This window comes from Rhodothermus marinus (genome assembly GCF_009936275.1).
Taxonomy (GTDB): domain Bacteria; phylum Bacteroidota; class Rhodothermia; order Rhodothermales; family Rhodothermaceae; genus Rhodothermus; species Rhodothermus marinus_A.
The window spans coordinates 1,093,836-1,209,178 of sequence record NZ_AP019797.1 but is presented as its reverse complement, the minus strand read 5'-3'; the positions used below and the strand labels follow the sequence as shown (position 1 = coordinate 1,209,178).

At 64.3% G+C, this 115,343-nt stretch carries 92 protein-coding genes, 2 tRNA genes and 1 riboswitch (2 of these 95 cut by a window edge); of the genes, 41 read left to right on the top strand and 53 right to left on the bottom strand.

What is annotated here, in order from left to right; all coding sequences use genetic code 11:
• Positions 1 to 369, top strand: the final stretch of a protein-coding gene (locus tag GYH26_RS05340; RefSeq protein WP_161540777.1) for a M4 family metallopeptidase. Its footprint begins 3,099 nt before the window's first position; 369 of the gene's 3,468 nt are visible here — the last part of the coding sequence; its start codon lies beyond the left edge, outside the window; its stop codon occupies positions 367 to 369.
• Between the two features lie 43 nt (positions 370 to 412).
• Here GYH26_RS05340 and GYH26_RS05335 read toward each other — a convergent pair whose 3' ends face one another.
• The 6 genes from GYH26_RS05335 to GYH26_RS05310 all read right to left on the bottom strand — a co-directional run bounded on the left by GYH26_RS05335 (position 413) and on the right by GYH26_RS05310 (position 9,773).
• Positions 413 to 3,496 (bottom strand): PAS domain S-box protein, encoded by a 3,084-nt coding sequence (locus tag GYH26_RS05335; RefSeq protein ID WP_161540776.1) that lies wholly within the window; start codon positions 3,494 to 3,496, stop codon positions 413 to 415.
• 55 nt (positions 3,497 to 3,551) lie between these two features.
• Positions 3,552 to 5,741: a polyphosphate kinase 1 gene (ppk1, locus tag GYH26_RS05330; RefSeq protein ID WP_161540775.1), complete on the bottom strand. Its 2,190-nt coding sequence runs from the start codon at positions 5,739 to 5,741 to the stop codon at positions 3,552 to 3,554.
• Positions 5,742 to 5,819: 78 nt separating this feature from the next.
• Positions 5,820 to 6,905, bottom strand: coding sequence for an Acg family FMN-binding oxidoreductase (locus GYH26_RS05325; RefSeq protein WP_161540774.1), 1,086 nt, complete (start codon positions 6,903 to 6,905; stop codon positions 5,820 to 5,822).
• 157 nt (positions 6,906 to 7,062) lie between these two features.
• Entirely contained in the window at positions 7,063 to 7,977 is a 915-nt protein-coding gene (locus tag GYH26_RS05320; protein WP_161540773.1) for a universal stress protein, read from the bottom strand.
• A gap of 19 nt (positions 7,978 to 7,996) precedes the next feature.
• Positions 7,997 to 8,776 carry an energy transducer TonB gene (locus GYH26_RS05315; protein ID WP_161540772.1) on the bottom strand — a complete coding sequence of 260 codons (780 nt, stop codon included), beginning with the start codon at positions 8,774 to 8,776 and terminating at the stop codon, positions 7,997 to 7,999.
• 34 nt (positions 8,777 to 8,810) lie between these two features.
• Positions 8,811 to 9,773, bottom strand: a complete 963-nt coding sequence (locus GYH26_RS05310) for a universal stress protein (protein WP_161540771.1) — start codon at positions 9,771 to 9,773, stop codon at positions 8,811 to 8,813.
• Between the two features lie 137 nt (positions 9,774 to 9,910).
• On the opposite strand from GYH26_RS05310, the gene GYH26_RS05305 reads away from it, so the two are divergent.
• The 5 genes from GYH26_RS05305 (at position 9,911) to malQ (ending at position 20,636) form a co-directional block, all read left to right on the top strand.
• Positions 9,911 to 12,778 carry a sensor histidine kinase gene (locus GYH26_RS05305; RefSeq protein WP_161540770.1) on the top strand — a complete coding sequence of 956 codons (2,868 nt, stop codon included), beginning with the start codon at positions 9,911 to 9,913 and terminating at the stop codon, positions 12,776 to 12,778.
• Positions 12,779 to 12,826: 48 nt separating this feature from the next.
• Complete coding sequence (locus tag GYH26_RS05300) at positions 12,827 to 13,471, top strand: LuxR C-terminal-related transcriptional regulator (protein ID WP_161540769.1); 645 nt, start codon at positions 12,827 to 12,829, stop codon at positions 13,469 to 13,471.
• A 59-nt stretch (positions 13,472 to 13,530) separates the two neighbouring features.
• Positions 13,531 to 14,532, top strand: a complete 1,002-nt coding sequence (locus GYH26_RS05295; RefSeq protein WP_161540768.1) for a T9SS type A sorting domain-containing protein — start codon at positions 13,531 to 13,533, stop codon at positions 14,530 to 14,532.
• Positions 14,533 to 14,640: 108 nt separating this feature from the next.
• Positions 14,641 to 18,912 (top strand): T9SS type A sorting domain-containing protein, encoded by a 4,272-nt coding sequence (locus tag GYH26_RS15190; RefSeq protein ID WP_242006605.1) that lies wholly within the window; start codon positions 14,641 to 14,643, stop codon positions 18,910 to 18,912.
• A gap of 179 nt (positions 18,913 to 19,091) precedes the next feature.
• A complete protein-coding gene (malQ, locus tag GYH26_RS05285; RefSeq protein ID WP_161540767.1) occupies positions 19,092 to 20,636 on the top strand; it encodes a 4-alpha-glucanotransferase in 1,545 nt (514 codons plus the stop codon).
• Positions 20,637 to 20,639: 3 nt separating this feature from the next.
• On the opposite strand, the gene GYH26_RS05280 is transcribed toward malQ, so the two are convergent.
• On the bottom strand, positions 20,640 to 21,125 hold the full coding sequence (locus GYH26_RS05280; protein ID WP_014067425.1) for a BCAM0308 family protein: 486 nt from the start codon (positions 21,123 to 21,125) through the stop codon (positions 20,640 to 20,642).
• 99 nt (positions 21,126 to 21,224) lie between these two features.
• Positions 21,225 to 21,767, bottom strand: coding sequence for a hypothetical protein (locus GYH26_RS05275; RefSeq protein WP_161542372.1), 543 nt, complete (start codon positions 21,765 to 21,767; stop codon positions 21,225 to 21,227).
• Between the two features lie 22 nt (positions 21,768 to 21,789).
• Here GYH26_RS05275 and GYH26_RS05270 point away from each other — a divergent pair, with 22 nt between their 5' ends.
• The gene (locus GYH26_RS05270; protein WP_161540766.1) at positions 21,790 to 22,671 is read left to right on the top strand and encodes a pseudouridine-5'-phosphate glycosidase; all 882 of its coding nucleotides are present in this window, start codon (positions 21,790 to 21,792) and stop codon (positions 22,669 to 22,671) included.
• Here the strand turns inward: GYH26_RS05270 and GYH26_RS05265 are convergent.
• From GYH26_RS05265 to GYH26_RS05255, 3 genes are all read right to left on the bottom strand, one after another.
• Positions 22,646 to 23,890 (bottom strand): D-alanine--D-alanine ligase family protein, encoded by a 1,245-nt coding sequence (locus GYH26_RS05265; RefSeq protein ID WP_161540765.1) that lies wholly within the window; start codon positions 23,888 to 23,890, stop codon positions 22,646 to 22,648. The two genes, GYH26_RS05270 and GYH26_RS05265, sit on opposite strands and share 26 nt — an antisense overlap.
• Before the next feature lie 69 nt (positions 23,891 to 23,959).
• Entirely contained in the window at positions 23,960 to 25,264 is a 1,305-nt protein-coding gene (locus GYH26_RS05260) for a dihydroorotase (protein ID WP_161540764.1), read from the bottom strand.
• Between the two features lie 62 nt (positions 25,265 to 25,326).
• On the bottom strand, positions 25,327 to 27,642 hold the full coding sequence (locus GYH26_RS05255) for a S9 family peptidase (protein WP_161540763.1): 2,316 nt from the start codon (positions 27,640 to 27,642) through the stop codon (positions 25,327 to 25,329).
• Between the two features lie 115 nt (positions 27,643 to 27,757).
• Between GYH26_RS05255 and GYH26_RS05250 the strand changes: the two genes are divergently transcribed.
• The 5 genes from GYH26_RS05250 (at position 27,758) to GYH26_RS15440 (ending at position 34,573) form a co-directional block, all read left to right on the top strand.
• Positions 27,758 to 28,816: a porin gene (locus GYH26_RS05250; protein ID WP_161540762.1), complete on the top strand. Its 1,059-nt coding sequence runs from the start codon at positions 27,758 to 27,760 to the stop codon at positions 28,814 to 28,816.
• Between the two features lie 60 nt (positions 28,817 to 28,876).
• Positions 28,877 to 30,025, top strand: a complete 1,149-nt coding sequence (gene alr / locus GYH26_RS05245) for an alanine racemase (RefSeq protein ID WP_161540761.1) — start codon at positions 28,877 to 28,879, stop codon at positions 30,023 to 30,025.
• A 73-nt stretch (positions 30,026 to 30,098) separates the two neighbouring features.
• Complete coding sequence (locus GYH26_RS05240) at positions 30,099 to 30,812, top strand: response regulator (RefSeq protein WP_161540760.1); 714 nt, start codon at positions 30,099 to 30,101, stop codon at positions 30,810 to 30,812.
• Between the two features lie 76 nt (positions 30,813 to 30,888).
• The gene (locus tag GYH26_RS05235) at positions 30,889 to 32,289 is read left to right on the top strand and encodes a sensor histidine kinase (RefSeq protein ID WP_242006604.1); all 1,401 of its coding nucleotides are present in this window, start codon (positions 30,889 to 30,891) and stop codon (positions 32,287 to 32,289) included.
• Positions 32,290 to 32,440: 151 nt separating this feature from the next.
• Entirely contained in the window at positions 32,441 to 34,573 is a 2,133-nt protein-coding gene (locus tag GYH26_RS15440) for an alpha-ketoacid dehydrogenase subunit alpha/beta (RefSeq protein WP_161540759.1), read from the top strand.
• 76 nt (positions 34,574 to 34,649) lie between these two features.
• Here the strand turns inward: GYH26_RS15440 and GYH26_RS05225 are convergent, their stop codons facing one another.
• Entirely contained in the window at positions 34,650 to 35,882 is a 1,233-nt protein-coding gene (locus GYH26_RS05225) for a tetratricopeptide repeat protein (RefSeq protein ID WP_161540758.1), read from the bottom strand.
• A 287-nt stretch (positions 35,883 to 36,169) separates the two neighbouring features.
• Between GYH26_RS05225 and GYH26_RS05220 the strand changes: the two genes are divergently transcribed.
• A complete protein-coding gene (locus GYH26_RS05220) occupies positions 36,170 to 36,616 on the top strand; it encodes an Hsp20/alpha crystallin family protein (RefSeq protein WP_161540757.1) in 447 nt (148 codons plus the stop codon).
• A gap of 57 nt (positions 36,617 to 36,673) precedes the next feature.
• Here GYH26_RS05220 and GYH26_RS05215 read toward each other — a convergent pair whose 3' ends face one another.
• Positions 36,674 to 38,134: a sensor histidine kinase gene (locus tag GYH26_RS05215; RefSeq protein ID WP_161540756.1), complete on the bottom strand. Its 1,461-nt coding sequence runs from the start codon at positions 38,132 to 38,134 to the stop codon at positions 36,674 to 36,676.
• Positions 38,131 to 38,832 (bottom strand): response regulator transcription factor, encoded by a 702-nt coding sequence (locus GYH26_RS05210; RefSeq protein WP_161540755.1) that lies wholly within the window; start codon positions 38,830 to 38,832, stop codon positions 38,131 to 38,133. Before GYH26_RS05210 ends, GYH26_RS05215 begins: the two co-directional genes overlap by 4 nt.
• 151 nt (positions 38,833 to 38,983) lie before the next feature.
• Here GYH26_RS05210 and GYH26_RS05205 point away from each other — a divergent pair, with 151 nt between their 5' ends.
• Together GYH26_RS05205 and GYH26_RS05200 are read left to right on the top strand one after the other, a co-directional pair.
• Complete coding sequence (locus GYH26_RS05205; protein ID WP_161540754.1) at positions 38,984 to 39,691, top strand: hypothetical protein; 708 nt, start codon at positions 38,984 to 38,986, stop codon at positions 39,689 to 39,691.
• 24 nt (positions 39,692 to 39,715) lie between these two features.
• A complete protein-coding gene (locus tag GYH26_RS05200; RefSeq protein WP_161540753.1) occupies positions 39,716 to 40,351 on the top strand; it encodes an NUDIX hydrolase in 636 nt (211 codons plus the stop codon).
• Here the strand turns inward: GYH26_RS05200 and GYH26_RS05195 are convergent.
• Both GYH26_RS05195 and GYH26_RS05190 read right to left on the bottom strand, forming a co-directional pair.
• A complete protein-coding gene (locus GYH26_RS05195; protein ID WP_161540752.1) occupies positions 40,338 to 40,775 on the bottom strand; it encodes a SufE family protein in 438 nt (145 codons plus the stop codon). The two genes, GYH26_RS05200 and GYH26_RS05195, sit on opposite strands and share 14 nt — an antisense overlap.
• Before the next feature lie 111 nt (positions 40,776 to 40,886).
• Positions 40,887 to 41,756, bottom strand: coding sequence for a sulfurtransferase (locus GYH26_RS05190; protein ID WP_161540751.1), 870 nt, complete (start codon positions 41,754 to 41,756; stop codon positions 40,887 to 40,889).
• Positions 41,757 to 41,985: 229 nt separating this feature from the next.
• Here GYH26_RS05190 and GYH26_RS05185 point away from each other — a divergent pair, with 229 nt between their 5' ends.
• On the top strand, positions 41,986 to 43,884 hold the full coding sequence (locus GYH26_RS05185) for a glycoside hydrolase family 15 protein (RefSeq protein ID WP_242006603.1): 1,899 nt from the start codon (positions 41,986 to 41,988) through the stop codon (positions 43,882 to 43,884).
• Here GYH26_RS05185 and otsB read toward each other — a convergent pair.
• From otsB to GYH26_RS05165, 4 genes are read right to left on the bottom strand one after another with little or no spacing between them, the layout of a single operon-like run.
• The gene (gene otsB, locus GYH26_RS05180) at positions 43,859 to 44,575 is read right to left on the bottom strand and encodes a trehalose-phosphatase (protein WP_161540750.1); all 717 of its coding nucleotides are present in this window, start codon (positions 44,573 to 44,575) and stop codon (positions 43,859 to 43,861) included. The two genes, GYH26_RS05185 and otsB, sit on opposite strands and share 26 nt — an antisense overlap.
• 6 nt (positions 44,576 to 44,581) lie before the next feature.
• The gene (locus tag GYH26_RS05175) at positions 44,582 to 45,952 is read right to left on the bottom strand and encodes a trehalose-6-phosphate synthase (RefSeq protein ID WP_161542369.1); all 1,371 of its coding nucleotides are present in this window, start codon (positions 45,950 to 45,952) and stop codon (positions 44,582 to 44,584) included.
• A gap of 59 nt (positions 45,953 to 46,011) precedes the next feature.
• On the bottom strand, positions 46,012 to 46,905 hold the full coding sequence (locus tag GYH26_RS05170) for a DUF4249 family protein (protein WP_161540749.1): 894 nt from the start codon (positions 46,903 to 46,905) through the stop codon (positions 46,012 to 46,014).
• A gap of 3 nt (positions 46,906 to 46,908) precedes the next feature.
• Positions 46,909 to 49,170 carry a TonB-dependent receptor gene (locus GYH26_RS05165; RefSeq protein ID WP_161540748.1) on the bottom strand — a complete coding sequence of 754 codons (2,262 nt, stop codon included), beginning with the start codon at positions 49,168 to 49,170 and terminating at the stop codon, positions 46,909 to 46,911.
• 128 nt (positions 49,171 to 49,298) lie between these two features.
• On the opposite strand from GYH26_RS05165, the gene dnaG reads away from it, so the two are divergent.
• The 3 genes from dnaG to GYH26_RS15045 all read left to right on the top strand — a co-directional run bounded on the left by dnaG (position 49,299) and on the right by GYH26_RS15045 (position 54,035).
• Entirely contained in the window at positions 49,299 to 51,158 is a 1,860-nt protein-coding gene (gene dnaG / locus GYH26_RS05160) for a DNA primase (RefSeq protein WP_161540747.1), read from the top strand.
• A gap of 160 nt (positions 51,159 to 51,318) precedes the next feature.
• Positions 51,319 to 53,853, top strand: a complete 2,535-nt coding sequence (locus tag GYH26_RS05155; RefSeq protein ID WP_161540746.1) for a hypothetical protein — start codon at positions 51,319 to 51,321, stop codon at positions 53,851 to 53,853.
• 26 nt (positions 53,854 to 53,879) lie between these two features.
• Positions 53,880 to 54,035, top strand: a complete 156-nt coding sequence (locus tag GYH26_RS15045; RefSeq protein WP_174238070.1) for a hypothetical protein — start codon at positions 53,880 to 53,882, stop codon at positions 54,033 to 54,035.
• A 385-nt stretch (positions 54,036 to 54,420) separates the two neighbouring features.
• Here GYH26_RS15045 and GYH26_RS05150 read toward each other — a convergent pair whose 3' ends face one another.
• Positions 54,421 to 55,314: a DUF4097 family beta strand repeat-containing protein gene (locus GYH26_RS05150; RefSeq protein ID WP_161540745.1), complete on the bottom strand. Its 894-nt coding sequence runs from the start codon at positions 55,312 to 55,314 to the stop codon at positions 54,421 to 54,423.
• Positions 55,315 to 55,537: 223 nt separating this feature from the next.
• Between GYH26_RS05150 and GYH26_RS05145 the strand changes: the two genes are divergently transcribed.
• On the top strand, positions 55,538 to 56,314 hold the full coding sequence (locus GYH26_RS05145; protein ID WP_161540744.1) for a T9SS type A sorting domain-containing protein: 777 nt from the start codon (positions 55,538 to 55,540) through the stop codon (positions 56,312 to 56,314).
• On the opposite strand, the gene GYH26_RS05140 is transcribed toward GYH26_RS05145, so the two are convergent.
• The 14 genes from GYH26_RS05140 to GYH26_RS05075 form a co-directional block, all read right to left on the bottom strand.
• On the bottom strand, positions 56,302 to 56,625 hold the full coding sequence (locus GYH26_RS05140) for a lasso peptide biosynthesis PqqD family chaperone (protein ID WP_161540743.1): 324 nt from the start codon (positions 56,623 to 56,625) through the stop codon (positions 56,302 to 56,304). The genes GYH26_RS05145 and GYH26_RS05140 overlap by 13 nt on opposite strands.
• Before the next feature lie 18 nt (positions 56,626 to 56,643).
• Entirely contained in the window at positions 56,644 to 58,524 is a 1,881-nt protein-coding gene (locus GYH26_RS05135; protein ID WP_161540742.1) for an ABC transporter ATP-binding protein, read from the bottom strand.
• Positions 58,525 to 58,604: 80 nt separating this feature from the next.
• Positions 58,605 to 58,823 (bottom strand): hypothetical protein, encoded by a 219-nt coding sequence (locus GYH26_RS05130; protein WP_161540741.1) that lies wholly within the window; start codon positions 58,821 to 58,823, stop codon positions 58,605 to 58,607.
• A 168-nt stretch (positions 58,824 to 58,991) separates the two neighbouring features.
• Entirely contained in the window at positions 58,992 to 59,147 is a 156-nt protein-coding gene (locus GYH26_RS15640) for a lasso peptide (RefSeq protein WP_161540740.1), read from the bottom strand.
• Positions 59,148 to 59,201: 54 nt separating this feature from the next.
• Positions 59,202 to 59,351 carry a lasso peptide gene (locus tag GYH26_RS15635; protein WP_012843474.1) on the bottom strand — a complete coding sequence of 50 codons (150 nt, stop codon included), beginning with the start codon at positions 59,349 to 59,351 and terminating at the stop codon, positions 59,202 to 59,204.
• Positions 59,352 to 59,455: 104 nt separating this feature from the next.
• Positions 59,456 to 61,486: a lasso peptide isopeptide bond-forming cyclase gene (locus GYH26_RS05115; RefSeq protein WP_161540739.1), complete on the bottom strand. Its 2,031-nt coding sequence runs from the start codon at positions 61,484 to 61,486 to the stop codon at positions 59,456 to 59,458.
• A complete protein-coding gene (locus GYH26_RS05110; RefSeq protein WP_242006601.1) occupies positions 61,483 to 62,415 on the bottom strand; it encodes a hypothetical protein in 933 nt (310 codons plus the stop codon). Before GYH26_RS05110 ends, GYH26_RS05115 begins: the two co-directional genes overlap by 4 nt.
• A gap of 257 nt (positions 62,416 to 62,672) precedes the next feature.
• Positions 62,673 to 63,254, bottom strand: coding sequence for a hypoxanthine phosphoribosyltransferase (gene hpt, locus GYH26_RS05105; protein ID WP_161540737.1), 582 nt, complete (start codon positions 63,252 to 63,254; stop codon positions 62,673 to 62,675).
• 44 nt (positions 63,255 to 63,298) lie between these two features.
• Positions 63,299 to 64,684 carry a tRNA lysidine(34) synthetase TilS gene (gene tilS / locus GYH26_RS05100; protein WP_161540736.1) on the bottom strand — a complete coding sequence of 462 codons (1,386 nt, stop codon included), beginning with the start codon at positions 64,682 to 64,684 and terminating at the stop codon, positions 63,299 to 63,301.
• Positions 64,685 to 64,698: 14 nt separating this feature from the next.
• Complete coding sequence (mutL, locus tag GYH26_RS05095; protein WP_161540735.1) at positions 64,699 to 66,519, bottom strand: DNA mismatch repair endonuclease MutL; 1,821 nt, start codon at positions 66,517 to 66,519, stop codon at positions 64,699 to 64,701.
• A 31-nt stretch (positions 66,520 to 66,550) separates the two neighbouring features.
• Complete coding sequence (locus GYH26_RS05090) at positions 66,551 to 66,757, bottom strand: hypothetical protein (protein ID WP_161540734.1); 207 nt, start codon at positions 66,755 to 66,757, stop codon at positions 66,551 to 66,553.
• Between the two features lie 63 nt (positions 66,758 to 66,820).
• Entirely contained in the window at positions 66,821 to 67,678 is an 858-nt protein-coding gene (locus GYH26_RS05085) for a phosphatidate cytidylyltransferase (protein ID WP_161540733.1), read from the bottom strand.
• Entirely contained in the window at positions 67,656 to 68,030 is a 375-nt protein-coding gene (locus GYH26_RS05080; RefSeq protein WP_161540732.1) for a DUF2007 domain-containing protein, read from the bottom strand. Before GYH26_RS05080 ends, GYH26_RS05085 begins: the two co-directional genes overlap by 23 nt.
• Positions 68,027 to 68,953 carry a type II CAAX endopeptidase family protein gene (locus GYH26_RS05075; protein WP_161540731.1) on the bottom strand — a complete coding sequence of 309 codons (927 nt, stop codon included), beginning with the start codon at positions 68,951 to 68,953 and terminating at the stop codon, positions 68,027 to 68,029. The genes GYH26_RS05080 and GYH26_RS05075 overlap by 4 nt, the downstream gene beginning before the upstream one ends.
• Before the next feature lie 184 nt (positions 68,954 to 69,137).
• Between GYH26_RS05075 and GYH26_RS05070 the strand changes: the two genes are divergently transcribed.
• From GYH26_RS05070 to GYH26_RS05060, 3 genes are all read left to right on the top strand, one after another.
• Positions 69,138 to 69,210: transfer RNA gene (locus GYH26_RS05070), tRNA-Arg, on the top strand.
• A gap of 66 nt (positions 69,211 to 69,276) precedes the next feature.
• A complete protein-coding gene (locus GYH26_RS05065) occupies positions 69,277 to 69,915 on the top strand; it encodes a 3-keto-disaccharide hydrolase (protein ID WP_161540730.1) in 639 nt (212 codons plus the stop codon).
• A gap of 108 nt (positions 69,916 to 70,023) precedes the next feature.
• Positions 70,024 to 70,221, top strand: a complete 198-nt coding sequence (locus GYH26_RS05060) for a hypothetical protein (protein ID WP_161540729.1) — start codon at positions 70,024 to 70,026, stop codon at positions 70,219 to 70,221.
• 54 nt (positions 70,222 to 70,275) lie between these two features.
• Here GYH26_RS05060 and GYH26_RS05055 read toward each other — a convergent pair whose 3' ends face one another.
• From GYH26_RS05055 to porU, 4 genes are all read right to left on the bottom strand, one after another.
• The gene (locus GYH26_RS05055; RefSeq protein ID WP_012843462.1) at positions 70,276 to 71,589 is read right to left on the bottom strand and encodes a dicarboxylate/amino acid:cation symporter; all 1,314 of its coding nucleotides are present in this window, start codon (positions 71,587 to 71,589) and stop codon (positions 70,276 to 70,278) included.
• A 129-nt stretch (positions 71,590 to 71,718) separates the two neighbouring features.
• Positions 71,719 to 72,957 (bottom strand): hypothetical protein, encoded by a 1,239-nt coding sequence (locus GYH26_RS05050; RefSeq protein WP_161540728.1) that lies wholly within the window; start codon positions 72,955 to 72,957, stop codon positions 71,719 to 71,721.
• 102 nt (positions 72,958 to 73,059) lie between these two features.
• The gene (porV, locus tag GYH26_RS05045) at positions 73,060 to 74,220 is read right to left on the bottom strand and encodes a type IX secretion system outer membrane channel protein PorV (RefSeq protein ID WP_242006600.1); all 1,161 of its coding nucleotides are present in this window, start codon (positions 74,218 to 74,220) and stop codon (positions 73,060 to 73,062) included.
• 75 nt (positions 74,221 to 74,295) lie between these two features.
• Positions 74,296 to 78,294 (bottom strand): type IX secretion system sortase PorU, encoded by a 3,999-nt coding sequence (gene porU / locus GYH26_RS05040; RefSeq protein WP_242006599.1) that lies wholly within the window; start codon positions 78,292 to 78,294, stop codon positions 74,296 to 74,298.
• Positions 78,295 to 78,578: 284 nt separating this feature from the next.
• On the opposite strand from porU, the gene folD reads away from it, so the two are divergent.
• The 8 genes from folD (at position 78,579) to argB (ending at position 87,272) form a co-directional block, all read left to right on the top strand.
• Positions 78,579 to 79,460 carry a bifunctional methylenetetrahydrofolate dehydrogenase/methenyltetrahydrofolate cyclohydrolase FolD gene (folD, locus tag GYH26_RS05035; RefSeq protein WP_161540725.1) on the top strand — a complete coding sequence of 294 codons (882 nt, stop codon included), beginning with the start codon at positions 78,579 to 78,581 and terminating at the stop codon, positions 79,458 to 79,460.
• A complete protein-coding gene (locus tag GYH26_RS05030) occupies positions 79,457 to 80,482 on the top strand; it encodes a mechanosensitive ion channel family protein (protein WP_161540724.1) in 1,026 nt (341 codons plus the stop codon). Before folD ends, GYH26_RS05030 begins: the two co-directional genes overlap by 4 nt.
• 269 nt (positions 80,483 to 80,751) lie before the next feature.
• On the top strand, positions 80,752 to 81,978 hold the full coding sequence (locus GYH26_RS05025) for an argininosuccinate synthase (RefSeq protein ID WP_054683904.1): 1,227 nt from the start codon (positions 80,752 to 80,754) through the stop codon (positions 81,976 to 81,978).
• Positions 81,979 to 81,996: 18 nt separating this feature from the next.
• Complete coding sequence (locus GYH26_RS05020) at positions 81,997 to 83,091, top strand: molybdopterin-guanine dinucleotide biosynthesis protein B (protein ID WP_161540723.1); 1,095 nt, start codon at positions 81,997 to 81,999, stop codon at positions 83,089 to 83,091.
• 24 nt (positions 83,092 to 83,115) lie between these two features.
• Positions 83,116 to 84,153, top strand: coding sequence for an N-acetyl-gamma-glutamyl-phosphate reductase (gene argC, locus GYH26_RS05015; RefSeq protein WP_161540722.1), 1,038 nt, complete (start codon positions 83,116 to 83,118; stop codon positions 84,151 to 84,153).
• Positions 84,154 to 84,256: 103 nt separating this feature from the next.
• Entirely contained in the window at positions 84,257 to 85,444 is a 1,188-nt protein-coding gene (locus GYH26_RS05010) for an aspartate aminotransferase family protein (RefSeq protein ID WP_161540721.1), read from the top strand.
• Positions 85,444 to 86,487 carry an N-acetylornithine carbamoyltransferase gene (locus GYH26_RS05005; protein WP_161540720.1) on the top strand — a complete coding sequence of 348 codons (1,044 nt, stop codon included), beginning with the start codon at positions 85,444 to 85,446 and terminating at the stop codon, positions 86,485 to 86,487. Before GYH26_RS05010 ends, GYH26_RS05005 begins: the two co-directional genes overlap by 1 nt.
• Positions 86,484 to 87,272 carry an acetylglutamate kinase gene (gene argB / locus GYH26_RS05000; protein WP_161540719.1) on the top strand — a complete coding sequence of 263 codons (789 nt, stop codon included), beginning with the start codon at positions 86,484 to 86,486 and terminating at the stop codon, positions 87,270 to 87,272. Before GYH26_RS05005 ends, argB begins: the two co-directional genes overlap by 4 nt.
• Positions 87,273 to 87,287: 15 nt before the next feature.
• Here argB and GYH26_RS04995 read toward each other — a convergent pair whose 3' ends face one another.
• Positions 87,288 to 88,607, bottom strand: coding sequence for a glycerate kinase type-2 family protein (locus GYH26_RS04995; RefSeq protein WP_161540718.1), 1,320 nt, complete (start codon positions 88,605 to 88,607; stop codon positions 87,288 to 87,290).
• Positions 88,608 to 88,612: 5 nt separating this feature from the next.
• Positions 88,613 to 89,164, bottom strand: a complete 552-nt coding sequence (locus tag GYH26_RS04990; RefSeq protein ID WP_012843449.1) for a Dps family protein — start codon at positions 89,162 to 89,164, stop codon at positions 88,613 to 88,615.
• Positions 89,165 to 89,422: 258 nt separating this feature from the next.
• Between GYH26_RS04990 and ppdK the strand changes: the two genes are divergently transcribed.
• Positions 89,423 to 92,104 (top strand): pyruvate, phosphate dikinase, encoded by a 2,682-nt coding sequence (gene ppdK / locus GYH26_RS04985; RefSeq protein ID WP_161540717.1) that lies wholly within the window; start codon positions 89,423 to 89,425, stop codon positions 92,102 to 92,104.
• 307 nt (positions 92,105 to 92,411) lie between these two features.
• Here the strand turns inward: ppdK and GYH26_RS04980 are convergent, their stop codons facing one another.
• Together GYH26_RS04980 and GYH26_RS04975 are read right to left on the bottom strand one after the other, a co-directional pair.
• Entirely contained in the window at positions 92,412 to 92,699 is a 288-nt protein-coding gene (locus GYH26_RS04980; protein WP_161540716.1) for a hypothetical protein, read from the bottom strand.
• Positions 92,689 to 92,964 carry a hypothetical protein gene (locus GYH26_RS04975; RefSeq protein WP_161540715.1) on the bottom strand — a complete coding sequence of 92 codons (276 nt, stop codon included), beginning with the start codon at positions 92,962 to 92,964 and terminating at the stop codon, positions 92,689 to 92,691. Before GYH26_RS04975 ends, GYH26_RS04980 begins: the two co-directional genes overlap by 11 nt.
• Positions 92,965 to 93,137: 173 nt before the next feature.
• On the opposite strand from GYH26_RS04975, the gene GYH26_RS04970 reads away from it, so the two are divergent.
• Entirely contained in the window at positions 93,138 to 93,635 is a 498-nt protein-coding gene (locus GYH26_RS04970; RefSeq protein ID WP_012843445.1) for a hypothetical protein, read from the top strand.
• Positions 93,636 to 93,638: 3 nt separating this feature from the next.
• Here the strand turns inward: GYH26_RS04970 and GYH26_RS04965 are convergent, their stop codons facing one another.
• Positions 93,639 to 94,223 (bottom strand): HAS-barrel domain-containing protein, encoded by a 585-nt coding sequence (locus GYH26_RS04965; RefSeq protein WP_012843444.1) that lies wholly within the window; start codon positions 94,221 to 94,223, stop codon positions 93,639 to 93,641.
• Positions 94,224 to 94,245: 22 nt separating this feature from the next.
• Positions 94,246 to 95,406, bottom strand: a complete 1,161-nt coding sequence (locus GYH26_RS04960) for a DNA double-strand break repair nuclease NurA (RefSeq protein WP_161540714.1) — start codon at positions 95,404 to 95,406, stop codon at positions 94,246 to 94,248.
• A gap of 79 nt (positions 95,407 to 95,485) precedes the next feature.
• Here GYH26_RS04960 and hemW point away from each other — a divergent pair, with 79 nt between their 5' ends.
• From hemW to GYH26_RS04945, 3 genes are all read left to right on the top strand, one after another.
• Positions 95,486 to 96,637 (top strand): radical SAM family heme chaperone HemW, encoded by a 1,152-nt coding sequence (gene hemW / locus GYH26_RS04955; protein WP_161540713.1) that lies wholly within the window; start codon positions 95,486 to 95,488, stop codon positions 96,635 to 96,637.
• A 123-nt stretch (positions 96,638 to 96,760) separates the two neighbouring features.
• The gene (locus GYH26_RS04950) at positions 96,761 to 98,257 is read left to right on the top strand and encodes a carboxypeptidase-like regulatory domain-containing protein (protein WP_161540712.1); all 1,497 of its coding nucleotides are present in this window, start codon (positions 96,761 to 96,763) and stop codon (positions 98,255 to 98,257) included.
• Positions 98,258 to 98,386: 129 nt separating this feature from the next.
• The gene (locus GYH26_RS04945; RefSeq protein WP_161540711.1) at positions 98,387 to 98,890 is read left to right on the top strand and encodes a DUF192 domain-containing protein; all 504 of its coding nucleotides are present in this window, start codon (positions 98,387 to 98,389) and stop codon (positions 98,888 to 98,890) included.
• A 31-nt stretch (positions 98,891 to 98,921) separates the two neighbouring features.
• Here GYH26_RS04945 and GYH26_RS04940 read toward each other — a convergent pair.
• The 6 genes from GYH26_RS04940 to GYH26_RS04915 form a co-directional block, all read right to left on the bottom strand.
• Positions 98,922 to 98,997 (bottom strand) — tRNA-Gly (locus GYH26_RS04940).
• Between the two features lie 83 nt (positions 98,998 to 99,080).
• Positions 99,081 to 99,584, bottom strand: coding sequence for a GNAT family N-acetyltransferase (locus tag GYH26_RS04935; RefSeq protein WP_161540710.1), 504 nt, complete (start codon positions 99,582 to 99,584; stop codon positions 99,081 to 99,083).
• A gap of 16 nt (positions 99,585 to 99,600) precedes the next feature.
• Entirely contained in the window at positions 99,601 to 100,683 is a 1,083-nt protein-coding gene (gene asd / locus GYH26_RS04930; RefSeq protein ID WP_161540709.1) for an aspartate-semialdehyde dehydrogenase, read from the bottom strand.
• Positions 100,684 to 100,721: 38 nt separating this feature from the next.
• Positions 100,722 to 101,705 (bottom strand): aspartate kinase, encoded by a 984-nt coding sequence (locus tag GYH26_RS04925; protein ID WP_242006598.1) that lies wholly within the window; start codon positions 101,703 to 101,705, stop codon positions 100,722 to 100,724.
• On the bottom strand, positions 101,636 to 102,712 hold the full coding sequence (metX, locus tag GYH26_RS04920; protein ID WP_161540708.1) for a homoserine O-acetyltransferase MetX: 1,077 nt from the start codon (positions 102,710 to 102,712) through the stop codon (positions 101,636 to 101,638). Before metX ends, GYH26_RS04925 begins: the two co-directional genes overlap by 70 nt.
• Positions 102,713 to 102,734: 22 nt before the next feature.
• Positions 102,735 to 104,063 (bottom strand): O-acetylhomoserine aminocarboxypropyltransferase/cysteine synthase family protein, encoded by a 1,329-nt coding sequence (locus GYH26_RS04915; RefSeq protein WP_161540707.1) that lies wholly within the window; start codon positions 104,061 to 104,063, stop codon positions 102,735 to 102,737.
• A gap of 167 nt (positions 104,064 to 104,230) precedes the next feature.
• Positions 104,231 to 104,357, bottom strand: a riboswitch (SAM riboswitch).
• Positions 104,358 to 104,533: 176 nt separating this feature from the next.
• On the opposite strand from GYH26_RS04915, the gene rlmN reads away from it, so the two are divergent.
• From rlmN to GYH26_RS04890, 5 genes are all read left to right on the top strand, one after another.
• The gene (rlmN, locus tag GYH26_RS04910; RefSeq protein WP_161540706.1) at positions 104,534 to 105,628 is read left to right on the top strand and encodes a 23S rRNA (adenine(2503)-C(2))-methyltransferase RlmN; all 1,095 of its coding nucleotides are present in this window, start codon (positions 104,534 to 104,536) and stop codon (positions 105,626 to 105,628) included.
• Positions 105,629 to 105,675: 47 nt separating this feature from the next.
• On the top strand, positions 105,676 to 105,960 hold the full coding sequence (locus GYH26_RS04905; protein WP_161540705.1) for a hypothetical protein: 285 nt from the start codon (positions 105,676 to 105,678) through the stop codon (positions 105,958 to 105,960).
• Positions 105,935 to 107,596 (top strand): ATP-binding protein, encoded by a 1,662-nt coding sequence (locus GYH26_RS04900; RefSeq protein WP_161540704.1) that lies wholly within the window; start codon positions 105,935 to 105,937, stop codon positions 107,594 to 107,596. Before GYH26_RS04905 ends, GYH26_RS04900 begins: the two co-directional genes overlap by 26 nt.
• 64 nt (positions 107,597 to 107,660) lie before the next feature.
• Entirely contained in the window at positions 107,661 to 110,567 is a 2,907-nt protein-coding gene (locus GYH26_RS04895; protein WP_161540703.1) for a glycoside hydrolase family 3 N-terminal domain-containing protein, read from the top strand.
• 97 nt (positions 110,568 to 110,664) lie between these two features.
• Positions 110,665 to 110,916, top strand: a complete 252-nt coding sequence (locus GYH26_RS04890) for an FmdB family zinc ribbon protein (RefSeq protein WP_161540702.1) — start codon at positions 110,665 to 110,667, stop codon at positions 110,914 to 110,916.
• 83 nt (positions 110,917 to 110,999) lie between these two features.
• Here GYH26_RS04890 and GYH26_RS04885 read toward each other — a convergent pair whose 3' ends face one another.
• Positions 111,000 to 114,452 (bottom strand): methylmalonyl-CoA mutase family protein, encoded by a 3,453-nt coding sequence (locus GYH26_RS04885; RefSeq protein WP_161540701.1) that lies wholly within the window; start codon positions 114,450 to 114,452, stop codon positions 111,000 to 111,002.
• A gap of 490 nt (positions 114,453 to 114,942) precedes the next feature.
• On the bottom strand, positions 114,943 to 115,343 hold the 3' portion of the coding sequence (locus GYH26_RS04880; RefSeq protein WP_161540700.1) for a 1,4-dihydroxy-2-naphthoyl-CoA synthase. It continues 496 nt past the right edge of the window; only the last 401 of its 897 coding nucleotides appear in the window; its start codon lies beyond the right edge, outside the window; the stop codon is at positions 114,943 to 114,945.

Here is a 115,343-nt window from a genome sequence, read left to right as displayed (position 1 = left end):
GTACGGCTGACGGTGGTCGATGCCTGGGGTGCCGTCGCCTACGACTCGGTGGCCATCGAAGTGCGCCAGGCTTTTACAGAGGCCGAACGGGCCGAAGTTGTGCCCGCTACCTTTACGCTGCGCGCGCTGTATCCTCAGCCGGCCCGACGTTTCCTTTCCTTGCATGTGGGCAGCCCTGAGGCCGGACCGATCCGCCTGCGCCTGTACGACCTGACAGGGCGTCTCGTCTGGCAGGAAACACACGAGGTCACGCGAGGCTGGCAGCGGCTACACCTGCAATTGCCGACACTTGCCTCCGGACTCTATCAACTGGAATTGCAGCAACAGTCGCACGTGATACGGCGTGCGCTGGTGATCGATCGGAATTAACATCAGGGCGGGGCTGATTCGAAGCCGGTTTGCCGGCTTCGAATCAGCCCTGCTGCTCGTCGGCAAACGGTAGCAGGATTTCGAAGCGCGTCCCTTTGCCGGGTTCGGACTGCACCGTGATCTGGCCGCCCATCAGGTCGATCAGGCGCTTGACGATGGCCAGGCCCAGACCCACCCCCTGGTGTTTCTGCTCCAGCCCTTCGTGCTCCTGCCGGAACGGCTCGAACAGATGCGGGAGAAATTCCGGGCTGATGCCGCAGCCGGTATCTTCCACAACCAGCCGGATCCTTCCCTTCTTTCGGCCGAGCTCGACGCGCACGTAGCCTTCGTCGGTGAACTTGATGGCGTTCGAGAGCAGATTGACCAGCACCTGATGCAGCCGGTTCGGATCAGCCCGGGCCATCAGGTTTTCCTCGGCGTGTAGTTCCAGCTTCAGCCCCTTCTCCTCGGCCAGGGGCTGCATGAGTTGCACGGCCTGACGGGCCACGTCCACCACATCGGTGGGGTGCAGCTTGAGCTCCAGTCGGTTGGCTTCGATCTTGCTCAGGTCCAGGATGTCGTTGAGCAGCATCAGTAGCCGCCGCGCCGAGCGGTCAATAATGTTCGTAAATTCGCGCAGGTCTTCCTGCTGGCGGGCCTCCAGCTCTTCGTCAAGCAGCTCAGCAAAGCCCAGAATGGCGGTGATCGGCGTGCGGATCTCGTGGCTCATGTTGGCCAGAAAGGCCGATTTCAGACGGCTGGCCTCTTCAGCGCGTTCTTTGGCTTCCTTCAGTTGCCGCTCGGCTTCCACCAGTTCCGTCACGTCGGCCATCAGGCCGATGTAGCCGATGTGCTGCCCGTGTTCATCATAGAGCAGGTCGATGTGCACCTCGTCCCAGAAGCCCGAGCCATCTTTGCGGTAGTGATACAGCCGGGCACGTGCCGGCCGTCCGCGCAGCAGGCGCAGCCGCATACGCCGGAGCGTGTCGCGGTCGGTTTCCGGGCCGTGCAGCAGGTGCTCGATATTCTTCCTCAGCACCTCGTCGGGTCGGTAGCCGGTCAGGCGCGTGAAGGCCTCGTTGACCCACACCACGTTGCCCATCGTGTCGGTGAGGGCCACGCCTTCGGTGATCTGTGCCACCACGCGGGCCAGCCGCTCCCGTTCTTCCTGGAGCTTTACCTTGGCCATGCCCACGCCGGCCAGGTGGGCCAGCCGGGCCACGACGGCCTGCTCATCAGGCGAGGGACTGCGCACCCGGTCGAAGCAAAGACCCAGCACGCCCAGCAGCTCACCCTTGCGCCCGAAGAAGGGCACGGCCCAGCAGGCACGAAGGCCCTGCGCCAGCGCCTGCTCCCGAAAGGCTCCCCAGCGCGGATCGTTTTCAATGTCGGCAACCCAGACCGGCCGACGGCTGAAGGCGGCCGCGCCCAGCGATCCCTGGTTGGAGCCGATGAGCTGGCCGTCGAAGAGTGCCCAAAACGATTCAGGAAGCTCCGGTGCGGCGCACAGGTGGAGCCGCCCTTCGTCGTACATCCAGACCGAAGCGCGGGCACCCTCAATGAAGCGCTCGGCCACCCGGCAGAGCCGCTCACAGAGCCTCTTACGGGAGGCACCGGAGACGAGCTGTTCCAGAAACAGCCCCTCCTCCTCCAGCAGCGCCTGCAACCGCCGCAGCTCGGTGATGTCGCGGGCGATGCCAGCGATGAGCCGAATGCGGCCGTCCGGATCGGGAACGGGCACAAGCTGCGTCAGCCAGGTACGGCGGCCGGCCGGCAGATCCAGCGTCTCCTCGTACTCGATGGGATGGCCGGCTTCCAGGCAGCGCCGGTAGTTGCCCGTTACGTGGGCCACGATGTCGGGTGGCAGGATTTCGTTCAGCGGTCGGTTCCAGAGCATTTCGGGCGTGAGCCCGGTCTTGCGCTGATGTGAGGGGTTGGTCGCCTCCACCAGAAACCGGCCGTCGTCCGTGACGCGAATCCAGAAGATGGCGTCTTCCGTGTGTTCGTAGAGTCCCAGGTACCGCCGGCGCTGCTCCAGCAGCTCGGTCACGTCGATCAACGTGCCCTCGATGCACTCGGTGCCGTCCGGCTCCTGCACCAGCAGCGCGTTCTCCAGTCCCCAGAGCACGCGGCCGTCCTTTCGGCGCAACCGAACCTCATAGTTGACGAGTCGGCCCTCCCGGCGCAGCGCCTCCAGAAAGCGCGTGCGATCAGCTTCTTCCACGTAAAGAATGCTGGCCGGACGGCCTTCCAGTTCGGAGGGATCGTCGTAGCCCAGCATGCGGGCCAGCGCCGGGTTGACGCGCAGGATTCGACCGTCCACCGTGGTCCGATAGAAACCGGCCACGCTGTGCTCGAACAGACGGCGGTAGCGGGCCTCGCTCTGTTTCAGTTTCTCGATGGCCCGTACCTGCTCGTCGATGTCCAGCACCGTGCCCAGGATGGCCGGCCGCCCCTTATAGATAAAGCTCTGTCCCCAGACTTCTACCCAGACCTGACCTCCATTTTTACGTCGTCCTCGGAACCGATAACGAACCGCTTTTTCTTCACCAACAACGCGACGTCGGATGTTTTCGACCACCAACGGACGATCTTTCTCTGCGATAACTACGGTCACAGGTAATCCCACAAGCTCCTCAGGTGTGTAGTCGAATATGGCGGCCCCTCGAGGGTTTACCATGGAAATACGACCATCTTGCAGGAGATAGATACCAACCAGATTGGTTTCAAAAAGCGTTCGATAAAAAGCCTCTGTTTCAGAAAGACGTTGGAGATCACGTAGATCATGGAGAACGCACTGGAGCAGTTTGCGTCCACTAACTTCCACGACCCGGGCCGAGAGAGCGACAGGGATCCAGCTGTCGTCGGCATGTTGCACGATCAGCTTACGTGTCTGAAGTGTACCGCTCTCAATGGCCTCACGGAATTTTTTTCGATAGGAGGCGGCAAGTTCAGCCGGACACAGCTCATCCAGATATACCTGACACAGCAACGCTCGTTCGTAGCCGAAAAGCCGCTCAGCCGCCGGGTTGGCATCCAGAATCCGGCCTGTTTCGGCGTCTGCGATCAGAACGGCGTCTCGAGTCGCTTGGAAAAGGGCGCGGTAAAGAGCTTCGTGATTTAGCGCCGACGCCTCGCGCACTTCCATACAGACATCCTGTTACGCTCCATTTCTTGACATTTAAGCAAATGTTATTCCCAGGTCAAACAGGTTTGTGTACCCGTCCACGCACTATCAACTGCTCCTGAAAGCCCAATGCTTCCTCGCCTTCGCGGGGCCTGCGCAGGACGTACCGGCCGTCGGGCTGCAACTCCCAGGCCGTGCGGTGATCTTCCAGGGCCAGCTCCAGCAGACGCGTCAGCCGCCGCCGGAGTTGCGGGTCTTCGACAGGCGCCAGCACCTCGACGCGGTCGTCCAGGTTGCGCCGCATCCAGTCGGCGCTGCCGATGTAGATGAGTGGATCGCCGTTGTTGTGGAAGTAATAAACGCGGCTGTGCTCCAGAAAACGCCCGACGATACTGATGACCCGAATCGTTTCGCTGTAGCCCTTCAGACCGGGGCGGAGCCGACACGGCCCGCGCACGATCAGATCGATGGGCACGCCGGCCTGCGAGGCGCGGTACAGCTCCTGAATGATGCCGACGTCGTCGAGGCCGTTCATCTTGGCGATGATGCGGCCGTTGCCGTGCTGCTGGTGATGCGCCACCTCCTGGCGGATGAGCCGCACCAGCGCCGGACGCAGATCGCGCGGCGCCACCAGCAACTTCTGGTACTGCTGCTCGGGCGCAAAGCCCGTCAGGAAGTGGAACAGGTTGACCAGATCGCGACCGATGTCTTCGCGGCCGGTCAGCAGCCCCAGATCGGCGTACTGGCGGGCCGTTTCCGGATTGTAGTTGCCCGTGCCGATGTGGCCGTAGGTGCGCAGCCGGCCGTTTTCCTCGCGCACCACCAGCGTCACCTTGGCGTGCGTCTTCAACCCGACGAGCCCGTAGGTGACGTGCACGCCGGCCCGCTCAAGCTGCTGACCCCATTCGATGTTGTTCGCTTCGTCGAAGCGGGCCTTGACCTCGACGAGCACGGCCACCTGCTTGCCGTGCTCGGCCGCCCGCATGAGCGCCTTCATGATGGGCGAATCGCTGGAAGTGCGATAGAGCGTCTGTTTGATGGCCAGCACGTGCGGATCGTCGGCGGCTTCTTCGAGAAAGCGCTGCACGCTGGCCGCAAACGACTCGTAGGGATGATGCACGAGCACGTCGCGCTGCCGCAGGATGTCGAAAATGGTCACCCGATCCTGCGCTTCGCCTTCGTGCACGAGCGCCGGGGGAATGATGGGCTCCCAGGGTTCGTAGCGAAAGGCCGGAAGGTCCAGTTCGGCCAGCGCCTGGCAATCGCCCAGGTCGATCGGACCGTCCACCTCGAACAGGTCTTCCGGATCCAGCTCCAGTTCCTCCATCAGGAGCTGCCGCACCCGATCCGGCATGGTGTGCTCGGCTTCCATGCGCACCACGGGCGCAAAGCGCCGCTCGCGCAGCTCCTCGGCGATCATCGCGATCAGGTCCTCGGCCTCCTCTTCAGCGCGTCGGACGTCCGCGTTGCGCGTGATGCGGAAGGCCCAGGCGCCCTGCACTTCCATACCCCGGAATACCTCGGGCAGGTGGTGTCGCACCACTTCTTCGAGCGGTACGAAGTGCAGCGGCTTTTCGAGCGGCACCCAGCGTCCGCGGTCGGTGGGCACTTTGACCCGGGCAAAATGCTCGGTGCCCTGCTTCGGATGGCGCAGCAGCACGGCCAGCGACAGGCTCAGGTTCGAAATGAGCGGAAACGGATGGCCGGGATCGACGGCCAGCGGCGTCAGCACCGGAAAGATCTGTTCTTCGAAGTAACGGGTCAGGTAGCGCCGCTGCGCTTCGTCGAGCTGCTCGTAGTCGAGCACATGCACGCCGGCTTCACGGGCCAGGGCCGGCCGCAGCTCCTCGCGCCAGAGGCGGTACATGCAGTCGTACATGGGCCGGAGCGCCTCCCGGATCAGGCGGAGCTGCTCGGTGGGCGTGCGGCCGTCGGGCGAGAGCTGGCGCACGCCGGCGGCTTCCTGGCGCTTGAGGCCACCGTAGCGCTTGCGGAAAAACTCGTCGAGGTTGGTCGAGGTGATGGCCAGAAAGCGAACGCGCTCCAGCAGGGGGACGCGCGGATCGAGCGCCTGAAAGAGCACGCGCCAGTTGAAGTCGATCCAGCTCAGCTCCCGGTTGAAGTACAGGCGCGGATCGTCCAGTGGACGGCCCGGCGGCACAGGCCGGGGACGGGTCGCCTGCGGCACGGCAAACGCAAGGCGGTCCGACGGCCGGCCGTCGGTGCGGATCGTCTCGGAAGCAGTGCCTGTTGCCGTGCGGGCCATCCCCGATCTTCCGGGTAGCGTTTGATCGAAGGGTTACCGGGGCATGTACCCGGAGATCGGGGCTTTGTTGCCGATTTTTCAGAGATAACGGCTCTGGAGCAGCACTTCGTGCACGGGTCGGCGCGGTGTGGGTGGCACGGCCGGCCCATAGCCCAGGCGCAGGATGGTCTGTGGCCAGGCCTCGGTGCCAAGCCAGTCGCGAAGTTTTTTGCGCATTTCCGGTACTTCGATGGGCTGATTCAGAAAAGACGCCGACAGGCCGTAGTCGGCCGCCTGGAGCAGCAGCCGGTCCAGGGCCTGTCCGGCCTGCAGCCAGACCAGCGGCTCGTCGCGTTCGGTCAGGAGCACCAGCAGCACGGGCGAGCCTTCGGCCAGCTGCCGATCGCGGGCCACCTGTCCCCGGGCCCAGAGGAAGGTGCGCAGCACGAGCGGTCCGGCCGGTCCCAGCCACTCCTGCAGGCCCCGGGCGGTCAGCGGCAATCCGTCTTTGCTTTCGTTGCGGGCGGGGTGCGTCCAGGCTGCCAGTTCACGCCGGAAGCGCGGGTCGGCGGTCTGGATGCGGTCGGCTTCGGTGATCAGTTCGGCCAGCTCGTAGCGTTTTTCTTTTTGCCGAATCACGACCAGATGGGCTCCTTCCTGCTCGACGGCCCGATCCAGCGCCCTCAGTTCGGCCTCGGGGACGGGGCGATTTTCGAAGGGCAGGCGGTTCGTATGGCGCTTTTTGATAGCCTGAAACAGCCGATGGTCCAGCAGGGTGCCGGGCTCGGGTGGTCCCAGTCGGACGAAGGCCAGCAGGTCGGGGTCGTCCGGGTCCGGCAGCAGCCGCACCTGAGGCTGGTAGCCGAAATGACGCATGGCCACCTGCAGGTGAAACAGCGCCGCGCCGCAACTCATGATGAGCTGACGGTCTTCGGGATCGGCCACGGCCAGCGCGCGCGTGCGGTCGGCGTAGAGTTCCACCTCGCTGCCCACCACCCGAAAGCGCCAGGGTTGCGTGTTGTGGACCGAAGGGGCCAGCACGGCATAGTTCAGCAGAAAACGCAATTGCGCTTCAGGCGTGGCGTAGCGGGGAAAGTCGTGCTCGGCCACCTGCCACGGATCTTCCTTCCAGGCCGTCGTCATGCCCTCGCTGCTTTTGGGATCGCTGCGAATCGTCACCTCCATGCGTCACGGTGCCGGAATTATGCCGGCGGGCGTTGTGCTGCACAGGCTGAAAGGAAGTTATCGATTTACAGAGGGCTAAAGATACCGGAAGAAAACGCACGCCCTTGTAGGGGAATCCCCGGTGGTGTCGTAGGGGATTTGCTTACACAGCTTTCACTCAATGAAGAGAAGGCTCCGAAGGCAGTTCGCGATGGCGGAGGGTAAGTACCGGACAGGGGGCCTGGCGCAGCACGCGTTCGGTCACGCTGCCCAGCAGCCAGCGGGCCACGCCGGAGCGACCGTGGGTGGCCATCACGATCAGATCGGCCTGTTCCTGTCGGGCCTGCTCCAGGATGGTCAGATCGACCGGCCCTTCTTCGATGCGAACGTCAGAGGACACGGTCTCGGGCACTTCGGCTTCGATCCAGCGCGTGAGTTCTTCCTGAATGCGCTCCTGCAGCCCCGGCATGACCTCATAGACGGCGGCCATCTCGGTCACCGAGACGGGAATGACGGCCGGGGCCAGTACATGCAGGAGGGTCAGCCGGGCCCGGAAGTGGGCGGCCCAGCGGGCGGCCTCACGGAGTGCCATGCGGGCGTCCTCGGAAAAGTCCGTGGGCACCAGGATATGCTGGATGGCTTCCGGCACGCGGGCGTGCTCGCGCACGGTCAGTACGGGTACTGAAGCGCGGCGCACGATGGCTTCGGCTACGCTCCCCAGCAGAAAGCGTTGCAGTCCGCGGCGGCCATGCGTGCCCAGCACGATCAATTCGGCCTCCACGGTGTCGGCATAATCCAGAATAGCTCCGACCACGTCCGAAGCGCGCCGCCAGGCGCGCGCAACGGCCACATGGTCGGTGGCCACGTCCTGCACAAGTTGCTGCAGCAATTCGTCGGTCACCTCTTCGGGCAGTCGCTGGCGGGCCTGCCCTTCGGGCCGGAGCCGCACCGGGCTGTACGGATCGCTTTCGGTCGGCGTGATCACGTGCATCACGTGCACCGTACAGCCCGGTGGCGCCAGCCGCACGGCCAGTTGCAGTGCCTGGCGGGCGGCTCCGGAAAAATCCGTGGGAACCAGTATATTGCGCCACATAGCGCCTCGTTTTGCTGTTTTATTGGGCCGGTTGCAGCTTGAACCGGATGGGCAGCGAGAAGCGGACGCGCACGGGACGTCCACGCTGCCGTCCGGGCTTGAAGCGCAGTTGTTGGACGGCCTTGACGGCGGCCTCGTCCAGCAGCTTGCCGGCCGAACGAATCACCTGGATGTTGCTGATGCTCCCGTCGGGTTCCACGACGAACTGCACCACCACCAGGCCCTCGAGTCCAGCTTTCCGGGCCAGCTCCGGATACTCCAGCAGCTCGTAGAGCCGTTCGATGCCGCCGATGATTTCGGGCATTTCCTCCACCACCACGAAGATTTCCTGCTCTTCCTCCGGTTGCTGCGCTTCTTTTTGCGGCTCCGGTGGGGGTGGAGGCGGCGGCAGCTCGGTGATCGCTTCGTTAATGTCGAGCGAGACGTCGAAGCTCACCGGCTCTTCTTCCAGGATCGTTTCGTCAGGTACCGCGATCGGAACTGTCGGACGCGGCGGTGGCGGAGGCGGCAGCTCCTGGCGCGTCTGCACGATTTCCTCGAGCTGCACCACCTCCTGCTCAGGCGCGGCCAGCACCACCTCGGTCTTCGGCCGCCACGGAATGCGAAACAGCACGATCAGCAGCGCCAGCGCCAGCGCCAGCCCCAGCATGATGAACAGCCGGTAGTACTGCCGCAGGTCGGCCCCGGGCAGCTTGTACGGCGCCCGACGCCGCAGACGCTCCGGCACCTCGACGGCTACCGGCGTTTCGCCGGAGTCTGCACGGGGCACCCGCCATTCATTTTTGACACGCGCCGTCATGACACACCTCCTGGCTTCTTCGGAAGCCTGCGTGTCAGGTTGTGGTCTTTACCTTTTCGGAAGCTTCGGCCCTGGTCGGTCGCAGCAGCGACTTGCCGAAGGCCTTCACGACGAACACCGGGCAGGGTGCCTGCCGGATGACCCGTTCGGTCACGCTGCCCAGCAGCAGATGCTGCAGGCCGGTCAGGCCGTGCGTGGACATCACGATCAGGTCGGCCGGCTCCCGCTCGGCTTCATGCACGATCTCCCGCACGGCGCGGCCATGCACCACCCGATAGTTGATCGGCACCTCCGGACCGTCGGTGCGCACCACGAACTCTTCCAGCGCCTTCTTCGAGCGCTCCTCGATGTCCGGCATCACGTCGTAGATCGAGAAGACGCCCGTGTTGTAGAAGGCCGGATGCAGGATCTCCTCGATGACGTAGAGCACGGTGAGCTGTCCGCCAAAGGCGGCGGCCAGCTCCCGGCCGTAGCGCAGGGCGGTCCGGCTGTGCTCGGAGAAGTCCACCGGCACCAGGATGCGGCGCGGCGGATGCACGTGCCAGGGATCCACCTGCTGCCGCGTGGTGATCACCGGGCAACGGGCCATGCGCACCACCTCTTCGGCCACGCTACCCATCAGGAAGTGCCGGAAGCCCCGGCGGCCGTGCGTGCCCATCACGATCACGTCGATGTCGTGGTCTTCGGCATAGCCCAGGATGCCGGGCGCCGGTGCGATGTCGCGCTCGACGGCCACCACCAGCTTCAGGGCTCCGGCTGCCTCTTTGCGCTGTCCTTTGCGGGCGGCGTTCAGGCGATCCCGCAGCCGCTCTTTGAGCCGGGCTTCCTGCTCCTCGGTCAGCGCCGAAAGGCCCCGCGCATCTTCGTAGGGCACCACCACGTGCAGCAGGTGCAGCTCGGCCTCGTGCTCCTGCGCCAGTGCCAGCGCAATGGGAAGCGCTTTTTCCGCGCATTCTGAATAGTCATCCGCAAACAGGATGCGTCGAATCTCCAGCATGGCGCCCTCCGCGGTTGTTGGTGTTTCTACTGATAATTACGCCAGAAGCGCATCGGCGTCCCGTCGGGAAGGTTATATTTTTGTATCAGGTAAAACCCGTAAGCTCCTGTCAGGCAAAACCCTACAGACCAGTCTTTATGGGCCCTGGCGTACTGCTATTGCTGTGGATGGGGTTTGCGCCGGATACGTTGCAACTCCAGGAAGTACCCCTTGAAGGGAAGTTGCCCCAGCTTTCCGTCTACAGCCTGGCAGCCGACAGCGTGGGCTTTATCTGGATGAGTACGCTGGAAGGCATTGCCCGCTGGGATGGTGTGTCGGTCCGCTCCTGGAAAAGCTACTACCTGCCTGAAGGGACCGAATATCCCATCACGGCTTTAAAGCTGACGGTTGATCGGTTTCAGAACGTGTGGGTCCAGGCAGGTTCAAATCTACTTCTGCGTACGGCACAACGTGATTCGTTCATCATTACGCCTTACTCATCTCTCGCAATAGCTCCCGACGGTTCCCCCTGGATCTGGACGGCCTGTGGACCGCGTCCGTACGTGCCAAACATGCAGCCGGCGTGCAACGAGCCGGCTTCAGAACCGCCTCCTGTCTGGAAGGTCGATGCACAGCAACAAATCTGGTGGATCCGAAACGATACGCTGTGGTGCCTTGCCGATTCGAAGGCAGTGCGTCCCGCCGTCGTTGCCACCAATCTACTGCTTGCCGACAGAAGGGGACGGCTCTGGCTGCAGCAACGCGATACGCTGAGTGCCTATCAGGTGCAGGGCACCTGCCGGCTCACCCCGCTGGAACGAATCCCTTTTTCAGCCCCGATAAACGATGTGGCTCTGGATCTTTATGGGCGTCTGTGGCTGGCTACCCGGTCCGGTGTGTTTGTCCGGATACAACCGGGCAAGCTGCAGCAACTTCTGATTCCGTTCCCCTATCGTACCCAGCTTACGCGCTATGTGCTCTCGTTGGCGGGCGATCGACAGGGACGTATCTGGGTAGGAACCGTCGGGGGCGTCTACGTCTGGGATCCCTGGCGTCCGTCTTTTCGCCTGATCGGTCGTGCGCAGGGCCTCGAAAGTGGCTACGTGTCGGCCATTCTGCAGGATCGCGCCGGTCACCTGTGGGTGGGAACGATCGGGGGCGGTTTGTTTGTTTTTCGTCTTCAGGAGCAGGACTGGCGTCTCGAACGTCAGGTGTTTCTCCCCAATCCTTTCGTCTGGGTCCTTGCCGAAGATGCGCATGGACACCACTGGATCGGCACAGATCAGGGGCTATTCTGTCTGGAATGCCCGCGACAGCTTTTACCGGCGTCCCCTGAAGTACGCACGCCCGGCCCGAATACCTTCACCGCTCTGCTGACCGATGGAGCTGCGCTCTGGGCAGGAAGCTATACCGGCCAGATCTACCGCATCCAGAATGACGCCCCGCAACTTCTCTATGAAGCCGATGCCCCTGTCCGGAGCCTCCTTCGCGATGGCGACACGCTCTGGGTCGGGCTGCAAGACGGCCTGTTACGCCTCGTCCTGAATGACGAAGGCAGGTCGGTCGAAGCACGACGCGAATCGCTGCCCGCGCCCACAGTGGCCTGGAGCCAGTATCGTAACGCCAGGGGACACTGGCTCGGCACCAGCCGGGGACTCTGGCTACGGCAGGGTACGCGCTGGCTGCACTGGGACGAAGCGGATGGTTTGCCCTCGCGCACCATCTACGGCCTGCTGGCCGACGACCGCAGCCTCTGGCTGAGCACCAACCGGGGACTTGTACGAGTTTTTACCGATAGTCTGCCCCGGCTGCGTTTTCGCACGTATACAACCGCCGAAGGGCTGGGGGCCACCGAATTCAACCGGGGTGCTTATTATAAAGATCGTGCCGGTCGGTTGTATTTCGGGGGCACGCATGGCGTGGTCTGGTTCGATCCCCGAACGATTCGCCCCTATCCATTTGCTCCTGCCCCCGTGATGCTTTCGGTACTTCGCGCCCGGGAGGCCCGGCTGGTGGCAACCCCGTTCGACGGTCGCCCGATTGTGCTGCCTCCCGGGGAGCGTGCGATCGGCCTGGTTTTCCGCGGATTGTTCCTGTCGTTTCCGGAGGGCGTGCGCTATCGCATCCTGATGGATGGTGAGCGTCGGCAAACGCTCGATCTCGGAACAAGCACTCAGCTTGTGCTCAGTAACCTGACGCCGGGCACCTACCGAATCACGGTAGAGGCTATCGGTCCCGATGGACAGGTCGGGCGTCTGGCCGAGCCGATCCACCTCATAGCCCGGCCTCATCTATGGGAGACCACAGGTTTTCGAGTAAGCCTGTTGCTGCTGGCCCTGGGTCTTACCGGAGGCCTGACCTTTTTCATCCTTTCGGAGCGCTACCGACGCCTGCTGCTGGCGCGTCAGGTGCTCGAGCAGGAGCGTCGCCGGCTCAGCCGGGATCTCCACGACGAGGTCGGCGCCACGCTCACAAGCCTGTATTTTCTGCTGCACACGCTACCGGCGCGTCAGCAGCGTGGCGAAGCCCTGTCGGGGCGTCTGCGCCAGGCTGCCGAGCTGGCTCGCACGGCCATCGACCAGCTCCGGCTGCTGCTCTGGACGACCAACCCGGAAAACGACCGCCTGCCCGTATTGATCGGCTACTTGCGCGAAACGGTTCACCAGATGGCCGAAGCGGGCGGCCTGCAGACACGCTTCACACTGCCTGATCACCTACCCGACCTGCCCATCGATGCCGAACGGCGACACCACATCGTCTGCATCGTACGCGAAGGCATGCGTAACGTACTTCAGCATGCACAGGCCCACACCGTTACCCTGGCGGTTCAGCTGACCGACCACCACCTGAGGCTCCGCCTCTGCGACGACGGTCGGGGATTCGACCCGGCTACCGTCTCTCACCGCGGGCTGCGCTACATGCAGGAACGAACCGCCCGCCTGCAGGGCACGCTGGCAATCGACACCCGGCCCGGACGCGGTACCTGCCTGTGCCTCGACCTTCCCATCCCCCGAACGGGGGATTGACAGACCCGGGTCCAGCCTGTACCATGCCGCAAAAATAATGGAGCGCTCATGATCCGGGTGGCACTGGTCGAGGACGAAACGATCGTGCAGGACACGGTTACTTTCCTGCTGGAGACAAGCGACGACCTCGTCCTGGTGGGGCGCTTCAATGAAGTGCAGGCCGCGCTGAAATCCCTCCCTCAACTGCGCCCGGACGTCGTGCTTGTCGACATCGGCCTGCCTGACGGTTCAGGACTGGAGCTGATCCGAAGTCTACGCGAAGTGCTCCCCCGTACCGAGTTTCTGGTGCTGACCGTCTTCGACGACGACCGGCACATCCTGGAAGCCATCCTGGCCGGGGCTTCCGGTTATTTAGTCAAGCGCGATCTGCCCGAACTACTGCTCAAGGCCATCCGAACCGTCCGTCAGGGGGCTTCGTGGATGTCGGCCGGGATAGCCCGTCGGGTGCTGGAGCTGTTTCGGGAAGAGCTGGCTCCGGCCAATGCGCTGCGTACCCTGACCTCACGCGAGCAGGAAATTTTGCAGCTGCTTTCCGAAGGATTTTCCAATGCCGAAATCGCCGAACGCCTGAAGATCAGCGCCGAGACCGTCCGCACGCACATCCGCCACATCTACCGTAAGCTGCAGGTCCACAACCGCACCGAGGCGGCCGCCCGCTTTCTCCGATACGGCCGACATACTCCAAACGGGTGATTTTCTCCCGATGCTACTCTGAATAACTTGTGTCAGACGCGAACCAGTCACTTCCTGCCATGAACCGGGGCTGGCTATTACTGGCAGGGCTATGGCCGCTGCTGCTTCAGGCGCAATCCCTTCCGCTTAATCGAACCCTCTATCGGGTCCAAGTGAAAGAAGGGAGTTACAATTGCCAGCTGACAGAGGATGGACAACCCTACAACTGTAAGCAGTATGGTTCGGTACCCTTTACCTGGATGCAACTCCAGTGGAACAGTCAGAAACAGGCTTATGAACTCTACGTCCCCCGCATTGTCAACAATGCCTACACCACCATCCCTACGGGGCTGTATGTCGACACGGAGTGTCGCTTCATCCGAGAGTCGTGGGATGCTATGCATCAAAGTTACTGTCAAGGTGCCGCCCCCTTCGGAGGGTGTAGTTTTTACGATCCATTCCTCTATGCCTGGCCGCTGTATCTATTTTACTGCCCCTATGATCCAGGGCAGCAGACGCCCTGGATCGTCTGGCTGGCCGATCCGATCTATCCCATCAATCTCGGTCCCCAACAGCTACAGCGCGCGCTGGTGGACTTCGATCCCGACCGGGACGGCATTGCCAACGAACCCGGCTATCCCTACACAAGCAGTTCTTCGACGCTTTCCCTCTACCTGGTGGTCTATCATCACGACAAACCCGATCTGAAATACGCCGCGATCGTTACCCACACCGAATACATGCGCTGGCTCGACGTGTTGCTGTTTCAGGTCCATGCAGAGGGTTCTTCGCTCAATCCGGTATCCGTCGAGCCCCTCGCCGAAGAAACACCGCCCCTTGCGCTTTACCCCCATCCGGCAAAGGAAGTGCTCCATATAGCCTTTCCATTGCAGACACCGGCTACCGTCTCCCTGACGCTCTACGATCTGCTGGGACGCCCGGTTTATGAGGCGCCTCCGCGGCCCTACCCGCCGGGCACGCATCAACTCGCCATTCCGCGGGGCGTCTGGCCCGCCGGCCTCTACCTGCTCCGCCTGAAACTGGGCTCCCGGCAGCTGACCCGGACCGTGCTCTGGGAATGACATCGCCCGGCTCGCACGAGGCGATAAATCACCCGAACGGGTGATTGACGAGGAAGCGGCCGCGATTTATCTAAATCAGCCAGTTTCCGGACCATCATGTTTCCGACCATGAAACGGCTGCTGTTCGGGTTTCTGGTATTCGTGGCTACAGCGCAGACGCTGCAGGCCCAGACCTTCTACACCTTCACCGGAGAAGGCGGCTCGGGTAACTGGAACCTCGCTTCCAACTGGGATCCCGAAGGAGTTCCAGGGCCTGATGATATTGCTTTCATTCCAGACCGTCCGCCAGATCGCATTTTTGATGTCTGGTTGACCTCAAGTGTCACGGTCGGCAAGCTGATCGTGGGGCGTGATAATACGTTTGACCTGCGCAACTACACCCTTACGCTTCAGCAAGGTGGATCAATGGCCGAAGGCTCCCGACTGCTTTTCGGGTCGGGGAGCGTGGTAGCAGTGCTGGCAGATTCGTTCGTCGTACGGGGCGAAGTGCTTTTTGGCAACGGGGGGCGTATTGCAGGAAGTGGATATTTTGTCAACCGCGGCCGACTCTACACTCCCTCCGGCGACGTCACCATCGCCGGCCAACTGATCAACTACGGCAGCGTCGAACTCTTCCCCAGCACCTGGTATTTCGCCAGCGGCGGCAGCTACACCAACTACGGCTCCACCACGCTCCAGGGCAACAACGATATCTGGTGGCTCGTCTCCAATGACAATCAACCCACTTCCACCATCCAGAACTACGGCCGCTGGCATGTCAACCTCTCCAACGGCCGCTCCTGGCTCGTCGGCTACTACCGCCCCCACCTGCTGCGCTTTGAACTGCTCGGCGACACGCTCTCCGTCAGCGGCCGAAGCCAAGTCCACGTCTTCAGCCTGGCCCTGCTGCAAAACCAGCCCGTCTTCCGCATCGACTCGCTCAACGCGTTCTACCTGCGCGGCACCACCATCGTCGCCGACTCGGTCGAAGCCTTCGTCCAGGGCAGCGGCTTCTTCGGCCAGTGGGGCGGCACGCTCACCTCGGCCGACTCCACCCGGGGCGCCGTCCTCAACTTCCAGGGCAACGGCTTCGGCCTCGGCAACGGCGCCCGCCTGGCCGGACGCCTCCTCAACCGCGGCCGACTCTACACTCCCTCCGGCGACGTCACCATCGCCGGCCAACTGATCAACTACGGCAGCGTCGAGCTCTTCCCCAGCACCTGGTATTTCGCCAGCGGCGGCAGCTACACCAACTACGGCTCCACCACGCTCCAGGGCAACAACGATATCTGGTGGCTCGTCTCCAATGACAATCAACCCACTTCCACCATCCAGAACTACGGCCGCTGGCATGTCAACCTCTCCAACGGCCGCTCCTGGCTCGTCGGCTACTACAATCGCCAACTGCTGCGCTTTGAACTGCTCGGCGACACGCTCTCCGTCAGCGGTCAAAGCCAAGTCCACGTCTACAGTGATCTGACATGGAAGGGTGGGCACATTCAGGCTTTTGGATCGCTAAACCTGCAGACATTGATCATCGCAGGCAACGTCAGCCTGGGTGGTAATTTACTGCGGGTACAGCGCATTCACATTCAGGAAAACGGAACGATCGTCGGTCTGTCTTCGCTTACAGCTGCTCAGGAAATCCGCGTGTTCAATGGTGGTGTGATCGAAAGCGGGCTGACGCTGGATGCTCCTCTGGTAGTTTTTGAAACCGGTAGCCGTTTGCGGGGACGTTTCGACGCGACCGGCCAGCTTCCGATGCTGGTCGCCACACGAGCCCTTCAACTCGACCGCCCCATAGTCGAAATACTGCTGCCGGACACGCTTCAACTTACGGTAGGTCAGCAGTATACCCTCGCCACCAGTCTGACCGGTAGTTTATCCGGACAGATAGGCTATCTGACCAGCTCGAGTCCTCGTTATACCTTCACGCCCACTGTTACACCGACCGCCCTTCTCCTGACGGTGGTCAATCGAACGGCTTATGAAGCGATCACCCTTATTTCTTCCGACAGCCTGTTCGCCTTTGCCGAAAATCAGCTGTTACTGGCCAGTGGTGTGTGGAGTGATTCAGTGCGCGTCTTGCTTCAGGATCCTGATGTCGATACGTTGATCACGGGCCAATTTACACCGCTGGATGCCGAAGTGGCCTCCATTTCCCTGGATCTGAGCGATGTGCCTTTCATCGGTCCGGCACGGCTCGTTGTGGACCGGGTTGGCTTCCGAAAGGACACGCTAAATGTCTTTGTACGGCCTACGCTGTCGGTAGCCGTCTGGCGTGAAAGCGGAATCGTCGGCATTCCGATCTTGCCGCCTCCCTACTCGCGCACCTTCTATCTGGATCTGATCAATGCGACCAACTACACACAGGGGCCAACCTACTATCTGTTAAAATTCGCCATCGACGCACCGGCCGTGCGCATCCAGGCCGGGCCGCTTGTGCATCTCAACCCGGATGATCCTACCGAATCCATGATTCTACTCAAAATGCGTCCCTGGCAGATCATAAGAATTCCGGTAGTAGTCGGGATTGATCCCCAGTATATTATCTGGGAGCTACCCCAAGCCGGGAAACGCCCGCTCAATGAGGATAAGGATCAAATCAAACTCCGGCTACCCTTTGGTAAACAGGTAACCCTCAGCAAGTCTGCGCTGGCGGAAATATCCAGGAAAAAACTGAAAGCAATAACCGTCGATGCAATTTTCAACGCGGCAAATATCTGCGGAGCCCTGGGGCAGGTTATCTTTCCGCCTGAGACACCACCTTCCTGGAATGAGATCATCGACGCAGCGGTTGACGAGGTACTGGAACAACTGCCACCTGCAGAGCAATCGCTATTTGGTCAGGCCAAAACAACCGCTTGGTGGTACCTTGAACAGATCATCGGTGAAATCATTGACGAGGCTAAAGAGCGTGCTTTAGGTAGTGTCTTGCCCGCCATCAATGTCGTCCAGACTGCTTCGGATTGTGCCGATGCCTTCGGTCAGGAATTTGAAAGACATTTTAAAAATCAGGCCAAGAGTGTTGTAGACAGCTATCGCGCTGCCAATCAAGATGGCGATATTAGTCCCAATGATGAGTTGGAAATACTTACAACACAGGGTCTGAAAGCAACCAATGGTTTCGGAGCCCTGTGGGCCGAATGTGCCATGCGTCAGAAGGATGTGCTCAATCAGCCTCCCTGTACGCCGTTGCCCGATGGCCCGCCGTACCGCTGCGATAGCAAGCCCAATATTCGAGGCCCATGGGATCCCAACGATAAGACGACGGCTTCTGCCAACTATGCCTGCGAGGTAGGCACGGTCGAAATCGACGGCAAAACAGAGCAACGCTGCGTACGTTACTTCGTACCGCTCGCCAATGCGGCCGACTCCATCGTCTACACCATCCAATTTGAGAACCGTCCCGAAGCTACCGCTCCTGCCGAGCGTGTGGTTATCCGGGATACGCTGAGTGCTTTTCTGGACCCTGCTTCTTTCCAGCTACTGAGTGCTTCCCATGACTCGCTGCTGACCGTCTCGATTGACGGAAACGTCCTGACCTTCACCTACGAAGGAATCAATCTGCCCCCTAACGTCAATCCTCCGGAAGGCGAGGGCTTTGTTACGTTTTCGATACGTCCTCGTGGGGTACAGGAAGGCACCGTCATTCGCAACCGGGCCAGCATTGTTTTCGATTACAATCCGCCCATTCTCACACCGGAAGTAGTGCATGAGTTTACGCGTTCGGTAGAGGTCGGACTGCTGGCCGGCATTCTCAGTGATACCCTCACCGTTGGTCTATCCCGCGAGTGGTCCTTCATCGTCTACAATGAAGGACCGGACACGGCCAACGCGCTGCGCGTCTACCTGTTGATCCCATCGTCCCTGTCGGTGCGCCAGCTTGCACCTCCGGAAGGGTGGTCCTGTGTGCAATTGACCGATCGATGGGCCTGTGACGGGTCGAATTTGGGCCCTGGCGATTCAGCCCACGTCCGGTTGGATATCGAAGCCACCGTACCCGATACCGGAGTTGTCACAGCCTGGGTTCGGATGCGAGCGGGCGAAGTGCGCGGTCTGGAAAACAACGAAAGCAGCATCCGCTACTTGATTCGTCCTTCCCCGGTGGCCGTTTCGTCTCCGGATAGACTACCGGAAAATCCAACCCTTGAGGGACCCTACCCCAATCCCTTTACAACACGGACAACCTTCCGCATTGGCCTGCCCGGACAACGTCGGGTCCGTCTGATCGTCTACGACGTGCTGGGACGCGAGTTAGCCCGCATCGTCGATGGCGAGTTGCCGGCCGGCTGGCATGAACTGCGGTGGGAAGCGTCGGCCCTGGCAAGTGGCATATACTTCGTCCGCTTCGAAGCAGACAGAACGCATCAGGTGCGCTCTTTCCTGAAGGTGCACTGAGCGTCCGAAGCAAACGGCCCAGAGGCCAGGTGGCGGTTCGTCTGCTACCTGGCCTTTTTCATGTAAGCAAGTCGCTGCTTTCTTTTTCTTTACAGGCTTTTCCCTGCGGTCGGCCGTCGAATCCCGTATTTTTGGCGCCGCCGTAAGCGTCTTTGTGCCACCAGAAGCTGCAGACGTTCATGCACGGTCTTCCTCGTTCCAGCGGGATTCTGCTGCACCCGACCTCGCTGCCGGGGCCCTTCGGCATCGGCGATCTGGGTCCGGCGGCCTATCGGTTTGTCGACTTTCTGGTCGAGGCCGGCCAGCGGCTCTGGCAGATGCTGCCGCTCGTGCCCGTGGGACTCGGTTTTTCACCCTACGCCAGCCCTTCGACGTTTGCCGGCAATCCGCTACTGATCAGTCCGGAGCGGCTGGTCGAACAGGGCCTGCTACAGCCCGACGACATCGCCCGACCGCCCGCGTTTCCGGAAGACCGTGTGGACTACGACTGGGTGATCGCCTACAAGCAGCACCTGCTGGAGAAAGCTTACGCCACGTTCGAAGCGCATCCGGAACGTGTGGACGAAACCGACTTCTGGCTTTTCTGCGAAAAGCAGGCCTACTGGCTCGACGATTACGCGCTGTTCATGGCGCTCAAGGAGGCGCACGGCGGCGCGCTCTGGACCGAGTGGCCGATCGAGCTGGTCCGACGCGACCCCGCCGCGCTGCATCGCGCCCGCCAGGAGCTGGCCCGTTCGTTCCGCAAGCACCAGTTCTGGCAGTACCTCTTTCACAAACAGTGGATGGACCTGCGGGCTTACTGCCACGAGCGGGGCATCCGGCTCATGGGCGACATCCCGATCTACGTCGCGCACGACAGCGCCGACGTCTGGGCCCATCCGCACCTGTTCCATCTGGACGAGCGCGGCCATCCCACGGTAGTGGCCGGCGTGCCGCCCGATTACTTCAGCGAGACGGGTCAGCGCTGGGGCAATCCGCTCTACCGCTGGGACGTCTCGCGCGAGACCGGCCATCACTGGTGGACGCAACGCTTTGCCGCCCTGCTGGAAAAAGTGGACCTGATCCGGCTGGACCACTTCCGGGGCTTTGCCGCCTACTGGGAGATTCCGGCCAGCGAACCGACGGCTGTCAACGGCCGCTGGGTGCCCGGCCCCGGTGCCGAGTTTTTCGAGACGATCCAGCAGAAGCTGGGGCCGCTCCCCATCGTGGCCGAAAACCTGGGCGTCATCACGCCCGACGTGACCGAGCTCATGGAGCGCTTCGGCTTTCCGGGCATGGCTGTGCTCCAGTTCGCCTTCGACGACGACGCCACGTCCACCTTCCTGCCCCACAACTACACGCGCAACCTGGTGGCCTACACCGGCACGCACGACAACGACACGATCGTGGGCTGGTGGCGGGGCGCAAACAAAACCACGCTGCCGCCGGAGGTCGTCGCCCGCGCCAAAGCATACGCTCGCGCCTATCTGGACCTGGACCGCAAGCGCGAACGCGAAATCCACTGGACCTGCATTCGTGCGCTCATGGCCTCGGTGGCCGAGCTCGTGGTGTTTCCCATGCAGGACGTGCTCGGCCTGGGCAGTGAGGCCCGCATGAACACGCCCGGCACAAGCGGCCCGCACAACTGGTCCTGGCGCCTGCGCGCCGACCAGCTCCGCCCGGACGTGGCCGAGCGGCTGCGCTCACTTACGGAGATCTATGGCCGGCTGCTACCGGCCTCGTAAGGGTCAGTCGCGGTGCCAGTGCACGCGGATGACCCGGTCGCCGTCGGCGTAGGCAAAGTCCAGCTCGCCCTGATAGGCCCGCGCCAGCGCCTCGCCGATACGTCGGGCCAGGTGTACGCCCGTCGTGGTGACGTGACAGCGGCCGTCCTGCACTTCCATCGTCAGGATGCGCTCCAGCGGACGGGCCTGTTTTTCCTGTTCCTCCAGATTGTGAATCAGGTTCAGAATCTCCTCCTGGTGCGCCCTCAGAAACGCACCCGCCAGCTCCACATAGCCAGCCGGGTAGCGATCGGCCGCGCGTCGGCAGGCCGGGCACCGCGCCTCGTGCACCGCTTCGGCCACCTCCTCCCACGTCCATCGCCCGCCCATGAACACGGCGCCGCAATCCGGGCAACGCGTGGGCTCCGGCCACTTCTGATGCTCCCAGTAGGCATCCCGCCGACGCTGCTTCAGGATCCGATCCTTTCGGCCATGGCTGCTTCGAAACATAGGCCCCTCTGGATTGAAATGAACAGGTAGCGCATGGTGACCTGCGGCCACCTCATATGTTAAGATTAAAAGAAGCGCATCCGAAGTCAAGTCGGCGGGTTACTTTTCCGAAGCGGGGATCGCCACGAACGCTCCGAGCGCTTCGATCTCCAGTAGCTCTCCGGTGCGCAAGTCCATCGCGCCCAGCGCCAGCCGGAACGTGCCTGCTACCCGATCGACCCGTTCACGCTCGGCGAGCACCAGCTCGCCGGCCTCGGTGACGAACGTATAGGGCGGCCAGGCCAGATAGCCCACGACGAACGCTCCGCGCTCCGGTCCCGGTACCCATCGGCGCACGGCCTCCAGCGTATCGGCCTCCACGGGAGGAAGCTCCAGCGAAAGTCCGCGGGTGGTATCCGGCCGGCCGATCAGATCGACCACGACGGTACCGGAGGTATCGCGTCGGAAGCGGGCCAGGCCCTCCAGTGTGTCGGCTACCGTGCCCTGCAGTACGACGAGAAAGCTTCCGGGCCGGAGGGTGCGGGCATCGTGCGGCGAGGGTTCCGGCGCACCGCTCCGGCATCCGGCCAGCCAGAGCAAAAGCAGGCTCCATTTGAACAGAAGGACACCCCGGATGTAACTTGTGTAAGCAGTACGTGGCATGTTTTCACCACAGAAGTCGTTCATGGACGCTGCGGTTGCGCTGGAATCGACGGTCATTGCGCACGGGCTGCCGGCCCCGCATAACCTGGACGCCGCCCGGCGGTGCGAGGCGGCCATCCGCGCTGAAGGCGCGCGCCCCTGCACGATCGCCATCCTGAAGGGCCAGGTTCGGGTGGGACTCCGGCCCGACGAGCTGCGCCGTCTGGCCGCGGCTTCAGACGTCCGGAAAGTCAGCCTGCGCGACCTGCCCGTGGTCGTGGCCCGCGGACTGGACGGCGCCACGACCGTGGCCGCCACGCTGCACCTGGCCTGGCGCGCCGGCATCCCGGTGATGGCTACCGGCGGCATCGGCGGCGTCCATCGCCGCGTGGATGGCCGGCCCGCCGCGGACATCAGCGCCGATCTGGAGGCGCTGGCCCGCATTCCGGCCATCGTCGTCTGTTCGGGCCCGAAGATCATCCTGGATCTGGAGGCCACGCGCGAACAGCTCGAAACCCGCGGGGTCACGGTCGTAGGCTACCGGACCGACACGATGCCGGCCTTCTACTGCGCCACGAGCGGCCTGCCTGTCGACGTCCGCTGCGACACGCCGGAAGAAGTCGTGGCCCTGTACCGGGCCCGGATGCGGCTGGGGCTACCCGGCGCCGTGCTCGTGACCGTCCCGCCGCCCGACCGGGTGGCATTGCCTCCGGAGACGGTACTGCCCGCGCTGGAACAGGCGCTCCGGGACGCCGAATCCCAACAACTGCGGGCCGAAGCGCTCACGCCGTTCCTGCTGGCCCGCCTGCGCGATCGGCTGGGCTCGCGGGCACTGCAGGCCAACATCGCCCTGCTGGAGCAGAATGCCATCGTGGCCGCCCGGATCGCCCGGGCGCTGGCTAAGAGCGCTGTTTCGCCCCCTTGAGACCCTGCAGGCTGCGCACCGACAGCAGGTTCACGTCGTAGGAGCGCACGCGTCCGTTCTTTTCGCGGTGGCGCTTCTGCGCCAGCCGGATCAGTTCGTCCATCAACGCATCGAACGACACGCCCACCGGCTCCCACAGGTAGAAGGAAAACGAGCCGGGAATCGTGTTGATTTCGTTGAAATAGACCTGACCCGTGTCGTCGTCGAGCAGAAAGTCGATGCGGGCCACGCCAGCGCACTCGAAAAGCTGAAAGACACGCACGGCCATCTCCTGAACGGCGCGGGTCTGCGCTTCGTCGAGCGGCGCCGGGATGATGCGATCCAGCGAGGCCATGCCCTGCGGCGCCTGCTGCTTGCTTCCGCGGCGACCGGTCTTGCCACTGCCTCGCATGTATTTGTCCTGAAAGGTCAGCAGCTTCGACGGATCGCTGCGCACGGGTTCTTCGAGCACGCTGGGGCGGGCTTCCGACGGATCGCCCAGCACGGCGCAGTTGATCTCGCGCAGGTTGCGGACGGCCCGCTCGACCACCACTTTTTCGTCGTAGCGGAAGGCCTCCTCGATGGCCGCGTCGAGCGCCTGTCGGTCTTCGACGCGCTGAATGCCGATCGACGAGCCCAGGCGGGCCGGTTTGACCACCATCGGGTAGCCCAGCTCGGCCTCCAGCCGGTCGAGCCATTCCTCCTCGCGCCCGGCCCAGTCGGCTTCGCGAAACCACCGAAAGTCCACCACCGGGATGCCCTGCTCCCGGCACAGCAGCTTCGAGAGCACCTTGTCCATGCCCAGCGCCGAGCCAAGCACGCCGCTGCCCGTGTAGGGCACGTTGAGCGTCTCGCACAGGCCCTGCACGCCGCCGTTTTCGCCGTCGCCGCCGTGCAGTGCCAGCAGCACCACGTCCACCAGGTAGCGCCGGGGGCGCTGCCAGGGCCAGCGGCGCGGCGTCGCCTCGACGAGCAGCATCCGACCGTGGACGGCCGGGTCGAACCGGACCGGGATGGCCGCCCGCCGGAGTGCGTCCAGATCCTGATAGGCTTCCAGCTCCAGCAGCACCGGCCCGGTGTACCAGCTCCCGTCCTTGGCGATGTAGAGCGGGACGATCTCGTAGCGGGTGCGGTCGAGTGCGGCGGCCGCCTGCAACCCGGTGATGACCGACACCTCATGCTCCGGCGACACGCCGCCGAAGACCACGCCGACACGCAGACGCTGTGCAGGGTCTTTCATGTCCTTTCCGCTGTAGCCCTTCGGTGGAAGGGCACTTCGCTATCGCTTCGTGCCTTACTACAAACAGGTTCAGGGCTCCTGAGGCACGAACCAGCCCCGGTTGTAGATGGCCCAGGCGCGTCCGACCAGTTCCTCGCCGAGGAACGGTGTGTTCCGGCTCTTTGAGCGAATGTGCCGCTCCTCGAAGACCCAGCGCGTGGTCGTGTCGAAAATTGTCAGGTTGGCCGGTTCGCCTTCGGCCAGCCGGGGCACGGGTAGCCGCAGGATGCGACGCGGGGCCACCGTCAGCTTGTAGACCGCCTCGGCCACGGTCAGCACGCCCGGCGCGATCAGCTCGCGGCCGATCAGTCCCCAGGCCGTCTCCAGGCCGATGATCCCGAAAGGCGCCTCGATAAACTCGACCTCCTTTTCAAAGCTGGCGTGGGGTGCGTGGTCCGTGCAGATGGCGTCGATCGTGCCATCACGCAACCCTTCCTTGATGGCCGCGATGTCGGCGGCCGTGCGCAGCGGCGGATGCATTTTCGTGTTCGTCGAAAAGCCCGTGCGCTCGACTGCTTCGTCGGTCAGCGTGAAATGATGCGGACAGACCTCGGCCGTCACGCGCACGCCCCGCGCCTTGGCCTGGCGCACCAGCTCGACCGATCGGGCCGTCGAGATATGCGCCACATGCACATGCCCGCCCGTGTATTCGGCCAGAATCAGATCACGCGCCACCATGACCTCTTCGGCCACCGGCGGGATGCCCGGCACGCCCAGCCGCGTCGACACCACGCCCTCGTGCATGTGGCCGTGCGGGTTGAGCGTAAGGTCCTCCATGTGGTTGATGATGGCCCGGTCGAGCATCGAAGCGTATTCGAGCGCCCGCCGCATCAGGCCGCCGTGCTGCACCGGTGCGCCGTCGTCGCTGAAGGCCACCGCCCCGCCCTCGACCAGATCGGCCATCTCGGTCAACTCCTTCCCCTCCCGGTTCTTCGACACGCAGGCGATCGGGTGGACATCGACCGGCGTACGCCGACCGCGTTCGATCACGAATTCCACCACGTCGCGCGTATGAATGGGCGGGTCGGTATTGGGCATGCAGGCCACGGCCGTGAAGCCTCCAAAAGCGGCCGCCCGACAGCCGGTCTCGATCGTTTCCTTGTGCTCCTGGCCCGGCTCGCGCAGATGTACGTGCATGTCCATCCAGCCGGGCGAGATGAACTTGCCCGTGGCATCGTAGACCGGCACGTCGTCGGCTTCGATCGACTCGGCGATACCGGCAATCCGGCCGCCACGGATCAGCAGATCGGCCCGGCGCTGCCGTCCGGTTTCCGGATCGAGCAGGATTCCTCCCCGAATGAGCAGATCCGGCGTTTTGCGCGCACCCGATTCCATATCGCTGATTTTTCCTGATTGCAACAAAAAGCCCGTGCCAAAGATAGCACGGGCCCGGCCGCTCAGTGCGCCTCCACCAGGTTTTCCTTCAGAAAATTCGTAATCAGTGTAAACAGGTGCAGGCGGGTGTTGCCGCCGTAGATGCCGTGGTTGCGCCCCGGATACATCATGAAGGCGAACTGCTTACCCGCCCGTTGCAACGCGTCGATCATCTGCGCGGCGTTCTGGAAGTGAACGTTGTCATCCAGATCGCCGTGGATGATCAGCAGCCGCTGCCGGTCCGAGAGCCGGTCGGCGTACGCAATGGGCGAACCACGCCGATAGCCGTCCGGATTTTTCTGCGGCGTGGACATGTAGCGCTCGGTGTAGATCGTGTCGTAGAGCCGCCAGTCGGTGACCGGCGCCACCGAGACGCCCACGCGGAAGACCTGCGGCCCGTCGCCGTAGAGCATGGACATGAGCGTCATGTAGCCGCCGTAGCTCCAGCCCCAGATGCCGATGCGATCCGGATCGACGTAGGGACGCTGCGCCAGTGCCTTCGCGGCCGCGATCTGGTCCTGCGCCTCGAGCTGCCCCAGCCGCCGGTAGGTGGCCGTTTTGAAGGCGTAGCCGCGGGCACCGGTCCCCCGATTGTCCACGCTGGCCACCAGGATGCCCAGCTCCTCGGCCAGGTAGTAGTGCCAGAGCATGCGGGAGCCGCCCCAGTCGTCGGTCACGGTCTGCGAACCGGGACCGCCGTAGACGTACAGCAGCAGCGGGTACTGCTTCGTGGAGTCGAAGTCGGACGGCTTGATCAGGTAGGCCTGCAGCGGCGTGCCGTCGGCACCGGGCACCGTGAAAAACTCCGGCGGACGGAGCCCGTAGGCGGCCAGCCGTTCCCGGAGCGCCTCGTTGCCTTCGAGCACGGCGATCTGCTCGCCCATGATGCGGTGCAGCGTCACGACGGGCGGCTGGAGAAAGCGCGTGTGCGTGTCGATGTAGTAGCGAAAATCGCCGGAGATGCTGACGTCGTGCGTGCCGGGCTCCTGCGTGATGCGCTGCGGCGCGGGGGCCTGTCCGTTGGACGCTTCCGGATGCAGGGGCACGCGGTAGAGATGGCGCTCCCGCGGCCCGTCGATCGTGGCCGTGAAGTACACCCAGCCGCCCTGCTCGTCCACGCCATGAAAGTCGGTCACGTCCCAGGGCCCCTGCGTGAGCTGGCGCACCAGTGTGCCGTCGTTGCGGTACAGGTACAGGTGGCGATAGCCGTCGCGCTCGCTGATCCAGACGAAATGCCGGTTGTCCTGCAGGTAGGTAATCTGGCCGGCCTCCAGGTCCGTGAAACCTGTCTCCACTTCGAGCCAGGCCGAAGCGTGCTCTTCGAGCACAGTGCGGAGCGACATGGTGGCCGGATCGCCGTAGAGCAGCTCCAGGTGGTTCTGATCCCGGTTCATCCGGAACATCCAGACGTAATGGCGGCCGTCGATGGGCGGTGTCCAGCCCATGCGGGCCAGGTACTCGTAGCGATCGCCGCCTTCGTACCAGGTATCGGTATCGAAGAAACGCACCTGGCCGGTCTGCAGGTCGATCACGCCGATCTGGATCTCGCTGTTGGGCTCGCCGGCCTTGGGATAGCGGAACGAGATGGGCTTCGGGTAATGCTCCCGAAGGTCCACCATGGTGAACAGCGGCACCTTCGACTCGTCGAGCTTGAAGAAAGCGATGTAGCGGCCGTCGGGGCTCCAGGCCCAGCCGTCGCGCAGGCCGAATTCCTCCTCATAGACCCAGTCGAACGTGCCGTTGATGATGCTGTCCGGCGCGCCGTCGGTGGTCAGCGGGACCTCCTGACCGCTTTCAAGATCGACCAGATACAGGTTACGGTCGCGCACGAAGGCCACCTGGCGACCGTCCGGACTGAGCTTGGCGAACATCTGGTAGCCCTTGCTGCGGTCGCTAACGGGCCGCAGCGAATCGGCCTCCAGGTCGTAGACATAGTAAAAACCCTTCGTGTTGTAGCGCCAGACCCGCTCCGAGTCGGTGTAGAGCAGCACGCGGCGGCCGTCCCGACTGTACTGGTAGTCTTCGATACGGATGAGTCGGCCCACGTCGCGCGCATACAGACGGTTGCCGTCGATGAGACGCTCCCGCCGGCCGGTTTCCAGGTTGTAGCGAATCAGGTGCGTGGCGCCGGTCTGTGGATCCGACTCGATGTACAGAATGACCGGCCCTTCCTCGGCCCAGCGTCCACCCTGAAAGAATTCCGGGATGAACTTGCGCGAAGCGTGAATGTCTTCCAGCGTGAGGTGCGGACGCGTCTGTACGGTCTGCTGGGCCACGGCAACAGGCACCAGCAGGACAAGTGCGAGCAGGATCCATCCGGTTTGCTTCAGGCGCTTCATTTTCTTCACAACAGATTGTTTGCGAATCCTGCGATAAGATAGGACAGCGCTGGAAAAGAAGGGAGCGCGCCCGTACATTTTGCCCGTTCTACGGCGACCTGCTTTTTGAGTAGCCGTGCGCTTTCACCTTGGTCTTGTCCTTGGTCTTTTCGCCTGCGCGGTGCAGGCCCAGCCGTCTTCGGCGCCTTCGATTACGCTGGGCGGGACGCTCCAGCCGCGCTTCAGCTATGGACATCACGAGCCTTCCGGCCGAACGCGCCTGGGCTTCGGCATTCGGCGGGCGCGACTGATCGTCGATGCTCGAATGGCAGATAGCTGGCAGTTTCGTCTGCAGCTCGACGGCACCAGTACTTCGGCGCGTATCCTCGACGCGTATATCGGCTATCGGCTCACGCCGCACTGGTCGCTGCGGTTGGGGCGCCTGTCGTCGGCACAGCCCCGGGCGTTGACGCTGACCTCACACCGGCAAATTGACGCGGTCGAACGTGCGGCCATCGCCGAGCGCTGGGGCGCCCGGACCATCGGGAGCGACGGCCGCGACTTCGGCCTGGAGGTAGCCTATCGCCGGGAGCAGGGCCGGCTACTTCTTTTTCTGCATAACGGCGACGGGAGCTGGGAGCGGCTGCGTGGCAACTATCGCGAGAGCCCGAGCAGCACCGATGTCACCGGGGGCGTGCGGCATACCGGCATGGCCGTCAGCCTGGGCGGTGCCCTGACGCCGAAGGCCGTGGACGGACTGGAAGTCGGTGGGTTCATCAGCTACAACGGCGCTGGCAACCCCAACACCGAGGGACGGCGCTACGTATCCTATGGCCTGCACCTGTACCGGGGCGCCAACCCGGGCAGTCGGCCGCTTCGCCTGAAGCTGGACGGGCTGGTCGTCCAGTACTTCCGGAAGGAAGGCGACGAGCCCGTTCCGGCCGACCGTCTGCTGGGTGGTGCCGTACTGGGCGCCGTGCGCCTGCATCGGGCCGCCGAAGCCTTCGCCCGAGTCGAACGGCTCGACGAAGGCCGCACCGAGCCGGATCGAACCATCCTGACCGTCGGCTTCAGCATCAGCCCGAGCGCCTATCGGGGCGAGGGCTACGAGCGCCAGCGCCTGACCGTCGCCTACACGACCGAACGCGGCATCGTCCAGCGGCTGCTGGTCGTTCAGTGGCAGCTCATTTTTTAAGGATCTTTTTTTCGGGCTGCAGCGTCAGCGGCGCGGCATTCCGCAGTTGGAGATCCGACCGTGTTGCACCCGGCCTTTGTGGAAATTCACCTGGGGCATCTCCGGCACAACCTGGAGCAGGTGCGCCGGCGACTGGGTCCGGCCGAATTGATTGCCGTGGTCAAGGCCGACGCCTACGGACATGGTCTGGTGCCGGTGGCCCGTACGTTGCAGGAGGCGGGCATGCGCCACTTTGCGGTCGCCCGACTGTCCGAAGCCGTAGAACTGCGAGAGGCCGGCGTTACGGGCACCATATTGCTCCTGGGCCCCGCTTTTCCTGAGGATTTACCGGCCTGCGTGGCGCACGAGGTCGAAGTAACCGTCTCGTCGCCCCTGTTGGCCGAAGCAGTCTGCGCGGCCGCACCGCGTTATGGTCCCCTCCGGGTACACGTCAAGGTCGATACTGGCATGGGGCGGCTGGGGATCTGGCCGGAGGAGGCTCCCGAAATCATCCGCCGGCTGGAGCGAACGCCGGGCGTCACGCTGGTCGGACTGTGCACGCATCTGGCCACGGCCGAGCAGCCCGGCGATCCTTTTGTGCAGGAGCAGCTGGAGCGCTTCGAGCAGCTCTGGCGCCAGGTCGGCGACGCCTTCGCGGTGCGGCACGTGGCCAACAGCGGCGCGCTGTTCACGCTGCCGTCTTCCTACTGGAGCGACAGCCGCCAGCAGGCTCGCATCGGTGCCGCGCTGTACGGCTACCTGCCCCGTCCCGAGCTGCCCGGCGCAGACAAACTGCGTCCGGTCATGCGCTTCGTAGCCCGCATCGTGCAGGTTCGCACCGTGCCGCCGGGTACCACGATCTCCTACGGCCGCACCTGGACGGCCCCCGGCTGGCGCCGTATCGCCGTCGTCGGCGCCGGCTACGGCGACGGCATTCCGCGTCGGCTGTCCAATCGCGGTCAGGTGGGGCTGCACGGGCGCCGATTTCCCATCGTGGGCACCGTCTGCATGGACATGACCATGATCGATCTGGGCGATCCGGAAACCGCCCCGGACGTGCAGGAAGGCGAGCCGGTTGTGTTTTTCGGCGAAGGAGGCCCTTCCATCGCCGAAGTGGCACGCTGGGCTGAAACCATCCCCTACGAACTGAGCTGTGCGGCCGCGCGACGCGTCCCCCGTCGTTATCAGGAACAGCGCCAGTCCGTTTCCTCTTCTGTGGAGAACTTCTGAAGAAAACTTATATTTATAATCCGGCGTTGAAGCGACCGGCTTTTTATTTCCCACCAACAGTTTGTGAATAACCATGCCGCGTACTGTCGAACCCTCGGAGATCAAAATTCTGGTCGTCGACGACGAGGAAGATGTGGTCGAAGTTATCGGCCACTTCCTGAGCGAGGAAGGCTATCAGGTCGAAAAGGCCTACGACGGCGAAGAGGCGCTCAAGAAGGCCACGCCCGAAATCGACCTGATCGTGCTCGACATCATGCTGCCGGGCCTGGACGGCTACGAAGTCTGCAAGCGCCTGCGCTCGCGGGCCGAGACCGAGCACATCCCGATCATCTTCCTCACGGCCAAGAGTGAGGAGGAGGATCAGGTGAAAGGCCTCATGATGGGTGGCGACGACTACCTGACCAAGCCGGTCTCGCCGCAGGTGCTGCTGGCGCGTATCAAGGCCGTGCTGCGCCGCGTGGGCGTCGAGGAAAGCCGCACGCTGAAGGTCAAGGACCTGACCATTTACGAAGACGAGTACCGGGCCTCGCTGCGCGGCCGCGACCTGGGTCTGACCCTGACGGAGTTCGAGCTGCTGCGTTACCTGGTCCGGCATCCGCGCAAGGCGTTCACGCGCCAGGAGCTGCTCGAGCGCATCTGGAAAGATGCAATGATGGTCACCGAGCGCACCGTCGACGCCCACATCAAAAACCTGCGTGAGAAGCTGGGCGACTTCGCCAAGCATATCCAGACGGTGCGTGGCGTAGGCTACCGGTTCGTGGAAGAGGATGAACCCGCCGAAAGCTAAGTTGCGCAGGCGGCCTCGGGGTCCACTACGTCTGGCGTACCGGATCTGGCGCTGGATTTTCCCGCCACGTGCTTCGGTGCGCACGTGGATGTTTCTGACCTTTGCGCTGTTTGTGGGGCTGGCCGTGCTGGGCACCGGGCTGTACACGGGCCTGGTGCTGCACGGCCGGCTCCGCAACACGATGGAACAGACGCTGCGCACGCAGGCGGAGCGCCTGCTCTATCAGGTCGTTCCGGAAACGTCCTCTCACGAACTTCCCGCCACGCTGGCGCTGCTCAGCCGCGTGACCGGACTGCACCTGACGCTGGCCCGGGGCGATTCGGTGATCTGGAACGGCCAGGCCGGACGGCCGATCCTCGAGACCACGCCTCCCCGGCTCGACACGCTGGTCAGCGCCGAGGCGACGGTCCGCTTCTACGAGCGCTTCACCACCGAAGGTCAGGTCTTTTACGTGGTGCTGCACGACCCTGAGACGGGCTGGATCGTACGCGTGGGTCAGCCGACCCCCCTCTGGTATCGGCTGGCTCGACAGATGGAACTCACACTGGTGGTAGGCATGCTGGCGGCGCTGGTGCTGGCCCTGCTGGGAAGCTGGATCGCCACGGAAAAGGTGACCGGCCCGCTCCGTGCCATCCGCAACAGCGCCCGTAACATCATCGAAGGCCACTTCGACGAGAAAATTCAGGTGCATACGCGGGCGGCCGAGTTCCAGGATCTGGCCCACCATCTCAACAAGATGTCCGACAGCTTCCGGGAAAAGATCGCCGAGTTGCAACGCCTGACGCGCCTGCAGACCGAATTCATCGGGAACGTCTCTCACGAAGTCCGCAATCCGATCTTTTCCATCGGGGGGTATCTGGAGGCCCTGGCCTCGCCCACGATGGATCCGGAGACACGCAAGCGGTACGTCGAAAAGGCCCTTCAGAACCTGAACCGTCTCAACAATCTGTTCAACGACCTGATCGAAATTGCCCGCCTGGAATACCGGGCCGATCTGATTCATCCGTCCGTGTTCAATTTGCAGGAGCTGGTCGAGGAAGTGGTCGACATGCTCCGGCCCAAGGCCGAGGAGAAGGGCCTGATCATTCAGGCCGAAAACGACCCGGTCTACGTGCGGGCCGACCGGGAGCGCATCCGGCAGGTGCTGACCAACCTGATCGACAACGCAATTTCCTACACGGACGAGGGCTACATCCGGTGCCGCATCCGGCGGCGTCGCGACAAGGTGCATGTGGAGGTCGTCGATACCGGCCGGGGCATTCCCGAGGAGCACCTGGATCGCATTTTCGAGCGCTTCTACCGGGTCGATCCGGACCGCTCGCGGCGCAGCGGAGGCACCGGACTGGGCCTGAGTATCGTCAAACAGATCCTGCAGGCCCATGGCGAGGCCATTCACGTCGAAAGCACGGTGGGCCGCGGCAGCCGCTTCTGGTTCGAACTGCCCTACGCCGAGGCGGACGAAGCCGTCAGCGCCTGAGCTTTTGCACCACTGTCCCCTGCTTTGTAAATTAGAAGTGTGGGTACTGGCTCGGGTATTGACTGCTGGAACGTGCGTTACGCCCCACACGTTTGCTTTCGGGACTGGCTGCTCCTCGCAGCCCATGGTGGTGCACCAACCCTTGAGACCTATGCCGCGAAAAAAGAAAGCTGCACATACGCTTGAAAAAGCGCTTCCAGTCACAGGTGCCAACGGCCAGCACGTGGCCGAGCTTCCCGTACTGGCCTATGATGGCGATCTGGACATCCGGCCGGTCGGCCCGGCCGACTTCGACGCCGACACGCTGCTGCGCGTCTATCGCACGATGCTGCTGGCGCGGCGGCTCGATGAAAAAATGCTGACGCTGCTCAAACAGGGCAAAGGCTTCTTCCACATCGGCGGGGCCGGTCACGAAGCCGCCCAGGCGGCCGCCGGCCTGCTTTCGAAGCCGGGCTTCGACTGGTTCTGGATGTATTACCGCGACCTGTGCACGTACCTGATGCTGGGCGGCCGCCCCGAAGACGTCCTGCTGGCCCACCTGGCCAAAGCGGACGACCCCAACTCGGGCGGCCGGCAGATGCCCGCCCATTACAGCGACCGCGCCAAGAATATTGTGACGCCCTCCTCGTCGGTGGGTTCGCAATTTCTGCCGGCCCTGGGCCTCGCCATGGGCATTCAGCGCCGGGGTGAAAAGGCCTACGTCTACTGCTCGGCCGGCGAGGGGGCCACTTCGCAGGGCGCCTTCCACGAAGCGCTTAACTGGGCCGCCCGTATCAAAGCGCCCGTGCTGTACTTCATCCAGAACAACCGTTACGCGATCTCCGTCCCGATCGAAGAGCAGACGGCCGGCGGCAATCCCTACAAACTGGGCGCCGGTTACGAAGGGCTGGCCCGCATCCATGTGGACGGGACGGACTTCTTCAAAGCCTACGCAGCCACCCGGGCGGCGATCGAGCACATCCGCGCTGGCAAAGGACCGGTGCTGCTGGTGGCCGACGTCGTGCGCCTGCTTCCCCACTCTTCCTCCGACAACCACGCCAAATATCGCCTGCCCGAAGAGCTGGAAAAAGATCGCCAGCTCGATCCCATTCTGCGCATGGAGCAGGCACTGCAGGAGGCCGGCCTGCTCGATGCCGAGCAGATCGAGGAAATCCGACGCGCGGTGCGCCGTCAGGTTGATGAGGCCGCCCGCTGGGCCGAAAAACAACCGGACCCGGATCCGAGCACGGCCACCCGCTACGTGTACTTCGAGGGCACGCTCGATCTGGAATACGAAAAGAGCACGCCCTCTGGACCGCCTGTGGTGATGGTCGACGCCATCAACCACGCGCTGCACGAAGAGATGGAGCGCGACGAGCGCGTGATCGTCTACGGCGAGGACGTGGCCGACCCGAAAGGCGGTGTGTTTACGGCCACGCGGGGGCTTTCCAAGCGCTTCGGCTACGACCGCTGCTTTAACTCGCCGCTGGCCGAAGCCTCTATCATCGGCACGGCCGTCGGGCTGGCCGCCTGCGGCTTCAAGCCGGTCGTGGAGATTCAGTTTGCCGACTACATCTGGCCGGCCATGCAGCAGCTCCGCAACCAGGTGGCCCCCTTCCGGTATCGCTCGAACAACGCCTGGGAGTGCCCTATCGTCATCCGCGTGCCCTGCGGCGGTTACATCCACGGGGGCCTGTGCCACTCGCAGAACATCGAGGGCATCTTCGGGCACATGCCGGGCTACAAGATCGCCATGCCCTCGAATGCGGCCGACGCCAAGGGGCTGCTGAAGACGGCCATTCGCATGCGGGACCCGGTGCTCTTCCTGGAGCACAAGGCGCTCTACCGGGCCGCCGCCGCCCGCACGCCGGAGCCGGACGCCGACTACCTGCTGCCCTTCGGCAAGGCCCGAATCGTTCAGGAAGGCACCGACCTGACGATCGTCACCTACGGGATGATGGTGCACAAGTCGGTCAGCGTCGCCCGCCGGCTGGCTAAAGAAGACGGCGTCTCGATCGAAATCATCGACATCCGCACGATCATCCCGCTGGACATCGACACGATCCTGGATTCGGTCCGCAAGACCAACCGCGTGCTGGTGGTCTACGAAGACCACGAGTTTGCCGGCTTCGGGGCCGAGATCGCCGCGCAGATTGCGGCCAAAGCCTTCGAGTACCTGGATGCGCCGGTGCAGCGCGTGGCCGGCGCCTTTACGCCCATCCCCTTTGCCGATCCGCTGGAGCGAGCGGTCCTGCCACAGGACGAAGACATCCTGCGGGCGGCGCGGGCGCTGCTGGCCTACTGACAACCGGCCCGCCTGTCAATAAAAAAGCCCGAACCGTGTCGGTTCGGGCTTTCTGTTTTGCGCGGAATCTAACCGGTCAGTTGTCGTTCAGCCCGGCGCAGGCTTCGACTTCCTTGGCCTTTTCGGTCTGGTCGGTCTGCACGTAGGCCTGGAAGAGTGCCCGGCAGATCGGCTGCACGTTCTCGCCACGCACTTCCATCAGCGCGCGCGCCCGCTCCAGCGGCGGAATCGCCTGTGTAAAGAGTTGCCGACGCTCTTCAACGAGCCGGGCAATTTCCCCCTCCAGTTGTTGCTGCTGCTCTCTGGAAAGCTTGCTCCGATTTGCGCGCAGACTATCGTCCAGCGCGATGGCCCGGTCGTTCACGTCCACTGCCTTGTTGATATAGGCCGCCCCCAGGTTGTAGAAGGCGTTGGCATACTCTGGATCCAGCTCGGTAGCCTTCTTCAGGTGCTCGATAGCCTCATCGTAACGGCCGGCCTCCAGCAGCAGCGAGCCGTAATTGTAGCGATAAAGCTTGTTGTCCGGCTCCTTCTCCACGGCCTCTTTATAGACGTTCATCGCCTCCTCTACCTTGCCGGCCTGCACATAGGCGTTGAGGAGCTGGGACTGCACCTCGGGATCGTCCGGGTACAGCTCACGGGCCTTTTCCAGCACCTCCAGTGCCTTTTCCGGCTGCTGCTGGAGCCGGTACAGGTCGGCCAGAATCAGATAGGTATCCTTCGAGTTTTCGCCTTTGGCGATGGCCGTCTCCAGCGGCGGAATCGCCTCGGCCTGACGGCCGGCATTCAATAACGAGAACGCCTGGTTCACGTAGGCACCGGCCGAGTCGGGCTGGATAATCGTGGCGTTCTCGAAGTAGGAGGCGGCGTGCAGGTAGTAGGTCGAGTCTTCCCGCCCCCGGTTGAAGGCATTCACGCCGTTCTGGAACTCCCGCACGTAGGCAAAGCGCAACTGATTGAGCACGCTCTCCTGGAGCTTGGGGTCCAGTTCCACGGCTTTCTGAAAGGCCGCTACCATGGCCCGCACCGTATCCTGACGCGTCTCAGGATCGAGGTTCTGCTGGTTGGCCAGAATGTCCAGGATGATGCGGCCCTTCAGTTCGTAGGCTTCGGCATTCTGTGGATTGCGCTGCAGTGCCTTTTCGACGTTCTCCAGCGCCCGCGCGTAGTCTTTGTTGCGGAGGTCCAGCTTGGCCCCTTCGATGTTCGGATCGCTGGAGCAACCACCGGGACCGGCCAGCACCAGAAACAGTCCGATCGCCAGCAGCCCCCCGAGCGAACGCTTCCAGGCAGGTTGCATCGTGTTCATGTTGCCCTCGGCTTTACAGTTGACAGAAGATCACCTCGGCGCCTTAATGGCTTTTCATCTAAAAGAGGAAATTAACGACAGAATGGCTCCGGCACAACCGCTCGTCGGTATTCTCCCATTTTTGAGAAAGCGGTTCTTTCGACAGAAAGACCGACGCGGATGCCCCGAGAATTTGTCTTTTTTACGTCCGCGTGTGTCAATCTGACGCATTTTCCGCCATGGCATGGCCGTTGATAAATAGCAGGGTGCCTTCGAAAGAAAACGACAACCAAACGGAGGAGGGAGCCATGACGAGCCTGGTTCGCTTTTCGCCGATGACGGAGCTGCGTCGGCTGCAGCGTGAGATGGACCGCCTGTTCGATACGTTCTTCGGGCGTGAAGTGGAAGCGGCCGAAGAGGCGGCGCCGGTGACCTGGGTGCCGCGGGCCGACCTGGCCGAAACGGACGATGCCTACCTGATCCAGCTCGACGTGCCCGGCATGAACAAGGACGAGCTGTCGGTGACCTACCACGACGGCACGCTCACGGTCAGCGGTGAGCGGAAGTCGGAGACCAAGGAAGAGAAGCCGAACTACATCCGGGTCGAGCGGAGCTACGGCCGCTTCTATCGGAGCTTCACGCTCCCGAAGGCGGTCGATGAAAAGAACATCGAAGCCAAGTACGAGAATGGCGTGCTGACGATCCGCGTGCCCAAGGCCGAAGGCAGCAAGGCGCGTCGGATCGAGATCAGCTAAGGCGTGGAGGTTTCGGCAGGGCGGGGCTACCGGATGTCCGGTAGCCCCGTTTTTTGTTCAGTCGTCGAACTGCACCTCGCGCCGGGGCAGAATCAGCGTGAAGGTGCTGCCCTGTCCGGGCGCGCTGGTTACTTCCAGACGCCCACCGTGCGCGCGGGCGATGGCCTGACTGATGAGCAGCCCCAGCCCGCGGGAGGTGCCGTCTTCCCGACGCCCGTAAGGTTCAAACAATCGGGCCTGCTGCTCGGGCGAGAGGCCGGGGCCGGTGTCCTGCACCCGAATGCGGATTTCGGTGTCGGTCGCCTGTGCTCCCAGTCGGACTTCGCCGCCGGCGGGCGTGTGGCGCCGGGCGTTGTCGAGCAGGTTGTCGAGCACGCGGCGCAATCGGGCGCCGTCGGCTTCCACCACGGGCAGCGCCGAGGGCCAGTCGGCCTGCAGCGTCAGGCCCGCCTGCTGAAACAGGCGTCGGTGCGCCCGGAAGGTTTCGTCCAGGAGCTCCCCCAGCGGTACGGGCTCCAGCTGAAGAGGTGGTTCGGGGCGCTCCAGCAGGCTGAGTTCGAAGAGCGCTTCGACCAGTCGCTGCAGATGGCGTCCGCGCTCCTCCACCACGGCCAGCGCTTCGGCGACGGCCGAAGTGTTGCCCTGTTGCAGCAGGCGCCGGGCCTCTTCGGCATAACCCAGCAGGGCGGCCAGCGGCGTGCGCAGGTCGTGCCCGATTCCGGCCATCAGCTCCCGCCGCATGCGGTCGGTCTCCTCCAGCGACCGGATGCTCCGGGCCACGGCCTGCGCCATTTCGTTCACTGCGCGGGCCAGACGCCCGAACTCATCGTCGCGCGCCACCGGGAGCCGCGCCTCCCAGTCGCCCGCCTGGATGCGCTGTACCTGGGCGACCACCCGGCGAAGCGGCCGCACCAGCTGGCGGGTGAAAAACGCCCCCAGCAGCAGCGCCAGTAATACGGCCGCGCCCAGCGTGACGGCCAGCGCCCGGTAGTAGGCCTGCTGCGTGCCGGCCAGCTCGCGGGCCAGCGACCGCCGGAGCGGATACACCACCACGGCGCCCACCTGCTGCCCTCCCAGATCGTACAGCGGGGCCATCCCCCAGCCGTCGCCTTCCAGATGCACCACAAGCGTATCCCGACGAAGCCAGAAGGTCAGCGCGGTCGGCAGCGCGCGGGGCATTTCCGGATACGGCCCGAACAGTTCCGAGTCGGGCCGGGCGACAAAGACGGGCTTCCCCAGCGTATCGACCAGCCATACGGGGTCCGGAAAGCGGGCCCTCAGGTCCAGTTGCAGCGGAAGGGGTAGCGTGGCCAGATCGCCTGCACTCAGATCGGCCCGGCGCTCGATCTCTTCGGCCAGAGCGTCGAGCCGGAGCCGAATACCCGAAGCGGCCAGCTCCCGGCTGCGCGTCTGCGCAAAGTAGGCGCTCAGCCCGACGGCCAGCAGCGCCACCAGCACCTGCGCACCGATCAGGAGTGCGGCCACGCGGCCGAACACCGAGCCGCGCCAGCTGCTCATGGCTCTTCGCTCGATTGAAACTTGTAGCCGACGCCCCAGACCGTTCGGATGTAACGCGGCGCGCCCGGGGTGGGCTCGATCTTGGCCCGAAGTCGCTGGATGTGCGAATCGACCGTCCGCGCATAGCCGGGATAGTCGATGCCCCAGACCTCGCGGAGCAGTTGCAGCCGGGTGAACGGCCGATCCGGATGCCGGGCCAGAAACAGCAGCAGCTCGAACTCCCGGACGGTCAGGTGTACGGGCTGTCCGTCGCGCCAGACCTGCCGTCGCACCGGATCGATGCGCAGTCCGTCGAACTCCAGCGGCGCTTCTTCGGCCGTCTCCCGATCCAGTTGCAGCCGACGCAATCCGGCCCGCACGCGCGCCACCAGTTCGTTCAGGCTGAACGGCTTGGTCACGTAATCGTCGGCCCCGACTTCCAGCCCGACCACGCGATCCAGCTCGCTCGAGCGCGCCGTGAGCATCAGCACGTACACGGCCGGATGGCGCGCCCGCAACCGGCGACACACCTCCAGCCCGTCCATACCCGGCAGCATCAGGTCCAGTACCACCAGGTCCGGCGGCCGTGCTTCCAGCGCCTGCAGCGCCTCCTCACCCGTGGCAACGGCCTCGACCGTATAGCCCTCGGCCGCCAGTCGCTCCTGCAGCAGCGCCCGCAGCGGCGCATCGTCTTCGACGATCAGAATGCGCGCGCTCATTTTGCTTTACCGGCTGCTTTCCTGCCTAAAAAACCGCAATCGCCCCGGCAAAAGGTCCCACCGCTGCAAAGAAGCCGAACTTTTGTCACAGTTCTGCCATATCTCGAAGCGCTCACCGGCATTGAATACCGTGGGAAGCGACCGGACCGCGATGCGTTACGTGCTCCATCTCGTTACGTTTTTCCTGCTGACCACGACGTGCGTCGCGGCGCAGGCCGCCGACACGCTGTGGGCGGCCTGGTTGCGCGGGCAGCGTGCGGCCTGGCGGGACTGGGAGCAACTTTCCGTCGAGGTGGAAGGGCATCACGTCATCGACGCTCCGTATGGCGTGCGCCGCGTGCGTTTCATCGTCGAAGCGCACATTACACCGGAACGCATGGAGCGCCGGGTCCGGTTGCTGGAGGTGGACGGTCGGGCCATGCCGACCGAAGCTTTCCCGCGGATGGTGCGCCCAAAGCCGCGCTGGCTGGAGCCGTTGCTGGACCGCTGGCCACCGTTTCGTCTGCTGGCCGGGCTGCGTCCGTGGGGGCCGGCCGTTGCCGACTCGGTCGATCGGGTGGCCTGCTGGCGCCTCGACCTGCAACCGCCCGGCCGCCCGCCCGTCGAGCGCATCACGCTCTGGTTTGCCCGCGACGACGGCCGCCTGGTGCAGAGTCGGCTGCTGCTGCGTGGCCCCCGGATGTCCGTCCCGGCCCGGCTCCAGACCCGCTTCGCGCGCATCGAAGGCCGCGATCTGCCCGTGCACCGCCAGCTCACCTGGCTGCATCCCGTGCGCCGGCGCATGCGTCGCTACACGCTGCTGATCACGCAGGAGCTTTTCTATCGCGACTACCGGTTCGAACCCGCCGGAATCCCCTGAGCATCCCCGGCGTACGCTGGCGGTATGCGTACGCCGACGTTCGCCGAGTGCATTGCCCTGCTGCGCCGACGGCTGGCCGGCCCCCTGCCCGGGACCACCGCCCAGCTTCAGATGGCGCCGGAGTACCGGCAGACGCCCGAGCAGCTTCGCATCGAGGGGAAGCCCTGTCGGGAGGCCGGCGTGCTGGCGCTGCTGTTTCCCGAGCAGGAACGCCCGCACCTGCTGCTGGTCGCGCGTCCCTCCCATCTGAAAGAACACGGCGGTCAGATCGGCTTTCCGGGCGGACGACGCGAGCCGGGCGAAACCCTTCAGGAGACAACCCTCCGCGAAGCCCACGAAGAGCTGGGCCTGCCGCCCGAGCAGATCGAACTGCTGGGTGCCCTGACGCCGCTCTACATACCGGTCTCCAACTTCTGCGTGCATCCGTTCGTCGGCGCCATTGCGCCACTGCCAGAGCTGCACCCCTGCCCCGAAGAGGTGGAAGCCGTGCTGCGCGTGCCGCTGGCCGCATTGCTGGACCCGGCCAGCCGGCGCCGGGAGCGCTGGACGATTCGCGGACGGGACGTAATGGTGCCTTTTTTCGAGATAGGCTCCTATCGCATCTGGGGTGCCACGGCCATGATGCTGGCCGAACTGCTGGCCCTGCTCACCGTGGATTAGCCGAGAGACCGGCCTTTTCGGCCACCTCGCGCCGGAGCTTCTGATAGATGGCGGTCAATCCCCGCAGGCGTTGCATGCCCAGCAGCGGTGCGATGCCCAGCCGGTAGAGCAGATCCTCGGGCGCCTCCAGCACGACCTCGGGCGGCTCGCCGTCGAAGGCTTCGACCAGCATTGCCGTAAAAGCCCGGGGCGTCGGCGCCTCGCGCGGCACGTCGGCATAGATGCGCACGCGGCCGTCCTGCACCTCCGGCAGGAAGAAGACCGGCGACTGGCATTCGTGCACCATACCCAGCCCGGCATCGCGTAACGGCACGTACTCCGGCGGAAGCGGCGGCAGCCGCTCGGCAAAGTCCAGCAACAACTCCAGCCGCTCGGCAGGCTCGGCCTCCTGAAACAGTTCGAGCAGGGCGTCCAGCTTTCGCATAAGCTTTTTTGTTTTTTCAACAGAGACGCGTCACCAACGGTTTTTGCTCCAACAGAAAAGCCCTGCCCCAAAGAGTGCTGGAGCAGGGCTTTTTTTTCAACGGGATAGCGCTCAGGATTGTGCCGCTTCAGGGTCGCCCTTCTCGATGGGCACGCCGACCAGGTTGCCCCACTCGGTCCACGAGCCGTCGTAGTTCTTGACGTGCTCGAAGCCGAGCAGGTACTTCAGCACGAACCAGGTATGGCTCGAGCGCTCCCCGATCCGGCAATAGGTGATCACCTCATCGTCGGGCTTCAGCCCTTTCTCCCGCAGATAGATGCGTTCCAGCTCTTCCCGTGGCTTGAACGTGCCGTCTTCACGGACAGCCATGCTCCAGGGAACGTTCTTCGCGCCGGGGATGTGTCCGGCCCGTAACGCCCCTTCCTGTGGATAGTCGGGCATGTGCGTGAGTTCACCCCGATACTCGGCGGGCGTCCGTACGTCGATCAGCGGCTTGCCGGCCCGCATGTGGGCCAGCACCTCTTCGCGGAATGCCCGGATCGACGGATCCGGCGCTTTGGCCCGGTAGGTTGTCCGCGGAAACGACGGCACCTCGCGGGTCAGCGGCCGCCCTTCAGCGATCCATTTCTGACGCCCGCCGTCCATGATCGCACACTTTTCGTGGCCGAAGAGCTTGAAAACCCAGAAGGCATAACAGGCCCACCAGTTGTTCTTGTCGCCGTAGAAGACCACCAGCGTGTCGTTCGCGATGCCCCGTGAAGCACAGAGTTCTTCGAACCTTTCTTTCGAGATGTAATCCCGCACGATCGGGTCCTGCAGGTCCTGCACCCAGTCGATCTTGACGGCGTTGGGAATGTGGCCGGTCTCGTAAAGCAGCACGTCCTCGTCGGATTCCACAATTCGGACGTGCTCGGTGTCGTTCAGATGCTCGGCCACCCAGTCGGTCGATACCAGCACCTCGGGATGCGCATACGCTGCCATGGCTCTGCTCCGGTTTGATTTCGGCTTTGCCTGTTGCCATAAAGAAAAGCGCCCTCGACAGCAGCCGAGGGCGCGGGAGTTTTCACAAGATCCTACATGGCTTATGCGGAGCAACAGCCTCCCACCGTCGCCCTCGGTGACCTGCAACAACAGCAACGGCCGCTACACATTCCGAAGGCGCGCATGGGGATCGGACGTCTGTTTGGCGCTGCTAAAAAACGAACGCGCCTTGAAGAAGATTCCGGAAACCTGTCTCCATGGATTGCCATTTCAGGCCGGCTCCAATCGGTCGATGTTCAGCAAAAAGTTCAACATGCAGTCGTTCAGCTTCGAGCCCAGCCAGTATCCGGATTACAAACCGCTGGAGGCCTACGGCGTCATCGGCGACAGCCGGACGGCCGTCCTGGTGGGCGCCGACGGATCGATCGACTGGGCCTGTCTGCCCGACTTCGACAGCCCCGCCCAGTTTGCCGCGTTGCTCGACCCGAAGGCCGGACGGTTTGCCGTCCGGCCGCTGGCTCCGTTTCGGGCCTGGCAGCGCTACGAGCAGGGCACAAATGTGCTCGTGACGGAATTCCTCACGCCGCAAGGTCGGGTGCGCGTGCGGGACTTCATGCCCTACATGCAGCGACGCCGGACCCCGACAGCCGAAATCTATCGCCGCATCGAATGCGTCGAGGGGCACGTCGATCTGGAAGTTCTCTTCGAGCCGCGATTCGATTACGGGCTGCAGGTACCGGAATTTGAAGCCTCGCCGTACGGCGTGCTGGCCCGACACGGCGACGAAACGCTGGCGCTTTCCAGCGAGATACCGCTGCGTCTGGAGGACGGCCGGGCCGTCGGGCACCTGCACATGGAAGCGGGCCAGGATACCTTTCTGGTAGCCGACTGGGGCGCCGCCCGCGTGCATCCGGTAAGCAGCTATCAGCCGGATCGGCGGCTGTGGAAGGTGCGCACGTTCTGGCGAAGCTGGATCGATCGCCTGGACTACCACGGCCGCTACCGGGACGTCGTCGAGCGCAGCCTGCTGACGCTCAAACTGCTGGTCTATGAACCCACCGGTGCCATCGTGGCGGCGCCAACCACCTCGCTGCCCGAGTGGCCGGGCGGCTCCCGCAACTGGGACTATCGCTTTTCCTGGGTGCGCGACTCGGCCTTCATTCTGCGCGCGCTCTTCCAGGCCGGCTACGTCGAAGAAGGGACGGCTTATCTGGACTGGCTGCTGGGCCAGTGCCTCGAAGGCCAGCCGTTGCGGGTGCTCTACGGGATCCGCGGCGAGCATGGCATGCCCGAGCGCACGCTGCCGCTCCGGGGCTACCTCGACTCGCGCCCCGTGCGCATCGGCAACGAAGCGGTCGAGCAGTTTCAGCTCGACATTTACGGCAGCTTGCTCGACGCCGCGCTGCGCTACGAGCAGCACGGCGGCCTGCTGACCATCATCGAATGGGAACGGCTGCAGGCGCTGGCCGAAGAAGTCTGCCGCCGCTGGCGCGAGCCTGACTCGGGCATCTGGGAAGTGCGCAGCGGCGTCTTCCATTACACCTACTCCAAGATATGGGCCTGGGTGGCGCTGACGCGCGCGGCGCAGCTGGCGCGCCGCCTGGGCGCCGACGCCCCGGTCGAAGCCTGGGAGCGCGAGGCTCATACGATCCGAGAGGAGGTGCTCGAAAAAGCCTGGAATCCGAAAGTCGGCGCCTTCACCCAGTACTACGGCGCGGAAGCACTCGACGCCTCGGTGCTGATCATGCCGCTGGTCGGCTTTCTACCGGCCACCGACGAGCGCTTTCAACAGACCGTACAACGCTGCCTGGAGCGACTGGCGGCCGGTCCCTTCCCGCTCCTCTATCGCTACCTGAACGACGACGGCGTCGGTGGTCCTGAAGGCGCTTTTCTGCTCCCTTCCTTCTGGCTGGTAGAAGTGCTGGCGCTGGCCGGCGACCTGCGCCGGGCCCGTGCTGCCCTGGACCGCCTGATCGAGCGCATGAACCCGCTCGGTCTCTACGCCGAAGAAGTGCACCCGGAGACGCTGGCCCTGCTGGGCAACTTTCCGCAGGGCTTCAGTCACCTGGGCCTGATCAACGCCGTCTTTCGACTGGAAGAGCTCAAGCGGGTGCAGGAGGGCTGGTGAGATACTGCCGGAGGTAGGCCACCACGGCCGATTCGTCCGGCAGGCGATAGCGGGCGGCGGTCGCTCCATCGCCCACTTTGATCGTAACGCCTCGCTCGGCCAGCGCCCGGAATGCGTCCTCGTCGGTCGTGTCGTCCCCGATGTAAACGGGCGTCCGATCCGGCCACTGCACGGCCACGGCCCGCACGGCCGTGCCTTTGTGGACGTCGCGCGGTCGCAGTTCGATCACCTTTTTGCCGCGGATCACCTCGAGCGTATCGGGCACCTGCGCCAGCCAGGGCTCCAGGGCCCGGAGCACCGCCGCTTCGTCCGGCGCCTGGCGATAATGCAGCGCGAACGTTGGCCCTTTGTCTTCGATCCAGAGGCCGGGCACATGCGGAATGGCCGCCCGCAGCCGGGCCAGCTCCCGCCGCACCGCCTCGGGCACGACAAATTCTCTGGGACCGCCGATCTGTCCCCGTTGCAGCCCGTGGAGCCCGATGGCCGGAAGCGGAACAGGAAGCAGTTCGTCCAGATCTTCGAGCCGGCGCCCCGTGACGATCCAGACCGGATGGCGCCGGCGCAACGCCTCCAGCAGTGCGGGCACTTCCGGAAGCGGTCGCGCCTGCTTCGGATCCGGCGCAAACGGCGCCAGCGTTCCGTCGTAGTCCAGAAAAAACAGCGGCTTTTCGACGCGTGGCGGAAGGGTCATGGTCGCTCAGACTTCCGAAGGGCGTTGCTGCATGGCTTCGAGGAACCGGCGGGCCCAGTGGTGCACGTCCAGCTCGCGCACGGTCCGCTTCAGACAGCGAAACCGCTCGATCCGCTCCTCGACCGGCATCTCCAGGGCCGTCCGGATGGCCTGCACCATGCCGTCCCGGTCGTAGGGGTTGACCAGCACGGCCTCCCGCAGCAGATGGGCCGCGCCGGTCAACTCCGAGAGCACCAGCACGCCACTCCGACTGGCCGCAATGAACTCCTGCGTGACCAGGTTCATCCCGTCGCGCAGCGGGGTAATCAACGCCACATCGGCCGCCCGGTAAAAGACGCAGAGTTCCTCCTGCGTATAGGTGCGATAGCGGTAGTGCACGGGCACCCAGCTATCGCGCGCAAAAAAGCCGTTGATGCGCCCCACGGCCTCGTCCACCTCGCGTTTCAACTGCTGGTAGGACTCCAGTTGCGTGCGGCTCGGCGTGGCGACCTGATAGAACGTGACGCGGCCGTGATACGCCGGATACTCCTTCAGAAACTGCTCGAAGGCCAGCAGTCGCGAAAGAATTCCCTTCGTGTAATCGAGCCGATCGATACCGATGAGCAGCCACTCGGCATGCATTTCTTCCCGAAGCCGTTCGGCCTCGCGACGCACGTCCTCCCGCTCCGCGAGCTGTTCGAAGCGGGCGACGTCGATGCCGATCGGATGCGCCTCGACGCGCACCTCACGCCCCTCCCAGAGCACCCGGTTGTCTTCGATTTCGGCGCCGAGCAGGTAGCGCGCGCTTTCCAGAAAGTTTTCGACATACTCCTCGACGTGGAAGCCGATCAGATCGCATCCCAGCATACCCTGCAGCAGCTCCCGCGACCAGGGCAGGATGCGATAGACCTCCATGGCCGGCCAGGGAATGTGCCAGAAGAACGAGATGTTCGCGTCGGGAATGGCCTGGCGTACCAGGTGGGGCACCAGCATCAGGTGATAGTCGTGCACCCAGATGAAATCGCCCGGACGGTAGGCGCGTACGATGGCCTCGGCAAAGCGCCGGTTGACCGCGCGGTAGGCCTCCATGTAGGCCCGCTCCAGCTCCAGATGCTGCAGCATGTAGTGGCAGATGGGCCAGAGCACCCGGTTGGACATCCCCAGGTAGTAGTGCGTGCGCTCCTGCGCACTGAGCGGGATCCGCTGGATTTCCAGGTCGGGCGCCTCGGGCGGGTAGGGCTGGCGCGTCGGCGCCTTTGCGTCTTCCTGCATGGCAATCCAGACACCCCCCTGCTCCTGCAGCACGGGTAACAGGGCGGTGGCCAATCCTCCAATGGCCGGGACCCAGCCTTCGTCCTCCGTGTGACGCAAAGGGGCCCGGTTGGCCGCAATGATCAAACGCACGGTTCTGATTCGCTGATGCTTCTGAAGATCGGGAAACGCAACGCAGCGGCGGGTCAGCGCGCTACCACGAACGTGTACTGGACCCGCGCATAGCTTCCAAAGACACCCCGCCCCCCTTCTACATGTTCCAGCACGGCCGGGATCTCGCCGGGCGAGAGTGTCGAACCGCCCTGCTGCACGCTCTGCGTGCGGATCAGATCGTACAGGTTGTCGTCCAGCGCACTGATCGTCACCCGATTGGGCCCGTAGAAAAGCACGGCCAGCCAGGGGAGCTGCAACCGGAGCGTACCGTCGGGCAATTCCGTGTAGTTGGCCTCGTTCAGAATGGGCGAACCGCTCACGCGCAGCTCCTCGAGCGTGAAGGTGCTGTCTTCGTAAAGCGCCCGGCCGAAAGGCGTCAGATTCTCCTCGGTCGGTTCCAGCGCCTCGGTGGTGATGATGTAGACGGCCTGGCGGCCGGGATATTCGCTGCGCGTCATGATCAGCTCCAGACGCACCTCGCTCTGGTAGCGCACCGCGTCGAGATTCGCCCCCAGCACCCGGAACGTATCGGGCACCGTGGTTTCGGCCGTCAGCAGCGTGCCGTCGGGCATACGGGCCTCCAGCCGGTAGGTGCGTAGCGGCCGCACCCGCGCCTCACGCACCAGCGGCACGGGCACGTAGTAGCCCGGCGAATCCGGGTGTTCCTCGTACGGATACCACCGCTCGGGCAAGCCCTGTTCGTCCAGCAACGCAATGCGCACCTGCGCGCCCCGCACCCGCACCGAGTCGGGCACGTAGACGGCCTCGATCGGGAGCGTCCGCGTCAGCCAGACCGGCTGCAGCGGCTCGCCCGCAATCTGGTACGACTCGACCACGTACTCGGGCGTGAATCGGACGGGTTCGACCTGATCGCAGGCCGCCCATCCCAGCATGCCAATCAATACCAGCCAGAGAGCGCGCGGCATGGCTCAGAACCGTAAGGTGAACGACAGGTTGGGCAGCGGGATCGGAATCTGAGGCACCTCGTTGCGCTTGACCGTTCCTTCCCGCTCGAATTCGAAGAAGTAGAACCACAGGTTGCGCCGGGCATAGGCGTTCAGCACCTGAAACTGAAGCATGTAGTCGGCCAGGCCGAAAAATCGCCCGCGGCGCGTCAGTCCCACGTCGAGCCGGTGATAGGCGGGCAGGCGGGCATTGTTGTAGCCGGGCGTCAGGATCACGCTGCGCGTGTCCGTGCCGAACGGGTCGTGCGTGAGCCGGTACTGACCCGACGGCTCCGTATAGGCCTGCCCGGTCGCATAGGCAAAAACCGTCGAAAGCCGCCAGTGGCGCGACAGGTCGTAGCTGACGACCAGGCTCAGGTCGTGCGTCCGGTCGTACTTGGGCGGATAGAACTGCGGGCGGCCGCGTTCGTCCAGGTTGACCCCCGGAAAGCGGCGGCGCGTGCGGCCCCACGTGTAGCCCAGCAGACCTGTCAGGCGCCCCACCGAGCGCTGCAAGAGCACCTCCACCCCGTAGGCGTAGCCATCGCCCACCCGGAACAGCTCGCGGTAAGACAGCCCGGCCACGTCGGGCAGGAAGGGATCGAACTCGAACAGCGCCCGCATCGTGCGGTAGTAGGCTTCCAGCTCCACGTTCACCCCGGCCAGCGGCTCCCACTTGGTCCCGAGCACGAACTGATCGCCCCAGGCCGGCCGCACCCCTTCGTCGACGGTGAGCCAGACGTCGAAGGCCGTGATCAGCTCGCTGGAGATGAGCGTCAGGTACTGGTAGTAGCGGCCGTAGCCGGCCTGCAGCCGCACGTTGGACCGGGGCCGGTATTCGAGCGACAGACGCGGCTCCAGCCGCACGTATTGCCCGCGCCCGAAATAGCTCAGCCGCAGTCCGCCCTGCAGCACCCAGAAGGGCGACGGCCGGAAGGTCTCCTGCAGGTAGAGCGCCCCGTAGAGCGCATCGATCGACGCCCGCAGGCCTTCTTCTTCGTCGAAGCGATCCTGCAGGCGAAAGCGAAACAGCCCGCCCCAGTAGCCCAGCTTCAGCGCGTGCTTGTCGCTCGGGAAGTATTCGAAGTCGCCGCGCACCGACCAGTCCGTTACCGTGTTCGTGCGCTCGAAGGGCGTCCCGGCCAGCTCGAACGTGGGCAGGCTGAAGTAGTAGGAGCCGGTCAAGCGAAAGCTCGAAAACAGTCGCTCCGAGAACAGGTGCGTCCACCCCACCGTGGCCGTCCGGTTGCCGTAGGCGACGCGCACCTGGCTATCTTCGAGAAAAGGCAGCTTCAGCACGTCGGTCCCTGCGTAGAAGGCCAGCGAGAGCCGGTCGTTGGCCGAAGCGTCGATGTTCAGTTTGCTGTTCAGGTCGTAGAAGTAGAAGCGGTCCGGGGCGCCCTCGACGTTCTGACTGCGGAGCACGGCCAGCAAGGGTTCGATCGTCGATCGCCGAAAAGCGATCATCCAGGAGCCCCACCGATACGGGCCTTCCAGCATCAGCCGTGAGGCCAGCATCCCGATGCTCAGGCTGCCCCGGGTCTGGTTGCGGTTGCCGTCCTTGTTGTAGACGTCGAGCACCGAGCCGAGGCGGCCGCCGTACTCCGCCGGATAGGCACCTTTGTAGAGGCGAACGTCCTTGATCGCGTCGGGATTGAACGTCGAAAAGAAGCCGAAGACGTGCGTGGGATTGTAAACCGTGGTGCCGTCGAGCAGAATGAGCGTCTGGTCCGGGCTACCGCCGCGCACGTACAGGCCGCTGGAGTAATCCGAGGCCGCCTTGACGCCGGGCAGCAACTGCAGCGTTCGGAACACATCCGGCTCGAAGGCGGCCGGCAGTTCCTGCACCAGGCGGGTTTCGACCTGCGTGACGCTCAGGTTGCGGGCTTCTTCGAGCTCCCGTTCGGCCGTGACCACCACCTCGCCGGTGGTCAACGGCTCCGGCTCCAGTTCAATGTCCAGACGTCGGGTTTCGCCGGGCTGCAGCGTCAGTTCGATCTGAAAGAGACGGTACCCCAGATAGGAGACGGCCAGCGTGTAGGTGCCGGGTGGAATCCCGGTCAGCGAGTAGAAGCCGGCCGCGTTGGTGGCCGTGCCGTAGGGCGTGCCTTTAAGCACGACGTTCGCGAAAATGAGCGATTCGCCCGTGGTGGCATCCCGCACGAACCCGCTGATCGTGGCCGGCTGCGCCCGGACACCTCCGACCAGCAGCAGCCCGATCAGCACAGGCCAGCAGATTCGATGCATAGACACGTCGGTAGGTCAGCAGCGCCGGCTCCTTTGACGAAGAGGACTCCATTCCGGTTGCACGTCGGAGCGGACCCGTGGTGATGCTCCGGCGTACATCTCGGGTCCGGTTTTTTACAGCCCACACCATGCGCATTCCGGAGGAAACCATCGAAGCCATTCGCGCAGCCGTCGACATCGTCGAGGTTGTGGGCGAGTACGTCTCGCTGCGCCGCCGGGGGGCCAACTGGTTCGGGCTGTGCCCCTTCCACGAAGAAAAAACGCCTTCCTTCAGCGTCAATCCGCATCTGGGCATCTTCAAGTGCTTCGGCTGTGGGCGCGGGGGCGACGTGTTCGCCTTCATCCAGCAGATCGAGCACGTCAGCTTTGTGGAGGCCGTGCGGATGCTGGCCGAACGCGCCGGCATTCCGCTCCCCGACGGCGAAGAGGAGGCCGACGATCCGCGCCCGGCCCTGTACCATGCATTGCGCTTTGCGGCCCGATTTTATTTTGAACAGCTGACGCAATCAGAAGCCGGTCAGGTCGCCCGCGCCTACCTGAAACAACGCGGCATTCATCCGGAAGCCGTCCGCCGTTTCGGGCTGGGCTATGCGCCCAATGCCTGGGATGCGTTGCTGAAGGCCGCCACCGAGGCCGGCATTCGTCCCGAGGTGCTCGAACAGGCCGGGCTGGTGCTTCCGCGCAAGGAGCGGGGCGGCTACTACGACCGCTTTCGCCACCGCCTCATGTTTCCGATCTTTTCGCACACGGGCCGCGTGGTGGGCTTTGGCGGACGCCTGCTGGAGCCCGATCCCGAGCAGCCCAAGTACATCAACACGCCCGAAACGCCCGTCTATCATAAAGGCCGTATTCTGTACGGGCTCTACCAGGCCCGCCAGGCCCTGCGCACCCAGGAAGAAGCCATCCTGGTGGAGGGCTACACCGACGTCATTGCGCTGCATCAGGCCGGCATCGAGCACGTGGTGGCCACCAGCGGCACGGCACTCACCCCTGATCAGGCGCGGCTGCTGGCGCGCTACGTCCGTCGCGTGGTGTTGCTTTTCGACGCCGACGCGGCCGGCCAGCAGGCGGCGCTGCGCAGTATCGAACTGTTTCTGGAGCGCGGGTTGAACGTCTACGTCGTGTCGCTGCCCCCCGGCGAGGACCCCGACTCGTTCGTGCGGGCGAAAGGTGCCCGGGCCTTTCAGGAATATCTGCGGCAGCGTCGCCGCGACTTCGTCATCTTTCACTACGAGCTGGCCCGCCGTCAGGGACGACTCGACACGCCCGAGGGCGAGGCCGAGGTGGCCCGCACCATCGTGAGTGCCATTGCGCGCCTGCCCGACCCGCTGCTGCGCGAGCCCTACGTGCGCCGCGCGTCCGAGCTGTTGCGCATCCAGCAGGTTCGTCTGCTGGAGATCCTGGAGGCTCAGCTCACTCCTTCTTCCCGCGAGGCGTCGCCACCCGCTCCGTCGCCCTCCACCCCGCCGCCGGCTGCGCCGACATGGCACGAGGCCGAGCGCCTGCTCGTGCGCCTGATGCTGGAAGAAGGCCGGCCAATGGTCGCCTTCGTACTGGGCCACATGGCCCTGGAGGAGTTCACCGAAGGTCCGCCCCGGCAGCTCATTGCTCGCCTGCTGGAGCAGTACGAAGCCGGCGCCGTCGATGCCCGGCCTTTTCTGGAGGGACGCTATGGCCCTGAACTGCAGCGCCTGACCGTCGAGGCGCTCATGGAGCCCTACGAACCCTCCGAGAACTGGGAGCGCAAAGGCATTTCGGTTCCCCGCCTGCGCGACCGGGCCTACGAGGCGGCGGCCGACGCCATGGTGCGCCTCAAGCTCCAGCGCATCGATGAGATGATCCACCGGCTCAAAGAGGAGCAATTGCGCACCCGCCACGACGAAGCGCGTGTGCGCGAGATCATCGCCCGGTTGAACCACATCCTGCAACTCCGCCGCCAGATCGAACGCCGCGCCTTTCTTAATCCGGAGCTGCTGCCCCGCAACTGACTCATGCGCCATTGGCGCATTTCTTTTTTGCCATTTCGCCTTCCCGCATATTCCGCATGCCTTCAAGTTTTTGAGCGACAGGTATCCGTGGCCGTTAGCACCCGACTTGTCAAAAGACGGCCGCGATTCGGGACAGACTCACCCAAACTCCCAAGGTACGATGATGCGACGGCTACTCCTTACGGCCGGGTTGATCCTGCTCCTGCTTCCGGCCTCGCAAGCCCAGAACGCCTGGATCAACGAATTCCACTACGACAACGCCGGTGCCGACGCCAACGAATTCGTCGAAATCGTCCTCGAAAATGCCGGATCGTTCGATCTGAGCGATTTTACACTGGTCCTCTACAACGGCGCCAACGGTGAGGCCTACGGCACCCACTCGCTCGACACCTTCACCGAAGGGGTGACCGATGGCAATTACACGCTCTACTACAAGTACATCGCGAGCATTCAGAACGGCACGCCGGACGGGCTGGCGCTCTGCTACCAGGGCAACGTGATCCAGTTTCTCAGCTACGAGGGCGCTTTCACCGCCACCGATGGCTGCGCCGCCGGCACCACTTCAACCGACATCGGCGTCGCCGAAGATGGGACGGGTTCCTCGTCTGAATCATTGCAACTGATTGGCTCTGGCTCGGAATACGATGAGTTTTCAGGATGGGTTATCGCAACCGCTTCGCCGGGCGATCCGAATACAGGGCAGACGCTGATCAGCCGCCCGGTGGTCAACGAAACGAAAGGGTTGAGCTACGAGACGATTCAGGAAGCCATCGACAATGCCGATCCGGGCGATGAGATCACACTGGCTCCGGGTGTTTATACCGAATCCATCACCATCGACCGTCCCATTTCCCTGATCGGTATGCTGGAAGATTGGCTGGCCAAACGCGCGCGCAGCCGCCCGGCGCCTCGCCGCACGCAGAGCGTCGGCTGCAGCCTGCCCGTGGTGATCGACGTCTCGGGCAATGCCATCGGCATCAATATCACAGCCAGCAATGTGTATCTGGCCGACTTCTGCATCACCGGAGCCACCAACGCCAACCTCTACACGAACTCGGTGATCTCCAACCTGACCCTTAGCAACATTGAATCGGTCAATGCCGGTCCCTACGGGCATGGGCTGGATCTTCACAACGACGCGGTCGTCACCACGCTGAATATTTACACCTCCTATTTTGCCGGCAACTTCATTGGCATTCGCATCCGGGGCTCGCTCGATGGTGGCGAAATCAACGGCTCGTTCTTCGAACAGAACCGACACAGCGGCCTGTACACCACCCACGGGAGCGACGCCACCGGAAGCACCTATGTACGGTACCTGAACATCTTTAACACGGGCTTTTATGACAACCCCTGCAAGGCCGTCTATGCCGAGAAGCTCTCCCGCACGCACTTCCTGAACGTAGAAGTCCAGCATAGCGGAACGGCCGCCGATGCCGACTGCGCCTATCCCGAGGCCATCGACATCAACCTGAAATATGGCAGCTACGAGCGGCTGCGTTTCGAACGCGTGACGGTTACCGGTTCCATCGGCGAAGGCCTCCACATCAAGGGCCGCGCCGACTACGGTAATGCTTCGGTGGATGACGTGGTGATCCAGGACAGCTACTTTGCTGGCAACAGCATCGGCGTGGCCATCGGTGGCAATGTGGGACAGAGCTGGGGACTTTCGATCGTGAGCAGTGCCATCGTCAATAACGGCAACGAGCCGGACCGCTACCTCTACAAAGACAACACGCCCACCAGTTACGCTACCCGGGGCGGCGTGCTGATCTACGACGTGCCGGATGACGCCTGGATCGATGTCGGGTACAACTGCATCGTTAACAACGGCACGGTCGAATACAACGGCACCTATGGCTTCGGCCTGGCCAATGTCAGTGATGCCACGGTGGAGGCGGTGAATGTCTGGTGGGGCCAGCCCACGGGACCCGTGTTCTTCACGGGTACGTTTACGGAAGGCAACTATGTGTTCGGCAATGTCCAGACCAGCCCCTTCGCCACCGAACCCCATGCCGACATCGAGGGCTGTGGTGGCCCCACAGGCACCTGCACGCTGGCCACGCTGGGCACGCTCCAGAAGCTGAACTCCAGCACCGGGCGAGCACAGATTCTGGGACCGGACGGCATTCTGGTGGTGCAGAACAGCCCGCTCCAGCCGAACGTCAACCTGCAGCTCGTAGGTGTGACGGACGGTGACGGCAATTCGGTCTTTACCGAGACCTCGCCGGGCGTCTGGGAGTACACGGGCGGAGGCCAGCCACCTACCGAAGCCTGGGCCTACTATCAGCGGATCGACACGAACGACCCCACCAATCAGTTCTTCCTGCAGGTGTCCACGGTCTGTCCCTCCGAGTCGGACGGCACGCTGGAGGCACACCTGGACCCGCACTTCAGCTTCCAGGACGCGCTGCCCACGACGTTTGCCGTCCACGGGGCTGCTCCCAATCCCTTCCACACCCGCGCGACGCTTGCGGTCGAACTGCCGCAGACGGCCCGCGTGACGGCCCGGGTGTTCGATCTGCTGGGACGTGAGGTGGCCCGAATCACCGACAGGGAACTGCCGGCCGGCACGCATCGGCTCGTATGGGAGCCGAACGGCCTCTCGGGCGGCACCTACCTGCTGCGCCTGGAAATCCGCGAAGCCGACGGCAACTACCACCGGCATACACAGCTGCTGACGTTCGTTCGGTAAGTTTCACATATAACCAGAGGATCAACATGAAAGCGCTGGATCTGCATACATCGACCCCGACGCCACAGCATACGGCCGTCCATCGCGACGAAACCGTCCGGCGCCGTTCCTTTGAGCCGCCGCGTCTGGAATATCAGGGACGCCTGACCGAACAGACGGGCGGGTCATTTAATTTCTCGTAAAGGCGATAAGGGCTCCTGGCTCATCGCACCCTCTGGGCGGGCGTGCCTCGCACTCCCTGAGCTATCGCCCGCCGGGGCATGACGGAAGCGGAGCAGGCTATCCGCCGCCTGCTCCGCTTCCGAAAGCGTGATGGAATTTTGCTCAGGGCGGCAATAATGCGGTCGCTGATTTACTGGTGCCTGGTGGCGTCACGCCCCCTATGCCGTACGTGATCTGCAGCTACCACAGGGCGCCCACGGCGGTCCCCCTCTACGGGGTGGGAATGGGGTTGTCGGGGCGCATCATCGTGGGCGCTCGTGTTTCAGCCAGGCGTGGTTATGGAATGTCACGCACAGGCCCCATGTGCCGGGGAATCGCACAGCGGCCCCGGGTCCGGCCTGTCGCTCATAGCCGACGCAGCGAAACATTACCCAGGCCAGCTTCCAGACGCAGGGTCGGCCCCCCGCCGTTGACCGTCCCCCGGGCTTCGGCGCTGATCCAGTCGCGGTCGATGCGCACTTCGAAGTCGGAGCTGATCGAGCCGATCCCCGTGGAAGCGTCCAGCACGAACCCGGTCCGGGCCGGCACGAAGACGGTCACGTTGCCCGCCCCGGATTCGAAGCGGCTGTCTTTTTCGGGCGGGGCGACAAATTCGGCCGTGATGTTGCCGGCGCCGGTTTCCACGTCGGCGCTTCCCCGCAGTCCTTTCACCGTGATGTTGCCGGCGCCCGTCTCCGCCTCCAGGTGTCCTTCCAGCTCCGTCACCTCCACATTACCGGCCCCGGTGCTGATCTGCACGGTTCCCCGGAGGTTGCGCAGCGTCACGTTCCCCGCGCCGGTTTCGCCTTCAACGGTGCCTTCCAGATCGCGAAGGTCCACATTGCCCGCGCCGGTTGTAAAGGCCACGTTGAAGCGCCGGGGCACCCGGATGCGGATTTCCACCCGGATGCGGATGTCTTTGCGTTTCCAGAAGCGCCAGCTTCCGTCCTCGGAGAGCTGCGATTTGATGTAGATCGATTCGCCTTCCTGCTCGAACGTAAGCTGATGGCCCTCCAGCAAGCGTTCGGCCTCTTCGCGGCGCTCGGTCTGCAGCGTGCGAATGACTTCGACGTAAACGGCTGATTCCGCCGTCGTGGAAATTTCCACGTTCCCCCGGTCCATCTCCAGCTCCAGATGCCCTCCCGGGGTCGCCTTGAAGGCGCGCTTCACCACGTCGGTGATTTCCGCCAGCCCTTCGGCCCGGACGGTGCCGGCCAGCAACAGCCATCCTCCCAGTAGCAGCCAGACAGATCGACGCATTGTATCGCGGGATAAACCGTACTTCGTCGTGCGATAGGCTACGGCAAAAAACACAGTCTGGTTACACCACACCCGCTTCTTTTTTACTTCGCCGGTTTCACATTCACCCGGCAATCAGCAGATAGCCCTGCGCAGGGAGGCCCTCCGACCCCGTTCGGCTGCCCGGCACTCGGATTGGATGGTTTTCGGATGTCCATCCCCGACACAAACAGACGGTAGTACCATGTGCCAGAAGTGGGCAAGCTGGGTCCTGGCGCTCTCGTTGCTGATCGCCTCGCCCCTGAAAGGCCAGCAGTTCTTTACCGACTGCATCAGGGATACCGACAACAATGCGACGCTGACCATCCCGCTGGAAACGCCGCCGTTGCTCGACGGCGCGCCCATTTCACCGGGTAGCGAGCTGGCGGCCTACACGCCGGAGGGCATCTGCGCGGGCGTGGCCGTATGGGATGGCCAGCAACCGCTGGTGCTGACGCTCTGGGGCGACGATCCGCTGATCACCCCCGACACCAAGGAGGGTTTTGCACCGGGCGATACGATCCTCATACATCTGTGGGATCGGGCACGGGATCAGCATTTCGGCCCGGATAACGGTCGGCTCGAGGTGCAGTACGCTTCGGGCAGTGTGTTTCTGGATCGCGGTATCTATCAACCCAATGCCCTGTACAAGGTGGCCCACCTGGCCATCGTGCCGGAACAACCCACCCCGGTGGAGCCGATGGACGAGCGGCTTCCGGACGCCACGCGCCTGCATCCGGCCTACCCCAGCCCATTTCGCATGCACACCACGCTGCAGGTGGATCTGTCGGAAGCTACACGGGTCCGCCTCATGGTCTACAATCTGATGGGCCAGGAAGTGGCGCGGCTGTTCGAAGGAGCGCTGACCCCGGGTGTCTATCGCTATGCGTGGCGCCCGCAAGGCCTGCCGGCGGGGCTGTACGTGGTTCAGCTGGAAGCAGGCGCCCGGCGCTTTCAGCAGGTGGTCGTTTACGTGCCCTGAGCGTCGCGCGCCTCAATGAGGCCCTGTGCCTGCAGATCGCGCATGAGGGCCAGCACGTCTTCGGCGCACTGCTCGAAGGTCACGTCGTACTCTTCGAGCAGCACCTCGCACACCTGACGGACGGAGCGCGGCTCCTGGATGAGCTCCCAGATGCGGGTGCCGATGGGGTCCAGTCCGTAGTAGACCCCGTTGCGAAGGTTCAGAATGACCACCTCCTCGCCCAGTTTTGACGAGACCTGTTCGGGAGAAGCGACGACAACGGTGTCCAGCGTCAGCACGGCGTGCGCCATCGGTGTGTCCGTTCGGCTCATGAGTATTCCGTTTTAAAGCTACTGTTTTTTATCGGCACCCGGCAAGAAAACTTGCGCGGAAAGATCGGACGCCTCCGGTTCGTCGTGTTGCCGCATCTGCCGTCGCCAAGAGGCGGCGTAGTGGCCGTTCAGGGCCAGCAGCTGATGGTGCGTGCCCTGTTCGATGACACGTCCCTCGTCCATCACATAGATCAGATCGGCCCGCATGGCCGTGGTGAACCGATGTGTAATGATCAGCGCGGTGCGGCCGCGCACCAGCTCGCCGAAGCGATCCATCCACTCGGCCTCGGTCCACGAATCCATCGCGCTGGTGGGCTCGTCGAGCACGACGATGGGCGCCTGCCGGTAGAAGGCCCGGGCCAGCGACACGCGCTGCCATTCGCCGCCGCTGAGTTCGGCCCCTTCTTCTGAAAACCACTTGCCCAGTAGCGTATCGTAGCCGTGGGGCAGCTTGCGGGCGATTTCGTCCACCATGGCGCTGCGGGCCGCCCGTTCGATTGCCTCGCGGGTGGGCGGCACCTTGAGGTCGCCCAGCGCGATGTTGCGGGCCAGCGTGTCCTGATAGGGCACGGGAAACTGAAACAGCACGGTAATCGCATCGAGCAGCTCGCGCCGGCAAAAGCGCCGCAGATCGATCCCGTCGAGGGTGACGCGCCCTTCGTCTGGATCGTAAAATCGGCACAACAGCTTGATGAGCGTACTTTTGCCGGCGCCGTTGGCGCCCACGATGGCGACGGTCTTTCCGGCCGGAATGAACAGATCGAGCTGTCGGAGGACCGGTCGCTCGCTGTCCGGATAGCGGAAGGTGACCTTTTCGAAACGGATGCCTTCCCGGAGCCGCCGCGGCACGGGTACCGGATCCTCCGGTTCGGGCAGGCCGGTCTGAATTTCCAGAAAGGTAAACAGATGCTCCAGAAAGAGCGTGTTCGCGTACATCTGGCCGGCGCTGCTGAGCAGGGCGCGCATGAGTCCCTGCCCCTGGTTGAAGGCCTGGTAGAAAAGGGCCAGGTCGCCCAGCGAGGCCAGCCCGCGCAGGGCCCGGCCCACCATCCAGACCATCACGAGCGCGGTGGCCAGCAGGCCCACCAGTCCGGCGCCCAGACTGGCCCAGGCCTGGCGGCGCATCAGGTCCAGGCGCCCTTCTCGCAGCCGCTGGCGCACCTCCTGGTACCGCTGCCGGAAGTGACCGGCCAGATCGAACACGCGCACCTCCGGTGCAAAGAACGCCATGGTCAGCAGGCGGTCGAAGTAGCCGGCGCGGCGTTGATCGACGGTATGGGCCGTCCACCAGGCATGTTCGCGCCGGTGGTGGTGCACCACGACGAACAGGGCGGGCAGTGTGGTGATGAGCAGCGCCAGCGGGAGCCAGACGCTGTAGTGCACCAGAATGGCCGCGATGCTGACGAGCGTGACACTGTTCTGGAGCAGGCTGCCCAGGTTGTCCAGCAGCGAAAGTGAGCGACTGGCCGCCTCGCTGTTGGCCCGCTCCAGGTGGTCGTAGTAGTCCGGGTTGTCGTAAAAGGCCAGATCGACCTCGGCCGCCTTGGTGTGGATCAGGTCTTTCACATGATCCAGCACGTGTTCAGCCTGGGCGGTGCGGATCCAGCTCGTCAATCCGCTCAGCCCCTGCGAGAGCAGCAGCACACCGCCCATCAGCAGGGCCGGCCACAGGACGGGCTGCACGGTCTCCCAGGAGAGTCCGGCCCCGATGGCGGCCGCGACGGCATCCACCAGGTGCTTCGTCAGATACACCAGCGCGGCCGGCAGCACGCCTCCGATCAGGAGCAACAGCAGCCAGAGCAGCGTCCAGCGGCCCGTCGCTTCCCAGATGAGTCGCAGCGCCCGTACCAGATAGGTCGTCTTCAGACGCGCTTCTTTCAGAACCCAGCGCCACGACACGGCCAGTAGCAGACGTTCACATTAAAAAATTCCATTGGAGTGAGACGCCGGGGGATCCCGGGCGGTTTCGCACGGCCATCTCAGAGGCCGCTCAGATCGTCATCCGGACAGCGGTTGTTGTAGTGGTCATGCCACCAGTGATTCCGGCCTTTGCCCCACCCCTTTCCCTTGAACTTCCAGCCTCCACCCGGAAGACCCGGGGGATGCCCCCAGCCCGAACCGGTCATCGTCTCCAGCGAACCGAACTCCGTCAATGTGGGACGCGCCCACGACTTCTTGGGCACTACAGCGTCCTTCATGGTTGTCCTCGTCTTCGAATGATCGAAACTGCTTTTAAATTTCAGACAGGCGTTCTTCCAAAACCAACGTGCTTTTCCGCGTCGCAGATGCGCTTCTGGCGCAAACCAGAAAAGGCGTGGTGCCCGTTACGGACACCACGCCTTTTCTCCGAAGAACATCCCGTGTCCTTACCGGCAGTCGCTGAGCGTGCTAGGACCCAGGTCGGCGTCATATCGACCGCCCTGCTTCCCGTACCAGCACTTACCAGTCGTGACCTCCGTGGCCTTGCCGTGCATTACAAGTGCCGGCTTCTGCCAGGGCCGCTTGATCGTTTCGCCCTTCATGGCAGCACCCAGTCTATTATGGTGAACAGGGATGGGGTTTGCTTCAGACGGGAATTACCGGCAGTCGCTGAGCGTGCCAGGACCCAGGTCGGCGTCATACTGCCCACCCTGCTTCCCATACCAGCAACTGCCAGCCGTAATTTCCTGCGTCTTTCCGTGAACAACCAGGACCGGCGTCTTCCAGGAGCGTTTGGTGTTACGCATAGCAGCACCTCATAACGTTGATTTGACAGGTTTCGGTAATAAAGATGCGAATGCTCTTGAGGCCGGCCGTACCAGGAATGGCGGCACTTACATGCGCTTTTGGCTCACTCGGCCTGCGCCGAGACCGGTACCTCGGAGACAGTCGTCAGCCACTGGTGGAGGATCAAACATAGATACAACGCCATATCCACAGAAGGATCAGTGTCCGCCTTGTGCTGCTGCATGTGCTCCCATGCCTGACGCAACCGTTTCGGTTCTACGAAGGGCCTCAATTGCGAAGCGGAAGCGATCAGACTGGCTATGCGCGCCTTTTCAAACCGAAGCAATCCGGTCGTAAACCCGTAGCCGATATTTGCCTTGGAAGACCGCCATTGCACTTCAGGGGGCAGCATTCCCTCAAGCGCCCTGCGCAGAAGGTAGCGCGCCCATCCGTGGCGCAGTTTGTAGGCCAGAGGCAATTGCACACTCAGGGTGACTACCCGTCGGTCGAAGAAAGGAAAGCGTTCTTCAACCTGAAGCCAGCCAACACGCGCATTCGCGAATTCAAGCACCCACTGCCAGATGCCTCCCGCCAGCTGTTCCCAGTGATCCCGACGCGGATGCCATCCGCTCGCCTGCTCAGACGGCTGGCGTGCCAGCCAGTCCTCCAGCAATGGAGAGAGATGATAGGCTTCAGAAAATCGAACGAATCGTTCCTGAGAGCGTGGGCGGGCTCGCTTACGGCGCCAGGCAACGGGTATCCAGGGTTTGATGCCTGTCTGTAGCACAAGCCGGTCAAAGGGAATCCCGAAGCGCTGTGCCAGATATCGTCCACCTTCCTGGAACGCTTTCCAGCGAAAGGATCGCGCCCACTTTTCGAGAACAGCGCCTCCGAATTTCTGCGCGACGCGCTGCGGAGACAATCCTTCCACTTTCGCGAACGCCTCTACTTCCTGCGCAAATTGCTCCCATTGCTTTTGGTAAAAAAGATCGGCCAGCCGCGCCCATCCATAGGTCAGCACACTGTCGCCATCCAGCCCGCTCAGAATAACCCGCACCCCTTCTGTCTGCAGCGTCTGAGCTATTCCGACAGGGATGTGGTAATTCGCCGAAAAGAAGGGCTGCCCGTATAGCTCGACCACTTTGTCCAGGTGTATCAGGGGACTTACGCGATCAGCATGAAACAGGTGATGGCACAGATTCGGAAAGCGTCGAACGACAGCGTCAGCATATTGCCGTTCATCAACCTGCAGTCGCTGTGTTTCAGGCACATCTTCGAAGACAGCCGTCCCGGCATGCACTACCTGATCCTTTAGCAGATGTGCCGCCATACCGGTCACCGACGAGGAATCCAGCCCCCCACTGAGTTGGGTGCCCACGGGAAACGCGCTGCGGAGCCGACACCGTACAGCCTCCTCGAAGCAGGCACGAAAGGCTTCCACGTACTCGGTTTCCGACCGAAAGTGCACCTCCTGCTCCAGATCGACCCGCCAGTAACGCCAGCAATGCAGCTCCCGGGAATCCACCTGGAGCGCATGCCCCCCGGGCAATCGCCGAATCGCCCGGTAAAACGTCCGCACGTTTTCCGTTTCCAGCTTCAGGGTCAGAAATCGCAGGATCATCTCTTCGTCGATGTCCTGCGGCACGTCGGGCAGCATACGCACGGCCGGAAGCAGCGTGGCAAAGGCGAAGCGTCGGCCGTCGTGGAAATAATAGAACGGCCGCACGCCCATGCCGTCGCGGGCAGCAAAAAGCCGTCGGTGCCGTCGGTCCCAGATGGCAAAAGCAAAATCGCCGAGGAGCCGATCCGGACAGTCGGCCCCCCAGCGGCGATAGGCGGCCAGAATCAGCTCAGCGTCTGTCACCGGCCGCTCCGCCGTGGATCGAAGGCCCAGGGCAGCCAGCAGTTCATCGCGGTTGTCGATCCGGGCATCGGCCACCAGCACCAGATCGCCCTCCGGAGCGACGAGCGGTTGCTGCTCGTGCAGCGACTCCGGCGTCGTATGGAGCATCCAGTGCGCCAGCAGCACGGAGCCCTCGTGCCAGCGCCCCTGGCCGTCCGGTCCCCGATGGGCCAGCACGTCCAGCGCCGGCCGCAGTGCTTCGATCTCAACGGGCCGTCCGTCGAAATGAATCAGGCCGAAGATGGCACTCATGGAAGCTCCTGCCGGGCAAACGTTTCGATGGTGGCCACCACGTCGGGCAACAGATCCAGCCCGGGCGGACGCTCCAGCGTCAGCACCGGCACGTAGCGGGCCAGATGGCCCACCTGCTGCAGGTGGCGGGCCGAAGTGCGCGTCTGCTCCAGCAGCACCCGCGTATAGGTATGCAAGAGCAACTCCAGAAAGGCTTCCTGACCCTGCAGCGGACGGATCTGGATGGCCTTGCCCGGACGAAGCGCAAACAGCGCGGCCAGCGGCAGCGGGCGGTCTACCCCTTCCGGCAGCCGCGTCACACGCTTTTCGATGGCCGGATGCACGCGCGGAAGCCCGTCGGGTGTCGTCTGCATGGCCTGCATCAGGGCGTCCGGCCAGAGCTTGAGTTGCGGATAGGCGGGCAGGACCAGCGGTGGACCGTCCGGCCGCTCGTCCAGCACGAGCACGTCATCGGTCACCAGCGGATAGCCCCGCGCATGCAGTGCGGCCGCCATCGTCGATTTACCGTGCCCTTTTTCGGCAATGAATGCCACCACCCGATCCCCCATGGCCACGGCGCTGGCATGCAGCACCAGATGGCCCCGCTGATGCATCAGAATGCCCAGCCCGATGCCCAGCAGAAGCACACGGAGCGTCTCGTCGGGCAGTTCGGGTGGCACGTCGTAGGTAAGGTACCGACCGTCCGCAATGTGCAACAATCCGACCTCGTCGTAAATCAGCAGCGCTTCGGTGGGGGTCACGCGCAGGCGATTTCCCTGCCGCTCCAGCCCTTCGGCCATCGGCGCCAGCACGTCCCGGTAGATGTACACCTCACCCTCCGCCGGCGCCACCGGCTTCAGCTCGGGAAGCGGCACGTCCGAACAGACATGTAGTCCGTAGATCGTATAGTGGTAGGGCCACCCCTGCCGAAGCCTCGCTTTTACATCCACGACAACCGGGTTATCTGTCATACGAAGAACCGGCAACACCTCGAATTTTCAATGCCGTTGTAGATAGCCACGTGGCAGGGACCTCAGGCCTCTCAATGAGGCACTTCCGACCTGTCGCTTCCGTGGCTTCCTACCGACCGTTCTGGAAGTTGCCGGCAAGTTACGGTCCGCGGCGTCGATCGGGATGCGCCGATGGCGCATCCGGCGTGTAAGTTTCGGGAACGGCTACCAACGCCGACCACCTTACGTTTTCGGCGTCAGGGATTATCGTCCAGGATATAGATCGAAGCAAGATTGCGGGCGAGCTGGCCGTAGTCGAGGCCGTAGCCGATGACGAACTTGTTGGGAATGCGAAAGCCCACATAATCCAGCGGCACGTCGACCTGTGTGGCCTCGACCTTGTGCAGCAGCGTGACCGTTGCCACCGAGGCGGGCTCGTATGCCTTCAGACGTTCCAGGATGAACTGCATGGACAGACCCGTATCGACGATGTCTTCTACGATCAGCACGTGCCGCCCGCGAATATCGGCGTCGATTTTTTTCAGCTCGTACACCTGCCCACTCGATACCTTCTCGGCCCCGTACGAGGAGAGTTTCAGAAAATCGACCTCACAGTCGATCGTGATGTAGCGCATGAGATCGGCCAGAAACATGAATGCGCCGTTGAGCACGCCGATCAGGATGGGTCGCTTTCCCTCGTAGTCCCGGCTGATCTGGCGTCCCAGCTCGGCTACGCGTTGCTGCAGCGTGGCGGCGTCCAGAAACAGCCGAAACCGTTCACCACGACATTCCACCACCTCGGGAATCTCGCAGGGCACCGGAGTACTGGTACAGGCCATGATCACTTGTGGTCTGGTTAAAAAGTCTGCTTAATTTAGGACTTTCACTGCTTTTCGGGTAGGGGCGGGTCGGGTTTCCAGCAGAGTTTCACTACGCGGCGGGTTTCGGGCCGTACTCGAAATGGCTCGGCCAGCCGATAGCCCACCAGCCAGACGATCTCACTGTCCTGAGAGACTACGTAGCAGCGGTCACGTTGATCGACGGGCACTTTCAGGTCAGTCAGCAGGTCACTGACTTTTCTGTGGCCACGCATGCCCAGCGGCTGCATGCGGTCGCCGGGCTGCCAGCGACGCACGCGCAGTGGCCACCGGATTCGGTCGGCGTCCACGTAGGCCACCAGCGGCGTACCTTCGTCGAGACGCTCGGGCACGGTCTCCTGCACGCTGGCGACCAGTGTGCCGCCGGCCAGTTGCAATGGTCGGTCGGGCTCCAGTAGTCCCTCGTCGGGCCAAGTAGCCCACTGTCGCGGCCGGAAGCGTAGCGCGTCGCGGTCGCGCCAGACCGTTCCCTGCGGCAGCTCCAGACGACGGCCCGGTTGCGCCTGCAGCAGGCGGACCACCTGGGCCACCAGGCGATGGTGTTGCGGGGCGCCCGGCAACCAGCGCCGCAGGGCTTCCAGGATCAGGCGCCGCTGCCAGACCGACGGCTGCGCGTGGAGCGCCTCCAGGCGCAGCGCCCGGACGGCCCCGTCCGCCACCTCCTGCCAGCGCCGCCGCAAGTCGGGCAGGAACGTCGCCTCGTAGTAGGCCCGGAGCAGCTCGGCCGTGTGCGCCAGCCGTTCGGCCACACCCGACCCGAAGTGTCGCACCAGCAGCGGCAGCACCTCGTGCCGGATGACGGCGCGCCGATAGTGCAGGCTGGCATTGCTCACATCCTCCCGCCAGGGAATGCCCTCGGCCTGCGCCCAGACTTCGATCTCGGCCCGGCTCACCGGAAGCAGCGGCCGCACCAGCCAGATGTTTTCCCGCCCCAGCCTGCGCTTCGGCCGCATACCCAACAGCCCTTCCAGCCCACTGCCCCGCACCAGGTTCAGCAGCAATGTCTCGGCCTGATCGTCGCGATGGTGCGCCACGGCCACCGTATCGATCCCTTCTCGCCGGGCCACGCGCCGGAAAAATGTATAGCGCACCCGCCGGGCCGTCGCCTGAATGGCCCGGCCGCCCGTGTGGGCTTTCAGGTCAATGCGGGCCACACGCAGCGGCAGGCGATGCCGGCGGCAGAACCGCCGCACAAGCGCTTCGTCGGCGTCCGAATCAGCCCCGCGCAGCCGATAGTTGACGTGCGCCACCACCGGTCGATAGCCCAGACGCCGCAACACTTCGAGCAGGACCATCGAGTCCACGCCGCCACTGACGCCCACCACCACCCGCTGACCGGGCTGCAACAGGGCTTCGGTCTCGATGAAGCGACGAACCCGTTCGGGTAGCATACCTGCCGATCGGTTCAGGCGCGTCCGAAGCGCCGCTCCAGTTCCTCGAGCGTAAGGCGGATCATGGTCGGCCGCCCTGTAGGCGACACGTACGGCGTCTCGCAGAGAAAGAGCTGGTCGATGAGCGTGCGCATCTGTTTTTCGGTCAGGCGCGTGCCGGGACGAATCGCATTGCGTCGGGCTACACTCCGGGCCAGGTTCTCCCGGCTGGGAAGCCGCAGCGGCAGGTTGGCCTTGTACTGGGCCAGCAGGTCTTCGAGCATGGTACGTTCGTCGCCGGGGCGGATGTCGTCGGGCACCCCGCGCACCACCACGGTACGCCCGCTGAATAGCTCCAGGTCGAAGCCCAGTGCCCGCAGATCGGGCAACAGCTCCTCGATCAGCGCGAAGTCGGCCGGCGAGAATTCCAGCGTCTGCGGAAAGAGCAACTGCTGCGACAGCCCGAAGCCGCTTTCCAGGTTACGCAGCGCCCGCTCGTAGAGGATGCGCTCGTGCGCGGCGTTCTGGTCGATCAGAAGCAGGCCCGATCGAATCTGCGTCAGGATGTAGCGGTCGTGCACCTGCCAGATCAGCGTATCGTGCTCAGGCGCTTCCTCGTCGCTCTCCGGCCGCACGCTCGAAGGCAGTACGGTCTGCCGGGGAGCTGGCTCGACCTCCTCTGGCTCCACGGCGTAGAGCCGACGGCTCACCTCGCCGGGCGGCATACGCAGCGGTGTTGCCCCGGAGACCTCGGTACGCGGTGCAGCAGCAGGCTGCCCGGCACCCGCTGGCACCGTCACGGCGGCGGCCGACTCCAGTTGTGGCACCAGATCGGCCATGCCCAGCGCCCGGCGCACAATAGCCCGAAGCACTCCGTAGATACCCCGCTCGTCGTCGAACTTGACCTCCGCCTTGGTGGGGTGCACGTTCACGTCCACGTGCTTCGGGTCCAGCTCCAGAAACAGCACGAAAAACGGATGCGCCCCTTCCGGAATCAGGTGCTCGTAGCTGCTCGTGACGGCGTGTTCCAGGTAGCGATGGCGCACGTAGCGACGGTTGACGAAAAAGAACTGCTCGCCCCGGCTTTTCCGGTGCAGCTCGGGCCGCCCCAGAAAACCTCGTACCGACAGGTAGCTGGTCGTCTCCTCGACCGGAATCGTCTGCAGCGCATACTCCGGTCCGAAAAGCGTCCCGATACGCCGGCGTAGCCGTTCGGCCGGCGACGGATCGCTCTCGGGCACCAGGCGATAGATCTCCACGTCGTCGTGGATGAGCGTGAAGCCCACTTCCGGGTGCGAGAGCGCCAGCACCTGGAAGGTCTCGACGATGTGTTTGAACTCGGTGGCCGGCGTCTTGAGAAAATTGCGACGGGCCGGCACGTTGTAGAACAGGTTGCGCACGGCCACCGAGGTGCCGTTGGCCGTGGCGCAGGGCTCGGCCGCAATCAATTGGCCCCCTTCGATCTGAACCCGGTAACCGGCCGCATCCTGCGCGCGCTTCGTCTTCAGTTCGACGCGGGCCACAGCGGCAATCGAAGCGAGCGCCTCGCCCCGAAAGCCCAGCGTGCGAATGCGCTCCAGGTCTTCGATCGTGCGAATCTTGCTGGTGGCGTGTCGCTGAAAGCACAGGCGGGCGTCGGCCGGACTCATGCCGCAGCCGTCATCGACCACCTGCACGAGCGTTTTGCCCGCATCTTTCAGGATAACCGTAATGTTGCGAGCGCCGGCGTCCAGTGCGTTTTCGACGAGTTCTTTGACAACCGAAGCCGGACGTTGGACCACCTCCCCGGCGGCAATCTTGTTCGCCAGGGATTCCGGCATGATCCGGATCAGGCTGTCGGTGGCTTCCGGCGTCATAGGCTTGCGCTTCGTACTCCCTGGCAGGTTTTCAGCCCAGTGCGTTGTAGACGTACAGGGCCATCAACAGCAGGATGATGAAATAAATCAGGCTGAACGGATTGCGTCGCTTGGAGAGGGCCCGCCGCTCGATGCGCAGGCGCCGGCGCAGGCGTTCTTCACGCTCCGGATTGTAGTAGCGCGGCTCGTAGGAAAAGCGCCGGGGCGTTACCTTGCGTCCGGGAAGGAAGATACCCATGCCCTGCCTTCCTGATTTCCGGTTCGGAAGTTTATACAGGGCGCGGGACCGGCCGTTCCACGCTCAGCCATAGAGACCGGCCACCCAGCGCAGGTAGCAGTAGGCCAGCGGAGCCACCACGACGAGCGCGTCGAAGCGGTCGAGCACGCCGCCGTGTCCGGGCAGCAGGTTGCCCGAGTCCTTGACACCGGCGGCGCGTTTGAGCAGGCTTTCGGCCAGATCGCCCGGCGGCCCGATCGTCCCGCAGAGCAGTCCCAGCACGAGCACATGCGGCCAGGCCAGAAAGTCGAGCACGCTCAGGCGTAGCACGACGGCCGCCAGCAGCGCTCCTCCCAATCCGCCGGCGAAGCCCTCCCACGTTTTTCCCGGCGAGACGCGCGGAGCCAGCGGCCGTTTTCCCATGATTCGCCCCACGGCGTAGGCCAGCGTATCGGCCGCCCAGATCATCACGAGCAGCCCCAGCGTGAGCCAGAAGGCCTGCCGGTCTTCCGGACCCGGATGCAGCCGCAGCGCCAGCAGACTGCCCAGCAACGCGGCCGGATACAGCGCCCCGAAGAAGGTGGCGGCCAGCCGCACCGGAGCTTCCGAAAGCGGCACGCGCCGAAACGGCGCCCGTACGAGCAGGCCCACCCCCCAGACGACAGCCAGTGGGAAAGCCGGCGGCCAGACCGGTACCAGCACGAGCAGCAATCCCAGCACCAGACCGCCGGCCCGGTAGGCTGGCAGCCCTGCCAGTCCCAGGAGCCGGTAGCTTTCGATCATGCCGGCCACGGCCATCGCCACCACCACGCCGGTGAACACCCATCCGCCCAGCCACAGCGCCCCCACCAGCAAGGGAATGCCGACCAGGGCCGTCAGCACCCGGAGCAGCAGATTGGACGCCGCGCTGCGCGTGCGCTCAACCCGTCGGCGGTTCTTCATCGTCGGGCAGGTCCAGTCCCAGATGATCGGCGCCCGAGTCGAGCCGCGCCTCTGTCTCCGGATCGTGTGCGGGCGGCGCTCCGGGATCAGCTGCTTCGGCCGCCTGGCGCAGCGTTTCGTCGTCTACCGTCTCTGCCAGAATGCGGCGGGCGGCCTCGGCATAGCTAGCCGGCACGCGCACGCTGACCAGCGCCAAGTTGCCCACGTTCAGGTTGAAGACGTGATCACGCTGCGTAAAAACGATGGCCGGAATGCCGGCATCGTCCAGCCGATCGCGCACCATATCGGCCTCGTAGTCGGTGCTGCTTCGAAAGACCTCGACCCAGTCTTCGTGGCGGGAAGTGTCGCTCATGGTAATGGCTCCGTCAGGTTCTTTGTCAAACGGGTACGCCGCTCCAGCCGAAAAAGTACCCAGCCAAAGCCGATCAACCCCAGCACCACCAGATACCAGGGCACCTCGAGCTGCTCCAGGTCCTGCCAGCTCAGGCGCGGATGATGCTCGGCGTAAGCGGCCAGTAGCACTGAAAACGCATTGTTGGCCAGGTGAACGGCCACGGCACTCCAGAGGCTGCCGGTTCGCCAGACCAGGTAGGCCAGGTACACGCCCAGCACGCACAGCGGAAGCACCTGCGTCAGCCGCAGATGGTAGAGGCCGAAGACGATCCCGGAAAAAAGAATCCCGCCGACGGCACCCAGGGCCCGTTCGGCCTGCCGCTGCACGTAGCCCCGGAACAGCAGCTCCTCGCAGAAAGCAGGCACCACGGCCAGCATCAGCAGGTTGGCCCCCACGTCGAGACCACCCTGCAGAGCTGCCTCGATCAGCTCCATCTGCATTGCGTCGAAGGCCCGCCACGACTCGGGCAGCGGCAGCGCCTCGTTGACGTGTCCCAGCCACTGCACCACCGGCATCAGAAAGGCCAGCCCCAGCAGGGCCCAGCCCAGATCGCTTCCTCGGACCGGCTGCAGCCGTAGAAAGCGCGGCGCCTGGCGAGTGTGCAGCAACGTCAACAGCCAGGCCGGCAGGGCCAGCCCCAGCACCTGACCGGCCGTGTTGGCCAGCAGCAGCAACCCGGGCCAGCCCTGCACCAGGCGCGGCAGGTCCATGAGCACCGATGGATCCTGTCCCCGGCTCAGGACGCCCAGCACGAGCACCAGCGGACTGATCACCAGTTGAAACAGCACAAACGCCAGCAGCAGGCCCAGTATGGCCGTCAGTAGCGGCGGCCACTGCGCCCGCTCCAGCGGTCCGTTCAGCCAGACGTTCTGTTCCTCCATAGGCCATCTGATTCGCTTCCAGGCACGAAGATACGGCAGGCGATGCAGCCATAAAAGCCACGGCCTTCGGGAACGCGGCCCCGACTCAGGGCGTATCGACGGCACCTCTGCACAGGGCGTGCTCTTCACGATGAATGCATGGACGAAGACCGAAGCGCACGCCTATATTCTCTGCAAAGTGCAGGCGCCCGTAGCTCAGGGGACAGAGCACCAGCCTCCGGAGCTGGGTGTCGCAGGTTCGAATCCTGCCGGGCGCACTACAGGCCGGCTCCCCGCAGCCGGCTTTTTTTGTAGGTTAAGCCCGAAACCAGTTCTGTCATGCCATGCGTCTGCTGATCGGCTTACTACTGGCGCTGCTACCGACGCCGGGTCTCCTTGCACAGGACACGCTCTGGACGCCGCTCTTCAACGGCCGAGACCTCGACGGCTGGGAGCACGTGGGCGAAGGGCGCTTCGTCGTCGAAGATGGTCTGCTCAAGACCGAAGGCGGTATGGGCCTGCTCTGGTACACGCGTCGGAAGTTCGGCAACGTTGTCATCCGCGTCGTTTATAGGAACCCGGGCGGCAAGAACTCCGGTGTATTCATCCGTATTCCGGAGCCGCCTACCGAGCCCTGGATGCCCGTCAACCGCGGCTACGAGGTCCAGATCGACGACCACGGCGACGACTACCACTGCACGGGCGTGCTCTACTCGCTGACGAAAGCCCGGGCCCGTCCCTCCCACCCCGGCGAATGGAACGTGATGGAAATCACGCTGGACGGCCCGCGCACGATCGTGCATGTCAACGGCGTGCTGGTAACCGACTACACCGAAGGCGATCCGGTCCCGCCCAAGAAAGCCTGGTACGAGCCGGATCGGGGGCCGCGTCCTCTGGAGGGCTACATCGGCCTGCAGAATCACGGGCCGGACGACGTGGTCTATTTCAGAGAAATCAGCGTGCGTCCCCTCCGGCGCCCCTGAAAATGCGCCGAGATCGGGCGACGACATGCGCCAGAAGCGCATGTTTTTCCGCGGGCGCGTCTGCACATTAGGAGTAGACACACCGAGGAGCTTTCAGGAGACGCGCCCATGGAACGCCCCAACGAACGCATGGCCCAGGCTTTTCGACAGTTGTCACGTCAGCTGGACGAGCTCTCACAGCGGCTGCGCGTCGTTTCTGACCGCATGGGCTGGATCGCCTACCGCCACTTCAACTGCCCCTTTGGCGAAAGCGAGATGGCCTGCCGCATCTGGGTTCGCTTTCGGCAGTACACGACCCGAAACTGAGCTTCCGCCTCATTCACGCACGGCACGCGATACCCGGAAAGCGCCACCTGCTCGTCAGGAGGCGCTTTTCGTTTCCGGTACGGGCAACGCCAGTTGTCCTTCCGTGGCCGCCACGATCGTGGCCACCGTCAGATCTCCCGTGACGTTCGTTACGGTCCGGCACATGTCCAGAATGCGGTCCACGCCCAGAATCAGCGCAATGCCCGCGCTGGGCACGCCGACCGACTCCAGGATGATCACCAGCATCACGATGCCCGCACTGGGAACGGCTGCCGTGCCGATCGAAGCCAGGACAGCCGTCAGCAGAATCGTGAGCTGCGCGCCCAGATCCAGCCCGAGTCCCAGTGTCTGCGCGATGAACACGGCCGCCACGGCCTGATAGAGCGCTGTGCCGTCCATGTTGATCGTGGCGCCCAGCGGCAGCACGAACGACGAGACCTCCTCTGATACGCCCAGGTTCTTCTCGGCACATTCCATCGTTACCGGCAGCGTGGCCCCGCTTGACGAAGTAGAGAAAGCCACAAGCTGCGCCGGCGCGATGCCGGAAAAGAACGTTTTCAGCGGCACGCGGGCCAGTAGCTTAAGCAGCAGCGGGTAAGTTCCCAGCGTGTGGATCACCAGCCCCAGCACCACCGCCAGGCTGTAGTAGCCCAGCGCGGCCAGCAGTTCGAAGACCTGTTGCAGGTTGTCGCGGGCGATAGACGTGATCGTGTCGGCCAGCAATGCGAAGACCCCGATCGGGGCGATACGCATGATGAGCTCGACCAGTTGGATGACCAGCGCGTTGACCCCGTCGAAAAAAGCGATCACCGGCCGGGCTTTGTCGGCGGGAATGAGCAGCAGCCCGATCCCGGCAAACAGCGCGATGAAGACCACCTGCAACATGTTGCGGTTGTCCGAGGCCGCACTGAAGACGTTCTCGGGCACGATGTCCACGAGCACCTGGAGCGGTCCCCGCTGACGCGTCTGCTCGGCCAGCTCGGCCCGCGCCTCGACGTCGGCCTCGTACGCTTCCTGCAGGCGCGTGCGCATCTCGGGCGGCACGGTGTGGCCGGGCCGCAGCACGTTCACGATCACCAGACCGATCGTGATGGCCACGGCCGTCGTGGCAATGTAGATGGCGATCGTCTTGCCCCCGATGCGGGAGAGGCGCTTCAGGTCCGAAAGTGACGTCACGCCCACGATCAGCGAGGCCAGCACAAGCGGGACGGCGATCAGCTTCAGCAGGTTGATGAAAATCGTCCCGAACGGCGCCACCCAGCGCGTCACAAACCCGCTCCATCCCTGCGCTGCGGCCAGCAAGCCGAAAAGCAGACCCAGCAGCAGCCCGATCAGAATCTGCCAGTGCAGTTTGCGATACCAGGGCATTGTGTCATCGTGCCGTTACTTCCCGGATGATGCCCAAAGAACCAAAACGACCGGCACGATTGCAAGCCCTTCCACTCATGATTCTGCAAAAAAGCCCGGCCCCCTGGCGGGACCGGGCTTGTCGCCGGCTCAGGCTTCGAGTTTCAGGTCTTTTCGCAGCTCCTTGCTCCGGCTGGGCTTCCAGATGAATTGATCGACAAAATAGTGGTGCAGCGGAAAGCCGATCAGAAAGCCCTTGAGGAGCGCGTCGGTGTGCAGCTCGCCGAAAAGTGGCACCTCGCTGGTGATCACGAACGGCGCACAGCCCGGATGCACATCGAACGTGCAGCCCAGCAGCCGGAAGATCGCCGCAAAGAAAATGGCACAGCCAAAGTAGGTGAGCAGGTTGCGCGAGATCTTCGGCGCCAGCCCGAATTGCCGCTGGTCCACGCCCGGCCGGTGATACCGGTTGCGATGGTGGAACCAGACGATCGCGTGGTACTGGATGTCGTGAAAGATCGTCACGAACGCGCCGAAAGCCAGGAGCGGAGCCGTCAGCACGGCCGGCGCGTAGCACACATACACGTGCAGCGGCACGACGGCCAGCATGAACAGAATCTTGGGCAGGTTGATCGGCTCGCCCCGGCGTAGCCTGACCAGCTGGCGCGCCACAAACACGATAGCCAGCGTGCCGACGGCGGCCGCCGTAATCGCCACCACCCAGTGCTCCCAGGCAAGCGCCCGCAGGTAGCTCAGGTCAAACAGGGCCTCCAGCCGGCTGCCGTGCGGCAACGGCGGGTAAGCCGGAAAGGCCTCAGGCAGGCCGAGCCCCCGCCGGGCTTCCGGATGGCGCACCACGAAAGCCACGAACGGCAGCAGCAACCCGCCGTAGAGCAGCGCGCTGTCGATCCGGTAGTCGATCAGGCTCAGGTCATTGTTTTTGCGCTGGTAAAGCCGCATGAAGCCGTAGTGCTGCCGCACCACGTGCCAGTAGGCCCACAGGCCGAAAAACACCAGAAACGCCTTCCAGGGAAGCTGGTAGTTTTCGATTCCCAGTCGGTACAGCCCCCAGGAAAGCAGGATCATGAAGGGCCCGGCCGCAAACCAGAGCAGACTCCAGGTAAGTAATTTCTTACGCTGTTGGAATTCCTGTTTGTCCAGGTAGGTACGGCTGATTGTCCCGAAAAAGTGCGGGCTGTCGAGAAAGACCACCCACAGGAACCAGATGGTAACCATATCCCAGCCCAGACCGGCGTGCATGAAGAACAGCGCATAGCCGGCCAGAGCCCCGCCGATGAACCAGAGCAGATCCGCCCGGCGGTTGATGATCCAGTTGACCGAAACGCGCGCTTCCAGCGCATGCGCATAGCTCAGCAGACGCGGCACCATGACGCTTCCTCCTTGAGACAGGCCCTGAGGAAACAATGGGCTAAATAAAAAAAGCGCCTGCCGAAAAGGCAAGCGCCTGATTTTTACGCTTTTGTTGTGCTGCTACTTTTTGAAGTTCAGCAGCAGCGAAAAGCGCATCGTATTGGCCAGCGGATGGTTCTCCTTGAGCGCATACACGTAGGAGAAGTCCACGCCCAGGATGTTGTAGCGTAGGCCGGCACCGAACGTCAGGAACTGCCGGTTGCCGTTGTAGGGATTCTCGTAAAAGAATCCGGTCCGCAGCGCAAAGAGCTGGTTGTACCAGTACTCCACACCCATTCCGATCATAAGCTGCTCGAAGACGCTCAGCGTGCGGTACCGGGCTTCCTCTTCATTGAGCGCATTCGTGCGCACCTTGATCGGCCGCCAAGCCGTGAAGATCGCTTTGTAGAAGGGATCAGCCCGCGAGCCGGTCGAGTCGCTCCGCACGCGGATGAGCAACTTTGTGAAGTCGTTGGCGAACGTGATCCGGTTGTAGGGGTCCAGATCGATCGTGAAGGCGTAGCCGAAGCGCAGGTTCGTCGGAATCGGGTCCTTCTGGGCGCCGTCGGAGTACTGAATCTGGGGCCCCATGTTGTTCAGGTTGAAGCCGGCCGAGAACTGCGCCTTCGTCTGGCCGCCCAGGCTGAACGGAGCCGTCCGGTACAGCAGGCCCAGATCCATCCCGAAGGACTTGCCGGCCTTGGTCTCGCGGCCTTCGACCTGAATGCCCGAGGCCAGGTTCGAGTAGATATAGCGGAAGCCCACGCCCAGCGCCAGCCGCTCACTGATCGGATAGCCGTAGGAGACGCCCACGGCCACATCGTAGGAGCGGAAGGTGCCCAGCGGGTTGTTGTTTTCATCCCGCCATTCGTGCTCGCCCATGTTGAGCAGCGTCACATGGGCGCCCATGTTGCCGAACTTACCTACCGAGAAGCGCCCGACCAGGTATTCGTAGTACAGGCCGGCGTTGAATTCCGGCAGCCAGTTCGAGTGCGTGAGCGATACCTCGACGGCCTCAGGCTGAAAAGCCAGTCCGGCCGGGTTCCAGAACAGCGCATAGGCGTTGTCCGCCACGGCCACGCCGGCATTGCCCATGCCGGCGGCCCGGCTGTCGGGTTCGATCTGCAGAAACAGCACGGCCGCACCGCCCACCTGCGCGTGGGCCGCGTGTGCCCACCCCATCAGCCATCCCAGTCCCAGTAGTGCGCAAAACGTGCGCAGTGTGTGTTGAACCGTACGCATAGCGTGCTCTCGTTTTGAAGGATAACCCATTGTTTTCCAGTCAGGTTCTGTTGTTTAAACAAAAACAGCGCCAGTTCAGCGAATGATGGCCAAGCGGTCGATGTGCTCGGCCACCTGGCGCGAGCCGTCCGGTCGTTCTATTTCCACCCGCAGGCGGTACAGGTAGATACCGGTTGCCAGCGGGTCGCGGTCTTCGTCGCGTCCGTCCCAGGGGATCATGACCAGGTTGGCCGGCAACACGCCGATCGGAAGCGTCTCGATGCCGTCGAGCGTGCGCACCGGACGTCCGGCCAGCGTATAGATCCGGAGCTGCACGCGCGCCGGCGTGCCGGCCGGCTGGTTGTGCTCAAAGACGAATCGCGTGGGGCCGGTCGTCGGGTTCGGGTAGTTGAACACGTTGCGGAGTTCGAGCCGGCTATCGTCGCTGACGATGAAGTCCAGCGAGGCGGTACTGACGTTGTTGAGCACATCCCAGGCCCGCACCGTGAGCGTATGCGGTCCGGGCGTCAGGTCGGTGAGCGTCCACTCCACCCGGCCGCGCTGATACGAGTTGGGCTCGCTCCGAAAGGCGCTGCTCAGGTTCTGCGCACGCGCCTCGTCGCCGTCGATGATCAGCAGCAGCTCATGTCCCAGCCCGGCCCCTACCGTGTTGATGCCGGAGGCGTCGTAGAGCTGCACGATCAGCCGCGGGTTGGGCGGCACCAGTCCGCCGGAGACGAACGTCGTATCGTTCAGATAAAGCCGGATTTCCGGTCCTTCCCGGTCGTCCGGGATCGACGCAGCCGTTCCGCCCACCACGAAACCCTCGGTGTAGCCGGCCGCGTGCGTCTCGGCGTTGTAGGCATAGGCCGAAATGCGACCACGCCGGTTGCTGTAGAGGATGTCTTTGGGCACGACAAACGTGGCCGCGAAGCGCCCGTTTTGCACGTCCACCTGGCCACGCCAGATCAGGTCTTCCCGCACCAGGTAGTACGGCGTGGGCATGTAGCGCCAGTACGGCAGGGGTTTCTGGCGCTCGGCGTCGAAGACGGTCAGCGTGGCCACCCCGTTGAAGCCGGGGTCGAGCTGGCCCGCGGCGTCCTGTACGTAGCCGCGCACCGTCACGCGCTCGAGCGCCCGCATGGGCACCGGCTGGGCGGAATCCGGCGCCTGGTCGTTGATGCTTTCCACGACGACGCGCCGATGCGGGAAGCCGATGCGCAGCGTCGGATCGCCCAGCAGGTTGAAGCGCCGGTTGTTGTTCTGCAGCCCGGCCCGCGTGTTCTTCATGCGGCGCAGCGCATCGCCCAGCCGGGGCATCTGTCCGTCCGCCTCCGGCCGGAACAGGTACTTGTTGAGCATGCGATTCAGGCCCACGTTCAGTACGCTCGTATCCGCCGACGTGTAAACGAGCCGCACGGCGCTGAAGACGGCCACGGCGCCACCATTGGGATTCAGCAGCAGCACCTCGCCGCCGCTCTGCGCCTCGGTCATGTCCCAGCGGCCCCAGGTGCAGGTGGCCGTGATGAAGATGGCCAGGCGATCGCGGTTGGTCAGCGCGGCCGCGTCGTCTCTGGTGAAGATCTCTTCCTGCGCCAGCACGTCGCTGCTGCCGTGTCCGCTGTAGTTGATCACCAGCGTGCCTTCTTCCAGCGCGCGCAGGATGTCGCGCCGGGCGTCGGGAATGCGCCAGATGCCCATGAACACGCGCGGGTAGGACACGGCATAGATCTTCTGCACGTCGATGGTCGGGAAGTACTGCTTCACTTCCTCGGCCACCACGTCGATGTTCTGCACGTGCAGGTCCAGGTCGTTCTGCTGCGCGGCTACGCCGGTCGGGCCGTCGTCGGCCACGAACGTGTAGCGCATGCGCCAGGGGCCGTAGGTGGCCGGGCTTTCATAGCGGAAGATCTTGTCGATCACCTGCTGCGCCTCTTCGGGCGTCTGCACCGGAAGGCGGCCGATGCCCAGATCCAGCCGCTCCGTGCTGTAGGCGCCGGCGCCGTAGTCCGGCCAGAGCCCTTCGTCGTCGTCGAGCAATCCGAAGTAGTCGTCGCTCGTGTAGGAGTTGATCGGGTGGTAGGAATCGACCGTCTCGTAGGGCGGCACCCAGTTTTTCAGCGTCGGCTTCTGCCAGAGCTCCCGGTAGTTGTAGTGCCCGTCGCCGAAAAGCAGTGCGTAGCGCAGGAGCGACGATTCGTCGGGCGCCCGGTCGTAGAGGAACTTCAGGTAGTCGCGTACGGCGCGCATGTCGGGCACGCCGCCCGAAAACTCGTTGTAGATCTGCTCGACGGTGGCCACCACCACACGCAGCCCCTGGCCGCGCCGGTGTTCGGCCAGTTGTTCGGCATAGACGCGGAACGTATCGGCTGTGACAATGGCCAGGTCCGGGTAAAAGTCGATGCCGTGCAGATTCTGGCTGGGCACGCGGCGGGCACCGGACGGATCGAGCGGACGTACGGCACCTGGTGTAAAGGCCACCAGCTCACGGGGACGTTCCGGATCGTTGCAGACCACCTGCACCCGATACCCGCCGGACGTCGCCTGCACTTCCAGTCGGTGAACGGTGCCCGGCTCGGTCACGTCCCACACCTGCGGCGTTTCGGCAAAGCCTTCCAGCAGGAATTCGAAGGTGCCGGTCTGTCCCGGCGGCGTGAAAAAGCGCAGGTAGCCGTCGGTCGCCACCAGACGCATGGGGTAGAACACGCGCAGCCACTCGAGCGCCGCCCGTGGATCGCCGCCGGGGTTCGTCAGCGTCATCTCCAGCTCCAGCGGTGTGGCCGTGGCCAGCGCCTGCGTGAAGGTTACCTCCGTGGCCCGCGCGACCGGACTCTCCGGATCCGGAAAGACCACGCCTGCCGAAGCGCGGGCCAGCTCCTGTCCCCGTGAAACGAACACGGCGTAGGCTGCCGGATTCGACTGGATCGCCACACGGGCCCGGTAGGTCACCGTTCCCGCCGTCAACCCCGGCGGCGTCACGCCTTCCAGGATGCGCAGGCGTCCGGCCGGACTGATCGGCACGCTCACCCAGGTCAGTCCGCTGCCCTTCCCCTCGGCAATTCCCTCCTTGCTCCAGAGAAAATCTTCCGGATCGACCACGTAGCGTCCGGTGAGCTGCGCGACCGGCTGGGCGTCGGGCGCGTTCGGGAACGGGATCGTTTCGATGCGGCGCCCGGCCCGTTCCCCCACTTTCAGAAAGTAATAGTTCGCGTTGGAGAACGGATGCGTGTAGTGCTCCCACTCGCCCCGCTGCGCGTTGTAGGTCCACCCCTGCACACCGGCCGCGTAGAAAATCAGCGCGTCACCTTCGTCAAAAGAGCCGTCGTCGAGCCCGACGCCCCAGACCGGGTTTTCGATCAGGTCGGCCGGGCGCGGCGCGCTGTTCAGGGCCGGAAGGGGACGGCCACCGTTGCCGTAGAGCTGAAGCTGGCGCGGATCGATCTCGTCCACGGAGCGTCCGACGAGCGCCAGCAGTTCGGCCAGCGCGGCCCGATCGATACGGTAGATTCCTTCTTCCCGGACCGGAAACTTAACGATAGCCCCATCGGCCAGCACGCTGCGCGTGACCTGAAGATGTGGATTGTTCGACGGCCGCAGCCCCGTCCCCAACACGGAAGTCTGTGCCACGGGGTGGCGCAACCGCACCTGCACCCGGCGATAGCGACGCAGCATCTGCCGGGCTTCGTCGTAGACCAGCAGGCGGACGCTCAGTGTGGCGGCCGGACGGCGGCGTTCCATGCCCACGCCCACCACTTCGACGGGCGGCTGGTTGAGCCAGGCGGCCAGCGATGCCCCCTCCGCCCCCAGCGCCAGCGGCACCTCCTCGTAGTCGGCCGCCACGATTTCGACGCGCGGCGTCACCGGGGCGGGAAGCCAGATCGTCTCGGACGTCTCCCAGGCACCGCCGGTGGCCGCCACGACGGCCTTCCACGAAAGCGCCGTTACGCCGGCCGAGTCGAGCGCCGCTGCCAGCGGACGCGCCCACTGCGCCACCACTTCCAGCACGTCGCCCTGCGGCGTGCTTCCCAGCGAACGGACCGTAACCGGCTGCGCCGCGGCGCTCAGCGCCAGCCAGAGGCCCAGCAGACAGGCCACGCTCCTGCGTATGCACGTGCTCCCGGTATACACCACGGACTTCATGCTTCTGGCACCCGTTCGGATGCCGCCTTCAAACTACAACGTGGTACCCGCTTTCGCGATACGCAGGAGCCGAAAGGTGAACGGTTGACCTTAACACTACAGGTTAAAGTTATCGACCAACCCCGCTAAAGGTCAAGTACACCGCGCTTTTTTGTTTTCATAAGGTTTCGCATTTCCCCGGAGCGCGCGGTTCCGTAGTTTATGGAGCAACCGGCAACGAACAACCAACCGAAAAGGTCGTGACACAGATCATCGATGGCAAAGCGATCGCGGCCCAGGTGCGCGCCGAAGTGAAGGCCGAAGTCGAAGCCTGGGTGCAGGCCGGCCACCGTCCCCCCTATCTGGCCGTCATCCTGGTGGGCGACAACCCGGCCTCGGCTTCCTACGTGCGCGGCAAGACGAAAGCCGCGGCCGAAGTGGGTATTGCCAGCGACACGCTGCACTTCGACACGTCCATTTCCGAGGCCGAACTGCTGGCCGAAATTGCCCGCCTGAACGACGACGAGGGGGTGGACGGCATTCTGGTGCAGCTTCCGCTGCCCGATCATATAGATCCCAGTCGCGTGCTGAACGCGATCCGCCCCGACAAGGACGTGGACGGCTTTCATCCGATCAACGCCGGCCGTCTGCTGCTGGGCGAGCCCGGCTTCGTGCCGGCCACGCCGGCCGGTATTCTGGAGCTGCTCCGGCGCAGCGGCATCGAAACCACCGGCAAGCATGCCGTGGTGGTAGGGCGCTCGAACATCGTGGGACGTCCGCTCGCCGCCCTGCTGCTGCACCGCGGCATCGATGCCACCGTCACGGTCTGCCACAGCCGCACGCAGAATCTGGCCGCCCTGACGCGAACGGCCGACATCCTGGTGGCCGCCATCGGTCGTCCGTGCTACATTACGGCCGACATGGTGCGCGAAGGAGCCGTCGTCATCGACGTGGGCATCAACCGGGTGGACGATCCCTCGCATCCCCGGGGCTATCGGCTGGTAGGCGACGTGGACTTCGAGGCCGTGGCCGAAAAAGCCGGCTGGATCACTCCGGTGCCCGGCGGCGTTGGCCCGATGACGATCGCCCTGCTGCTCCGCAACACGCTCTACGCCGCCCAGCGACGCTACGCCTACGCATGATCCTGCAGGCCGACACGCTTCAGACGCTGGCCGATACGCAGGCGGCCGCGCCCGACACCGCCGACGTGATCACCGAGCTGAGCCAGCAGGTGAGCGCCACCGGCCAGCTCCTGGTCAGCGGACAGTGGGACCAGGTGCTGCCTCGCATTCAGGAAGGACTGGCCGGGCTGGCCGTCTCGGCCATTCCACGCCTGACCGGCGCGCTGTTCGTTTTTCTTTTCTTCTACGCGATCTATCGCGTGGTGGGCGCCGTGCTCCGGCGTGCGTTGCGGCACAGCCGCCGCATCGACGCGACGCTCGAGCACCTGCTCATGCGCTCCTACCGGCTCATCGGGCTGTCGTTCATCACGGTCATGGTGCTGGCCCAGCTCGGGATCAACGTCACCGCCCTGCTGGCCGGACTCAGCATTGCCGGTATCGCCATCGGCTTTGCCGCCCGCGATACGCTCGAAAACTTCATCTCCGGCCTCACCATTCTGATCGACCGCCCCTTTCGCGTGGGCGATCCCGTCGAGATCAGCGGGACCTACGGGATCGTCGAAGAAATCACGCTGCGCTCGACGCGCGTGCGCACGCTCAACAACGAGGTGATGGTGATGCCGAACGTTCAGATGATCAACCAGAAGCTGATCAACTACGGCCTCAAAGACGCCCTGCGTATCGAGATTCCCTTCGGCATCGCCTACAAGGAATATCCTGAAGAAGCGCGGCGCGTGGTGCTGCGCCTGACCGAAGGCGACGAGCGCCTGCACCCCGACTATCCCCCCTCGGTGGTGGTCACGAAGCTGAACGACTCGAGCGTCGATATGGTACTCCGGCTTTACATCCGGAATCCGCACGACGCCGTGCCGATGAAGTTCGAGTACACCGAAAAAATCCGCGAGGCGCTGCGCGAGGCCGACATCGAGATTCCCTTCCCGCACCGCCAGCTCTTTATCGACGAGGCCAAGGCGTTCGAACGCGCCACCTGGATGCGGCCGGCCTCAAACGGCGATGGGGAACAAAGCAGCGCTTTCGGTTAAGAAAACATGCACCCTCTTGACAGGGGCAATATTTTGTCGTATCCTTGCAGCCATCATGCTGCCGCAGACATTCCATATGATGCAGCCGGTTCGACCCATCCGACCTGTGCGACGTCCCCGTCGCCCCCGCGGGGGTGGAACCGGCGCATCCTGTCCTGTGGCAGTCTGGTAACGTGTTGAACTGAACGATCGAAAATAGACAGGGCGCCGGTTCCGTTGAGGAGCCGGCGCCTTTCTTTTTAACCCTGTAGTTCAACGAAGCAAACACAATGTCCATCGTTCTGGCATTCAGCGGCGGTCTGGATACTTCGTTCTGCGTCCCCTACCTGCGGGAAACGTACGGCGAGCCGGTCTACACGGTCACCGTCAACACGGGCGGCCTGACCGAAGCGGCCATCGCCGAGATCGAGGCGCTTTCGCAGAAGCTCGGCGCGGCCGGCCACTTCACGATCGACGGCCGCCACGATCTGTTTCGGGATCATCTGAGCTACCTGATCAAGGGCAACGTGCTGCGTGGCGGCGTCTATCCGCTCTGCGTGGGTCCGGAGCGCATCGTACAGGCCCGCAAGGTAGTAGAGGTGGCGCGCCAGCTCGGTGCCCGGGCCATTGCGCACGGTTCGACGGGCGCCGGCAACGACCAGGTCCGCTTCGACGTGGCACTGCGCATCCTGGCCGACGACCTGGAGATTCTGACGCCAATCCGGGAGCTGGGTCTCAGCCGCGAGGCGGCCACAGCCTACCTGAAAGAACGGGGCATCGAGGTGCCGGAAAAGAAGACGGCTTATTCGATCAACCGGGGCCTCTGGGGCACGACGATCGGCGGGCGCGAGACGCACACGACCACCGAGCCGCTGCCCGACGAGGCCTACCCCGATACGGTCCCGCCGGCGCAGGCGCCCGATACGCCACTGGAGCTGACGATCGCCTTCGAGCAGGGCATCCCGACCGCCCTCGACGGCGAGGCGATGGATCCGGTCACGCTCATCGAGCGCCTCAACCAACTCGGTGCAGCCCACGGTGTGGGCCGGGGCATCCACGTAGGCGATACGATCCTGGGCATCAAGGGCCGCGTGGGTTTCGAAGCACCTGCCGCCCTGATCCTGATCACCGCGCACCGGGAACTGGAAAAGATCGTGCTGACGCGCTGGCAGCGGTATCAGAAAGATCACCTGGCCGACTTCTACGGCATGCTGCTGCACGAAGGCCAGTACTTCGACCCGGTCATGCGCGACATCGAGGCGTTTCTGGATTCCTCCCAGCAGACCGTGACGGGCACCGTGCGCGTGCGGCTCTTCAAGGGCCACATCGACGTGCTCGGCTGCGACAGTCCCTATTCCCTGTTCAATTCGAAGATTGCCACCTACGGCGAACAGAACCGGCTCTGGGACGGGCGCGACGCGCAGGGCTTTACACGCATCTACGGCGTGCAGGCCCTGCTGGCTGCCCGGGCCCGCCAGTCGGCTTCCTCCTACGAAACCAACCAGACGGCCGCTTAACCCAAAACACCTGGAGCCATGTACCAGCAACTGACCGTCGACAAGATCGGATCGAGCACCGCCCCGTGCCGGCTCTCCCACGAGCTCGAGATCACCTCGTACATCGTGGCCGAAGAAGGCTACTGCCTGGTGGTACGGGCGCTCGAAGAAAAAACCACGTACAACCAGCTGGAATGCACCGACGGTACGTTCCAGACGATCCGCCGGGGCGATCTGATCGTGGGGGCCCTCGGTGAACGCCAGGCGCTCAAGGGGTACAGCGGCCGTATCCCTCGTCGCATCCAGGTGGGCGACGTGTTGCACATCCTGAACATGGGCGGCATCTTGGGCCAGTGCACCTCGGACCACCCGGACCTGGGTCCGGCGCTGCGCGTGGAGGTGCTGGGCGCCGTCGTGGTAGACGTGGACGGCCAAAAGCGGCACGCCCGCGTGCAGGACCATGCGCTGGAGCCGGTCTTTTCGCTCACGCACTCGGCCCCGCTGGTCATGGTCAGCGGCACCTCGATGAACACGGGCAAGACGTTCGCCGCTGCCCAGATCATCCGCTACCTGACCGAACACGGCATGCGCGTGGCCGCAGGCAAGCTCACCGGCGCGGCGCTGCTGCGCGATGCCCGGCTCATGGAAGAAAATGGCGCTATCGCCAGCGTCACGTTCATCGATGCAGGCGTCGTCTCCTCCACCAACAAGGAAATGGCGCCGCTGGCCAAAGGGCTTATCGCCCACCTGAACACGTTCGCGCCGGATGTGATCGTCGTCGAACTCGGCGACGGGTTCATCGGCTACTACGGCGTCGATGAGCTGCTGCTCGACAAGGAGCTGCAGCGCTTTACGCGGGCGCATGTGGTGGCCGCTACCGACCTGGCCGGGGCCTGGGCCGCCGACCAGCTCTTCCGGACACGCTATCACGCACAGATCACGGTCATCACCGGTCCGGTCACCGACAACGCCGTCGGCAAGCGGTACATCCAGCACGCCATGGGCATCCCGGCGCTCAACGCCCGTCAGGATGCCGAGGCGCTCGGACAACTCATCGCCCGCTCGGTGCGGACGGCCGTCCGCCCTTTACCCCATTACCACAACGGTAATGGCGTAGCTGTCGCCGTATCCTGACGTATCTGAGGGCAAAGGAGTCCAATGACTGGAACGAAACGGATCGCCATCCTGCACGGCGCCGGTTACGTCGGCGGCGAACTCATCCGCCTGCTGCTGGCTCACCCGCACTGTCAGCTGGTGGCCGTCACGAGCCGCACATTCGCGGGACGACCGCTCTGGTACGCCCATCCGGCACTCCGGGGCCAGACCGAGCTGACGTTCGTTGAGGAAGACGCGCTGGCGCTTTCGGAACTGGACGCCGTGCTGATTGCCGCCGAGCACGGCCAGGGTGCCCGCACCGTACAGCATCTGCTCGAAAGCGGCTACCGGGGCGTCATCATCGACCTGAGCGCCGACTTTCGCTTTCGGGAAGCCGCTATCTACCCGGCATGGTTCGGCTTCGACCACCCCGCTCCCGAACTGCTCGGGCGATTCGTCTACGGTCTGCCCGAAGTCTATACGCCCTACGCCGCCGACACGCGCCTGTTGGCCAATCCGGGCTGCTTTGCCACAGGGCTGGCACTGGCGCTCTGGCCGTTGAGCCGGCACCTCAAGGACGCCACGGTTGCCGTCACGGCACTGACCGGGGCCTCCGGCTCCGGCGTTAAGCCCAAAGCCACCACCCACTTCCCCGAGCGCGACGGGAACGTCCGCGCTTACAAGGTGCTGGCGCATCAGCACCTGCCCGAGGTGCAGCAGGTGGTCGGCCCCGGCCTGCACATCGCGTTCGTACCGGCCTCGGGTCCATGGACGCGCGGTATCTGGGGTACGGTGCACGTGGCGCTGCCCGACGGCATAGGTGCCGATGAAGTGGCCAGCTGGTACGAAGCCGCCTACGGCCAGGCCCCCTTTGTGCGCCTGTGGCCCGACCAGCTTCCCGAGCTGCGCTATGCCGTCCACACGCCGTTCTGCGATCTGGGCTGGATCGTGCGCGACGGCCACCTGGTGGTGGGCTTTGCGCTCGACAACCTGCTCAAAGGTGCCGCCAGCCAGGCCATCCAGAACCTGAACCTGCTGCTGGGGCTGCCCCAGACGGCCGGCCTGCTCCCTACCCCTGCACCTGCTGACGTGCACGCATAGTACAGAGCCGGGCCGCAATCGACCCGGCTTTTTTCATGTGCTTCCCGAACCATCGATGCAGCATGCCCTCTGTAAACAGAACGACTTGCGATTTAAAACAACGATGAACACGCAGGAAGTCATTCAGCTGGAAGACACGTTTCAGATTCCCACCTACCGCAAGTACCCGGTAGCGCTCGTGCGCGGCGAAGGGTGCTACGTGTGGGATACCGAAGGGCGCCGCTACCTGGACTTCTACGGCGGCCACTGCGTCACGCTGCTGGGGCACTGCCCGCCGCGCGTCGTGCAGGCCCTTCAGGAGCAGGCCGCTCGCCTGCTGTTCTACTCGAACGTAGTCTACAGTCCGGTGCGGGCGCGCGCGGCCGCCCTGCTGGCCGAGATGGCACCCGAAGGACTGCGCCACGTGTTCTTCTGCAATTCGGGCACCGAAGCCAACGAGACGGCGCTCAAGCTGGCCCGTGCCTGGACGGGCAAGCCCGGCCTCATCGCGCTGGAGTGTGGCTTCCACGGACGCACGCTGGGCAGCCTGGCCGCCACCGAGCCCATCGGCTACCGCAAACCCTATCTGTCGGTGCTGCCGCCCACGCATTTTGTGCCGATGGGCGACCTGGAGGCCGTCGAACGTCTGCTTGACCGTCACGACGACATCGCCGCCATCATCCTGGAGCCCATCCAGAGCATGGCGGGCGTCTACGAGGCACCCGTGGATTACTACCGGGAGCTGCGGCAGTTGTGTGACCGCCACGGCGTCGTCCTGATCTTCGACGAGGTGCAGACGGGGGTCGGCCGCACCGGTACCTTCTCCATCTCCGAGCAGTACGGCGTCCGCCCGGATCTGATCACGCTGGCCAAAAGTCTGGGCTCGGGCGTGCCGGTGGGCGCCGTGCTGGTTTCCGACAAGATTGCCGCCCACGTCAAACCGGGCGACCAGGGCACCACGTTCGGCGGCGGCATGCTGGCCATGGCGGCCGTAACGGCCACGCTCGAAACGATCCGGGACGAAGGGCTCATGGCGCGCGCACCGGCCATCTTCGAACGCATCCGCCGGGGCGTGGCCGACCACGTGGTGGCGGTGCGGGGGCGGGGCTGCCTGATCGGGCTGGAACTGGACCGCCCGGCGGCGCCGGTGCTGGCCCGCCTGCGCGAGCAGGGCGTGCTCGCCGGAAGCGCCAGCCACCCGAACGTCATCCGGCTCATGCCGCCGCTCAACACGCCGGACGACGCCATCGACGCCTTCCTCGAAACGTTCCTGCAGGTTCTTGTTAACCAGCCAGAAACCCCGACGGTCTGATGGAAGAACTTCCGCCTCCCCGGCATCTGATCGACTGGCAGTATATCGACGACGACACCTGGCAACGCTGCCTGACGCGCACGCTGGAGCACTATCGCCAGGGCAAACATGCCTGGAGTCAGGCGGCCCGTCATCGAAGCCTCGGGCTGCTGTTTTTCAATCCCTCACTGCGCACGCGCACGTCCATGGAGCTGGCGGCCGTGCAGCTCGGCGCCCATGCCACCACGCTGGTGGCCGGCCAGGGCACCTGGCAGATTGAGTGGCGCGACGGCGTGGTCATGGACGGCCCGGCCGCCGAGCACATCCGCGAGGCCATCGGTGTGCTCTCAGCGTACTACGATGCGCTGGGCGTACGCGTCTTCGCCTCGCAGACCGACTACATGCAGGATCGCGATGAGGTGCTGCTGCGGGCAATCGTCCGCGCCGCCACGGTGCCTGTCATCAACCTGGAGTCGGCTTTCTACCACCCCTGCCAGGCGCTGGCCGACGCTGCCACCATTCTGGAGCACCTGGGCGGTGCCGTGCAGGGCCGACGCTTCGTGTTGAGCTGGGCCTACCATCCGCGCCCGCTGCCGATGGCCGTCCCCAACTCGGCGCTGTTGATGGCCGCCCGCCTGGGCATGGACGTGGTCGTGGCCCATCCGCCAGGTTTCGAGCTGGACGAAGGCGTCATGGCCCGGGCGCAGGCCGACGCCGCCGCCCGCGGCGGGCGCGTGACGGTGGTGCACGAGCAGGCCGAGGCGTTCGAGGGGGCCGAAATCATCTATGCCAAGTCGTGGGGCAGCCGGCTGGTCTACACCGCGCCCGACGACGAAGCGGCGCTGCGGGCGCAGTACCGCCACTGGCGCGTCACTCCCGAGCTGATGGCTCGCACGCGACGGGCCGCTTTCATGCACTGCCTGCCCGTCCGCCGTAACGTGGTGGTGGACGACGCCGTGCTCGACAGCCCGCAGGCCATTCATCTGAAACAGGCCGCCTTCCGACTCTACGCCCAGAAAGCCATCCTGGAGTACGTGTGGCATCTGCCTCCCTTCGACCCATGAGTACCCGCCCGATCGTGGTCAAAATCGGCGGCGCCCTGCTCGAAGCGCCCGAAGCGCTTGACGCCTTCTGGAAAGGCGTGGCCGGCCTGCGCAGAGAGGCGCCCGTCGTGGTCGTGCACGGCGGCGGCCCACAGGCCACGGCACTGGCCCGTCGGCTCGGTCATCAGCCCCGCATCGTACAGGGCCGCCGCGTGACTACCGAACTGGACCTGCAGATTCTCCAGTGGGCGCTGCGCGGCGAGCTGAACCTGCGCCTGGTGGCCGCCGCCCTGCAGCATGGCCTCCCGGCCGTTGGACTGGCGGCCGCCGACGGCGGCACGCTGCGCGTGCGTCGCCGCCCGCCCTGGACGATCGAAGGCAAAACGGTGGACTTCGGCTTCGTCGGCGACGTGGCGCGCGTCGAGCCGGCCCTGCTGCAGCACCTGCTGGAAGGTGGCTACGTGCCCGTGGTGGCGCCGCTCGGCATCGACGACGAAGGCCAGCTCTACAACGTGAACGCCGATACGGTGGCCTGCGCGCTGGCCGAGGCGCTCCAGGCCCGCGCGTTCCTGCTCGTGACCGAAACCGGTGGCGTACGCCGCAACCCGGACGACCCCTCCAGTCTTCTGCTCTACTGCGACCGGGCCACCTTCGAGGCCGGATTGCGCGACGGATGGATCGGCGGCGGCATGCGCGTCAAACTGGAGGTGGCGTTTCAGGCACTGGACCGCGGCATCCCCGAGGTGCACATCCTGGCTCCCGACGATCTGCTCGCCCGCCGTCGGGCCACCTCCGTCGTTCCTTGAGCGCGAGCCTTCAGTTTACCGCCGCAGTCCCACCTGCACGTCCATCACGTTCGTATGCGTGGGGCCGGTAAACAGCAGTTGATCGAGCGCCTCGAAAAAAGTGTAGGCGTCGTTGTTGTCGAGGTAAGTCCGGGGGTCCATGCCGCAGGCGCGCGCCCGGGGCGCGGTGTCGGGTGTGGCCCAGGCGCCGGCGGCATCGGTGGGGCCGTCGCGGCCGTCGGTCCCGCCGCTGAGCAGCACGGCCTCCGCGTCCCAGCCCTCCATGGCGAGCGTGGCGGCCAGCGCCAGCTCCTGGTTGCGTCCGCCCCGACCGCTGCCCCGCACCGTGACGGTGGTTTCACCGCCCCAGAGCAGGCACACCGGCCGATCGTCGCGCACGTTGCGCAGGGCCGTCACCAGGCGGGGCGCCACTTCGCGCGCCTCGCCAGTCAGCCGATCCGTGACGATGCGCACCGAGTAGCCGCGCTGGCGGGCTTCGTCGGCGGCCGCCTCGAGTGCCCGTCGGTTCGTGCCGATCAGCCGCGTCACGACCCGGGCAAAACGCGGATCGGCCGGCTTGGGCGTCTCGAGCGACGGATCGGTAACGCCTGCCTCCAGACGCACACGCACCGACCCGGGCACGCGATGCCAGAGGCCGTAGCGCCGCAGCACGGCGATGGCCTCGGCAAACGTGGTGGGGTCCGGCACGGTCGGCCCGCTGGCGATGACCGACAGATCGTCGCCCACCACGTCGGAGATGACCAGCGCCAGCACGTCGGCCGGGGCGGCCGCCCGGGCCAGACGCCCACCGCCGATGCGCGACAGGTGCTTCCGCACCGTATTGATCTGATGGATGTCGGCGCCGCTTTCGAGCAGGAGCCGGAAGGTCTGCTGCGCGTCGGCCAGCGTTACCGGCGGCTCGAAGTCCGCACACAGCGACGAACCGCCGCCGGAGATGAGCACCAGCAGCAGATCGTCCTCCGCACAATCTTCGGCCAGCGCCAGGATGCGCCGAGCTGCCTGCACGCTGTGTTCGTCCGGCACGGGATGCCCGGCCTCCAGCACTTCGATTCGTCGAGGAGGTGGACAGTGCGGCGGAGGCGTCTGCGTGTGGCCGTGCGGGACCACCACCGCGCCTTCGGCGATCCGCTCGCCCAGTTGCTGCTCCACCATACCGGCCATGGCCATAGCCGCCTTGCCCATCCCGATCACCACCACGCGCCGGTACTGGTCCAGCGGCCGAGGCGCCCAGGTGGTCCAGGGCGTCTGGGTCAGCAAAACGTCGGCCTGTGCGCCGCGCACGGCCGCCCGGAAGATGGCCTGTGCGTCGGCTACAAGGTCCTGATGATGACTCATGCGGCTTACTCGGTTGCGGCGTGATCTCCCAGGAAGTGCGCCAGCTGTGTGGCCCGCGCCTCAGCCGCCTGCAGCACGTCTTCCAGCAGGCGACGCGTGCCGTGTTCGTTCAATTCCAGCGCCAGCGCAATGCTACCCCGGAGCTGAATGCACAGCTCGCGTTCGGCCCGCAGGTCGTGCTGCAACATGGCCTCCACCGCATAGACGCCTTCCGGCTCGTGCGTCAGAAACGACCGCTTGATCAGCTCCTCCGGATGACAGGTGGGCACGCCGCCCAGCAACGTGATCCGCTCGGCAATGCGATCCAGGCTCTCGTGCACCTGTTCGTAGCACTCCTGGAAGAAGCGGTGCAGCTCCGTGTAGGTTTCCCCTTCGACCAACCAGTGATGCTTGTGATACTGGTGATAGAGCACCCAGAGCGAAGCCTGGAAGGCGTCCAGATGCGGGAGCAACTGCTCGACCACCGGCCGGGGCAGCCCCACCGTGTTCATGCGCACCTCCGTGCGCGGCCGCGCCGGCTCGCCAAAAACCTGTGGTAGTTTTTCAACTCCTTGCATGGCTTTTCCGTTTGTTTGCAGGAATTTAATCGTTTTAAAAATTACGCTTCACCCATTCTTTTCAGGAGCAAAGACTCCTGTTCGTAAAGTAAAAACAAAATTTTAACAGCTTATGCCTCGATTGTTGACAAACCTGTCCATTTTGCACGGCCCGGTTGACAACGGGCGATAGAAGTCTATCTTATGAAAAAAAGTTGCCGGAAGGCATCGGGTTCTTTTCAATATCTGTTTCACGAAAACGCTTTCCAAGGGGGTCCCATGAATGCGAAAAAGTACGTGTACCGCTTCGGCGGCGGACAGGCCGAAGGCAACAAGGACATGCGCGATCTGCTGGGTGGCAAAGGGGCCAACCTGGCCGAAATGAGCGCGATCGGCCTGCCGGTACCACCGGGCTTCACGATCACCACGGAAGCCTGCGCCTACTACCACGAGCACGGTGACAGGTGGCCGGAAGGCCTCGAGGAGCAGGTGCGCGAGGGCATCCGGCACATCGAACAGCTCATGGGCGCGCGCTTCGGCGACCCGGAAAACCCGCTACTGGTCTCGGTGCGTAGTGGTGCGGCTATTTCGATGCCCGGTATGATGGACACGGTGCTGAACCTGGGCATCAACGACCAGGTCGTCGAAGGGCTGGCCCGGCGCACCAACAACGAGCGCTTCGCCTACGACGCCTATCGCCGCTTCATCGACATGTTCGGCGACGTGGTGATGGGCGTCAAGCACGACTACTTCGAGGAGGTGCTCGATGCGCTCAAGAAGGAAAAAGGCGTCAAAGAAGACACCGAACTCGATGCGGAAGCGCTGAAGGAGCTGGTGCGCCGCTACAAAGAGGTCTATCGCCAGCACACCGGCTCGCTCTTCCCCGAAGACCCCTACGAGCAGCTCTACAAGGCCATCAACGCGGTGTTCAAGTCGTGGAACAGCGAGCGGGCCGTCAAATATCGCCAGATTCACAAGATTCGCGGGCTGCTCGGCACGGCTGTCAACGTGCAGGCGATGGTCTTCGGCAACATGGGCGAGCGCAGCGGCACGGGCGTGTGCTTCACGCGCAACCCGGCCACCGGCGAAAAAGAACTCTACGGCGAGTTCCTGATCAACGCCCAGGGCGAAGACGTGGTGGCCGGCATCCGCACGCCTAAGAGCATCTCCGAGCTCAAGCAGATCATGCCGGAGGTGTACGAGGAGCTGCTACGCCTGGCCGAACTGCTCGAGCGGCACTACAAGAACATGCAGGATATCGAGTTCACCGTTCAGGAAGGCAAGCTCTTCATCCTGCAGACCCGCAACGGGAAGCGGACGGGCGTGGCGGCCGTCAAGATCGCCGTGGATATGGTCGACGAAGGGCTGGTGGACAAGAAGACGGCCGTGCGCGATCTGGTCGAGCCGGCGCACCTGGACCAGCTCCTGCATCCGCGCTTCAAGGACGAGACGGCCTACAAGGACCGCGTGATTGGACGTGGCCTGCCGGCCTCGCCGGGTGCGGCCGTCGGCCAGGTGGTCTTCACGGCCGAGGATGCCGAGGCCTGGAAGGCGCAGGGCAAGCGCGTGATCCTGGTGCGCGTGGAGACCAGCCCCGAGGACGTGGGCGGTATGCACGCGGCCGAGGGCATCCTGACCTCGCGCGGCGGCATGACCTCGCACGCGGCCGTCGTGGCCCGTGGCTGGGGCAAGCCCTGCGTGGCCGGCTGCGGCGACATCGTGATCGACTACAAGACAAAGACCTTCCGCGCGGGCGACGTGGTCGTCAAGGAGGGCGACTGGATCTCGATCAACGGCTCGACGGGTGAGGTCATTCTCGGTAAGGAGGAGCTGGTCGAGCCCTCGCTTTCGGGCGACTTTGCCCGCTTCATGGAGTGGGTCGATGAATTCCGGACGCTGGGCGTCCGCACGAACGCCGACACGCCGCAGGACGCCCGCAAGGCCGTGGAGTTCGGCGCCGAGGGCATCGGGCTGTGCCGCACCGAGCACATGTTCTTCGAGGGCGACCGGATCCTGGCCATGCGGGAGATGATCCTGGCCTCGACGCTCGAGGAGCGGAAGGCGGCGCTGGCCAAGCTCCTGCCCTACCAGAAGGAGGACTTCCGGGGCATCTTCCGCGAAATGGCCGGCAAGCCGGTCACGATCCGGTTGCTGGACCCGCCGTTGCACGAGTTCCTGCCGCACGACGAGAAGGAGCAGGAAGAGCTGGCCCGTGCCCTGAACATCCCGGTCGAAACCGTCCGAGCCAAGGTCGAAGCGCTGAAAGAATTCAACCCGATGCTCGGCCATCGCGGCTGCCGCCTGGGCATCACCTATCCGGAGATTACCGAGATGCAGACGCGGGCCATCCTGGAGGCGGCCGTCGAGTTGAAGCAGGAAGGCGTCGAGGTGCATCCGGAGATCATGGTGCCGCTGGTGGGCACCCGCGAGGAGATCGAGCATCAGCGTCGGGTGATCGAAGAGACGGCCGAAAAGGTCTTCCAGGAGAAAGGCGACCGCGTCGATTACCTGGTCGGCACGATGATCGAAGTGCCCCGTGCGGCGCTGGTGGCCGACCAGATCGCCGAGGTGGCCGAGTTCTTCTCGTTCGGCACGAACGACCTGACGCAGCTCACCTTTGGCTACAGCCGCGACGATGCCGGCAAGTTCCTGCCCTACTACATCGAAAACAAGATCCTGAAGGATGATCCGTTCCAGACGCTCGACCAGGAAGGCGTCGGGCAACTGGTGCGGATGGGCACCGAGCGCGGCCGGGCCACTCGGCCTTCGCTGAAGGTGGGCATCTGCGGGGAGCACGGCGGCGATCCGGCTTCGGTGGCCTTCTGCTACGAGGTCGGGCTCGACTACGTCTCGTGCTCACCCTTCCGCGTGCCGATCGCTCGTCTGGCGGCCGCCCAGGCGCACCTGCGGGCCGAAGCCCGTAAGGAAAAAGAGGTGGCCGAGGCGGAAGCCGCCAGCTAATCTATCTGTCCGGACAATAACCGCACGAACCAGAAGGGCCGCCGGTAAGTGACCGGCGGCCCTTCTTTGCAAATACGTGCCCTCCATGCAATCAGCGACGCCGAAACGGACGCATCATGCGTTCTCGGCCGCATGGTGCATGTGCGCGAAATCCCATGACCACGCCTCCTCCCCAGACTGAAAGCGCGGGCGCACACTACGGTGCCACCTCCCCACCACATAGGGGCGGACCGCTGTGTCCGCCCTGTCGTATCCGCCGAATTGTGTCCGGCACAAGGAGCGCTGCCCCATCATGCACTGGCCGAAATCAGCCGGGCTGCTCCGGTTGTTCGGCCTCCCGGCGGAATGGAGGTCGGGACGCTTCGGACGGAGGCGATAGCTGACGTTCCAGCCGCTCCAGCCGGGCTTCCAGCGGTGCCACGGCCCGCCGCACCGTCGTTTCGATGAGCTGTTCCAGCTCCCGCTTCGTGAGCGCCGGCCCCTCCGTCACCGGACGACGCCGCGCCAGATAGCGGACGATCGCCCACACCGTCAGGGCCGAAATGCCGATGACAAGGGTAACAAGCCTGAGGTAAAAGAGATTTTCAGGAATCATGGGATGCCGTTTTTTCTGGAGTGACCGTTTCACGGGATGCAGGCAACGCCCTGAGCTGGCGTTCCAGTGCTTCGATACGGGCCAGCAGCGGTTGCTGGGCTTCCTCGACGGCCTGCCGCACCAGTTGCTGCAGCTCGCGTGCGCCCAGCGACGGCCCCTGCCGCAGCTTGAGCTTCTCGCGCCGGTAGCTGAGAATCAGATGAACTATGGCCAGCGGCAACACCACCGCCACGGCCAGCGTGGTCAGAAATTCCCAGAAACCCATAACCTGCTCCCTGCTTGATTCAAATCGTCTGAAAGATACGCAACTTCCGGAGGATCGGTTACGTCGGTTTCAACAAGACCTTACAGGCCGGGGCTTTTTATGTGCGGCGGAATTTCTAAATTCCGGCATGCCGGCCGTTCAAGCAACCTCGTCCATCAACGCAGGCACCAACCATGAAGCACTGCCGAAGCCTTCTTTTCGTCCTGATGCTGCTGGCGCTGGCCGGAACGGCCTCCGCACAGCGGCAGGCGCGCGTCGGACTGGGCTTCAACGCCCTGCTTACGACGGCCGAGGGGCTGGGACTGGGCGTGCGGACCCGGGCCGCCGCGCCGGTCAGCGCCGATCTGTCGCTGGCGGTCGATCTGGGCTTCACGGGCTTCATCTTCCGGGGCCGCGACGAGGCCAGCTACGTGTTCGACCCGCAGCTTTCGGCCATCGTGACGTTTCCGCCCCACGGACGCCAGGCCTTCTACATCCTGGGCGGCTTCGGCGCCTACGCGCCGCTTTCGGAGCGCTACAGCGGCGAGAGCGGCCCGACCGTCCACTTCGGCTTCGGCTGGGTGCAGCTTCTGCGCGAAACGCAGGTCTTCTATGAACTCAACCCCACCCTGGTCGTGGGCGAACGCAACGTGGACGTCGTGCTGCCCGTCCGCATCGGGGTGATCTTCTAAGCCTCACACCACGCGGCGCAGGATGGCCTGCAGCCGCTCGTGGTCGTCGCGCAGCAGACGGCTCAACACGCGGCCGGCTTCGATCAGCGCCTGCTCGCGCTCGGGGTCGCTGTGGCCGTCGTGGATCTGCCGGAGCACGGCCACCAGCAGATCGTCCACGGGCACGGCCGGATCGGGATTCTGCACGAGCGTGCGCAGAAAGTCGTAAGGTCGCCCCAGCCGCCGAACGATCTCGAGCGGGCACGCCTCGACGAAGGCATGAATGCCGGCCGGATAGGGCGGTAGCGTCTGATGAATGCGCCCATCAGGATCCTCGTAGGCCAGCACCTGCGCCCGAAACGTCGTTCGGATCAGCTCCAGCACCTGAGGCATTTCGCGGCGCAGCTCGTCGGGCGAGCGGCCCAGCGCCATCGGCCGACGGCCGGGCTCCACGCTACCCATCTCGACGTGACTGACCAGCCCGTAGATCGTGCGGCCGTCCGGCTGCACCACCCGCACCCAGCTTCCAAAAGCCGGCGGCGGCTGATCCCGGTACACCTCGGCCACGAACTGACGCGTGCTCGACTCGATGACTTCTCCTATGGGCATCTTAACCTCAGGTCAGGTTGCTTCAGAGTACAGGCCGGCGCTTGCTGGTCTGCTTGCGCGACTGCCCCACCGGCAGGCCACTCCGCCAGAGCTGGCGGCCGATGAGTTCGTAAAACGCCTCGCGCTCGGGCGCCCGGATCACCGCCTGCTCGTGCGCCTCGGCCAGCACCATGGGATAGCCGCTGCCTTTCTCGCATTCTTTCAGGAGCACGGCGCAGACCAGGTCCACCCACCCGTTCTCCTCGGCTACCCAGTGGGGAAACTCGACCCGGGCGATTTCGGCCTGGCCATACGGACCGGGCACGGCCAGATAGGTGCAGACGATCCGATGCGGCTCGGCGTAGGCCCGCTGGATGTGCGAGCCCGAAAGGAAAAGCCCCGAGCGCTCGCCGGGCCGCAGCAGACGCGAAAACAGCAGCCGATCGGCCAGTCCGTCCAGCGAAAGCGACGGCGGATCGGGCGTGCACTCGCCGCGCGCCACGCGCAACAGGTTCACCACCTCCGCTCCGCCGGGCATGCTGATGTACGAGGCGACCGGGATCCGCTCCCGACGAAACTGCTCCAGCAGCGCCACATAATGCCGGATGAACTGCTCTTCCAGCTCACGCTGGTGCAGGCGGCGGATCATCCAGCGGATGAGCGTACCGTCGAGCAACGCCACCAGCGGGCGCTCATCCCGACGTGCCTCCCGCGCCAGCTCCAGCAGCGCCTCCAGCTCGAATTCGTCGCGCAACGCCGAGACGATCTCGACGGAGACCGACTCCAGCCGATCGTCCAGCAGCTCGTGCACCTCTTCCTGGCGGAAGCAGAAACGCGGAATCGACTCGAGCCGAACCGGCTCGTGCGTGCCCAGTTGAAAGGCCACCCGCCCCACGTTCAGCAGAAAACACGGAGGCTCCACGTGACGGTCCGGAAAGATCTGGGAGCCGTCGGCGGCCACCACGGTCACCTGCGCCGGCCGCGACGGTACGCGCACCTGCTCCTGCAGGCGCTCGCCCAGCGGACGGGCCACCAGCCAGCTCGGCCGGACCCGATCCACTTCCTCCAGCAGCGCTTCTACGTCGCCGACCTGCCGCCAGGCGTCCAGCGCCGCCTGCAGTTTTTCCTGAAGCAGATCGCGCTGCTGCTGCTGGTAGGCGGCAAAGCCGCGCAACTGCTGCTGGAGACGAACAAAATCGAGCATCGATGCCCTCGGCTGGAATAGGGGGATCGTTCTGGCGTTTAAGTTCCGATCAAACGAGCGCACACGCAAGCCTTTTGCAATGGCCGGCATCTACCTTCACATTCCTTTTTGCAAGCAGCGCTGCATTTACTGTGATTTTTACTTCGTCACGGGCCAGCGGCTGCACCCCACCTTCGTGCAGGCGCTCTGCACCGAGATCGAGTACTACGGCCAGCTCTACGGCCGCCTGGAGCCGATCGAGACGATCTACTTCGGCGGCGGTACCCCTTCGCGCCTTTCGCTCGAAGAAGTCGCCCGCGTGCTGAACGAGCTCTACCGGCATTTCGACCTGTCGGCGCTGCAGGAGGTGACGTTCGAGGTCAATCCGGAAGACGCCTCGCGCGACTACCTGAGCGGGCTGCACAGCCTGGGCATCAACCGGCTCTCGATCGGGGTGCAGTCGTTCTACGAGGCCGATCTGCGCTTCATGAACCGGGCGCACACGGCCGAGCAGGCCGAGGCGGCCATCGAAAACGCCCGCCGCGCCGGCTTTGAAAACTTCAACGTCGATCTGATTTTCGGACTGCCCGACCAGCCGCTCGAATACTGGATGGCCAACCTGCAGAAGGTGGCCGATCGCGACATTCCACACGTTTCGACCTACAGCCTGACGATCGAACCGCGTACCGTGCTCTACAAACAGGTCGAACGTGGTCTGGTGCAGCCGGCCGACGAGGAGACCTACCGGGCCTGCTACGACTTTGCGATGGAGTATCTGGAGGCGCGGGGCTACGAGCACTACGAGATCTCGAACTTCGCGCGGCCGGGTTATCAGTCGCGCCACAACCACACGTACTGGCGGCACGGCAACTACCTGGGCTTCGGACCCTCGGCGCACTCGTTCTGGTGGGGCCAGCTACCCGAGCCGGGCGCCTACCGGTGGGCCAACGTGCGCAACATCCGCCGCTACGAAGCGCTGCTGGCCCAGCACCACCTGCCGCTGGAGTTTCGCGAAGGACTCTCCTACGACCAGCTCGCCGAAGAATATCTGTACCTGCGGCTTCGCACGGCCGAGGGGCTGGACCTGGATCACTACGCCGAACGCTACGGGGTGGACCTGCTCTGCGAACGGCTGGACGAGCTGGCCGAACTGGAAGCCGAGGGGCTGATCGAACCCATCCGCAACGGAAAGCTCCGCCTGAGCCGCAAAGGCCGACACGTCTGCGACGCCATCGTCGCCCGTCTGCTCTGAACGGCACCGACTTTGCGGCCGGTAGCTAAAGCGCCGAAGCTCTTCGCCGATACCCGCGAAGAAGCTGCAGGCACGGACCTGTCTCTGCCAAACGGGAAACGGAACGGGATTACGGAGCTACCCATGCGACGCATTTTTTTCCTGCTGGTGGCCGGCGTGCTATTCTGGGCCGGCTGTGATCAGGCGACCACGGAAGAGACGGCCGGCATCGTGACGCTGACCGGCCAGGTGCTCGACGCCGAAACGAACGACCCGATCGTCGGTGCACTGGTGCAACTGCAGCCGCAGGGACTCATCACCGAGACCGATTCGGTAGGGCGCTATCGCTTCGAGGTGACCATCGACAGTACGATGGAACTGACGGTCAGCGCTACCAAGACCGGCTACAGCAGCGCCTCACTGCCGGTACTGGCCGTGCCGGATCGTACGATCGAGGTGCCTGTGCTTCGACTGACGCGCACGGCCACCGAGGAGCCTGTTTCGGGCGAGGCGGCCAACATTCTGCTGCTGTCGCAGTCGGACCAGGCCATTGGCGTGCGCGAAAGCGGCTCGAAAGAAACGGCCGAACTGGTCTTTCAGGTCTCCGACTCGATGGGGCGTCCCGTCGTGCTCGATCATGCCGTGCGCGTGCGCTTCCGCTTCGGGGTGCAGCCGGGCGGCGGCGAGTATCTCTTCCCCGAGGAAGCCCAGACCGACAACAGCGGCCGCGTGCGCGTGCATGTGGCCAGCGGCACGAAAGCCGGCGTCGTGCAGGTGGTGGCCGAAGCCAACGTAAATGGCCGCACCATCCGCTCGCAGCCGGTCAGCCTGGCCATCCACGGCGGTCTGCCGGATCAGAACTTCTTCACGCTGGCCCCGGCCCAGTACAACTTCCCCGGCTGGGTCGCCTACGGCCTGGAAAACACGATCAGCGTGATCGTTGGCGACCAGTATGGCAATCCGGTCAGGCCCGGCACGGCCGTCTATTTCACGACCACGCACGGCGTCATCACCGGTTCGGTGCTGACCGGTGCCAACGGCCAGGGAAGCGTTACGCTCTACTCGGCCAATCCGCTGCCGCCTGACGGCATCGCCATCATCACGGCGACCACGGCCGACCGCAACCAGCAACCGGTCACCCGAAGCATCCCGATCGTCTTTTCCGGGCCGCCGAACATCGATCCGTGCATGCTGGATGACCAGAACAACTGTCTGCCGGGGATTCCGGTCGCCCGACTGAACCAGTCCTATCTGCTCAAGATCACCGACCACCTGGGCAATCCACTGGCACCGGGCACCCGGATTTCCGTAGAGGCGCAGGGCACGAAAGTCAAAGCCGTCGGCCATACCGATGTGGAACTCGGGGACACCGGCTTCCAGGTACTGGGTGCCGAGACGACCTACGACGACGTCCTCCGCGGCCCGGGCATTACCGAATTCTTCTTCCGCGTCGTCGAAGATCAAACGCTCGACGAAGGCGGTACCCCCACCGTCGAAGCGGTCGTCATCAAGGTGGATGGTCCCAATGGCAAGCTAACCTGGACGTTCGGTCCGGAAGCCGGCTCCGCCAAGGTGCTCTCCGAAGCAGGCGAGATCCAGATCGAAGGAAATCGTCTGAAAGTGTTCATTCCGCTGAACTGACCGGACCTTCACCATGTTTTCGAAAGCTCCCCCGACCTTTCGGGGGAGCTTTTTTGTGGAAGATCAGCGACTGCTCTCCTATTTTTCGGGCATCTCCAGCCCCACAGACAGACTGAACGGATCAGCGCTATGCATCGTCTGGCACTCGTTGCACTTTGCCTGCTACTCATCGGCTGCACCGAATCGACCCGCCGCCCGGCTTCCTCCCTCGAACGCAGCATTCCTTTTCGCGAAGACGGCCACCTGGCCTTCGTGCGCGACGGCGACACGCTTGTGACCATCGCCATCGAGATTGCCGACACCGACTCGGCCCGTCAGCGCGGCCTGATGGAACGCACGCACCTGCCCGAACGCAGCGGCATGCTGTTCATTTTCGAACGCGAAGAAATGCAGGGCTTCTGGATGGCCAACACGCCGCTGTCGCTCGACATCATCTTCGTGAACGGCGACTCGCAGATCGTCTCGATCGCCAAATACACACGCCCCTATTCGACCGAGACAATCTCCTCGCAGTACCCGGCGCGTTTCGTGGTGGAAGTGCCTGCCGGCTTCACCGATACCTACGGCATTCTTGAGGGCGATCGGATCCGCTGGCGCCGCCACGCGCGCCCCCTCGCGGCCGCCCGTCCATAAAAAAACCCGCCTGCTCACGAGAGCAGGCGGGTGGAGCGGAAGACGGGACTCGAACCCGCGACCTTCTGCATGGCAAGCAGACGCTCTACCAGCTGAGCTACTTCCGCTCGTTGCCAGCGGGTCTCATGATACGACTTTCAACGTCGCCTGTCAACCCGCTGGCGATGCCTTTTATCGCCAAAGGGGGTGCTCAGGTTTCCGATTCCGGCTTTTGAAATTCCGTCAAAGGAATGATCAGCGTCAGCGAAAACGGCCGGGCCTGCTGGCGTTCCCAGAAGGCCAGTCCCTCGCGATTGGCGGCCAGCACGCCCAGTCGGAGTCGCACGGCGCCCACCTCCTGCGCCCAGGCACGGACGGCCGCCACCAGCTGCGCCCCGATCCCCTGCCGCCGATAGTCCGGCAACACGTACAGCTCGTCGATGTAAACCTCCAGCTCCTGCCGGTAGATCGGGGGCGGGCTCCACTGGTGCGCCGAGACGAAGCCCACCAGCTCGCCGGATCGCTCCGCCACCAGCAATCGGTACATCCGGTCGCGTACCCACAGCATGAAGTCGTTGCGCCAGCGGCGGCGGGCATCCTCGGCGGGCGCGAAGGTCGGGTCCAGCGCCGCCTGTTCTTCAAGCAGGCGCCACCAGAGCGCCTCCAGTGCTTCGGCGTCCTCCCAGCGGGCCGGCCGTATTGAAACCTGGGGCATGTCGTCGTCCGGGCTCTCAGGCCTCGGCAACGACCGGGCTGCGACGCGGTTTCAGGTAGCCCTGACGCACCAGCAGTTCGGCGTTCAGCACGGCCCCACCGGCCGCCCCGCGGATCGTGTTGTGCACCAGCGCCACGAACTTTACGTCGAAGACCTCACAGGGCCGGATGCGCCCGACCGAGACGGTCATGCCCCGCCCCAGTTCGGCGTGGCGGCGCGGCTGCGGAAAGTGCGGTTCGTCGAACACATGCAGAAGCTGATCCGGTGCCGTCGGCAGGCCCAGGTCGGCAATCGGGCTCCGGAATGTGCGGAGCACCTCCCGCACTTCCTCGACCGACGCCGGTCGGGCCAGCTTCACCGAAATGCATTCCAGATGGCCTTCGAGCACCGGCACCCGGTTGCACTGGGCGCTGATGCGGATCGTGGCGGGTTCGATGCGGCCGTCCACCAGTTGCCCCAGAATCTTGCGGGGCTCGGTGGCCATTTTCTCCTCCTCGCCGCCGATGAAGGGGATCACATTGGCCGTAGCGTCCAGCGACGGCACGCCCGGATAGCCCGCCCCCGAAAGCGCCTGTAGCGTCGTCACGTGCACCTGCTCGACGCCGAACGTTTTGACCAGCGGGTAGAGCGCGCACACGAGCCCCACCGTCGAGCAGTTCGGATTCGTGACGATGAAACCACCTTTTTCGCGCCAGGGCTGGCGCTCGATCAGCGCCGTGTGCTCGGGATTGATCTCCGGAATCAACAGCGGCACGTCCTCGCGCATCCGGTAGTTGCGGGCGTTCGAAATGACCGGATAGCCGGCTTCGGCCAGCTGGCCTTCGATCTCGCCGGCCACGTCGGCGCTGAGTCCGGAAAACACAAAGTCGCAATCCAGCTCGGTCGAGATCGGCACGACCTCCTGATCGGCCACCTGGGGCGGAATGGGGCGGCTGCCGATCCAGTTGGCGGCCTCTCGATAGGGCTTGCCGGCCGAGCGGTCCGAAGCCGCCAGGACGCTGATTTCGAACCAGGGATGATCGGCCAGCAATTCCACGAACTTCTGACCGACGGCGCCGGTCGCGCCGAGAATACCTACACGAAAACGGGGCTGTGCCATCTTTTTTGCTCAGGGTTTTGTTTTCCGAAAAGTTATTTTCAACCTGTCAGCGACTGGGGAGCATCGGCCGGAAGCAGCCAGGTACCCGGCCGCTCGGGTGCCATTGTGGAGCGAATGTGCACCGGAATGCCGGCGGCCACCAGCGGATCGAGTGCTTTGCGGTGCATGCCCAGCTTGCCCGCATGATTCCAGGCCCAGGCCTCTTCGAGCACCAGCGTCTGGTAGCGCCGGGCGTCCGGGCTTTTGCGCGGATCCTCGGTGTAGAGGCCGTCCACGTCGGTCCAGCGCTCCAGCACCTCGGCACCGAGCAGGGCGGCCAGCAACGCGGCCGAGTAGTCGCTGCCCCCACGCCCCAGCGTGGTGGTGCGGCCGTCCGGCGTAGCGCCGATGAAGCCGGTTACGACGGGCACCGTCTGGCGGCCGATCCGGGCAAACCAGCGTTGCACCCGCTCGCGCGTGGCCTCCAGGTCCACGTTGGCCTCGCCATACTGCGCGTCGGTGCAGATCAGCGCGATAGCATCCTGCGCAAAGGCGGCTACGCCCCGCGCTCGCAGTACGGCCGCCAGCAGCGGGGCCATCAGGCGTTCGCCGACGGCCAGCACCTCGTCGCGCCAGGCGGAATCCCGATCGTGCCGGGCGACTTCCAGCAGACGGGCCAGCCGCACCAGCGTCTCTTCGAGCGTGGCCAGATAGCTACGCCGCAGCGCGACATGTTCGGACAGCACCTGGGCCAGCGCCCGATGACGCTGACGCAGCCGCGCCAGCAGGGCCGGCATGTCCAGCGTGCCCTGCTGCAGCGCGTCCCAGGCGGCCACCAGTTCGTTCGTAACCCCGGCCGCGGCCGACACCACGACCACGACGCGATGGGTCGTGGTCGCCTCGACGATCAGATCGGCCACGCGGGCCACCAGTTCGGCCGAGCCGACCGACGTACCGCCAAACTTGAGCACTTTCAGGCGGCGGTCTCGCTGGAGGGCCAGGGGCTCGGCGCCGCCTGCACCGGAACGTTCGCGGAGATCCATTCGCGTAGGACTTCGTTAAGGGTTTGCGTTTCGATCAGGAACGCATCGTGCCCGTGGGGCGAGTGCAGCACGTACAGCGAGGCGTTGGGCAGATGCGTGGCCAGTTCTTCCTGCTCGGCCAGCGGGTAGAGTACGTCCGAGTCGATCCCGACCACCAGGGCGGGCTGGCGCACCTCGGCCAGCACCTCCGGATACGGCCCCCGTCCCCGCGACACGTCGTGCGCGTCCATCTTCTGCGTCAGACGCACGTAGCAATTCGCATCGAAACGGCGCACCAGTTTTTCGCCCTGGTAGTGCAGGTAGCTTTCCACGGCGAAGAGCTCCTCCTCACCCCGGAGCATACGCCGGCGGCCGAAGCGGGCCTCGAAGGACTGGTAAGAACGATACGAAATCATGGCGATCATGCGGGCGATGGCCAGTCCGTGTACCGGCGGATCGTCGGGGTCGTAGTAGCCGCCGCGCCAGCGCGGATCGGCGTAGATGGCCTGGCGCTGCGCCTCGCTCCAGCCAATGCACCAGGCCGAATGGCGTCCGCCCACGGCAATCGGGATGATCGCCCGCACGAAATCGCCCTGGAAGGCCCACTCCAGCACCTGCATGCCGCCCATCGACCCACCCACCGCGACGGCCACCTGGCGCACGCCCAGGTGCTCCAGCAGTCGGCGGTGCAGGTTGACCGTATCGCGGATGGTGACCAGCGGGAACTCCGGTCCGTAGGGACGGCCGGTGTCGGGGTTGATCGTCAGCGGCGAGGTGGTGCCGTAGGGCGAGCCCAGCACGTTGGCACACACCACGAAGAAGCGGTCCGTGTCGAACGCCCGGCCAGGCCCCAGTAGATCGCCCCACCACTGGTCGACGTCCGCGCTCCCGGTCAGCGCGTGGCAGACCACCAGCGCGTTGGTGCCTTCCGGGTTCAGGCGGCCCCAGGTCCGATAGGCCACCTGCACCTGGCGCAGCACCACGCCGCTTTCGAGCTCGAATTCAGGCAGCACGAACGTCTGCGTCATGGGCGGCTTCGAGGTTTCGATTTCAGGCGGCGGCCGTCTCCGGAATGCGGGCCAGCGCCTGCGCAAAATCTTCCTTGATGTCTTCAATGTGTTCGATGCCCACCGACACACGCACCATGTCGGGCGTCACGCCGGCGGCCAGCTGCTCCTCGGCCGTGAGCTGCTGGTGCGTGGTCGAAGCCGGATGGATGACCAGCGTCTTGGCATCGCCCACGTTCGCCAGCAGGCTGGCCAGGCGGACGTTGCTCACGAAGGCGCGTCCGGCCTCGTAGCCGCCTTTGAGCCCGAAGGCCAGCACGGCCCCGAAGCCGTTGCGCAGGTACTTTTTCGCCCGCTCGTGGTAGGGATGATCTTCCAGCCCCGGATAGCTCACCCAGGCCACCTGCGGCTGCTCGCGAAGCCAGCGGGCCAGCTCCAGCGCGTTGTCGCAGCTCCGCTGCACGCGCAGCGAGAGCGTTTCGAGTCCCTGCAACAGCAGGAATGCGCCGAAGGGATTCTGGCAGGGACCAAAATCGCGCATGCCTTCGACGCGCGCCCGGATGATGAAGGCCACGTTGACCCCCAGCACCCCGTTGGGACCGAACGTCTCCCAGAAACTCAGGCCGTGGTAGCCGGGCGAGGGCTCCGTAAAGGTCGGAAAGCGGCCGTTATTCCACGGGAACGTGCCGGCATCGACGATCACCCCGCCGATCGTCGTACCGTGACCGCCGATCCACTTCGTGGCCGAATGCACGACGATGTCGGCGCCGTAGTCGATGGGCCGGCACAGATAGCCACAGGCTCCGAACGTGTTGTCCACCACCAGCGGCACGCCGTGGCGGTGGGCAATGTCGGCCAGACGCTCGAAGTCCGGAATGTTGAAGCGCGGATTGCCGATCGTCTCGACGTAAACGGCCTTGGTGCGGTCGTCGATCAGGCTTTCGATCGAGTCCGGATCGTCGCCTTCGGCAAAGCGCACCTGAATGCCGATCCGCGGGAAGGATACCTTGAACTGGTTGTAGGTGCCGCCGTAGAGGTAGCTGGTCGAGACGATGTTGTCGCCGGCCTCGGCCAGCGTCGTCAGCGCCAGAAACTGCGCCGCCTGTCCGCTGGAAGTGGCCAGAGCGGCTACCCCACCTTCGAGCGCCGCCACCCGCCGCTCGAACACGTCGTTGGTGGGGTTCATGATGCGCGAATAGATGTTGCCGAATTCCTGCAGGGCAAACAGGCGGGCGGCGTGGTCGGCGTCCTTGAAGACGAAGGACGTCGAGGCGTAGATGGGCACGGCACGGGCGCCGGTCGCGGGATCGGGTTCCTGGCCGCCGTGAACCTGAAGGGTCTCGAAACGGTAGTTGGGCTGCGGCTGACTCATGGGCCTGTGGACGGTTGGTTGGTGAAACTTCCGGCGAGCCAACTCACCCCGAAGGCCGGATGGGCCACAGGCCCATGCTACGGACGGCATGCCAGGCGGCCATTAAAAAACCTCTCCCGCACGCCGATCCGCGGAAGAGGTACACTGTTCATGGCATCGCCTTGAACAGCTCATCTCCCCTCGCGGTCGTGCGAGGCAGGAATTGGCACCTTTCCCCACGTCGTCTCCCGACGATCAACGGGGCGGTTGCCAGGGCTTCACAGGGCCTGGTCCCTCCACCCTTCTGGATGAGCTGGTAAGAACATCCTTGTTGGGGCCGTTCTACGGACCCCCTCTGAGGGGGTTCCAGACCGGAACCGATTCCACAATGTGAAAAACAGCGCAAAGAGGTCGCCTATCTGCCCCCCTTGACACTCGAACCCTTCCAGCGGCCCTGCGTTGGAAGCATATTGAAACATCAACGCTTCTGCTTGACCGTGCGCACGCCCATAGACCTGCGGACGCTGAATCGCGAAGAGCTGGAGCGGCTGGCCGAGGAAATGGGCGAGCCGCGCTACCGGGGCCGTCAGCTTTTCAAATGGATCTACGGCAAGGGCGCCACGTCCGTCGAGCAGATGACGGACCTGCCCCGTGCCTTTCGTGCCGAACTGGCCCGACGCGCCCGCATCACGCGTCTGGAGCCGGTGCGCCAGCTCACGGCCGGCGACCAGACCGTCAAAGTGCTCTTCCGCCTGCCGTCGGGACGCCACATCGAGTCGGTGCTGATTCCCGATTTCGACGAAGAAACAGGCCGGGTCCGGCGCCTGACCGTGTGCGTCTCCAGCCAGGTGGGCTGCGCCATGGGCTGCGCCTTCTGCGCCACCGGACTCATGGGCTTTCAGCAGAACCTGACGGCCGGCGAAATCTACGATCAGGTCTGGCAACTCAACCGGCTGGCCGAGGAGCGCTTCGGGCGGCGCATCACGAACGTCGTTTACATGGGCATGGGCGAGCCGCTTCTGAACTACGACGCCGTACTCCGAAGCGTGGCGCTGCTGACCGACCGGGACGGCCTCGGGCTTTCGCCCCGTCGAATCACGGTCTCCACGGTCGGCCTGGCCCGCCGCATCCGGCAACTGGCCGAGGACGGCGTGCGCTTCCGCCTGGCCGTCTCGCTGCACGCCCCCACCAACGCCCAGCGCTCGGCCATCATGCCGGTCAACCGCAACGAACAGACCGACCTCGACGACCTGATCGACGCCATCCGCTATTTCGAGGCACGTACCGGCCAGACGATCACCTACGAGTACTGCCTGTTCGAGGGCTTCAACGACCGGCCCGAAGATGCCCACCGCCTGGCCGACATCACCGAACAGGCGCCCGGCAAGGTCAACCTGATCCTCTACAACCCGGTCGAGGGCCTGCCCTTCCACCGGCCCTCCGAGGAGCGCCTGCAGGCTTTCATTCGCGTGCTGGTGGATCGTGGTGTCACGGTCACCGTGCGTCGGAGTCGGGGTCAGGACATCAACGCGGCCTGTGGCCAGCTGGCCGTGCGCGAACAGGCCGCTTCGGAAGCCGTGACATAACGTTGTCACTCCCACAGGCGAACCTGTCAACCAGAGCGCATGGAGCCATGAACAACCGGCATCCTGAATCCGCGTATGATCCCCGCGCCGAGCTGCAGTGGAGCCTGCTGCGCTGGGTGGGCGGCTTCGTCAGCGGCGCGCTGGCCGTGCTGCTATTGCCACGCGCCGCGCGGCTGTTCATTCGGCGCATCCTGCCCGGGCTCCTGCTCGACGTGATCGTGGCCGTCACCGTAGGTCTGGTCACGGAAAAAGCGCTGGAATGGCTGCAGCGACAGCCTGAAGCCTCTCAACCCACTCCGGAACCCCATGGAGCCGCTTCGCCGACCGAATGAACGCCCTGACCGGCTGGGCGTCATCACGCACGGATCGCTGACGAAAGGCGTCGAGATGAAGCTCGACGCCGGCGAATCGATCGAAGACGTCGTGGCGGGCACGTTCGTGGTCATTCAGGGCGAGAAGTACGATTTCTTCTCGATGATCACGGACGTGCGCATCGACGCCGCCAACGAAAACATTCTGCTCAATCCCCCGCCGGCTGGCGACGGGCTGCTCCGCCAGATCCTGAAGGGCTCGGGCACCTACGCTACCGTCACGCTCAAACCCATGCTGATGATGCGCAACGACGGGCTGCAGGAGCTGGCCGAGATCCTGCCCGTCAAGACGGTGCCCAGCCACTTCGCGCCGGTCGCTCGCGCTACCGCCGAGGACGTGGCCCGCATCTTCGGACACGAGGCCAACGACGGCGGCAACCGCTACTTCCAGATCGGCGAGCCGCTGGGCATGCCGGGGATTCCCGTCTGCATCGACCTGGAGCGGTTCGTGGAACGCTCCAATGCCGTCTTCGGCAAGACGGGCACAGGCAAAACCTTCCTGACCCGCCTGCTCCTGTGCGGCACGATCAAGACGGGCCGGGCCGTCAACCTCGTGTTCGACATGCACTCGGAGTACGGCTACAACGCCCGCAAGGAAGACGGCAGCACGTTCGTCAAGGGCCTGCGCGAACTGTTCCCCCACCGCGTGCAGGTCTTCTCGCTGGACCCGAACGGCACGCGCGAGCGCACCGGCCGCGATCCCGACTGCGCCGTCTACCTGTACGCCGATCAGATCGAGCCCGAAGACATCCTGCCGCTGCAGGATACGCTGAACCTGAACGAGACGGCGGCCGAGAGCAGCTACCTGCTTCAGCGCAAATTCGGTCGCAACTGGCTGCTCACGCTGTTGCAGACCTCAGAATCCGAACTGAACGAACTGGCCGAGACAGTCGGTGCCCATCCGGCCTCGCTGGGGGCACTGCGACGCAAACTGGCCACTTTCGAGCGCTACGACTTTTTCAAGACGGAACCGTCGACGGGCAAGCGGGACGTGCTGGACGATCTGCTTGAAGCGCTGAGCAACGGCAAGTCGGTCATCCTTGAGTTCGGCCGTTACGACGACCTGCGCGTCTATCTGCTGGTGGCGAACGTGATCACGCGGCGCGTCCGGGCCGCCTACGAAGACATGACGGCGCGCTACCTGCAGACCCAGGATCCGGCCGACCGCCCGCGCCAGCTCATGATCACGATCGAGGAAGCGCACAAATTCCTGATGCCGGGCATCGCCCGCGAGACGCCTTTCGGGAAGATTGCCCGCGAAATGCGCAAGTATTTCGTGTCGCTGCTGGTGGTGGATCAGCGGCCCAGCGCCATCGACGAAGAGGTGCTCAGTCAGATCGGCACGCGCATCATTGCCCAGCTCAACGACGACAAGGACATCACGGCAGCGCTGGTGGGCACGCGCGACGCGGGCGCACTGCGCCAGGTGCTGGCCTCGCTCGATTCGAAACAGCAGGCACTCATTCTGGGTCATGCCGTGCCCATGCCCGTCGTGGTTCAGACCCGTTCCTACGACGAGACGTTCTACCGGGCCATCCGGGGACCGGAACGCTCTTTCGAGGAGCTGGACAGTGAAATGAAAAACCTGTTCAACTGAGCGGCACGAAAGGCGGCGATTTCGTAAACTCCGGCAGGCTTTCCTGCAAACCGCGTTGTCCTCCATGCCGATGCGCCTGCTGTCGCTGCTGCTTGTCGTCTGCAGTGCCACGCTGCTGGCCTTTGCCCATCGCTCCGAACCCGATCCCGCGCCGCCGGATCGAACGCGTCCGGGCGCCTGGACCGAAACCCAGCTCCGCACGCTGACGCTGGCGCAGCAGATCGGTCAGCTCTTTGCCGTGCGGGCGCGCGGTGTCTTCCAGAGCGTGGACGATCCGGACTATCGCGAGCTGGTGCGGCTGGTCGAGCAGTTTCAGGTGGGCGGCGTCATCTTCTTTCAGGGAGATCCCTACAGCCAGGCCATCCTGGCCAACGAATTGCAGCGTCGGAGCCGCCTGCCGCTGCTCATCGCTCAGGACACCGAATGGGGCGTGGCCATGCGCGTCAGCCGCACGACGAGTTTTCCGCGGGCCATGGCCATCGGGGCCACCGGCAACCCGGACTATGCCTATGCAGTCGGCTACATTACGGCCCGCGAAGCGCGTGCGCTGGGCGTGCACCAGCTCTACGCGCCGGTGGCCGACGTGAACAACAACCCGCTGAACCCGATCATCAACGTCCGCGCTTTCGGCGAAGACCCGCGCCTGGTCGCCACCATGGTACGCGCCTTCGTGCGCGGCGTGCAGGACGCCGGCGCCATCGCCACGGCCAAACACTTCCCCGGCCACGGCGACACGTCCATCGACTCGCACAGCGACCTGCCCGTGCTGCCCTTCGACCGGAAGCGGCTCGACACGCTGGAGCTGGTGCCGTTTCGGGCCGCCATCAAGGCCGGCGTGCAGAGCATCATGACGGGCCACCTGGCCCTGCCCCGCCTGGATCCCACGCCGAACCTTCCCGCCTCGCTTTCGCGCCGGATCACCCACGACCTGCTGCGCGAGGAACTGGGATTTGACGGGCTGGTGGTCACCGACGCGCTGGAGATGCAGGGCGTGACGAAGCATTTCGGCGTGGGCGAAGCGGCCGTGCGCGCGCTGGAGGCCGGAGCCGACATGCTGCTGCTCTCCGAAGACGTCGAGGCCGCCCGGTCGGCCATCCTGCAGGCCGTCGCACAGGGGCGGCTGTCCCGCGCGCGCATCGAAGCCTCGGTGCGCCGCATCCTACTGGCCAAAGAGCGGCTGGGCCTGCATCGGGAGCGGCTGGTCGATCTCAACGCCATCCCCTATGTGGTGGGCATTGCACCGCACCAAGCGCTCAGCCAGACGATCGCACGCGCTTCGCTGACGCTGCTGCGCAACGAGGGCAACCTGTTGCCTCTTCCCGACGTGCCCGCTACCCCACGTCAACTACAGGTAATCATCCTCAGCGACAGCGACGACCCCGCCACCGGGCGCTTTTTCGTGCAGACGCTGCGAGAAATCGCCCCCGACGACCGCATCGCCTCCCGGCTGCTGGACGTGCGCTCCCACCCGGACGACTACCGCGCGGCGCTGGAGGCGGCCGCCCGCGCCGACGTGGTGCTGGTACCCGCCTATCTGTTCGTCCGCTCCGGCACGGGCCGCATCCGCCTGCCTGAACGCCAGCGGACGTTTCTGGACGCGCTCATCGCGCAGGGGCGGCCCGTCGTGCTGATTGCTTTCGGCAACCCGTACCTGATCATGGATCTGCAGCGGCCTCCGGCCGTCTATCTGGCCGCTTACGGAGGGAGCGAATCCACCCAGCGGGCCGCCGTGCAGGCGATCTTCGGACAGGCCCCCTTCACCGGCCGATTGCCCATTACCATTCCGGGGCATTTTCAGCGCGGTGATGGCCTTCAGCTTGAGCAGGTGGCGCCCCGCCTGGCCTACCCCGAAGAAGTGGGCATGAGCACGCAGCGGCTCTACCGGGTCGATTCGCTGCTCCGGGCGGCCATCGCCGACAGCGCCTTTCCCGGTGCGGCCGTGGCCATCGGGCGCGGTCCGGCCATCGTGTGGCTCAAGGGCTACGGGCATTTCACGTACACGTCCGACCAGCGCGTCACCCCGTCCTCGGTCTTCGATCTGGCCTCGCTCACCAAGGTGGTGGTTACCACGACGGCCGCCATGCAGCTCTATGAGGCCGGCAAGCTGGACCTGGACGCGCCGGTCGTGCGCTACCTGCCTGAATTCGGGCAAAATGGAAAGGATCGCGTGACGATTCGCCAGCTCCTGTCGCATACGGCCGGGCTGGCGCCGTTTCATCCCTTCCACCGCATGGGCATTACTTCGGCCGAGGCGGTGCGCCAGGCCATTCTGTCCGACTCGCTGATCTATGAGCCCGGCACGCAGTCCCGCTACAGCGATCTGGGCATGATCGTGCTGGGCTGGGTGATCGAACGCATCACGGGCCAGCCGTTGGACCGGTACGCCGAGGAGCACATTTTCCGGCCGCTGGGCATGCGGCATACGGGCTTTCGACCGGTCGGCCGGCCGGATACGACCGTGGTGCCCACCGAAATCGACACGGTCTTCCGGCACCGACTCATTCAGGGCGAGGTGCACGACGAGACGGCCTGGATTCTGGGCGGCGTGGCCGGACATGCCGGACTGTTCTCGACGGCCGAAGACCTGGCCCGCTTCGCCTACATGCTGGTCAACGAAGGGCGCCTCGGCGGACGTCCGTTTCTCAAGCCCGAAACGATCCGCCTTTTCACCACGCCGGTCGATCCGGAGCGGGCCGGCACGCGTGCGCTGGGCTGGGACACCCGGAGCCGGGAGGGCTACTCCTCGGCCGGCCGGCTGTTCGGGCCGCGCAGCTTCGGCCATACGGGCTTTACGGGGACATCGATCTGGATCGACCCGGATCAGCAGCTGTTCGTCATCCTGCTGACCAACCGGGTCTATCCCACGCGGGAAAACCGGAAGCACCTGGCCGTGCGGGCGCAGCTGGCCGACCTGGCCTACGAGGCCCTCATCGGACCGCCCACGCTGAACCTGAACGCGCTCTTGCCGTAGAACAGCGCCGTCCGACAGGTTGTCGGGCTGGAATGCGATTTGTGGCGTCCTCTGCGCCAGATTTGCAGCAAGCTGTCAAACCAGAAGGGGTGTCGCCATGCCGACCTACGTGTACCGTCGTGAGGATGGGACGACGTTCGAGATCGAACAGCGCATCACCGATCCCCCGCTGACGCATTGTCCGACCACCGGCCAGCGCGTCGAGCGCATCATCACGGGTTCGGCCGGATTGATTTTCAAGGGTAGTGGCTTTTACCTGACCGACTACGCCCGCAAGGGTAGCAGCAACGGCTCGAACGGCAGCAAGACCAAAAGCACAGCCTCCACTTCGGAGAGCAAAAGCGACTGAAGTCGTTCTGCAGTGAACGGAAATGGAAAAAGCCGGGTCGCTCCCGGCTTTTTCCATTTGTCCCCGCCGAACAACATGAACGGCTACATATTGCGCCGGTACTCGCCGCCCACTTCGAACAGCGCCTTCGTGATCTGCCCCAGCGAGCAGTAGCGCACGGTTTCCATCAGCTCGGCAAATACGTTCTCGCCGCGACGCGCCACCTGCTGCAGCCGTTCCAGCATGCGCGGCGCCCGATGCGCATTGCGCCGCTGGAAGGCCCGCAGGTTTTCAATCTGGTGGCGTTTTTCCTCCTCGTGCGAGCGCATCAGCGCCGTCGGTGCATCGTGCGACTCGCCGTTCTTCGGCAGGAACGTGTTCACGCCGATGATCGGCAGCTCGCCGCTGTGTTTTTTGCGCTCGTAGAGCAGCGATTCTTCCTGGATTTTTCCGCGCTGGTACATCGACTCCATGGCACCCAGCACACCGCCGCGTCGGTCGATGCGCTCGAACTCCTGCAGCACCGCCTCTTCGACCAGGTCAGTCAATTCCTCGATGATGAAGCTACCCTGCAATGGGTTCTCGTTCTTGGCCAGCCCGAACTCCTTGTTGATGATGAGCTGGATGGCGATGGCGCGGCGCACGCTCTCCTCGGTGGGCGTCGTGATGGCCTCGTCGTAGGCGTTCGTGTGCAACGAGTTGCAGTTGTCGTAGATGGCCATGAGCGCCTGCAGCGTTGTGCGGATGTCGTTGAAGACGATCTCCTTGGCGTGCAGGCTACGCCCCGAGGTCTGAATGTGGTACTTGAGCTTCTGGCTCCGCTCGTTGGCGCCGTACTTATCCCGCATCACCACGGCCCAGATGCGCCGGGCTACCCGGCCGATCACGCTGTACTCCGGATCCATGCCGTTCGAGAAGAAGAAGGACAGGTTCGGGGCAAAATCGTCGATGTGCATGCCCCGGCTCAGGTAGTACTCCACGTAGGTGAAGCCGTTGGCCAGCGTGAAGGCCAGTTGCGTGATCGGGTTGGCGCCTGCCTCGGCGATATGGTAGCCGGAGATCGAGACCGAGTAGAAGTTGCGGATCTTATGGTCGATGAAATACTGCTGCACGTCGCCCATCAGGCGCAGCGCAAACTCGGTCGAGAAGATGCAGGTGTTCTGCGCCTGGTCTTCTTTCAGGATGTCGGCCTGCACGGTGCCGCGCACCACCGAAAGCGACCGGGCCTTGATGTTTTCGTAGGTTTCGCGGTCGAGCAGTCCCCACTCGACCAGCTCGGCACCGCTCGTGCCCAGCAGCCCCAGTCCGGTGCCGTCGTGCGTGGGGGGCAGGCTGTCGAGCCGTCCCTGAGGCCCGAAGGGCACGTAGCGCGGCCGCTCGTCGCCCAGCCGCTCGGCAATGGCCCGCTCGACTTCTTCCCAGCGGCCGATCTCCCGCAGGTAGTACTCCACCTGCTGGTCGATGGCCGTGTTCAGAAACATGGCCAGAATCATGGGCGCCGGCCCGTTGATCGTCATCGAGACGCTCGTCTTCGGGTCGCACAGGTTGAAGCCCGAGTAGAGCTTCTTCATGTCGTCGAGCGTGCAGATCGACACGCCGGCGTTGCCGATCTTGCCGTAGATGTCCGGGCGTTCGTCCGGATCGCGTCCGTAGAGCGTCACCGAGTCGAAGGCGGTCGAGAGCCGCTTGGCCGACATGCCCTCGGAGATGTAGTGGAAGCGGCGATTGGTGCGCTCGGGCGTTCCTTCGCCCGCGAACATGCGCGTGGGCTCCTCCTCGGTACGCTTGAACGGATAGACGCCGGCCGTGTAGGGGAAGTAGCCGGGCAGATTCTCCAGCAGCGCAAAGCGCAGCCGCTCGCCGGGATCTTCGTAGCGTGGCAGGGCCACACGGGGCACCTTCGTGCCCGCCAGCGAGGTGTGGTAGAGCGATGTGGTGATTTCTTTATCCCGCACCTTGTAGGTGAACGTCTCCTGGCGGTAGCGTTCGGCCGTGGCGTCCCACTCTTCCAGGATCCGCTTGCAGCGAGCGTCGAGCTTGTCCCACCAGTGACGAATCATCTGATCGAGCCGCTCCAGCAGCAGCTCACGGTCTTCGGGCGCCCAACGCTCCACCTGACGCCGCGCGCCCACCGCCTCACCCCACTTGCGGGCGTAGGTCACCTGCTCCTCTACCCACTTTCGGTAGTTGCGGCAGGTCTCGACGATCTCGCCCAGGTAGCGCTCACGCTTCGGCGGAATGATGGCCAGTTTTTCGGGATCGACCTCCGGAAGCTCCTCGGGCTTGAAAAGCCGGGAAGTCCGGCCAAAGCGGAAGCGTTCGTTGAGCAGCTCGAGCAGCGCCAGGTAGAGCCGCGTCGTGCCCGGGTCGTTGAAGTGCGAGGCCATGGTCGGAAAGACCGGCATGGCCTCCAGGGGTTGATCGAAGGCGCCCCGGTTGCGCTGCACCTGCTTGCGGATGTCGCGCAATGCATCCTGGCTGCCCCGCTTTTCGAACTTGTTCAGCGCGATCAGATCGGCCAGGTCCAGCATCCCAATCTTTTCGAGCTGGGTCGGGGCGCCGTAGTCCTGGGTCATCACATAGAGCGTGATGTCGGCCAGATCCACGATCTCCGTGTCGCTCTGGCCGATGCCGGCCGTCTCGACGAAGATCAGGTCGAAACCGGCCGCCCGGCACACGTCGATGGCTTCCTTCAGCGATTCGGAGATGGAGCGATGGGCCTGGCGCGTGGCGAACGAACGCATGTAGACGCGGTCGCCGTGCTCGCCGTAGAGCGCGTTCATGCGAATGCGGTCGCCCAGCAACGCCCCGCCCGTGCGCCGCCGCGTGGGATCCACCGAGAGCACGGCGATATGGATGTCCTCGAAGTCGTTGAGAAAGCGACGAATCAGCTCGTCGGTCAGCGTCGATTTGCCCGCACCGCCGGTACCGGTGATGCCCACCACCGGTGCCGTGCGCACCTCGGCCGCCGGCGCACCGTCGCCGCCGGCCGGCTCGGGCACCAGGTGCGCCGGCACGTGCTCCAGCAACCGCGATTCGATGGCCGTCAGCACACGGGCCAGCGCTTTTTTGTCCCGCTGCCGCACCCGTTCCAGCTCTTCGGCTTCGAGCTGGTGCACGGTCGGAAAGTCGCACTGCTCCAGCATGTAGTTGACCATGCCCTGTAGGCCCATGCGCAGCCCGTCCTCCGGCGAGAAGATCTTGCAGACGCTGTAGGCTTCCAGCTCCCGGATCTCCTCGGGCACGATCACACCACCGCCCCCACCGAAGACCTTGATGTACGAGGCGCCCCGCTCTCTGAGCAGGTCGATCATGTATTTGAAAAACTCCATGTGCCCGCCCTGGTAGCTCGAGACGGCGATGCCCTGCACGTCCTCCTGGATGGCCGTCTCGACGATCTCGTGGACGGAGCGATTGTGGCCCAGATGGATGACCTCGGCGCCGCTGGCCTGGAGCAAACGCCGGATCAGATTGATGGCGGCGTCGTGTCCGTCGAAAAGGCTGGCCGCCGTGACGAAGCGGATGCGGTGTTTGGGTTTATAGATACGCGTTTCCATGGGGATCTTCGGTTTTCGCAAGCGCTTTCAGCCATAGAAAACAAAAACCCGGCCGCAAAAGTTCGGCCGGGCGTGGGAATTTCTCAGAGGAGCCTTTCTTCTGAAACGCCAATCCCTGGTCGCGCCAGCGACACCCTCGAAGTCGGACGTCCCAGTCTCCTTTCGCCAGTAGCTGCCTGGCCTCTTGCCGACCTATACGGGGTCGCTGATTTACCGGTGCATGAGAGTGCCGCACCCCGTGTGGCGGACGTAATCCAGCGGGTAGGATCGGGCGGGCACAGCGGTCCGCCCCTACCTGGTAGAAACGTTGTTGTTTGTCTGGTAGGAGGCACCGCAGTGTGCGCCCGTGCTTTCTCATATGCTCCATTGAGTCGGCGATTACGGAAGGAGCGCCTCGGTAATACGATTTCCGGGAAATCCTCGGCCATGTGAGAAAGCACGGGGAAAGAAGCGGGTCAGGGGATGCCACGCACGTGCCCTTGAAATCGCATCAGTAATACCAGGGAAATTTTGAGTAGTCCGGCTTGCGCTTTTCGAGGAAGGCATCGCGGCCCTCGCGGGCTTCTTCGGTCATGTAGGCCAGTCGGGTCGCCTCGCCGGCAAAGAGTTGCTGGCCGATCAGGCCGTCGTCGATCAGGTTGAAGGCGTACTTGAGCATGCGGATGGCCGTCGGACTTTTCCGGTTGATCTCGGCCGCCCACTCCAGCGCCACCTCTTCGAGCTTTTCGTGCGGCACCACGGCGTTGACCATACCCATCTGGTAGGCCTCCTCGGCCGTGTAGGTGCGGCCCAGGAAGAAGATCTCGCGGGCGCGTTTCTGTCCTACCATGCGAGCCAGATAGGCCGAGCCAAAGCCCCCGTCGAAGCTGGCCACGTCAGGATCGGTCTGCT

Coding starts and splice junctions, on each gene's coding strand:
- GYH26_RS05335 (WP_161540776.1), bottom strand. CDS start 3,496: ATGGAAGTGCGCGAGGCGTCGGCGCTAAATCACGAAGCTCTTTACCGC.
- ppk1 (WP_161540775.1), bottom strand. CDS start 5,741: ATGGCCCGCACGGCAACAGGCACTGCTTCCGAGACGATCCGCACCGAC.
- GYH26_RS05325 (WP_161540774.1), bottom strand. CDS start 6,905: ATGGAGGTGACGATTCGCAGCGATCCCAAAAGCAGCGAGGGCATGACG.
- GYH26_RS05320 (WP_161540773.1), bottom strand. CDS start 7,977: ATGTGGCGCAATATACTGGTTCCCACGGATTTTTCCGGAGCCGCCCGC.
- GYH26_RS05315 (WP_161540772.1), bottom strand. CDS start 8,776: ATGACGGCGCGTGTCAAAAATGAATGGCGGGTGCCCCGTGCAGACTCC.
- GYH26_RS05310 (WP_161540771.1), bottom strand. CDS start 9,773: ATGCTGGAGATTCGACGCATCCTGTTTGCGGATGACTATTCAGAATGC.
- GYH26_RS05305 (WP_161540770.1), top strand. CDS start 9,911: ATGGGCCCTGGCGTACTGCTATTGCTGTGGATGGGGTTTGCGCCGGAT.
- GYH26_RS05300 (WP_161540769.1), top strand. CDS start 12,827: ATGATCCGGGTGGCACTGGTCGAGGACGAAACGATCGTGCAGGACACG.
- GYH26_RS05295 (WP_161540768.1), top strand. CDS start 13,531: ATGAACCGGGGCTGGCTATTACTGGCAGGGCTATGGCCGCTGCTGCTT.
- GYH26_RS15190 (WP_242006605.1), top strand. CDS start 14,641: ATGAAACGGCTGCTGTTCGGGTTTCTGGTATTCGTGGCTACAGCGCAG.
- malQ (WP_161540767.1), top strand. CDS start 19,092: ATGCACGGTCTTCCTCGTTCCAGCGGGATTCTGCTGCACCCGACCTCG.
- GYH26_RS05280 (WP_014067425.1), bottom strand. CDS start 21,125: ATGTTTCGAAGCAGCCATGGCCGAAAGGATCGGATCCTGAAGCAGCGT.
- GYH26_RS05275 (WP_161542372.1), bottom strand. CDS start 21,767: ATGCCACGTACTGCTTACACAAGTTACATCCGGGGTGTCCTTCTGTTC.
- GYH26_RS05270 (WP_161540766.1), top strand. CDS start 21,790: ATGGACGCTGCGGTTGCGCTGGAATCGACGGTCATTGCGCACGGGCTG.
- GYH26_RS05265 (WP_161540765.1), bottom strand. CDS start 23,890: ATGAAAGACCCTGCACAGCGTCTGCGTGTCGGCGTGGTCTTCGGCGGC.
- GYH26_RS05260 (WP_161540764.1), bottom strand. CDS start 25,264: ATGGAATCGGGTGCGCGCAAAACGCCGGATCTGCTCATTCGGGGAGGA.
- GYH26_RS05255 (WP_161540763.1), bottom strand. CDS start 27,642: ATGAAGCGCCTGAAGCAAACCGGATGGATCCTGCTCGCACTTGTCCTG.
- GYH26_RS05240 (WP_161540760.1), top strand. CDS start 30,099: ATGCCGCGTACTGTCGAACCCTCGGAGATCAAAATTCTGGTCGTCGAC.
- GYH26_RS15440 (WP_161540759.1), top strand. CDS start 32,441: ATGCCGCGAAAAAAGAAAGCTGCACATACGCTTGAAAAAGCGCTTCCA.
- GYH26_RS05225 (WP_161540758.1), bottom strand. CDS start 35,882: ATGAACACGATGCAACCTGCCTGGAAGCGTTCGCTCGGGGGGCTGCTG.
- GYH26_RS05220 (WP_161540757.1), top strand. CDS start 36,170: ATGACGAGCCTGGTTCGCTTTTCGCCGATGACGGAGCTGCGTCGGCTG.
- GYH26_RS05215 (WP_161540756.1), bottom strand. CDS start 38,134: ATGAGCAGCTGGCGCGGCTCGGTGTTCGGCCGCGTGGCCGCACTCCTG.
- GYH26_RS05210 (WP_161540755.1), bottom strand. CDS start 38,832: ATGAGCGCGCGCATTCTGATCGTCGAAGACGATGCGCCGCTGCGGGCG.
- GYH26_RS05205 (WP_161540754.1), top strand. CDS start 38,984: ATGCGTTACGTGCTCCATCTCGTTACGTTTTTCCTGCTGACCACGACG.
- GYH26_RS05200 (WP_161540753.1), top strand. CDS start 39,716: ATGCGTACGCCGACGTTCGCCGAGTGCATTGCCCTGCTGCGCCGACGG.
- GYH26_RS05195 (WP_161540752.1), bottom strand. CDS start 40,775: ATGCGAAAGCTGGACGCCCTGCTCGAACTGTTTCAGGAGGCCGAGCCT.
- GYH26_RS05190 (WP_161540751.1), bottom strand. CDS start 41,756: ATGGCAGCGTATGCGCATCCCGAGGTGCTGGTATCGACCGACTGGGTG.
- otsB (WP_161540750.1), bottom strand. CDS start 44,575: ATGACCCTTCCGCCACGCGTCGAAAAGCCGCTGTTTTTTCTGGACTAC.
- GYH26_RS05170 (WP_161540749.1), bottom strand. CDS start 46,905: ATGCCGCGCGCTCTCTGGCTGGTATTGATTGGCATGCTGGGATGGGCG.
- GYH26_RS05165 (WP_161540748.1), bottom strand. CDS start 49,170: ATGCATCGAATCTGCTGGCCTGTGCTGATCGGGCTGCTGCTGGTCGGA.
- dnaG (WP_161540747.1), top strand. CDS start 49,299: ATGCGCATTCCGGAGGAAACCATCGAAGCCATTCGCGCAGCCGTCGAC.
- GYH26_RS05155 (WP_161540746.1), top strand. CDS start 51,319: ATGATGCGACGGCTACTCCTTACGGCCGGGTTGATCCTGCTCCTGCTT.
- GYH26_RS15045 (WP_174238070.1), top strand. CDS start 53,880: ATGAAAGCGCTGGATCTGCATACATCGACCCCGACGCCACAGCATACG.
- GYH26_RS05150 (WP_161540745.1), bottom strand. CDS start 55,314: ATGCGTCGATCTGTCTGGCTGCTACTGGGAGGATGGCTGTTGCTGGCC.
- GYH26_RS05145 (WP_161540744.1), top strand. CDS start 55,538: ATGTGCCAGAAGTGGGCAAGCTGGGTCCTGGCGCTCTCGTTGCTGATC.
- GYH26_RS05140 (WP_161540743.1), bottom strand. CDS start 56,625: ATGAGCCGAACGGACACACCGATGGCGCACGCCGTGCTGACGCTGGAC.
- GYH26_RS05130 (WP_161540741.1), bottom strand. CDS start 58,823: ATGAAGGACGCTGTAGTGCCCAAGAAGTCGTGGGCGCGTCCCACATTG.
- GYH26_RS15640 (WP_161540740.1), bottom strand. CDS start 59,147: ATGAAGGGCGAAACGATCAAGCGGCCCTGGCAGAAGCCGGCACTTGTA.
- GYH26_RS15635 (WP_012843474.1), bottom strand. CDS start 59,351: ATGCGTAACACCAAACGCTCCTGGAAGACGCCGGTCCTGGTTGTTCAC.
- GYH26_RS05115 (WP_161540739.1), bottom strand. CDS start 61,486: ATGAGTGCCATCTTCGGCCTGATTCATTTCGACGGACGGCCCGTTGAG.
- hpt (WP_161540737.1), bottom strand. CDS start 63,254: ATGGCCTGTACCAGTACTCCGGTGCCCTGCGAGATTCCCGAGGTGGTG.
- tilS (WP_161540736.1), bottom strand. CDS start 64,684: ATGCTACCCGAACGGGTTCGTCGCTTCATCGAGACCGAAGCCCTGTTG.
- mutL (WP_161540735.1), bottom strand. CDS start 66,519: ATGACGCCGGAAGCCACCGACAGCCTGATCCGGATCATGCCGGAATCC.
- GYH26_RS05090 (WP_161540734.1), bottom strand. CDS start 66,757: ATGGGTATCTTCCTTCCCGGACGCAAGGTAACGCCCCGGCGCTTTTCC.
- GYH26_RS05085 (WP_161540733.1), bottom strand. CDS start 67,678: ATGAAGAACCGCCGACGGGTTGAGCGCACGCGCAGCGCGGCGTCCAAT.
- GYH26_RS05080 (WP_161540732.1), bottom strand. CDS start 68,030: ATGAGCGACACTTCCCGCCACGAAGACTGGGTCGAGGTCTTTCGAAGC.
- GYH26_RS05075 (WP_161540731.1), bottom strand. CDS start 68,953: ATGGAGGAACAGAACGTCTGGCTGAACGGACCGCTGGAGCGGGCGCAG.
- GYH26_RS05065 (WP_161540730.1), top strand. CDS start 69,277: ATGCGTCTGCTGATCGGCTTACTACTGGCGCTGCTACCGACGCCGGGT.
- GYH26_RS05060 (WP_161540729.1), top strand. CDS start 70,024: ATGGAACGCCCCAACGAACGCATGGCCCAGGCTTTTCGACAGTTGTCA.
- GYH26_RS05055 (WP_012843462.1), bottom strand. CDS start 71,589: ATGCCCTGGTATCGCAAACTGCACTGGCAGATTCTGATCGGGCTGCTG.
- GYH26_RS05050 (WP_161540728.1), bottom strand. CDS start 72,957: ATGGTGCCGCGTCTGCTGAGCTATGCGCATGCGCTGGAAGCGCGCGTT.
- porV (WP_242006600.1), bottom strand. CDS start 74,220: ATGCGTACGGTTCAACACACACTGCGCACGTTTTGCGCACTACTGGGA.
- GYH26_RS05030 (WP_161540724.1), top strand. CDS start 79,457: ATGATCCTGCAGGCCGACACGCTTCAGACGCTGGCCGATACGCAGGCG.
- GYH26_RS05025 (WP_054683904.1), top strand. CDS start 80,752: ATGTCCATCGTTCTGGCATTCAGCGGCGGTCTGGATACTTCGTTCTGC.
- GYH26_RS05020 (WP_161540723.1), top strand. CDS start 81,997: ATGTACCAGCAACTGACCGTCGACAAGATCGGATCGAGCACCGCCCCG.
- argC (WP_161540722.1), top strand. CDS start 83,116: ATGACTGGAACGAAACGGATCGCCATCCTGCACGGCGCCGGTTACGTC.
- GYH26_RS05010 (WP_161540721.1), top strand. CDS start 84,257: ATGAACACGCAGGAAGTCATTCAGCTGGAAGACACGTTTCAGATTCCC.
- GYH26_RS05005 (WP_161540720.1), top strand. CDS start 85,444: ATGGAAGAACTTCCGCCTCCCCGGCATCTGATCGACTGGCAGTATATC.
- argB (WP_161540719.1), top strand. CDS start 86,484: ATGAGTACCCGCCCGATCGTGGTCAAAATCGGCGGCGCCCTGCTCGAA.
- GYH26_RS04995 (WP_161540718.1), bottom strand. CDS start 88,607: ATGAGTCATCATCAGGACCTTGTAGCCGACGCACAGGCCATCTTCCGG.
- GYH26_RS04990 (WP_012843449.1), bottom strand. CDS start 89,164: ATGCAAGGAGTTGAAAAACTACCACAGGTTTTTGGCGAGCCGGCGCGG.
- ppdK (WP_161540717.1), top strand. CDS start 89,423: ATGAATGCGAAAAAGTACGTGTACCGCTTCGGCGGCGGACAGGCCGAA.
- GYH26_RS04980 (WP_161540716.1), bottom strand. CDS start 92,699: ATGATTCCTGAAAATCTCTTTTACCTCAGGCTTGTTACCCTTGTCATC.
- GYH26_RS04975 (WP_161540715.1), bottom strand. CDS start 92,964: ATGGGTTTCTGGGAATTTCTGACCACGCTGGCCGTGGCGGTGGTGTTG.
- GYH26_RS04970 (WP_012843445.1), top strand. CDS start 93,138: ATGAAGCACTGCCGAAGCCTTCTTTTCGTCCTGATGCTGCTGGCGCTG.
- GYH26_RS04965 (WP_012843444.1), bottom strand. CDS start 94,223: ATGCCCATAGGAGAAGTCATCGAGTCGAGCACGCGTCAGTTCGTGGCC.
- GYH26_RS04960 (WP_161540714.1), bottom strand. CDS start 95,406: ATGCTCGATTTTGTTCGTCTCCAGCAGCAGTTGCGCGGCTTTGCCGCC.
- hemW (WP_161540713.1), top strand. CDS start 95,486: ATGGCCGGCATCTACCTTCACATTCCTTTTTGCAAGCAGCGCTGCATT.
- GYH26_RS04950 (WP_161540712.1), top strand. CDS start 96,761: ATGCGACGCATTTTTTTCCTGCTGGTGGCCGGCGTGCTATTCTGGGCC.
- GYH26_RS04945 (WP_161540711.1), top strand. CDS start 98,387: ATGCATCGTCTGGCACTCGTTGCACTTTGCCTGCTACTCATCGGCTGC.
- GYH26_RS04935 (WP_161540710.1), bottom strand. CDS start 99,584: ATGCCCCAGGTTTCAATACGGCCGGCCCGCTGGGAGGACGCCGAAGCA.
- asd (WP_161540709.1), bottom strand. CDS start 100,683: ATGGCACAGCCCCGTTTTCGTGTAGGTATTCTCGGCGCGACCGGCGCC.
- GYH26_RS04925 (WP_242006598.1), bottom strand. CDS start 101,705: ATGGATCTCCGCGAACGTTCCGGTGCAGGCGGCGCCGAGCCCCTGGCC.
- metX (WP_161540708.1), bottom strand. CDS start 102,712: ATGACGCAGACGTTCGTGCTGCCTGAATTCGAGCTCGAAAGCGGCGTG.
- GYH26_RS04915 (WP_161540707.1), bottom strand. CDS start 104,063: ATGAGTCAGCCGCAGCCCAACTACCGTTTCGAGACCCTTCAGGTTCAC.
- GYH26_RS04905 (WP_161540705.1), top strand. CDS start 105,676: ATGAACAACCGGCATCCTGAATCCGCGTATGATCCCCGCGCCGAGCTG.
- GYH26_RS04900 (WP_161540704.1), top strand. CDS start 105,935: ATGGAGCCGCTTCGCCGACCGAATGAACGCCCTGACCGGCTGGGCGTC.
- GYH26_RS04895 (WP_161540703.1), top strand. CDS start 107,661: ATGCCGATGCGCCTGCTGTCGCTGCTGCTTGTCGTCTGCAGTGCCACG.
- GYH26_RS04890 (WP_161540702.1), top strand. CDS start 110,665: ATGCCGACCTACGTGTACCGTCGTGAGGATGGGACGACGTTCGAGATC.
- GYH26_RS04885 (WP_161540701.1), bottom strand. CDS start 114,452: ATGGAAACGCGTATCTATAAACCCAAACACCGCATCCGCTTCGTCACG.